Source organism: Serratia proteamaculans (genome assembly GCF_004684015.1).
In the GTDB taxonomy this organism is placed as follows: Bacteria; Pseudomonadota; Gammaproteobacteria; order Enterobacterales; family Enterobacteriaceae; genus Serratia; species Serratia proteamaculans_F.
This window is the reverse complement of sequence record NZ_SRIA01000020.1, coordinates 1-115,343: the sequence shown is the minus strand read 5'-3', so window position 1 is coordinate 115,343 and position 115,343 is coordinate 1. Positions and strand designations below refer to the sequence as shown.

Sequence of the window (115,343 nt, the reverse complement as noted above, 5' to 3'; positions counted from 1 at the left end):
TATGTAGCCGAATGGTTAATTACCGCAACATTTTCATTCTAATCACAACAATGGCTGATGTTCTATTCTGCAATTTTCCGGCACAGGGAACCGGGAGGTGACTGTTACTTTGTGGAACGATTTTTCATCGATGGGTTGTTTTAAATAACATTTAAAATCAAACAGATAAAATAGTCTATTGTGTGATAAATGTGTTGGGTCACATTGATTACACCGTAATTATCAATAGATTATATTCAAAAGTGGGGTAATCCCGTCGGCTCGCTCACGAGCCGGGCAGAATAATTATGTGACTCACTTCAAAAATAGTGGCTGATATTTTTATAGGACGTGATGATATGTTCGATCAGCAGTCGGGTTTTTAACGGCAAATTGCGGGTATAGGGGTAGACAGCGTAAATACCTAATACTTTTCCGCAGTGGCCGGGCAAAATTTCCACCATGGCACCTTCTTGTAAATCCTCATACACCATGCAGCGTGGCACCATGGCAATGCCATAACCGCCGATCACCGCTTTGCGGATCGCCCGGGCGTTATTGGCGGACAGATTGCCATTAACCTGCAGTTCGTAAATCTCGCTGCTGCCTGGCTGCTTCATCAGCCAGTTGTCGGTACCGCTTTCCTGATAGGTATAGGTCAGGCAGTTATGCTTGAGCAGGTCGTCGGCTGAGTGGGGTTCCGAATATTGTTGCAGATAGCTGGGCGAACAAACGATCACCCAGCGGGAATCCAGGATCGGACGGGCAATCAGGCTGGAGTCCGGCAGGGTGCCGGTACGGATCGCCAGATCGATCCCTTCGTTGACCAAATCGACGAAGCGATTTTCAAGCCGCATTTCCACCTTCAGGTTCGGATGAAGGGCACAAAATTCCGCCACGCTCTCACTCAGCAACAGTTCGCCTGAAATGGTCGGCACCGACATGCGGATCACGCCGGTCAGGTCATCGCTGTTTTCACTGATGACGTTCAGGGCTTCCTGAGTTTTTGCGCTGATTTCTTTGGCCTGACGATACAGGTTTTGGCCGTTCTCGGTTAGCGTCAGGCTGCGGGTGGTGCGGTATAACAGGCGTGCGCCGAGGGATTTCTCCAGGCGGCCGATGCGCTTGCTGACCACCGAGCTGGTGATACCGGCAGTTTCAGCGGCTTTGCTGAAAGAACCGCAGTCAACAATCAGGGCGAACAGGATCAGGTCGTTGGCATATTCATGTGTGGGCAGCATCAGTCGGTGTTTTCCTCGTCCCGGAGTAACCGCCAGTGTAAATCCTCAAACTCAGGAAGCAATCACCAGCGACAAAATGGGAATTGTTATTGATATCACTTTTTGGCCGCTTACAATGCCTGCCATCTCAAGATTTCAGGTTAAGGGTTCTTCATGGAGTTGCTACGGGTGGTTTACCACCAGTATCGCTGGCCGTTTCTGGCGGTAATGGCGTTGACCATGGCCAGTGCGGCGCTGGGTATAGGCATCATCGCCTTTATAAATATGCGGCTGATGACGGTGGCGGGCAACCCTCTGGCCGTATTGCCGGAGTTCCTCGGGCTGCTGGCGTTGCTGATGGCGGTCACGCTGGGCTCACAGCTGGCGCTGACCACGCTCGGCCACCATTTTGTGTTCCGGCTGCGGGGCCAATTGGTGAAGCAGATCCTGGATACCGATATCGAACGGATAGAGCAACTGGGCAGCGCCTCGCTGTTGGCGAGCCTGGCCAGTGATATTCGCAATATCACCGTTGCCTTTGTTCGCCTGCCGGAGCTGGTGCAAGGGGTGATACTGACGCTGGGGTCGGCAGCCTATCTGGGCTGGTTATCTCCGCAAATGCTGGCGGTCACCGCCGTTTGGGTCGCGGTGACGGTGTTTGGCAGCGGGTGCCTGGTATCGCGGGTGTATCGGCATTTGACCAGCGTGCGTGAGGCTGAAGAGCGCCTTTATGAACACTATCAGTCGGCGATTGACGGCCGCAAAGAGCTGGCATTGAACCGCGATCGTGCAAAAGCGCTGTACCAGCAGGCCTACCGGCCGGATGCAGAAGACTATCGACAGCACATTATCCGCGCCGATACCTACCATCTCAGCGCGGTGAACTGGTCGAATATCATGATGCTGGGTGCGATTGGCCTGGTGTTTTATATGGCCAACAGCCTGGGCTGGGCCAATACCACCGTCGCGGCAACCTACTCGCTGACGTTGCTGTTCCTGCGTACCCCGTTGTTGCAGGCGGTGGGGGCATTCCCGACGCTGATTGCTGCCGAAGTCGCCTTCGGCAAGGTCAAAGCCCTGCGGCTTGCCGATTACCAACCCGAGTTTCCTGCGGTGGCGGGCAAAGCCTGGCAAACCCTGGAGCTGCGCGATGTGATGTTCCACTATGGCGCGACGGAGCAAAAAGCGGGGTTCGCCGTTGGGCCGATTGACTTGACGTTGCAACGCGGTGAACTGGTCTTTCTGATTGGCGGCAACGGCAGTGGGAAATCGACGCTGGCAATGTTGTTGACCGGGTTATATCAGCCGGTCAGTGGACAAATCTTGCTGGATGGCATCGTGCAAACTGCGGCTGATATGCCCGACTACCGCTGCTTGTTCTCCGCCATTTTTACCGACTTTCATCCGTTCCACCATTTACAGGGGCCTGAAGGCGATCAGCCGGACGCCGAACTGGTGGAAAGCTGGCTTAACCGCTTGAACATGAAAAGCAAATTGCAATTCGACGGCCTGCGGGTAACCAACCCGCAGTTGTCGCAGGGGCAGCGCAAGCGTCTGGCGCTGTTACTGGCGGTGGCGGAACAGCGGGAGATTTTGTTGTTGGACGAATGGGCGGCGGATCAGGATCCGCAATTTCGCCGGATCTTCTACCGTGAGCTGCTGCCACAGTTACGCGCTTTGGGCAAGACGGTATTTGCCATCAGCCATGACGATCATTACTTCGAACATGCCGATCGGCTGCTGCAAATGCGTGACGGGCGACTCAGCGAGTTGACCGGCAGTGAGCGTGAACGCGCCAGCAAGGACTCTGTTTCGCAGATTGACTGATATTAATATTACCCAGCCTGTACTAATGGGCTGGGTGATTCATTCCCCTTGCATAGCGCTATCCGCTAAAATCAGCATATCCCCGCGCTTCAGTGTCACTCCCCAGCCTAAATTGTTGCCAATTTAACTTAAGTAATGTTGATTAATTGTGTTTTGATTTATTGAGTAGTGGTTTAATTTTGATCTATCTGTTTGTGTCACACTGCATCCTGCCCATTAATTCATCCCAAATCTTTCTCTAATGACCTGATTATTCTGCGGTCTTTCTACTCTATACCTGACTTTAGGTACATGAGTAGCAGGTATTTTTTAAATTGCTATAAGAACAAACCTCTTTATTGATCGTTTAAATAGATCAATAATTGGTTTTTGATTAGTTTAATCTATTAGATGGGGCGACTGTGATAAGCAAGGATGACGCGGATATCAAACGTAAAGCTTGGCTGTGCGTATTTATCGGCTGCGGGGTGTTTTGGCTGGCCATCGCCGCCGTGATTTATTGGCTGCTTGTTTAGGAAACAAATTGATGGAAGAAAAGCGCGTAAAGAAGAAAGGGGGCGCCCGGGATGACAGCCCGGTCAAGATCCCCCCTTCATGGCAGTTGACGAAAGAGCAACGTGATTTTATTCACGATCTCTGGCAGGACGACACCACAGAACCCGAACCGCCCGCCCCTGAAGCTAACGAATAACCCGATTACGCCCGGCCAATATGCCGAACAGCATCTGCAGCAGCGTCAGGCCCAGCAGAATGGTCAACGGCAACTGCCAGCCCTGAGTCAGGTCATGTAACAGGCCGAACAGCGTTGGCCCCAGCGCCGCCAGCAAATAGCCTACCGATTGCGCCATGCCTGACAGTTGGGTGGCCTGGTGATGATGGCTGCTTCGCAGGCCAAAGAAGGACAACGCCAGCACCAAAGAACTTCCCGCCCCCAGACCGGCGAAAATCAGCCAGATCAGAGAATGGCCCGGCAGCAACAGCAAACCCGCAACGCCGGTAAAAATCAGCAGTGAACTGCACAGCGCAATAGCCCGCTGGTCGCGTGCGCGCGGCAGAATAAACACCATCACAAAGTTGGCGACGATGGCCACCACCTGATAGATAAACAGCTCAAAACCCGCCTGCTGTGGCGAGGTGCCATGGCTGGCGGCGAAGGCGCTAAACCAGCCGATAATGGTGTAGAAGGTGATGGACTGTAAGCCCATAAACAGTGCCACCTGCCAACCGAGTGCACTGCCCCAGGGGGAGCGGGAAGACTCAGCCTGAACGCCGGGGGTATTAGCGGTCACCGAGGCCGCTGGGCGGCGTAACTGGGGTAGCCAAACCATCAGTGCCAACAGCGCCGGCAGGCTCCAGCATAGCAGGGAAAAACGCCAACCAAGGCCATTCAACGCCGCCAGCGGCACGGCCAGGCCCGAAGCGGTGGCGGCCACCAGTGACATTATCGCCGCGTAACCGGCAATCATGGCGGCGGCGCGGCCGGGAAAGTCGCGCTTAACCAGCGTCGGCAACACCACGTTGGCAAAGGCGATGGCAGCGCCGATCAAGACAGTGCCCAGCCATAACATGCCGGGTTGCGGCAGGGAACGCAGTGCGATGCCAATCACCAGCAGCAGCAGCGCCATACCCAGCGTGCGTTCAATCCCCATGCGTTTTGCCAGGCCGGGAGTCACCGGCGACAGCACGGCAAACAGGATCAGCGGCAGCGAATTAAGCAGACCGGCCGAGGTGGCGGACAGCAACAACTGCTGCTGGATCTGTTCCAGCAATGGCCCGACGCTGGTTAACGCGGCGCGCAGGTTGGCCGCGACCAGCATAATGCCGGTGACCAGTAATAATGGATGGCGTAAACGGCTGCGTTTTAGGGGAGCAGACGTTGGGGGTAAAGCGGATTGGGGCATCATTTCCTCGCACCAGGGCAGGCAGTCAATCAATACTGCATGGCATGATGCGTTGATTGACGTTAACGCTTACGCATCGGCAGCGGCCGATGTCTGCGCGCAAGTGTAGGGAAGAACCCCTGACCTGACAAGGGGCCAGTCAAGCGACGAAGGCGCCATTTCAGCGTCTGCGACGCAATGCCAGAGGGGATAATTACTGTTATGTGATCCCGATCACCCGATGAACTAAAAGTCGGCCAACCGGCCCGCAAAGTTACCGCTTTCGTTTGCTGCTGCGCTTGGGGAGCTGCATCCCGGCAACCGCGCCCGCCCTGAGATTTCACTTTGTCTTTCACTGCCGCTGAATATTTTCACTTCATTTCGATCCGAAAGGTTTTTAGCTGCTTTTTCTGCTAAAACAGCGCTGTAACCCCGATCACAATTTCATTGCTTTCGCTTTGCTGTAATGCCAGCGCAGTAGAGCGAAAGCCATCTTCTCCCCGGCCCGGCCGGAAACCTGAGGACCGCAGCTCATGCCAGTGAATACCGCAAAGCGACGTGAACACATTATCGATCTGTTATGCGAGCACGGCAGCGTGCGCGTGGAGCAGCTCAGCAAACAGTTTGCAGTATCCACGGTGACGATCCGCAACGATCTGCGCTTTCTGGAACGAAAAGGGTGTGCGCTGCGGGCTTATGGCGGCGCGATGCTCAATCAGCAATTCGCCTTCGATCGCCCATTGCATGACAAAGGGCGGTTAAACCGCGACGTGAAGTCGCAGATCGCAAGCGTAGCGGCAAGCTATGTGCGCGATGGCGATGCGCTGATCCTCGATTCCGGTTCCACCACTACCCAGATAGTGCCGTTCCTCAAAGGGCGACGCGATCTGGTGGTGATGACCAATGCGTTGAACATTGCCTATGAGCTTTCAGGTAACGATGGGGTGGAGGTGATGGTGCTGGGCGGCAGCGTGCGCCGTAACTCCTACTCGCTCTACGGTCCGGCTGCCGAGCAGCAATTGCGCCAGTACCGTTTCGACAAACTGTTTTTGGGTGTCGACGGTTTCGATCTGGTTGCCGGTATCACCACGCCTCACCCCGGTGAGGCCCACCTCAATCGCGTGATGTGCGAGGTGGCGCGCGAAATCATCGCCGTGGCGGATGCCAGCAAGTTTGGTCGCAAGAGCTTTTGCATGATCCGCGAAGCCGGACAAATTCATCGGCTGATTACCGACAGCCTTCTTCCGGACGATTACGAGCGGGCGTTAACCGAGTTGGGCGTGGAGGTTGTCATCGCCGATCGGTAGTACGGCGCCTGCGTGGGGGTTCCATGCAGCAGTTGTTACAGCTTGTTGAGCAGCACAAGGCCGGCAAACCGGTTGGGGTATTTTCCGTTTGTTCCGCTCACCCCTGGGTGCTGAAAGCGGCCCTGCGGCAGGCCAGGGCACGTGGCACGCCGGTGCTGGTTGAGGCCACCTCGAATCAGGTCAATCAGTTTGGTGGCTACACCGGCCAGACGGCGCAGCAGTTCCGCGATGCGCTATGGCAGCTGGCGGATGAAGTCGGGCTGTCGCGTGACCGCCTGTGGCTGGGGGGCGATCATCTCGGCCCCAATGCCTGGCAGGATAGACCGGCAGAAGAAGCCATGCAGCTGGCGGAAACGCTGATCGACGATTATGTTCGTGCCGGTTTTCGCAAAATTCACCTCGATTGCTCCATGTCCTGCGTCGGCGATCCTTTCCCGCTGAATGATGAAACCGTGGCCGTTCGTGCAGCCCGGTTGTGCAGCGTCGCGGAACGAGCCTGGCAGGAAAGCGGCGGCGAGCCACCGGTGTATGTCATAGGCACTGAGGTGCCGGTGCCGGGCGGCGCGCAGGAGGCGCTGGAAGGCATGCAGGTCACCACGCCGCAGGCGGTGCAGCAAACGCTTGAGGTACATCGCCTGGCCTGGCAGCGGGCGGAGCTGGTCGACGCCTGGAGGCGAACCATTGCGTTGGTGGTCCAGCCGGGTGTGGAGTTTGATCATCACAGCGTAGAACACTACCAACCTCAACGGGCTCATGAACTGAGTCGTTTCATCGAACGGCAGCCGGGCATGGTCTACGAGGCGCATTCAACGGACTACCAGCCCCCGCAAGCTTACCGGCAACTGGTGGGTGACCATTTCGCCATCCTGAAAGTCGGCCCGGCGCTGACTTTTGCCCTGCGTGAGGCGCTGTTCGCCCTGGATCATATTGAACGTGAATGGCTGGGTGAGCATCAGTCGGCGCAGCTGTGCGCCACGCTGGAACAGGTGATGCGCGAGCAGCCGCAGCAGTGGAGTCGCTACTACCATGGCAATCCGCACCAGCAGTATCTCGACCGCCATTACAGCCTGAGCGACCGGGTGCGTTACTACTGGCCGCAGCCACAGGTTCAGCAGGCGGTAGAGCGGCTGATCGACAATCTGCGTCGCAATCCGGTGCCGCTGGCGCTGTTAAGCCAATATCTGCCCGATCAGGCCCGTGCGTTGAATGCCGGTGAGCTGAGCAACGATCCGCAGGACTGGGTGATGCACAAGGTGACGCAGGTGCTCGATGATTATCACGCCGCCTGTTACCCGGAGGTGCACTGACATGCCGAATATCCTGATGACCCGCATTGATAACCGACTGGTCCATGGCCAGGTCGGCGTTACCTGGACCAATACCCTGGGGGCCAATCTGGTGGTGGTGGCCAACGATGAAGCGGCGGCCGATCCGGTGCAGCAGAACCTGATGGACATGGTGGTGGCTGAGGGGGTACAGACGCGTTACTTCACGCTGCAGAAAACCATCGACGTGATCCACAAGGCGGCGGATCGCCAGAAGATCTTTTTGGTGTGCAAAACGCCGCAGGATGTTTTGCGGCTGGTACAGGGCGGGGTGCCTATCCGTTTCGTCAATGTCGGCAACATGCATTTCGCCGAGGGCAAGCGGCAGGTGCATAAAACGGTCTCGCTGGATGAGGGGGACGTGGCCGCCTTTCGCGAACTGGCGGCGCTGGGCGTCGAATGTGAGGTGCGCCGGGTGCCGGATGAAGCGGGTGAACCTGTCGGCAAACTGCTGTTTTGAGTTCGGGGGAAATCATGTTGACTGATGCGTTATTGATTGCACTGCTGGCCGGATTGGCGGGGGTCGACCTGTTCGACGGCCTGACCCACTTCCACCGTCCGGTAGTTTTGGGGCCGCTGGTCGGCCTGATCCTGGGGGATGTCTACACCGGCCTGCTGGTCGGTGGCACGCTGGAACTGGTGTGGATGGGCATGGTGCCGCTGGCGGGGGCTCAGCCGCCGAACGTGGTGATCGGCGGGGTGATTGGTACGGCATTCGCCATTCTGACCAAAGCCGATCCCAAGGTAGCGATTGGCGTTGCGGTGCCGTTTTCGATAGCGGTACAGGGCTGTATCACACTGTTGTTCACCCTGTTTTCACCGATGATGCATCGCTGCGATCGCATGGTGAAAGAACTGAACTGGCGCGGTATCGAACGGGTGAATTATCTCGGTATCAGCATCCTGTTCGCGTTCTACTTTGTGGTGGCGTTTCTGCCGATTTATTTCGGTGCCGATGCGGCCAGCGCCATGGTGCAAAAAGCCCCGGCCTGGCTGTTGGACGGTCTGGCGGTGGCGGGGGGCATGATGCCGGCGATTGGTTTCTCACTGCTGATGAAAGTGATGATGAAAAAAACTTATGTGGCTTATTTCATCCTCGGTTTTATTTCGGTCACCTTCCTGAAATTGCCGATCCTGGCCGTGGCGCTAGGCGCGTTGGCGATCGCCCTGATCGACTTCTTTAACAGTCAACGGGCCGCTGCCGACCCGCTCAAACAACCTGTCCCCCAAGAGGATGCTGAAGATGGCATTTAATGATTCCGACGATCTGCTGGCGCAAAAAGCGGAAAAACGTATGGCGCAGGCGCTGGCCACCAGTCAGGTGGATCAGGATGACTACCTCGATAGCCAGCCCGCCGAGGCTCTGACCCGCGGTGATATCAACCGCATGGCCTGGCGCTCGTTGCTGCTACAGGCGTCGTTCAACTATGAGCGTATGCAGGCCGGTGGCTGGCTGTATCAGTTGATCCCGGCGTTGCGCAAGATCCACCGCAATCCGCAGGATCTGTCCAACTCGATGAAAATGCACATGGAGTTTATCAATGTGCATCCGTTTGACGTCACCTTCCTTTCCGGGTTGGTGCTGGCGATGGAGCAAAACAAAGAGAAGATCTCCACCATTCGTGCGGTGAAAGTGGCGCTGATGGGGCCGTTGGGTGGGATTGGCGATGCGCTGTTCTGGCTGACGCTGCTGCCGATCTGCGCCGGGATTGGTGCCTCGCTGGCGCTGGAAGGCAGCCTGTTTGGGCCGATCGTCTTCCTGCTGCTGTTTAACGTATTTCACTTCGGGCTGCGCTTCGGGCTGGCTCACTACGGTTATCAGGCCGGTACCAGCGCGCTGGCGCTGTTGAAAACCCATACCCGGCGAATATCTCACGCCGCCTCGATTGTCGGCATGACGGTGATCGGTGCACTGGTGGCTTCTTATGTTCATCTTTCTACCCCGCTGGTGATGCATGCCGGCAAAGCCAGCGTGGCGCTACAGACTGATGTGCTGGACAAGTTGATGCCCAACCTGTTGCCGCTGTGCTTTACGCTGCTGATTTTCTTCCTGATGAAGCGCGGCTTCTCACCGGTGAAGCTGATTGGCGTGACGGTGGTGATTGGCGTGGTGGGCAAGTTTATCGGTTTATTGTGAGGAGCGGTTTATGCCAGGCATTGTAATTACCGGCCACGGCGGCTTCGCCAGTGGGCTGTTGCAGGCGGTTGAACAGGTGGTGGGGCCGCAGCCGGACTGCGTTGCGGTCAATTTTCCCGAACAGATGAGTACCGCCGAGTTAAAGGCTGCGTTGATCTCGGCGTTGGCCGAAGTGGCACAGCCGGACGGCGTGGTATTTCTCACCGATATGCTCGGCGGCTCACCGTTTCGCTGTGCCAGCGAACTGGCGGACGCGCACGGGGATTGTGAGGTGCTGACCGGGGTGAATATGCAGTTGGCGGCGGAAATGATGCTGGAAAGGGATGGCCTGAGCCTGGACGAATTCCGCGAAGTGGCATTGGCGTGCGGAAAGCGTGGGTTGACCAGCCTGTGGCACGAAAGACGCCGGGTAAAATGCGAGGATGTACAGACTGACGGCATTTGAGGCAAGCCGGGTGACGCTGCGATGAGCGTCACCCGGTTGATTAACCGGCGATAGGCAGGGGGCTTAGTGCCATACGGGCCGGCTGGTTCTCTTCTGCGCGGCTAAAGCGCCAGCAGCTCTGGTGGTATTTCGCTACGCTGTTGCGGTGCGCCACGCTGACCAATGTCACCTGCGGCAGCTCATCGACCAACAGGCAATACATCAGCTGCTCGGTTTCATCGTCCAGCGCGCTGGTGGCCTCGTCGAGGAACAAAATGTCCGGCCGGGTCAGAATGGCGCGGGCGAACGCCAGCCGCTGTTGTTCCCCCGGCGACAGACGGTGGCTCCAGTTGGCGCTGGTGTCCAGCCAGCGTTGCAGATGCTTCAGACGGCAATTTTCCAGCACTCTCAGCAGTTGTTCATCACTGTATTCGGCCGCGAGATGCGGATAACTGAGCGCCTCGCGCAACGTGCCGATGGGAATATAGCTGCGTTGTGGCAGGAATAGGGCGCTGCTGGCCGCGTCGCGGCCAATGCTGCCGGAGCCGTAGGGCCAGATCCCGGCGATAGCACGCAGCAACGTGGATTTACCGCAGCCCGAAGGGCCGACGACCAGCACTTTCTCACCGCGTTTCAGCGTCACCGACGTTGAACCCAGCAAACTTTGACCGTCCGGCAGTTGCAGACTGAGATGGTCGAGGATCAGCGGTTGGTCGTTCTCCGCTTGCAGTTGAATGCCACGTTGCTGATGGTGAACCTGATCCACGGCGGCGTTAAAACCGGCCAGACGGTTAACGCAGGCTTTCCAGGTTGCCAGATCGCTGAAGGCATCGATAAACCATGACAGCGCGCCCTGTACCTGACCAAAGGCGGAGGCGATCTGCATCATGCCGCCCATCTGGATAGCGCCGGAGAAGTAACGCGGTGCCGCCACCAACAGTGGGAAAACAATGGCGAACTGGCTGTAAAAGTTAGAGGCGATATTAAGCCGACGGGTGATGCGCATGATTGACCACCAGTTGGTACGGATGCTGTCAAAGCGGTCACCCAACTGTTGCGCCTCACGCGGTTCACCGTGATAAAGCGCGATGGCATCGTTGTTTTCCCTTATACGGATCAGTCCAAAACGGAAGTTTGCTTCATAGCGCTCCTGATTAAAGCCGAGCTGGACCAGCGGCTTGCCGACCCACCAAATCAGCAGCGAACCCAGCACCGCGTACAGCAGGGCGAACCACACCATATATCCGGGCAGGGTAATGGCATGCTGATGGATGACAAAAGTCATTGGCCCGCTGACGTGCCAGAGAATGGTGATAAAGGAAAACAGCGTCACCAGACTGGAAAGCAGCCCGAGCGACAGCGACAGCGTGTACTGGGTCAGTACATTGAGATCTTCGGCGATACGCTGGTCCGGGTTATCGACGATCTGTTGCTGCTCGGTATGGTAATAGGCCTGATGCGCCAGCCATTTACCCATAAATTTTTCCGTCATCCAGCGCCGCCAGCGCATCTGCAGGCCCTGCGTCAGGTAAATTTTGTATACCGCCAGCACGATGAAGATCAGCGCCAGATAGGTAAAGCGCCACAGCTGTGCCTTGAATACCGGATAGTTTTTGTTTTGCAGCGCATCGTAAAACACCTGGTTCCACTGGTTTATCAGCACGCTGATGTACACCAGCCCGAGCGACAGGGCGATGATGGCGATCAGCATCGACCAGGCCCGCAGTTTCTCTTCCGAAACCCAAAAGGGCTTAATCAGTTGCCAGACGGCATGTTTGGGGGTTGGGGTTGTGTTCATGGGCTCTCGTTAATTCTGTATTTTCCTCAGCATGGGCCGTGGACAAGTAACAAACAAATCTTGACTGTAAGCAGTTCTAACGCAGCTAACCGTTTGAAATATTGTGATTGCACCGTCAGGGGTGTTACCGGGCAAAATGGCGGTTATACTGGCGCCGAAATTGGGGTGTTTACTGCGGAAAGGAAAAGTAATGAAGGCGTTGGTTCCCTTGCTGTTGACCTGTGGTGCGTTTGCCAGCGCTCAGGTCAGGGCACATATTGATGAGCCGGATATTGATGCCGATTGCCACAAGGTGGCGAGCTATGCCGAGCTGGGGAAAAGTGCCTACCAGCGCGGTGATTACCCGCGCGCTGCCGATGTTTTCCGCGATCAGGCCGCCTGGAGCGAGTTCTGTGGTCTGGACAGTCAGGCGACCGCCACCGCTTACAACAACGTGGCGCTGGCGCTGATGCATGCCGGTGAACTGCTCAAGGCACGCGCCTATCTGGAACTGGCGCCGCAGGACAGTAAATCCCAACATAATTTAAAACTGCTGCAGCAACGCCTGGCGAAGCAACCGCCGTCGAAAGGACCGGGCGGCGTCTACTGGCAGTATGCCGGGCGCGGCGTATGGAGCGAAGTGGAGGTCAAGCCGCAGGACGGTCGTTGGCTGATCGATTATTCCGGTTATTACATGCCGCAGATGGGGTTGTATTACGGCCCGAATATGGGCGAATTCGCCGAGGTGTTGCCGATTGAACAGGGCAAGGCGCTGTACCGTCAGCGAGAGCCGGAGGACGCGATAACCTGTGATGTGGCGATACAATTCACGGCGGATGCGCTGCAAATGCATACCAAAGGCGACTGTGGTTTTGGTTTTAACGTACGGGCAGAAGGGCGCTTTGTGCGGGTTGAGTAAATAGCCCGGGCAGCCAACAGAGTGGATGCCCAGGCAGAGTAACCCGGTTTATGCCCAGGTAGCGGCACCGCTCAGCAACTCTTTCCAGGCTTCAACATTCCCCAGATAGTTGCCCGCCGGGATCTGGCGCAGATGGCCTTCACTGTCTTCCAGTGCGAAAGTCGGGAACCCTTGCCCCTGAACTTTGGCCAGCATCGCCCGGCTTTGCGCAATGTGTTGCGCCGTCGGAGCACCGGTATTAAAGCGCATCTCGGCGATGAACGGCGCCGAAGCCAGGCCCAGTTCTTTTGCCAGGGCTTCCAGCACCGGCGTATCGGCGATGCGTCGACCTTCCTGATAATGCGCTTCCTGAATGCGATGCAGCATATCCAGCCCGCGTCCCGCCAGCGCCTGCGCTGCCAGTATCGCGGTAATCGGCGGCTCTGAGTCCATAACTGCGCTGGTATCACGCAGCAAGCCATTGAAATAGGCTTCACCAAAGGTTTGTCCGGTTAACTCCGCAATACGTTTGTCGTGCGGGATAACATAATTACGCCATTCGTCCGTGATTTGGCGGCGGTTGTTGCCGGTCATCATGCCACCGGCATGCAGGGCGATGTTCAGCCCTGGAATGGTTTTGGCCGCCTTCACCAGCGGGGCTGCGCCATAACACCAGCCGCACAGCGGATCGAAAATGTAATGCAGAGTCGTGCCGGTCATAATTATTCCTCGTTATTCCCGCCCCCTTTCAAGGGCGGGTTGCAGTAACGCTTTGCTCAGTTTGTTTTGACGGGCTTATTGCGGCCACTTCATTTCGCCTTTCAGCACCTTGGCGCTCAGTTCCAGGCTGGATTCATCTTTCAGGTTCGGGTAATGCTTTTTCATTGCTGCCACCAGTGCAGCAGAATCCTTGGTTTTCGGCAGTTCAGCTTCCAGCGTGGTCAGGTAGTTCTGAGTAAAGGTCACGGATTTCAGCGTCTGGTCGGCACCCGGCAGGAAATGGCCAGGAACAACAACTTTAGGTTTCAATGCCTTGATGCCTTCCAGCGTTTGCTGCCAGTGTGCGCGGGATTCGACGGTCTGGTTATCGGCGATCCACGGATGGATATTGTCGCCCGCGACCGGAACACCGCCCACTACCGCTTTCAGCGCCGGGATCCACACGTAGGTGCGCTCCGGCGTTGGGCCGGTCAGGCCTTTCACTTCAACTTTCTGGCCGTCAACGGTGAAGCTGTCGCCCTGCAATGCCTGTGGAACCACGACCGCTTTCGGCGCGTTGTCTTTCAGAATTGGGCCCCAGTAGGCCACTTTGCCGTCTTTGGTGGCGTTGATTTCTTCGATGGTGCCCGGTGAGGCGATGATTTTCGCCTGTGGGAACGCGGCTTTAATCACGTCCAGACCAAAATAGAAATCCGGATCTGAATGGCTGATGTAGACGGTGGTCAACTTCTTGCCGGTCGCCTTGATCTTTTTCACCAGTTCTTCTGCGTCGTTGCGCTGGAACTGGGCGTCGATCAGTGCCACTTCGTGCTTGCCGCTGATGATTTCAGAAGACACCGGGAACACGCTTTTCTCACCTGGGTTGTACACTTCCATGGTCAGAGTGTCGGCGGCGGTGGCGTAGGCGCTAAAGGTGGTGATGCCGGCGAAGGCCAGGGTCAGTAATGATTTGTTAAACATGGGCAGAGGTCCTTGGGTAGCGATTAAATGTTGAGTAGATGTTAGGTTGCATAAAGCGATAGAAAAACCGGATAATGAGCAATTATTCATTGCGTAAATCGGACGAATCATGGATCGCATTACCGCCGCTGAGGTTTTTATCACCATCGTTGACCGTGGCAGCATGATTGCGGCGGCAGAAACGCTGGAAATGTCGCGCGCCATGGTGACGCGTTATCTGGCCCAGATGGAGCAATGGGCTGGGGCACGTTTGCTGCACCGGACTACCCGTAAGCTTAGTCTGACGGACGCCGGAGAGCGCACATTAGAGCGCTGCCGCCAGATGCTGGCGCTGGCGGGCGAGATTGATTTGGTCGAGGGGGAGCAGAGTGATGAACTGCGTGGCCTGCTGCGGATCACCTGCTCGCAGTCGCTGGGCCAGACGGCGCTGGTGGGGGCCGTTGCACAATACCTGAAGCGCCATCCGCAGGTGGCGGTGGATCTGCAAATGAATAATCGCACGGTGAATCTGGTCGAAGAGCGTATCGATTTGGCGCTGCGAATTACCAATGAGCTGGATCCCAATCTGATCGCCCGACCGCTGTCCTCCTGCGCCTCGGTGGTCTGTGCTGCTCCGGGCTATCTGGCGGCGCATGGCACACCGCGTCATCCGCAGGATCTGGCGCTGCACAACTGTCTGACTTACTCCTACTTCGGTAAAAGCCTGTGGCATTTTGACCACCAGGGGGTGAAGTCGGCCGTCGCGGTCAGCGGTAATCTGAGCGCCAACGAGTCGGTGGTATTGATGGCGGGCACGGTGCAGGGAGCGGGGATTTCCATGCAGCCATACTATTCGGCGGCACCGCTGCTGGCCAGCGGCGACCTGGTTGAGCTGATGCCGGATTATCGGCCTCAGTCGATGGGCATTTACGGCATTTATACTTCGCGGCGACAGATGCCGGCGACGCTGAGAACCATGTTGGACTTTTTGGTGGAGTGGTTTGCCACCGATGCAGACTGGCGAGCGACGTTGCGCTGATACCGTTAACACCTTGGTAATATTTGTACACATTTTTCATCATCAGCGCATTCAAGCGGTTAGCGAGTTTACCGGGGCATTTTGTGCGCTGTCGCGGCTCTGTCACTGGTTAACTGATGGGGCGACGTGTAGTTTTTGTAGCGTGAGAAGAGTGAATAAGACTTAATAATTATAGGGTTAAATAGATAACCCGGCTCTTTGAACATCCTCTCTGACCTTTCCACGGACAGCCTGCCAGGCTGGCCGATAATTTTGTGTTTTTTACCAGCCTCGCGCGCCTGACGCCGGGGCTTTGTTGATTGGGAGCGTTACGCATGCCTGTTTCTCTGCTCGCACTGGCATTAAGTGCATTTGCTATCGGCACCACCGAGTTCGTGATTATGGGGTTGCTGCCGGAGGTCGCGAGGGATCTGCAGGTCTCTATTCCTTCCGCCGGCTGGTTGATCAGCGGCTATGCCCTTGGCGTGGCTATCGGTGCACCGATCATGGCGTTGCTAACGGCCAAGCTGCCGCGCAAAAAGACGCTGTTACTGCTGATGGTGATTTTCATCTTCGGCAATATTATGTGTGCGCTGAGTTACAGCTACGATTTCCTGATGCTGGCGCGCATTATCACCGCCCTGTGCCACGGCGCGTTCTTCGGTATCGGCGCAGTAGTGGCGGCTAACCTGGTGGCGCCCAACCGTCGGGCTTCCGCCGTGGCGTTGATGTTCACCGGTCTGACATTGGCCAACGTGTTGGGGGTGCCGCTCGGCACTGCGCTGGGGCAAGCATTGGGCTGGCGCTCCACCTTCTGGGCGGTGACGGTGATCGGCGTGTTATCCCTGTTGGCGCTGTATAGCAAGCTGCCGACGGTCAAGGATGAACAGCCGACCGACCTGAAAAAAGAGCTGACGGCACTGCGTGGCGGCGGCATCTGGCTTTCGCTGCTGATGACCGTGGCCTTTGCCGCATCGATGTTCGCGCTGTTTACCTATATTGCTCCGTTGCTGACCGAAGTGACCGGGGTTTCCTCACATGGCGTGAGTTGGACGCTGCTGTTGATGGGGGTTGGCCTGACGCTGGGCAATATCCTTGGCGGCCGTCTGGCAGACTGGCGTTTGCCGCTGACTCTGACCTGTACTTTCCTGGTGATCGCCTGTTTCGCGGCGTTGTTCAGTTGGACCAGTCACTCAATGGTACCGGCGGAAATCACCCTGTTCCTGTGGGCCGCGGCGGCGTTTGCCGCGGTGCCTGCATTGCAGATCAACGTGGTGACCTACGGTAAAAAGGCACCGAATCTGGTGTCTACGCTAAATATTGCTGCGTTTAACGTCGGCAATGCCATTGGTGCCTGGGTTGGTGGCGTGGTGATTGCGCAAGGGTTGGGCCTGACCAGCGTGCCGCTGGCGGCCGCGGGGATCGCGCTGCTGGGACTGGTACTTTGTCTGGTAACCTTCAGCCGCGCCAAGCGTCCGGCTAGCGTGTAATTACCGCCGCCAGACGGGCGGGGAGTGTCTGCGCCTGCTGTTGCAAATGCTGAGTAAAGGCCGTGACCAGCGCCGACGATGGGCGGTGCAGCGGCCGGATCAGACTGACGGTAAAAGGCACTTCAACGCTGAATGGCCGCACGTGGACACCGCTGCCGGCGTAATCGAGCGCCGTCAGCGGGTTAACGATTGATACTCCTACTCCCGCTTTAACCATGGCGCAGACCGATGCAGCGCTATGGGTTTCCATCACCAGACGGCGGTTAACACCTTCCTCACTAAACAACGAATCCAGTAGTTGGCGATAGCTGTCGGTGTTCGACAGGCTGATAAAGTTTTGTCCGGCAAAGTCCTGCGGCGTCAATACCGTTTTCGCCAGCAGGGGATGCCCCGCCGGGAGCACGCACACCTCGTTCAGAGTCATCAGCGTCATGCGCTCGGTCCCCGCCGGGGTCAGGGTATTTTCTGTCAGTCCCAAATCGTGGCGCTGCGCCGACAGCCACTCCTCCAGCAGCGGTGATTCCTGCGGTATTACGCTGAAACTCACTTCCGGATAGCGATCGATAAAAGGTTTGCACACCGCGGGCAGCAGTGATTGCGAGAACACCGGCAGGCAGGCAATCGACAGCTGAGCCTGCTGAAACTGGCGGATACTGGCAGCGGCGGCGGTGATACGATCCAGACCGTAGTAGGAGCGCTGCACCTCTTCCAATAGCCGCAGGCCTTGCACCGTCGGGGATAACCGACCGCGTACCCGTTCGAACAATTGCAGCTGGATGAGCTTCTCAAAGCGCGCCAGCTCACGGCTGACGGTGGGCTGCGAGGTTTGCAGCAGCGCGGCGGCTTCGGTCAGGTTGCCGGTGGTCATCACCGCATAGAAGATTTCAATCTGGCGTAGCGTTATCGCGTGCATCGGCAGCTCTTTTAATCAGCAAAGTCATATCATAAATGAATAGACACTGGCTAAATAGATATTTTCCATCCAAGAAAGCGTGCGGCAATATTGGACGTATAAAGCAACTGAATCTTACTTGGAAATCTCAACATGCCACGCGCTCTGCACGACACCACTACCGCCCTTAATGCCGCTAACCTGTTGGCCTTGCCCGAGCGCTTTGGTTGCCCGGTATGGGCCTATGACGCCGCTATCATTAGCGAGCGCATCAACCAGCTGCGTCATTTTGATGTGATTCGTTTTGCCCAGAAGGCCTGCTCGAATATTCATATTCTGCGCCTGATGCGTGAGCAGGGCGTCAAGGTGGACTCGGTGTCGCTGGGGGAGATTGAGCGTGCGCTGCAGGCCGGTTTCCAGCCGGGTGGTGAGCCAAGTGAGATCGTGTTTACCGCCGATGTGCTGGATCACGCGACCCTGGCACGCGTCAGCGAATTGAAAATTCCGGTTAACGTCGGTTCGATCGACATGCTGGAGCAACTGGGCCAGGTTTCTGCTGAGCACCCGGTATGGCTGCGCATCAACCCTGGCTTTGGTCACGGCCACAGTCAGAAAACCAATACCGGCGGCGAAAACAGCAAGCACGGTATTTGGTATGCCGATTTACCGCAGGCGGTGGCGAAAATTCAACAGTACGGCCTGAAACTGATTGGCGTGCATATGCATATCGGTTCGGGCGTGGATTACCAGCATCTGGAGCGGGTGTGTGATGCCATGGTGCAGCAGGTGATCGATCTCGGTCAGGATATCAGCGCCATCTCTGCCGGTGGCGGCCTGTCTATCCCTTATCAGTACGGTGAAGAGGCGATTGATACCGAACACTATTTTGGCCTGTGGAACAGTGCCCGTGAGCGCATTGCCGCCCACCTGGGTCATCCGGTGAGTCTGGAGATTGAACCTGGGCGCTTCCTGATGGCGGAGGCTGGGGTGCTGGTGGCCGAGGTGCGCGCGGTGAAAGACATGGGCAGCCGCCACTTTGTGCTGGTGGACGCCGGTTTTAACGATTTGATGCGTCCGGCGATGTACGGCAGTTACCACCATATTTCTCTGCTGCCGGCCGATGGCCGCGATACCGCCAACCAGCCGCTGCGCGATACCGTGATTGCCGGGCCGTTGTGCGAATCCGGTGACGTCTTTACCCAACAGGCCGGTGGTGGCATTGAAACCCGCGAACTGCCGCCGGTACAGGTCGGTGATTATCTGGTGTTCCATGACACCGGTGCCTATGGCGCGTCAATGTCATCGAACTACAACAGCCGTCCGCTGCTGCCGGAGGTGCTGTTTGAGAACGGCGAAGCGCGCTTGATTCGCCGCCGCCAGACCATTGAAGAGTTGATTGCACTGGAATTGATCTGATGATTTGGGCGCAGTTCGGTGCTGCGCCGTTTTACAACGTCATTCGCCGATGCTGACCGTTGGGAAGCTGGACTTCCAGCGACAAGGTACCGCCCATGGCTTCAATATAACGTTTCAGCGATGAAAGCTTGATTTCGCTGCCGCGCTTTTCCAGATTGGCGACCGAAGGCTGGCTGATACCCAGCCGTTTCGCCAGTTCCACCTGAGAGACCGCCAGTTCTTCCCGCAGCATCGCCAGCCGCAGCTCAAAAATTTCCTTGTCCGCTTTTTGTCTCGCTGCCTCAACCACGGCAGGGTCAAGTTTATCGATCAGGTTTGCTAAAGGCTTGGCCATTTGCTTTATCTCTGGGTTGCCAAATAAAAACCAGTCGTCGAATCGTTCGACGGTCACGACCTGCCACATGCGACGCTCCAAATATAGCTTTTGTGCTATATAGTGTAAAGGCTATTGTGGCAATAATATGCAGCTAACCGGCGGGGAAAGAAAATCGAAGCGGAGGAAATGCGGCGCGGCGCGCAATCGGCGGCAGCGCCCAAACAAGTCAGTTGGCGTAGGGGCCGGGTACCACGGATTCCCGCAGCCGAAGTTCACCGGTGAAAGGAGTGAGTGGCTGTATATCCTCCCCTTTAATCAGGCGGAAAGCCTGGCTGATGGCGGCTTCGATCATCACGTCGATCGGCAGATAAACGGTAGACAGCGCCGGTTGCAAATAGGCGGCGCTGGGTTCGTCGTCAAAGCCGAACAGTGAGACATCCTGCGGCAGGCGTTTGCCCGCATCGTGCAATGCTTTCATTGCGCCGACCGCCATGTCGTCATTGCAGGCGAACAGGGCGCTAAAGCCGCTCCCCCTGCTCAGTAAACTACGCACAGCCTGATGGCCGCTCTGTACGCTGCTGTCACCATAGGCTACGCGGGCGTCGTCGAAGGCAATGGTGTGATGCTCAAGTGCCTGCCGATAACCGGCTAACCGAGCCTGGGCGGTAGGCGTGGCAATCGGCCCGGTAATGCAGGCTATCTCGCGGTGCCCTTGCTGAATCAAATAATCCACCGCATGGAAGGCGGCTTCCTGCTGTTCGAAGGACACACAGCGTGCGCGGGCTTGTGGCAGATCGCGGTTGATCACCATGATCGGCACCGGCAGGCTGTCCAACAGCTTCATCAGCGTGGGCTCGGACATAAAACGGGTATACAGGATGATGGCGTCACAGCGGCGATCGGCCAGCAGTTGCACCGCCTGTAGCTCGTCTTCCGGCGTGTCGTGACCGTCGGTGACAATCAGATGCTTGCCGCTGGCCTCGATCAGCTTGGCGGCTTTGCGCAGCAGGCGGCCGAAGTAGGGGCCATCGAAGTTGGAAACCACCAGCCCGATACTGTTGGAGCTTTTATTTGCCAGCGATTGGGCCAGGAAATTCGGGCGATAACCCAGATCGTCCATGGCTTTGAACACCGCGTCACGGGTGCTCTTTTTCACCTGGCCGGTGCCATTCAACACGCGTGAAACCGTGGCTTTAGATACCCCCGCGCGAATGGAAACATCCAACATGGTGATCATCAATGGCTTACCCCTTCAACATCCGCTGTGGCAAATAATGCTCAGTCTAGCATTGGGCTAGTTCTGCTCGTAAACGTTGTTGATGCTGGCTACCGAATGGCGGCGCACCAGCGTCGGGCTGAACATGTTGGTGATCTCCGGCAGCGGCTGGTTATTGGCCAGCGCCAGTGCCAGTTCGGCGGCCTGAGTCGCCATGGCCACCACCGGATAGCGGATGGTGGTCAGGCGGGGGCGCAGATAGCGAGAGATCAGTACGTCATCAAAGCCAATCAACGACATTTGGCTCGGCACATCCACGCTGTTGTCGCTCAGTACCGAGAGTGCGCCTGCGGCCATTGAATCGTTATAACAGGTCACTGCGGTGAAGTTTTTGCCGCGCCCGAGCAACTCGGTCATCGCTTGTTCACCGCCGATTTCGTCCGGCTCGCCGTAGGCAATCAGCCTTTCATCTACCGCGATGCCATGCTCCTGCAACGCATCGAGATAACCCTGCAGACGGTCTGCGGCGTCGGAAATTTGGTGGGTGGAGCAGACGATGGCAATACGCTGGTGCCCTTGTTGAATCAGATGGCGGGTCGCCAACCAGGCACCGTAACGGTCGTCCAGCGCCACACAGCGCGATTCAAAACCCGGCAGCGTGCGGTTAATCAGCACCATGCCCGGGATCTGCTGCATCCAGCCGCTCAACTCACGATCGGTCAGTTTTTTGGCATGGACTACCAGTGCGGCACAGCGGTGACGTACCAATTGTTCAATCGCCTGGCGTTCTTTTTCCGCCTCATGGTAACCGTTGCCAATCAGCAAGAAGTTGTGGGTCGCGTAGGCCACCTGCTCGACCGCTTTGACCATAGCGCCAAAAAAGGGATCGGAGACGTCCGAGACGATCAGTCCCAGCGTTTCGGTCGATTGCTGCGCCAGCGCGCGGGCGTTGGCGTTTGGGTGGTACTGCAGTTGTTCCATCGCGGCCAGCACGGCGGTGCGTGAGCTTTCGCTGGCCTTCGGGGAATGGTTTATTACGCGGGATACCGTGGCCACGGAAACACCCGCCAGCCTGGCAACATCCTTTATGGTAGCCATATCTGTCATACATCCTGGGTAATCGCTTACATTCCTCAGTCTTGCGGAAAAAACCCGGGGCTGCAAGCGCTGGCGATCGCAACTTGTGGCGGCTGTTGCAGATATGGGCGATTTATTCTGTGCTTAGACCTGGGTAGCTCAGTAATAGAGCCATTTGTGCTTTGGTGGCGCACGGCAGCTAATGTTACTTTTGTGCATCCAATTTTGTTTGAGAACCGCATGTCGATTAAACGTTACCCGCAACTCGCTCACTGGGGGGCGTATACCGCCGTGGTTGAAGACGGCCGGCTTATCCGCTGTGAGCCGTTCGCAGGCGATCCGGATCCTTCCCCGATGCTCGACTCCATCGTGCCGATGGCCTATTCCGACAAACGGATCCGCAAGCCGGCGGTACGCCGTTCCTGGCTGCAAAAGCGTGAGGGCAGCGATCGCACGCTGCGTGGCCGCGAGGATTTTGTTGAAGTCGACTGGGATCTGGCGCTCGACTTGGTGGCGGAAGAAAACCGCCGCGTGCGCGATCGCTACGGCCCCTCGGGCCTGTTTACCGGCTCCTATGGTTGGTCATCCGCCGGGCGTTTGCATCATGCGCGCTCGCTGGTGCGGCGTTTTTATTTCGGCGGTGGCGGCGGTGTTGATCAGTTAGGCAACTACAGTTGGGGTGCAGCGCAGTTTTTCCTGCCGTATGTGATCGGTACCTTCACCCCATTGACCGGGCGAGTCACCAGTTGGCCGAGCGTGGTTGAGCACTGTGAACTGTTTATCGCCTTCGGTGGGTTGGCGCTGAAAAATGCCCAGGTATCGTCTGGTGGTGCGGCGGAACACTCGCTCAAACCCTGGTTGCAAAAGCTGGTGCAGAAAGGCACCCCGGTGATCAACATCAGCCCGATGCGCGATGACTGCCCGGCATTTGTGAATGCTGAATGGATCCCGATCCGCCCGAATACCGATGTGGCGTTAATGCTGGCACTGGCGTATGAAATTCAGCGTCGGGGTGCGCAGGACGAAGCATTCCTTTATAGCCACTGTGCCGGTTATGACCAACTGGCGAGTTATCTGCGCGGCACCGATGACGGCGTGGCGAAAACGCCGGAGTGGGCCAGTGCGATCACTGGTATCCCGGCGGCGCGCATCGGCTTGCTGGCGCAACAGCTGATCGGCGTGCGCAGTTTTATCACCTGTTCCTATTCCGTCCAGCGAGCTCACCGTGGCGAACAGCCCTATTGGATGATGATTGCCCTGTCGGCGATGCTCGGCCAGGTCGGGCTGCCGGGCGGCGGCTTCTCGTTTGGCCACGGTTCCATGAATGGCGTTGGCAACCCGCGCGTGGATACGCCAGGGCCAATGATGCCGGTGGGCCCTAATCCTTGCGGGTTGGCGATCCCGGTGGCACGCATTTGTGACATGTTGCTGCAACCGGGCGAACCCTACCCGTTCCGTGGCGAGACGCTGCATTACCCGGATATCCATCTGGTGCACTGGGCCGGTGGTAACCCGTTCCATCATCACCAACAGTTAAACCGGCTGGTGGAAGGCTGGCAGAAGCCGGATACGGTGATTGTGCAGGATATCTGGTGGACACCGGCCGCTAAAATGGCGGATATCGTGCTGCCGGTAACCACCTCGCTGGAACGTAACGATATCGGTGGTTCATCGCGCGATCGCTACGTGTTGGCGATGCATCAGGCCATTGCACCGCAGCATCAGGCGCGAAATGATTTTGATATTTTTGCCGATCTGGCAGAGCGACTCGGTTACCGCGAACAGTTCACCGAAAACCGCGACGAACGGGCCTGGATCGAATCTATCTATCAGCAGTGTGGGCAGGCGCAGGCCGGTACCGGTGTGGAATGGCCCGAGTTCGAGGATTTTTGGCGTAAAGGCTATGTCGAGTTGCCGGCACCGGCGAAAGAATTCGTGTTCTTTGACGACTTCCGCGCCGATCCGCAGGCCAACCCGCTGCAAACCCCGAGCGGCAAGATTGAGCTGTTCAGCGAGAAAATTGCCGGTTATCGCTACACCGATTTTGCACCGCACCCGCAGTGGCAGCCGCCGGTCGAATGGCTGGGGGCGCCGCAGGCCAAAGAGTGGCCACTGCACCTGATTTCCGTCCAACCGAGTGACCGCCTGCACAGTCAGATGGACCCGGCCCCCCTGGCACAGGGCAATAAAACCGCCGGGCGCGAAACGTTGTATATGCACCCGCAGGACGCGACAAAACGCGCTATTACCGATGGCGCTGAGGTGTTGGTCAGCAATGCGCGTGGCAGTTGCCTGGCGGGCGTCTCTATTACCGACGGCGTCACTCCGGGTGTGGTCGTGATGGCCACCGGTGCCTGGTTTGATCCGGGCTTCGGCAGCCAGCGACTGCAGGTGGAACAGTCCGGCAATCCGAACGTATTAACCCTGGATATTGGTACCTCGCCGCTGACTCAGGGGCCGAATGCCATGAGCTGTCTGGTCGAGGTGAGCGTCCGATAGGTAATATACCCTATGAATTTCAAGTTGGCCGCTTTAGCGCGTCCATGCGCTCGCGGCATTTGTACATCCCTGTACAGCACAGCTAGGCGACCAACTCGCTCATCCCCAGGCGCTTACTTTAGTAAGTAACTGGGGTGAGCGAGTGCAGATAACAACGCTGCGGCTTGAAAGGCGACGGGTATAAACAGCTGGTTACACTTTGCGCCTCAATGTTGCGATTGCCTGCTGGCTGGCTTTTGTCGACACGGGGTAAATTGAACGTCCCAGAGGTATTGATTGGTGAGTTTCAGCAACTTGTTGTTGAACCCATATTAATTTGCACCAACCTACGCAGATGCGTAGGTTTTTTTTTGCCAAAAACCCAGCCACCCCGCCTGCACAAAATCCGATTTTGTATTTTCCTGTCCCAGGACTGTTTAAGTTTCATTGAGTTATTTCCGAAAAATGCGGGAAATTTACAGCTGGTTGCATTTAGAGCAAAACTCTTGCGATTGGTCGGTAGTTTCTTAATCGCTACCTCTCTAGAGTAGGTGATCCCAGAGGTATTGATTGGTGAGAAATCAGCATACTCTGTATGTTGAAGCCATTTTCAATTGCACCAACCTACGCGGATGCGTAGGTTTTTTTTTGCCTGCCATATAGTATTCTTTTCCCTACAACCATTTACGTTCATCTTGGCCAAGGGGAGAAGGGCATGATCTTTTCTATACTGCGGGTGCTGTTCCGCCTGCTGTACCGGGTACGTGTCGAGGGCGACGTCCGGCATTTCGACCAGCAAAAGCTGCTGATTACGCCCAATCATATCTCCTTCCTCGACGGCGTTTTGCTGGCGTTGTTTTTGCCGATCAAACCGGTATTTGCCGTCTACGCCAGCATTGGTGATCGCTGGTTTATGCGCTGGCTGCGGCCCTATATCGACTTCGTCTCACTCGATCCGACCAAACCCATGGCCATCAAGCAACTGGTGCGCACGGTGGAACAGGGCAGGCCGGTAGTGGTGTTTCCCGAAGGGCGCATTACCGTTACCGGTTCGCTGATGAAGGTTTATGACGGTGCCGCGTTTATCGCCGCCAAATCGGGGGCGACCCTGGTGCCGATACGGCTTGATGGCGCCGAGTTCAGCCCCTTTGGCCGTATGGCTGGGGTGTTCAAGATCCGCTGGTTCCCGCAGATCAGCATCCGTATTTTACCGCCGACCTCGTTGCCGATGCCGGTAGCGCCACGCGCCCGCGATCGCCGTGCGTTGGCCGGGGATCGGCTGCACCAAATCATGATGCAGGCGCGGATGGATACCCGTGAGCCGCAGACGCTGTTTCAGGCTCTGTTGGCGGCGCAGCACCGTTATGGCCGTAGCAAGCCGTGCATCGAGGATATTAACTTCAAGGAGGACAGTTACCGGACGCTGACCAAGAAAGCGCTGGGCGTCAGCCGCATTCTGCAACGCTTTACCGCCGAGGGCGAACATGTCGGCATGTTATTGCCGAACGCGACCATCACCGTAGCGGCTATTTTTGGCGCTTCACTGCGCAACCGCATTCCGGCGATGCTCAATTACACCGCCGGTTCCAAAGGCCTGAAAAGCGCCATGACCGCCGCCAGCCTCAAAACTGTCGTCACGTCGCGACAGTTTTTGGAAAAGGGCAAGCTGACCCATTTGCCTGAGCAGGTGCCGGAGGCCCACTGGGTGTACCTGGAGGATCTGAAAGATACGGTGACTTTGGCGGACAAGCTGTGGATCCTGCGTCATCTGTTGCAACCGGCACGGGCCATGCTGCCACAACAGCCTGGCGATGCGGCGTTGATCCTGTTCACTTCGGGTTCGGAGGGTAATCCGAAAGGCGTGGTGCATTCTCACGCCAGCCTGTTGGCCAACGTTGAACAGATCCGGACCATCGCTGATTTCACCCCGCGTGACCGCTTTATGTCATCGCTGCCGCTGTTCCATTCGTTCGGTTTGACGGTCGGGCTGCTGACCCCCCTGATGACCGGCAGCCGCATCTTCCTTTATCCCAGCCCACTACATTACCGTGTGGTTCCGGAGCTGGTGTACGATCGCAATTGCACCGTACTGTTCGGCACAGCTACCTTCCTCAATAACTATGCGCGTTTCGCTCACCCGTATGATTTTGCCCGTTTGCGTTATGTGGTTGCCGGTGCGGAAAAGCTGGCGGACAGCACCAAACAGATTTATCAGGACAAATACGGCATCCGTATTCTGGAAGGCTATGGGGTGACTGAATGCGCGCCGGTGGTGTCGATCAACGTGCCGCTGGCGGCCAAGGTGGGTACCGTCGGCCGTATTATGCCGAATATGGAGGCGCGGTTGATGAAGGTGCCGGGCATCGATAACGGCGGGCGTTTGCAGTTAAAGGGGCCTAACATCATGAAAGGTTATCTGCGGGTAGAACGTCCGGGCGAACTGGAGCCACCGGCGGCGGAAGATGAACACGGCAACCTGCAGCCGGGTTGGTACGATACCGGCGATATTGTCAGCCTGGACGAGCAGGGGTACTGCGTGATCCGCGGCCGGGTGAAGCGCTTTGCCAAACTGGCAGGGGAAATGGTCTCGTTGGAAAGCGTTGAGCTGCTGGCGCAGCATGTCGCGCCGGAAGCCCAGCATGCCGCCACGGTAAAAAGCGACAGCAGTAAAGGCGAGGCGTTGGTGCTGTTTACCACCGACGCCGGCATCACCCGTGAAGCCTTATTGAAGGTGGCGCGGGAATTGGGCAGCCCTGAGCTGATGGTGCCGCGTGATATCCGTATTTTGAAAACCTTACCGGTGCTGGGCAGCGGTAAGCCGGATTTTGTGACCCTGCGTAACATGGCTGAACAGCCGGAGACTCATTGATGAACCCGACGTCGCATACTGATTCACCCTTGCTTTCACGCAGCATGATCGCCGTCATTTGCGCCCAGTTTCTGTCCGCATTCGGTGATAATGCGCTGCTGTTCGCTACCCTGGCATTGATCAAGCAGCAGCTCTACCCCGACTGGAGCCAACCGATTCTGCAGATGGCGTTTGTTGCCACCTATATCATCCTCGCGCCCTTTGTCGGCCAGGTCGCCGACAGCTTCGCCAAGGGCCGGGTGATGATGGTGGCCAACGGCCTGAAGCTGGCCGGTGCGTTGGTTATCTGTTTCGGGCTTAATCCCTTCCTCGGCTATACCCTGGTCGGCGTGGGGGCAGCAGCCTATTCACCAGCCAAATACGGCATTCTGGGTGAGATCACCAGCGGTGAAAAGCTGGTCAAGGCCAACGGCCTGATGGAGGCTTCCACCATCGCCGCGATCCTGATCGGATCGGTAGCTGGCGGTGTACTGGCGGACTGGCACATTGTGGCGGCGCTGGCGGTGTGTGCGGTGGTCTACGCGGCGGCGGTGATAGCCAACTTGTATATTCCACGCTTACCTGCGGCACATCCTGCCGTTTCCTGGACGCCGCGAGCCATGACGCGGGCTTTCTTCAACGCCTGTGTGGTGCTGTGGCGCGACGGCCAGACGCGCTTTTCATTGATCGGTACCAGCCTGTTCTGGGGAGCCGGGGTCACGCTGCGCTTCCTGTTGGTGCTGTGGGTACCGGTGGCGCTCGGTATCGCCGACAACGCCACGCCGACGCTGCTCAATGCCATGGTGGCGGTCGGGATAGTGATAGGTGCTGGCGCCGCCGCGCGTTTCGTCACGCTGGAGACGGTGAAACGTTGTATGCCTGCCGGGATCCTGATCGGCGTGGCGGTGGCGATATTCGCGCTGCAAACCACTCTGTTTAACGCTTATGCGCTGCTGTTGATTATCGGCGTATTGGGCGGCTTTTTTGTGGTGCCGCTGAATGCGCTGTTGCAGGAACGGGGCAAAAATTCGGTGGGTGCGGGCAATGCGATCGCGGTGCAGAACCTGGGGGAAAACACCGCCATGTTGCTGATGCTCGGATTGTATTCGCTGGCCGTTAAAGTCAGCGTGCCGGTGGTCGGCGTGGGGATTGGCTTTGGTGTGGTGTTTGCGCTGGCGATTAGCGCGCTGTGGCTGTCGCAGCGGCGGGCAAAATAACGGATGGGGCGCTGATGAGGCGCCCCATCTTATTTATGGCGCAGGACGTGTTTTTATGGTGCCGGAATAGTAAAGCGGGTGTGGATCTCTTCCAGCCCCTGCAGCACGTCTTCATTCAATACCACATCGAAACTGTCGATGTTGGTTTTCAGCTGTTCCAGCGTGGTTGCCCCCAGCAGAGTGCTGGCAACGAACGGCTGCTGGCGCACAAACGCCAGTGCCATCTGCGACGGATCCAACCCGTGCTTTTTGGCTAACGCGACATACTCGGCAATCGCCAACTGCGTTTGTGGCGCAGAGTAGCGGTTAAAGCGCGTGAATAGCGTATTGCGCGCACCGGCCGGTTTGGCGCCGTTCAGATATTTGCCGCTCAGGGTGCCGAACGCCAGGCTGGAATAAGCCAACAGTTCGACCCCTTCGTGCTGGCTGATCTCCGCCAGGGCAATCTCAAAACTGCGGTTCAGCAGGCTATAGGGGTTTTGAATCGAAACGATGCGCGGCAACTCATGTTTTTCAGCCAGTTGCAGGTAACGCATCACGCCCCATGGTGTTTCGTTAGACACCCCGATATAGCGGATTTTACCGGCACGCACCTGCTCGGTCAGCGCTTCCAGCGTTTCCAGCAGGGTGACGGTGGCTTTATCGTCGGTGTATTGATAATTGAGCTGACCGAAGTAGTTGGTCGGGCGCTGTGGCCAGTGCAGTTGGTAGAGATCGAGATAATCGGTGTTGAGTCGTTTCAGGCTGGCATCCAGCGCGACACGAATATTTTTGCGATCCAGCGCCTGCTGTGGGCGGATGCTGCTGTCGGTGCCGCGCACCGGCCCGGCAATCTTGCTGGCCAGCACTATCTTCTCACGGTTGCCGCGTGCCTTGATCCAACTGCCGATGTATTGCTCGGTCAGCCCCTGGGTTTCAGGACGGGGCGGTACCGGGTACATCTCTGCGGTGTCGATCAGGTTGACGCCAGCGGCTAATGCATAGTCGAGTTGCGCATGGGCATCGGCTTCACTGTTCTGTTCGCCAAAGGTCATGGTGCCCAGTCCCAGCACGCTCACTTCTAAAGAACTGTGGGGAATACGGTGGTATTGCATTAACGGCCTTCCTTTCATGTTAGCGCTTACGGGCTGAACCGCCCGGTGAAACAGGAGCCAAAGGGCAGGCTGTGGCAAACAACCTGCAAGGTGGTGTACTGCCTTTGCCGACTATAACCAAGCCGAGAAGATGGGGAAAGAGGATTCAGTGCGGGGAAGGCTATCGTTCTTGTACTGCGCGATAGCCGACGGGGGATTAACGTTCGATAACCTGTGAAACCTGATCGCCGTTGATTTGGCGGCTGTTGCCTTTTTCATCTTTATAGCTGATCAGGCCGGTATCTTTATCAATCTCCGGCTTACCCTGAGTCAGGATCATATTGCCGTCTTTGGTTGCCATCACGTAATCGCTGGAACATCCCGCCAAACCGGCGGCGATGACCAACGCAGACACTGCCATTACCCACTTTTTCATCCTGCGGATCCTCAGTTATATATGCAAAAAAGAAGCTTCTTCTAAGACTAGCAAACTATAGATGCGCTGTGTTTCAGATAAGTCTTTATCTTGATAAGAGAAAGTGACGCTGAAGCAGGGCTGCGGAAAATAATAACGGGAGTGGCTGGCGCGCACTCCCGTGGGGAATTACTCAGAGACGGTTTTTTTCTTGCTGCGCATCAGGTTGAGTGCTTCGACCGACATTGAGAAGAACATCGCAAAGTAGATATAACCTTTCGGTACATGTACCTGGAAGCTTTCCAGCATCAGGGTGAAGCCCACCAGGATCAGGAACGCCAGCGCCAGCATTTTCACCGAAGGGTGGCGGTTAACGAACTCGCCAATAGGTCGGGCGGCAAACATCATGACGCCAACGGCAATCACTACCGCCGCCATCATGATAAACAGATGGTCGGACAGGCCTACCGCGGTAATCACCGAGTCCAGGCTGAAAATAATATCCAGCAGCATAATCTGCACGATGGCGCCAAAGAAGCCGTGCACCTTTGTGTTGTGCTCTTCTTCTGAGCCTTCGATGGTTTCATGGATCTCTTTACTGGCTTTCCAAATCAGGAACAGCCCACCCAGCAGCAGGATCAGATCGCGTGCCGAGATACTGTGGTCCATAACGCTAAACAGCGGGTGGGTCAGACGGATCACCCAGGCGATAGAGGCCAGCAGCCCCAGACGCATTAACATTGCGCCGGCCAGCCCGATGCGGCGAGCCTTGTTCTGCTGCGCTTTTGGCAGCTTGGACACCACTAGCGAAAGGAAAATGATGTTATCAATACCCAGAATGATCTCAAGAATGGTCAGCGTACCTAACGCTAACCAGGCATTGGGATCCATAATCCACTCAAACATTGTCGAGCCACACCCTAATAAAAAACAAAGGCTGAATTATACGCGTTTATTGATACAGCGACACTGTTAGCTAAACGCGGCCTAAACAAAAGTGATCAGATGAAGAAATGTCTTGCCAACAATGCGCCAGTAAAGCTTTTTTTCAGATAGAACCCGCGCGGCAATGTGAGGATCGGCTGACCCTGTTCGCCGATAGCTTCGGTCAGGGCCTTACTGTTGGCCGCTTTGGGACGCAGTTGCAGCACTTCACCATGGCGGGCGGTGATCCGCTCTACGTGGCCGAGCACGATCAAATCCATCAGTTCCTCCCAGTCGCGGCGCAGCATCTCTTCTTCTTCGGCGTTTGGGCTCCACAACAGCGGTGAGCCGATACGTCGCTGCGCCAACGGGATTTGTCGCTCGCCTTCTACCGGGATCCACAGCACCCGTGCCAGCTTATGGCGTACATGACTGCTGGCCCAGGTGACACCGCTGTTGCCGGTTAAGGGGGCTACGCAAACGAAGGTGGTTTCCAGTGGTTTGCCGGCGGCGTCTATCGGGATGGTTTTCAGCTCGATACCCAGCTCGGGGAAATCCTGCTCCGGTTTGCTGCCCGCCATGGCGCCAAGATACTGCTCCAGCAGCATGCCAACCCAGCCTTTATCACGTTTCAGATCCCTGGGGATAGCCAATCGCGCACCTTCGGCCAGTTCGCCCAGGTGACAGCCGGCAAGCCGCTGTGCCCTTTCAAACAGCTGTTGTTCGTTTTCTGGAGGAGGGGGCAAAGGAGATAAAAACGCCATAATACAAGCCTGTTAGATTTGGTTGAAAAACGTACTGTATTTGTCCACAGAGAACTTTGACCGGAAAGGACTGGGGAAAAGAATAATAGTAGCATGATTTTCCATGACTTTTTCTCTCTCCCCCGACAGAGGAAAAATTCCGGCTGACGCTTGTGCACCTGTAGCCACCGACAATAAACAGGATCTTACACCTATTTATCCACAGATTTATGGGATAACCCAAATTTTTACCGATCACTGGTTCGATTTACAGCCTTGACGCAGGCACTTTTTTGCGAAATTGTCCGTTTTGTGCGTAACTCATACGGATAATCTGTGGATAAAAACGACGTTGGTGGATCTTTCGCCAGGGTAAGATCCTAAACGGACATAGATCACATTTTTACTCTGTATAGGGCTGTTGATAATTACATATATATATGTTTTTAAATGATTAATGTGGTTTCTATATTTCCGGGGTTTTTAGGCTCACCAGAGTTTTACCGGCTTATCCCTTGAGTTCTTCACATACCTATCCACAGAAAAAGTGAATAAAACCCGGTGTAAATCCTTCCGCATGTTTATAACTTTGCCATTATCTGTGAGTTATCCCAATGTTATCCGGTTTGCAGCGCCGCAAAGCAGTGGTTTACCGCCTGTAGCTTGTGTGAAACAATCAGGGTATCTATGCGAATTTAAGCTTATCGAGGTAGTCCGGTGATCGATGATGATGGCTACCGCCCGAATGTTGGTATCGTAATCTGTAATCGTCAGGGGCAAGTCCTGTGGGCTCGCCGTTACGGTCAACACTCCTGGCAGTTTCCCCAAGGTGGGATTAACCCTGGTGAAACCGCAGAACAGGCAATGTACCGTGAGCTGTTCGAAGAAGTGGGGCTGAGTAAAAAGGATGTGCGTATCCTGGCCTCAACCCGCAACTGGTTGCGCTATAAATTGCCAAAACGTTTGGTGCGTTGGGACACAAAGCCGGTTTGTATCGGCCAAAAGCAGAAATGGTTTCTGTTGCAGTTAATGTGCAATGACGCTGATATCAATATGCAACGCAGCAGCACGCCGGAGTTTGACGGCTGGCGCTGGGTGAGTTTTTGGTATCCGGTGCGCCAGGTGGTGTCGTTCAAACGCGACGTTTACCGCCGGGTGATGAAAGAATTCGCCGTCACCGTGATGCCGATGCAGGAGCAGGCAGCACAGCGGCAGACCCCCGCTTATCGCCGGAAGAGAGGTTAAGTTAAGCCGACTATGCTCACGCGCTTGCGAGAAATTGTTGAGAAGGTGGCCGCGGCGGCCAGTCTGACAGATGCGCTGGATCTTTTGGTCAATGAAACCTGTCTGGCAATGGATACAGAAGTCTGTTCCATCTACCTGGCGGACAACGACCGCCGCTGCTATTACCTGATGGCGACACGCGGGTTAAAAAAACCGCGTGGGCGCGCTATCGCACTGGCATTTGATGAAGGTATTGTCGGATTGGTCGGACGCCGTGCAGAGCCGATTAACCTGGCAGACGCGCAGAGCCACCCCAGCTTCAAATACATTCCCCAGGTGAAAGAGGATCGTTTCCGATCCTTCCTCGGCGTGCCGATCATTCATCGCCGCCAGTTGCTGGGTGTCTTGGTGGTGCAGCAGCGTGAGCTGCGCCAGTTTGACGAAAGCGAAGAATCCTTCATGGTGACCCTGGCCACGCAAATGGCCGGGATCCTCTCGCAGTCACAGCTTAACGCCATTTTTGGTCAGTATCGTCAGACGCGCATTCGTGCACTGGCGGCATCGCCGGGCGTCGCGGTAGCTGAAGGCTGGCAGGACAGCAGCCAGCCGTCTCTCGATCAGGTTTACAAAGCCTCGACGCTTGATACCGCCAGCGAGCGCGAACGCCTGACTCAGGCACTTGAAGAAGCCGGCGCGGAATTCCGCCGTTTCAGCAAGCGCTTTGCCGCCAGCTCGCAAAAAGAGAGCGCGGCGATCTTCGATCTTTACTCTCACCTGCTCAACGACGCTCGCCTCAAACGCGAACTCTTTGCCGAGATTGATGCCGGTTCCGTGGCGGAATGGGCGGTTAAACAGGTGATCGAAGTCTTTGCCGCCCAGTTTGCCAGCCTGCAGGACACCTATATGCGTGAGCGCGCCAGCGATCTGCGCGCGCTCGGCCAGCGTCTGCTATTCCATCTCGATGACACCACCCAGGGCGCTACCCAGTGGCCGGCGCGTTTTGTGCTGGTTGCCGATGAACTGACCGCGACTCTGCTGGCTGAAATGCCGCAGGACAGGCTGGTCGGCGTGGTGGTGCGCGACGGTGCCGCCAACTCCCATGCAGCCATATTGGTGCGGGCGATGGGCGTACCGACGGTGATGGGCGCGGATATTCAGCCTGCGCTGCTCAGCCAGCGGCTGCTGATTGTCGACGGCTATCGCGGCGAGCTTTTGGTCGACCCTGAACCGGTGCTGGTGCAGGAATACCAACGGCTGATCAGCGAAGAGCTGGAATTAAGCAGGTTGGCGGAAGATGACGTTGAGCAACCGGCCCAGCTCAAAAGCGGCGAGCGAGTTCAGGTAATGCTTAATGCCGGCCTCAGCCCGGAACATGAAAAGCTGCTGGGCGGGCGGGTTGATGGCGTTGGTCTGTACCGTACCGAAATTCCTTTTATGCTACAGAGCGGCTTCCCTTCCGAAGAGGAGCAGGTCGCCCAGTATCAGGGCATGTTGCAGATGTACCCGAATAAGCCAGTGACGCTACGCACGCTGGATATCGGTGCCGATAAACAACTGCCCTATATGCCGATCAGCGAAGAAAACCCGTGCCTGGGCTGGCGTGGTATCCGCATTACCCTGGATCAACCGGAGATCTTCCTGATCCAGGTGCGAGCCATGCTGCGCGCCAATGCCGGTACCGGCAATCTGGGCATACTGCTGCCGATGATCACCAGCCTGGAGGAGATCGACGAGGCACGCAGGTTGATCGACCGCGCAGGGCGGGAAGTGGAAGAGGTACTGGGGTATGAAATCCCCAAACCCAAATTGGGCATCATGCTGGAAGTCCCTTCGATGATCTTCATGATCCCGCATCTGGCAGGGCGCGTTGAGTTTATTTCGGTGGGGACCAACGACCTGACCCAATACCTGCTGGCGGTAGATCGCAACAATACCCGGGTGGCTTCACTGTACGACAGCCTTCATCCTTCCATGTTGCAGGTGCTGAAGCTGATAGCCGTTCAGTCCAGGGCCGTCGGGCTGCAGGTCAGCCTGTGTGGTGAACTGGCCGGTGACCCTATGGGTGCTCTGCTGCTGGTGGGGATGGGCTACCGCAACCTGAGCATGAATGGCCGCAGCGTGGCGCGGATAAAATATCTGCTGCGACACATTGAGCTGTCCGACGCCGAAGTGCTGACCCAGCGGGTGCTTAACGCCCAAATGACCACCGAAGTGCGCCATCAGGTGGCGGCATTTATGGAACGTCGTGGTATGGGCGGTTTGATCCGCGGCGGCAAGTAAGGCCGCGGGCTGACTGATTTTTTTACAGAACTTTTCCCGGCGTGCCAGTCCGGAGGCGGTTAAGCTTATGCTATTATCCGCTTCCTCAACTGCGTTGAAAGCCACGGAAAAATAGTGTTCCCGCTGAGTTTCACCGCGTTTGGCACCTGCCGCCCCCGGATGGGGAAGAATAATAGACATGTTGTGGTGATAGATGACCAATAGCTATCTGGCGTTTCCTAAATTTGATCCGGTGATTTTCTCGATCGGCCCGGTTTCTCTGCATTGGTACGGTCTGATGTACCTGGTTGGCTTTGTTTTTGCCATGTGGCTGGCGGTACGCCGGGCTAACAAACCCGGCAGCGGCTGGACCAAGGATGAAGTAGAGAACCTGCTGTACGCCGGTTTCCTCGGTGTGTTCATCGGTGGGCGCGTGGGTTATGTGTTGTTCTACAACCTGCCGCTGTTCATGGAAAACCCGCTCTATCTGTTCAAAGTCTGGGATGGCGGCATGTCATTCCATGGCGGTTTGATGGGGGTGATCCTGGTGATGTTCTGGTTCGCTCGCCGCACCAAACGTACCTTCTTCCAGGTTTCTGATTTTATCGCCCCGCTGATCCCATTCGGCCTGGGCGCCGGTCGCCTGGGCAACTTTATCAACGGTGAACTCTGGGGCCGTGTGACTACCGATACCCCATGGGCGATGCTGTTCCCAAGCTCGCGTGCAGAAGACGTGGCGCTTGCCGCCGCCGATCCGAAACTGTTGCCTATCCTGAACCAATACGGCGTGTTGCCGCGTCACCCCTCCCAGCTGTATGAACTGCTGTTGGAAGGCGTGGTGCTGTTTATCATTCTGAACCTGTTTATCCGCAAGCCGCGGCCGATGGGCGCCGTCTCCGGCCTGTTCCTGATTGGCTATGGTGCATTCCGTATTATTGTCGAAGCTTTCCGCCAGCCGGATGCCCAGCTCGGCCTGTTCGACGGCGTAATCAGCATGGGGCAGATCCTGTCCGTCCCTATGGTGGTGGCCGGTATTATTATGATGATTTGGGCGTATCGTCGCCGCCCGCAGCAACAACTGTCGTGAGGAACAAATGAAACAGTATCTGGATTTGATGAACAAAGTGCTCGCCGAGGGCACCCCTAAAGCCGACCGTACCGGCACTGGCACCTTGTCGATATTCGGCCACCAGATGCGTTTCAATTTGCAGGAAGGGTTTCCGCTGGTCACCACCAAAAAGTGTCACCTGCGTTCGATCATCCATGAACTGCTGTGGTTCCTGAATGGCGATACCAACGTGGCTTATCTGCGGGAAAACAACGTCAGCATTTGGGACGAATGGGCCGACGAAAACGGCAGTCTTGGGCCGGTATATGGCAAACAGTGGCGTGCCTGGGGCACGGCGGACGGTCGTCAGATCGATCAATTGACCACCGTGCTGAACCAGTTGAAACAGGATCCGGATTCACGCCGTATCATTGTTTCAGCCTGGAACGTGGGGGAGTTGGATCAGATGGCGTTGGCACCGTGCCACGCGTTCTTCCAGTTCTACGTGGCGGATGGCAAATTGTCTTGCCAACTGTACCAGCGTTCCTGCGATGTGTTCCTCGGCCTGCCGTTCAACATTGCCAGCTATGCGCTGTTGGTACATATGATGGCGCAGCAATGTGACCTGGAAGTGGGTGATTTCGTCTGGACCGGCGGCGACACTCATCTGTACAGCAACCATATGGAACAAACCCGGCTGCAACTTACCCGTGAACCGCGTGCCTTGCCGAAGCTGGTGATTAAGCGCAAGCCGGCATCGCTGTTCGATTACCGTTTCGAAGACTTTGAAATCGAAGGTTACGATCCGCACCCAGCCATCAAGGCACCGGTTGCCATCTGATTTTTACCCGATGATTGATCCCCAAGGGCGCACTGGTTGCGCCCTTGTTTATTTCTGCCGATCCGCCCTGATTGTTTCTGCGTTCCGCTTCGCATTTTGTTGGTTTCTCCCGCCAGTTTCATAGAAAGGTTGCGCGGCGCGCTTCAGGCCGGATAACGCCGTCTTTATCCTGTTGTGCCCCTGGTTACACTGGCCGTCATGAACGACAAGATGAATTTCAACATTGATGGCCAGCGCGGGATGACGCTGATTGAGCTGCTGATGGTGATAACCCTGGCAGGCTTGCTGACCGGCTGGGGGGTTAGCCACTGGCGTCATTATCAACAGGCTTTGCGGCTGGAACATACCGCGCAGCAACTACTGGCCTTTCTCACCCGGTTACAGGCTGACGCCAACTGGCGCAACCGCACGGCACTGCTGGGGTTTAAAACCGGCGATCCCTGGTGTATCGGCAGTGGTGAAGCGCCAGTGGATTGTGCAGCGCTCGGCGATGATGTGTTCAGCCCCGGCTATCGGGACGTGCAACTGGCGGGTTTTACTCAAAAGGATATGGGATTTTATGGTCTGCGTAACAATGCGCAGGCCGGGCACATCTTGCTCAGCAATGGCGCAGGCCGCCTGCGGTTGGTGCTGTCTGCCAAGGGGCGGCTACGGCTATGCAGTGAAGGCGTGAGCATGAGAGGGATCGCGACATGCCAGCCCTAGAGCGTGGTTTTACCTTGCCGGAGGTGATGCTGGCGCTGACGTTTGGCAGCCTGATTGCGTTGGCGGCGGCTAAAACTTATCCGGTCTTGCGTCAGCACAGTGTCGATGTGGGTCGGCATTATCGGCTGGAATCGGTGCTGCGACAGTTAGCCTTTGGCATTGAGAAAGATCTGCGCCGCGCCGGTTTCTGTGCCGGTCAGTGCCAGGGGCAACCCTTGTTGATTAGCCGGGCGGACGGGGAGGCTGTGGGGAGTTGTGTGATAGTCGCCTATGACATCACCCGCAGTGGGCGCTGGGAAACCCTCGGTGCAGACGCCGGATACTTCGGTTACCGGCTACGGCAAGGCAGGCTGGAAGGGCAACGGGGAGTGAGACACTGCCGAGGCAGCGGTTGGGAACGTCTGCTGGATAACGACGAGGTGCGCATTGAAGCCTTCAGTGTCAAGGTGAAGGCGGGCGACAGCGGTAAACGCTGGGCTACCTTGACCTTGAGTGGCCGTTCAAAAGCGGACCGCGGCATAAAACGCAGCCTGCAGTGGGCGGTTAATATGGCCTCGCTGCCATGAACGCTGGTGGGCAGCGGGGAGGCAGCACCCTGGCGGCGGTGATGATGCTGTTGGTGATGGGGTTGATGCTGTTGAATGCCCAGCACCGCCAACTGGACAGCGCTTTGCTGCTGGCTGCAGACGAGAAGCGCTATCTGCAGGCTTATAATCAGGCCGCTTCGGCGCTCAGTTGGGGTATTGCGCAGCCCTGGACGCGCGGCAGACTTGTCGCCAACGACTGGTGGTGCCAGCAAACCGGCGCTCTGCGGGCCTGTGCAAAATTATCTGCTCAGGCTGGCATGGTGCTGGTTCGTGGTGACGCGCAGTTGAGCCACGGGGAACCGCTGCGGTTATATCAGCGAACCCAACCTGATGGTTCAGGGGGCGACATTGCTCTGAGAGCGGAAACCGGCGGCTGGCTGGATTTTTGCCCTGAAAAAAAGCAGGCTGACTGTGCGGAGTAGCCAGCGGGGCTTCAGCCTGCCGGAAGTGCTGATTGCCGCCTTGCTGTTCGCGGTGTCGCTGCTGGGATTGTTACAGTATCATCAGGTGCTGTTGCAGTCGTTCCAGCGTCAGTGGCAGTATCGACAGGCCTGGTCGTTGGCGCATCAGCAATTGGAAGTTTTCGCCGCTACCGGGCGGGTGGACGTCGGGCTACCGCTACCGGCCCCCGGATGGCAGCGTCAGACCGGGTTAAGCACCCCGCAAGCCGCCTGCCAACGGCTGACGGTAAGAATACAAACGCCCCAACGGCAGTGGGCGGAACTCAGTCGTTGGTACTGCATGCGTCAGTGAACCGGCAGATATTTTGTTTTAAGGGAGCTCCCAATGTTTAGGGTTTATCATTCCAATCAGTTGGATTTGCTGAAAACGTTAACCAGCGCGTTGATAGACAGAGAGCCATTGGCCGATCCTTTTCAACAGGAAGTGGTGCTGGTGCAGAGCCCCGGTATGGCGCAGTGGCTACAGATGCAGCTGGCGGAACAGTTTGGCATTGCTGCCAACATCGCTTTCCCGCTGCCGGCCACCTTCATCTGGGACATGTTTACCCGGGTGTTACCGGGGATCCCAAAAGAGAGCGCCTTCAGCAAAGACGCCATGACCTGGAAACTGATGTGGCTGCTGCCCGATCTGCTCACTCAGCCTGAATTCGCCCCGCTGCAGCATTACCTCACCGACGACGGCGACAAGCGGAAGATCCACCAGCTTGCCGGCCGGGTTGCTGACCTGTTTGACCAATATCTGGTGTATCGCCCGCAATGGCTGGAAAGCTGGCAGAAAGGCGAACGCATTGACGGGCTGGCGGAAGCGCAGCAGTGGCAGGCGCCGCTATGGGCGCGGTTGGTCGAGTACACCCAGGAACTGGGGCAACCGGAATGGCACCGCGCCAACCTGTATCGGCGCTTTATCAGCGCATTGGAACAAGCGGAACAGCCGCCGGAAGGATTGCCGCCGCGAGTATTTATCTGCGGCATCTCGGCCTTGCCGCCGGTATATCTGGAAGCGCTGCAGGCGCTGGGCAAGCATATCGATATACATCTGATGTTCACCAACCCCTGCCGCTACTATTGGGGGGACATTCAGAGCCAGTCCTTCCTGGCGAAATTACAGAGCCGCAAAAGACAGCACTATCGCGATAAAACGGAACATTCGTTATTCAGGGATCCGGATAACGCCTCGGCATTGTTTAACGACGCCGGCGAGCAAGACCTGCCAAACCCGCTGTTGGCCTCATGGGGCAAGCTGGGGCGCGACCACCACTTTTTGCTTTCGCAGATTGAATCCTCGCAAGAGGTTTTTGCCTTTGTGGATATCCCTGCGGACAATCTGTTGCATGGCATTCAGCACGATATGCTGGAGCTGAAGAACAGCGCGGTGATCGGCACCACCCCGGAAACGCTGGAGAGCAGCGACACCAAGCGTCGACTGGATCCGGCCGACAGGTCTATCAGCCTGCACGCCTGCCACAGCCCGCAGCGTGAGGTGGAAGTGCTGCATGACCAACTGTTGAGCATGCTGGCGGACGATCCTGAGCTGACGCCGCGGGACATCATCGTGATGGTGGCGGATATCGACAGCTACACCCCTTATATTCAGGCGGTATTCGGTAACGCCTCGCCTGAACGCTATCTGCCGTTTGCCATTTCTGACCGAAAAGCCAGCCAGGCGCACCCGGCGCTCCAGGCGTTTATCTCGTTATTGGATCTGCCGCAGAGCCGCTTTACCTCAGAACAGGTACTGGCTTTGCTGGAGGTGCCGGCACTGGCAGCGCGTTTCTCCATTCGGGAGGAAGGCTTACGCCTGCTGCGCCACTGGGTTGGTGAGTCTGGCGTGCGCTGGGGGCTGGATGACGACAACGTGCGTGAATTGGATCTACCGGCGACCGGCCAGCATACCTGGCAATTTGGCATTACGCGCATGCTGCTGGGCTACGCGATGGACAGCAATGCCGGTGATTGGCAGGGCGTTTTACCCTATGACGAGTCGAGCGGGCTGGTAGCCGAACTGGCCGGGCAACTGGCGGAGCTGCTGGCGGCGCTGAGTCGTTGGCGGCAACGACTGGGGCAGGCGCGCTGTTTGCCGGAGTGGCAGCCACTGTGTCGCCAACTGCTTGAGACCTTCTTTGAGCAGGACGGCGAAACGGAAGTGGTGTTGGCACTGATCGAGCGGGAGTGGAACAAACTGTTCGAGTTCGGGCTGGCGGCGCGCTACCCCGATGAGGTCCCGCTGTCTATCCTGCGGGATGAGTTGGCTGCACGCCTCGATCAGGAACGCATCAGCCAGCGTTTCCTGGCCGGGCAAATCAACTTCTGTACGCTGATGCCGATGCGTTCTATCCCCTTCAAAGTGGTTTGCCTGCTGGGCATGAACGACGGGGTTTATCCGCGCACTCTACCGCCGCTAGGCTTTGATCTGATGGCGCAACAGGTCAAACGCGGCGACCGCAGCCGCCGGGATGATGACCGTTACCTGTTCCTGGAGGCGATTCTGTCGGCGCAACAACGGTTGTACATCAGCTTTATTGGCCGCTCCATTCAGGATAACAGCGAGCGTTATCCCTCGGTGTTGGTGACCGAACTGCTGGAGTATCTGGAGCAAAGTTATTGTCTGCCGGGCGATGAACATCTGGACGCTGATGGCAGCGCACGGCGCGTGGGTGAATATTTGCTTAACTGGCATTCACGCATGCCGTTTGCCGCCGAGAACTTTCAGCCCGACACCGAGGATCAAAGCTATGCGGCAGAATGGTTGCCTGCCGCCGATCGGCGCGGTGCGGCGCATCCGCCGTTTAATCAGCCCCTGTTGCCGGATGAGAAAACTCAGATCTCGCTGGACGATTTATTGCGCTTCTACCGCCACCCGATCCGCGCCTTCTTCCAACTGCGGCTGGGCGTCAGTTTCATCCTGGAAGAAACCGAACTGCCAGATGAAGAACCCTTCACCCTGGATAACCTCAGCCGTTATCAGTTCAACAGCCAACTGCTGAACACCCTGATTGAAGGGGAAGACGCCAACCGTCTGTTTCAGCGGGTACGTGCCGCCGGCGGGTTGCCATTTGGCCCCTTCGGTGAAATTTACTGGCAGAAACAGCAAGAAGAGATGACCGAGCTGGCCGAACAGGTCCGCGCCGAACGTAGCGAAGGACACAGCCTGGAACTGGATATCGACATTGCCGGTGTGCGCATCAGCGGCTGGCTACATCAGGTACAAGGCGATGGGCTGCTGCGCTGGCGGCCATCAACCTTATCGGCCGTCGACGGCATATTGCTGTGGCTGGAACATCTGGTGTACTGCTGCGTCGGGGGCAGCGGCGAAAGTCGCATTTACGGGCGCAAAGGGGCTGTCTGGCGGTTTGCCGCATTAAGCGTGGAAGAGGCCCGCGAGCAATTGGCTGAACTGGTGGCGGGTTATCAGCGCGGCCTGTGTCAGCCGTTACTGTTGCTGAACAAAAGCGGCTGGGCGTGGCTGAGCCAGTGCTATCAGGCGGAGACGCAGCAGATTGACTGGGATGAAGAGGTACAAATCAAGGCCAAGGCCAAGCTATTGCAAATCTGGCAGGGCGATCAACGTATTCCGGGCGAAGGCGAGGATCCCTATGTACAGCGGGTATTCCGCCAACTGGATAATATTTATTTAGCGCAAATTCTGGCCGAAACAGAGCGTTATCTGTTGCCGGTGGCACGGCATAACCTTGGGTAACAATCCCCCGGTGGTACTGATTGTCGTGAGGTGGTAAAAATAATCAGGGTTATATTCAACTATCGGGGTTAGCTCCGGTCTTACATAACGTACAGGCATATAGCTTTTGTTGTTTTGATGTACGCCGTCAACGTCAGGGATGTGACGCGACGGCGTCTGAATAGGGGTTCATTTTGGATATGCGCAGACAGTTGGCCCGCATCACCGGGTTAGTATTAGTGGTTATGTTTTGGGCGCCGTTGAGCTGGGCCGCACAGGGATGGCAACCGCTGGCGGAGAAGATCAATAAAAGCGATCACGATCCGCGCCAGTACCAGGCTATCAAGCTGACTAACGGCATGACCGTGCTGTTGGTTTCCGATGCTCAGGCACCAAAATCACTGGCGGCGCTGGCACTGCCGGTAGGCTCACTGGAAGATCCGAACAGTCAGCTTGGGTTAGCGCACTACCTGGAGCACATGGTGCTGATGGGATCCAAGCGCTATCCGCAACCGGAAAACCTGTCGGAGTTCCTGAAGAAGCACGGGGGCAGCCATAACGCCAGCACCGCGTCTTACCGCACTGCGTTCTATCTGGAAGTGGAAAACGATGCGCTGGCCCCGGCGGTAGACCGCATGGCGGACGCCATCGCCGAGCCGCTGCTGGATCCGGGCAATGCCGATCGTGAACGTAATGCGGTCAACGCCGAACTGACAATGGCACGTTCACGCGACGGTATGCGCATGGCGCAGGTCGGGGCGGAAACGCTGAACCCGGCTCACCCGAGCGCGCGTTTCTCTGGCGGCAACCTCGATACCTTAAAAGACAAGCCGGGCAGCAAGCTGCACGATGAACTGACGGCATTCTACCAACGTTATTATTCTGCCAATCTGATGATGGGGGTGCTGTACAGCAACCAGCCATTGCCGGAACTGGCTGAACTGGCGGCCAAAACCTTTGGCAAGGTTCCTAACCGAGATGCCAGCGTACCGCCGATAGAAGTCCCGTCGGTCACCCCTGAACAGCAGGGTATCATTATTCATTATGTGCCGGCCCAGCCGCGCAAACAGTTGAAAGTAGAATTCCGTATTGGCAACAACAGCGCTGAATTCCGCAGCAAGACCGATACCTACATCAGTTATCTTATTGGCAACCGCAGCCAAAATACCCTGTCTGACTGGCTGCAAAAACAGGGGTTGGCGGATGCCATCAATGCCGGGGCCGATCCTATGGTCGATCGCAACGGCGGTGTATTCTCGATCAGCGTCTCGCTGACCGATAAAGGCCTGGCCAAGCGTGACGAAGTGGTTGCGGCCATCTTCAACTACCTGAAAATGTTGCGCAGCGAAGGCATCAAGCAAAGCTATTTTGATGAGATTTCCCACGTACTGAATCTGGATTTCCGCTATCCGTCGATCACCCGTGATATGGACTACATCGAATGGCTGGTAGATACCATGCTGCGGGTGCCGGTCGAACATACGCTGGATGCGCCTTATCTGGCCGACCGTTATGACGCCAAGGCCATTGCCGAGCGTCTGGACGCCATGACGCCACAAAATGCACGTATCTGGTTCGTCAGCCCGAATGAGCCGCACAACAAGATGGCCTATTTCGTCAATGCGCCGTATCAGGTCGATAAAATCACCCCGCAGCGTTTTGAACAGTGGCAACAACTGGGTAAAGGGATCAGCCTGTCTTTGCCTGCGCTGAATCCGTATATTCCGGATGATTTCAGCCTGACCAAACCTTCGCACGAGTTTAAAAAACCGGAGATGGTGGTCGATCAACCGGGCCTGCGTGTGCTGTATATGCCGAGCCGTTACTTTGCCGACGAGCCGAAGGCTGACGTCACGGTGGCATTCCGCAATGCAAAAACCATGGACTCTGCGCGCAATCAGGTGTTGTTCTCTTTGACTGACTATCTGGCCGGGATTTCACTGGATCAACTGAGCTATCAGGCTTCGGTTGGCGGGCTGAGTTTCTCAACCTCGCCGAACAACGGTCTGGAGTTCAACGCCAACGGCTTTACCCAGCGTCTGCCACAATTGCTGACCTCGCTGATCGAGGGCTACTCCAGCTTTACGCCAACCGAAGATCAACTGACGCAGGCCAAATCCTGGTATCTGGAACAGTTGGATTCTGCCGAGAAGGGCAAGGCGTTTGAACTGGCTATCCAGCCGGTGCAGATGGTTTCCCGTGTGCCTTACTCCGAACGCAGCGAGCGCCGTGAGGTGCTGAAAACCCTGACGCTGAAAGACGTGCTGGCCTACCGTGACAGCCTGCTGGCCGATGCGACACCGGAGTTGTTGGTGGTGGGCAATATGAGCAAGCAGCAGGTGGATACTCTGGCTTCCACGCTGAAACACCGTTTGGGTTGTACTGGTATTGAATGGTGGCACGGCGAAGACGTTGAAGTGACTAAAAGCCAGTTGGCCAATCTGCAGCGGGCTGGCAGCAGCACCGATTCGGCGCTGGCGGCGGTGTATGTGCCGACCGGCTACGACGAAGTGACCGGCATGGCTTACAGCTCACTGTTGGGTCAAATTATCCAGCCATGGTTCTACAGCCAATTGCGCACCCAGGAACAGCTGGGCTACGCGGTGTTTGCTTTCCCGATGTCCGTGGGCCGTCAGTGGGGCATTGGCTTCCTGCTGCAAAGCAACAGCAAGCAACCGGCGTATCTGTATCAGCGCTATCAGGATTTCTACCCGAAAACCGAGAAACGCCTGCGAGAGATGAAAGAAGCGGACTTCGAGCAGTATAAGCAGGCGATGATCAACGAACTGAAGCAGCGTCCGCAAACCCTGAGCGAAGAGGCCGGCCGTTTCTCCAATGACTTCGACCGTGGCAACTTCGCATTTGATACTCGTCATAAGCTGATTGAGCAAATCAAGCAGTTGACGCCGACCAAACTGGCGGATTATTTCCACCAGGCAGTGATTAAGCCGCAGGGGCTGGCGGTGCTGTCGCAGGTGAGTGGCAGTGGGCAAGAGAAAGCGGATTACGCCGTGCAGCCGAACTGGGTAACTTATCCCAACGCCTCTGCGCTGCAGAAAACCCTGCCGCGTAAGGTGGCGACGCCATGACAGAGACCACCCCGCAGCGACTTGATCCGCTAACGTTGCCGCTGTTTGGCGAGCGGTTGATAGAAGCGTCGGCGGGGACCGGTAAAACCTTTACCATCGGTGCGTTGTATCTGCGCCTGCTGCTTGGCCTGGGCCAGGCGGCGGCCTTTCCCCGGCCGCTGACGGTAGAGGAGATCCTGGTGGTGACCTTTACCGAGGCCGCAACCGAGGAGCTGCGTGGACGTATCCGCAGCAATATCCATGGCTTACGCATTGCTTGCGTACGTGGCAGCAGTAAAGATCCGTTATTTAACGCGTTAATGGCGGAAATTGACGATCTGCCGGATGCTGCCGCGCAACTGCTGGCCGCCGAACGGCAGATGGACGAAGCGGCAATCTACACCATCCACGGTTTTTGCCAGCGTATGCTGACCCACAACGCCTTCGAGTCCGGCATTCTGTTTGAGCAAACGCTGGTGCAGGATGAACTGCCGCTGCGCCGTCAGGCCTGTGCGGACTTTTGGCGTCGCCATTGTTATCCGTTGCCGATCGGTGTTGCCCGGGCGGTGAGTCAGGAGTGGAGCGGCCCGGAAGCGCTGCTGGCCGATCTTTCCGGCTATCTGCATGGCGAAGCGCCCATGCTGCGTCGGCCGCCGAAGGATGAAGAAACGGTGCTGATGCGCCATGAGCAGATCGTGGCGCGTATTGACGCCATTAAAGCGCAGTGGCTGGCGGCAGCGGGCGAACTGGAAGCGTTGATCAGCCAGTCTGGCGTTGATAAGCGCAGTTACAGCAGCAAACACCTGCCTAACTGGCTGCACAAAGTCGGTGAATGGGTCGTGCTGGAAACCCAGGACTATCAGCTGCCGAAAGAGCTGGATAAATTCCGTCAGTCGGTGCTGCTGGAGAAAACCAAAAAAGGTGAACCGCCGCGCCATGCATTGTTTGTGGCGATCGACGAATTGTTCGATGAACCGTTGACACTGCGTGATTTGATCATGGCGCGGGCGCTGAGCGAGATACGTTTGTCCATTCAGCAGGAGAAACGTCAGCGGGCTGAGCTGGGGTTTGACGACCTGTTAAGTCGGCTGGACAGTGCATTGCAGAGTGACGGTGGTGAGCGTTTGGCACAGGCTATTCGCCAGCGTTACCCGGTGGCGATGATCGATGAGTTCCAGGATACCGATCCGCAGCAATACCGCATCTTCCAAAAACTCTATGTTGGCCGGCCGGAATGTGGCCTGCTGTTGATCGGCGACCCGAAGCAGGCGATTTACGCTTTCCGCGGTGCCGATATCTTTACCTACATGCGCGCCCGTTCAGAGGTAAGCGCCCACTACACGCTTGAAACCAACTGGCGCTCCTCACCGGCGATGGTGAACAGCGTTAACCATCTGTTTGCGCAGGTGGAAAAACCTTTCCTGTTCGGCCAAATTCCCTTTATTGAGGTGGCCGCCGCCGAGAAAAATCGGGGGCTGGCGTTTGAGCTGCAAAACCAGCCGCAGCCGGCGATGCAGTTCTGGCTGCAACAGGGGGAAGGTATCGGCGTTAGTGAGTACCAACAATTGATGGCACGCCTGTGCGCCACGCAAATCCGCGACTGGCTCAGCGCCGGGCAAAACCAACAGGCCTGGCTGGTGGACGGCGAAAAACGACGGCCGGTTGAAGCGTCAGACATCACCGTGCTGGTGCGCAGCCGCAATGAGGCGGCATTAGTGCGTGATGCCCTGAGTGCGCTGGCTATCCCTTCGGTTTATTTGTCCAACCGCGACAGCGTATTCGATACGCCGGAAGCCAAGGATTTGTTGTGGCTGCTGCAGGCGGTGCTGGCACCGGAGCAGGAACGTACGCTGCGCAGTGCCATGGCAACCGGGCTGATGGGGCTGGACGCACCGACGCTGGACGGATTGAACCAGGATGAGCGTGCCTGGGATGCCCTGGTCAATGAGTTCGACAAATATCGCACGCTGTGGCTGCGCCGCGGCGTGTTGCCGATGCTGCGTGAGGTGATGAATCAGCGCCATCTGGCAGAAAACCTGTTGGCCAGCCTTGGCGGTGAACGCCGGTTGACCGACGTGATGCATCTGGGCGAGCTATTGCAGGAAGCCTCAGCACAGCTCGACAGCGAGCATGCACTGGTGCGTTGGCTGGCGCAGCAGATTGCTCAGCCCAATCGGCAGTCCGACAACCAGCAGCTACGGCTGGAAAGTGACCGCCATTTGGTGCAGGTGATCACCATCCATAAATCCAAAGGGCTGGAGTTCGATCTGGTATGGCTGCCGTTCGTCGGTAATTTCCGCCAGCAGCAGCAGGTGTTGTATCACGATCGCCACAGCTTCCAGGCCCTGCTTGACCTCAACGCCGATGAGCAAAGTATCGAGTGGGCGGAGGAGGAGCGGCTGGCGGAAGACCTGCGCCTGTTGTATGTCGCGCTGACCCGTTCGGTCTACCACTGCAGTATCGGTATTGCGCCGTTGATTCAGGGCACCCGCAAGAAACAGGGTGATAGCGATTTACACCGCAGCGCGCTGGGCTATCTGGTGCAGGCCGGTCAGGCCGGCGATGCGGCTTATCTGCAGCAATGTCTGCAACAGTTGGCCGTCGATGGCGTTGCGCTGTCGCTGGTCGAAACTCTGGACGAGCAGCCCTGGCAGCCGCAAACGCCAGACTTGACCGAACTGGCGGCGAAACACTTCTCGCGCCAGGTGCAGGATTTCTGGCGGGTGACCAGCTATACCGGGCTGCAACAGCACGGCACGAGCCTGATGCAGGATTTGTTGCCGCGGCTGGATGTTGATGCCGCCGGCGAGCAGGCACAGGACAGTGAGCCAGCGCTCACACCGCATACCTTTCCTCGTGGTGCCGGGCCGGGGACCTTCCTGCACAGCCTGTTTGAAACGCTCGATTTTACCCAACCGCTCGATGAGGGTTGGTTGCTGGAGCAGTTGCAACAACAAGGATTTGCCGAACACTGGCAACCGATACTGCTGGCGTGGATGCAGGTGCTGTTGAACACCCCGCTTAATGATACCGGCGTCGTTTTGTCGGCGCTGGCCCCGCAGCATAAGCAGGCCGAGCTGCAGTTTTATCTGCCGATCGAGCAGCTGTTGCAGGCGCGTGAACTGGATAAGCTGGTGAAAAGTTACGATCCGCTTTCTGCCCGTTGCCCTGAGTTGGATTTCCAGCAGGTGCAGGGGATGCTGAAAGGATTTATCGACCTGGTGTTCTGCTGGCAGGGGAAATATTATCTGCTGGACTACAAATCCAACTGGTTGGGCGAAGACAGCAGTGCCTATACCCAATCGGCGATGGAGCAGGCGATGGCGGAACATCGTTACGACTTGCAGTACCAGCTCTACACGCTGGCACTGCACCGCTATTTGCGCCATAGATTGCCGGATTATGATTATCAGCGGCACTTCGGCGGGGTGATTTATCTGTTCTTGCGCGGTGTGGATGCACAGCATCCGGGCAACGGCATTTTTGCCTGCCGCCCGCAGGAGCCATTGGTGGAAGGCATGGATTTGTTATTCAGCGGCAAAACCGTTGCGGTGGAGGATGCATCATGATCGCTCTACTGGAACAGGCGCAGGCGCTTGGCGTGTTACGCCCACTGGATTTGCAGTTCGCCCGCGTAGTTGCTGGAGCGGATGAGCCTGAGATGCTGCTGGCTGCCGCCTGCCTCAGCGCAGAGGCTGGCGCGGGTCACGTTTGCCTGATGCTGGAGCAACTGCTGCCGGAAAATCTTTTTGACGGACGTCAGCCGGAACTGGCACAGGCTGCGTGGTTGGCGGCAGGGCAGTTGGATGTGGCCGGTTGGCAACGGCGTCTGTCGGCCAGTGCGGCGGTGAGCGACGGCAGCACCGCGACGCCGATGGTGTTACAACCACAGCGCTTGTATCTGCAGCGCATGTGGCAAAACGAGGGTGAGGTTGCCGAATTTATCAGCGGTGACAGCCTGCCGCAGGCGGTTGACGAAACCGAGCTGCGCAGCATTCTGGATCAATTATTTGGCCAAGCGACCGATGAACCCGACTGGCAGAAAATTGCGGCTGCGGTGGCCGCTACACGTCGTATCGCGGTGATTTCTGGTGGACCGGGTACTGGCAAGACGACGACCGTCGCCAAATTGCTGGCGGCACTGGTACAGCTCGGCGAGGGGCGGCGTTTGCGTATTCAGTTGGCGGCCCCCACCGGTAAGGCGGCGGCGCGTTTGACCGAATCCTTGGGCAGTGCCGGCAAACAACTGGCGTTAACCCCGGAGCAGCGTGCGCTGTTCCCTACCGAGGCTTCCACGTTGCATCGCCTGCTGGGCGCTCAGCCCAACAGTCAGCGTATGCGCTATCACAGTGGCAACCGGCTGCATCTGGACGTGCTGGTGGTCGATGAGGCCTCCATGGTCGACCTGCCTATGATGGCGCGTTTGATTGCCGCCTTGCCCGCTCAGGCACGGGTGATTTTCCTGGGCGACCGCGATCAACTGGCTTCGGTAGAGGCCGGGGCGGTGTTGGGGGATATTTGTCGCTTTGCCGAACAGGGTTACAGCGTGGCACGTGCAGAGCAACTCTCACGGCTGACCGGTTGCCTATTACAGGGGCAAAGTGCCGAAGCGGAGGCTGCGGTGCGCGACAGTCTGTGCTTGCTGCGCAGAAGCTACCGTTTTGATGCCAATTCGGGCATCGGTCAATTGGCCTTTGCCGTGAACGCCGGTGATGGCAAGCGGGCAATGGCGGCGCTTAGCGGCAGTTTCGCTGACGTTAGCGGTTATCCACTGGCGGAAACGCAAGACTATCAGGCGTTGTTGGATGCCTGCGTGGCGGGGTACCGTGATTATCTGCGGCTGGTGGGTGAAGGGGCGGATGCGGCGGCGGTGTTGGCGGCGTTCGGTCATTTCCAGGTGCTGTGCGCACTGCGAGAGGGGCCTTTCGGCATCGCCGGATTAAATGAACGCATTGAGACTGGGTTGCAACGCAGCGGTCTGATCCAGCGCAAGCCGGGCGCTGCTGGACGTTGGTATTCCGGCCGGCCAGTGATGATTGGTCGCAATGACAGCGCTCTGGGGCTGTTTAATGGCGATATTGGCATTGCCTTGCGGGATGAGGGCGGCGAACTCCGTGTTCACTTTCAACTGCCGGACGGCAGCATCAAGTCAGTGCAACCGAGCCGTTTACCGGCGCATGAAACCGCTTATGCGATGACGGTGCACAAGTCACAGGGCTCGGAGTTTGACCATACGGTACTGGTGCTGCCCAATCATTTCCTGCCGGTGCTTACCCGTGAACTGGTGTATACCGCAATCACCCGCGCTCGCAGGCAGCTTTCGCTGTATGCCATCGATGCAGTTTTGATGCGGGCGATCCGTACCCCGACCCAGCGCCGTAGCGGGTTGGCGGAGCGGTTGCAGATCAAGGCTTAAGCGATAATGGACAAGGGCGCAGCACGCTGCGCCCGCCAACAATTACAGATCCGCCAGCAGGATCTTGGAACGGCGTTGATAGTTGTACAGCGCCTGTTTCTCAACCGGTAGCACGTCAACTTCTGCCGGTGTGAAGCCACGCTCCTGGAACCAGTGGATGCTGCGGGTAGTCAGCACAAACAGTTTACTCAGGCCCATCTGGCGTGCCTGACTCTCCACCCGTTGAAGCAACATTTCACCCCGTGACGAACTGCGGTAGTCGGGGTGAACCGCAACGCAGGCCATTTCGCCAATCTTCTCTTCCGGGAACGGGTACAGCGCTGCGCAAGCGATGGTCAGGTTATCGCGCTCAATAATGGTGAACTTGTCGATCTCCATCTCCAGTTGCTCACGTGAGCGACGCACCAAAATACCCTGCTGCTCAAGCGGGCGGATCAGCTCGAGGATGCCGCCGATATCGTTAATCGTCGCCCGGCGCACTTGTTCAGCGCTCTCCATCACTATCTGGGTGCCGATACCATCACGGGAGAACAGTTCCTGCACCAGCGCACCGTCCTCCTGATAGCTGATCAGGTGGCTGCGGCGTACGCCACTGCGGCAGGCCTTCACCGCGCCGCGCAGGAAGCGCACGGTGCCGGAATGATAGTCGCCATGTTCTTCCAGCTCTTCGATGCGTTTTTGCGCGTCGTTGGGGAACAGTTCGGAAATGATGGTGCCTTCCTGATTGGTGACCCCTTGCGACGAGCAGAAGCCGATCATTTTCTCGGCCTTCAGCTTGACTGCCAATTGGGTCGCCACTTCTTCCGAGGTCAGGTTAAAGCTTTCGCCGGTGACGGAAACGGCCACCGGGCCAATCAGCACGATGGCGTTGCTGTCGAGCTGACGGTGAATGGCTTCTTCATCAATACGGCGGATGCGGCCGCTGTGGCAGTAGTCCACACCGTCATCAATACCCAGCGGCTGGGCGATGATAAAGTTACCGCTGACCACGTTGATATGCGCGCCCTGCAATGGCGTGTTGTTAAGGCTCATTGACAGCCGGGCGGTGATATCCAGTTGCAGCAGACCCGCCGCTTGTTTAACCAGTTCCAGCGTATGGGCGTCGGTGACGCGGGTGTGCTTGTGATAAATAGGTTCGAGATTATGCTGCGCCAGATTAACGTCGATCTGTGGCCGCGCGCCATAAACCACCACCAAACGAATACCCAGACTATGCAGCAGCCCGATGTCGTTAACGATGTTGGCAAAGTTCTCATGTTCTATGGCTTCGCCACCCAGCATAACGACAAACGTCTTGCCACGGTGGGCATTGATATAGGGAACTGAGTGACGGAATCCTTGGACCAGCTCTGTACTACGTTCCTTCACGGCCAAACCTCATTTGCATATTTATACGATATTTTTGTATTTTTATTCTTTTCTCGCCCTGATGGCAAGAGAGAAATTATCTCTATTTCATTGCCAGGGGCGCTGAATCGTTAATAAATTGAAAAACCATAAAAAGATTTTCTGATGACAGCGCCGGAATGATTGGTTAAAGTTTTCGGCATTCCTGTTAACTGGTGTTTTTTTCATCTGTTTTAATCTGTTACCACTGCTGGAGCCGCATGCCAAACTCAAATCACAATCTGGGCCGCCGTCGTTTATTGCAGGGGGTTGCCGCAAGCTGGTTGCTGAGTGTGAGTCGCACAGGTTTCGCCGCTTCATCGCACGTCATTGCCGTACGCGTCTGGCCTTCCTCCACCTATACCCGGGTGACGCTCGAATCTAACGTTGAACTGAAATATAAGCAGTTTGCGCTGACCAACCCCGATCGCGTGGTGGTAGATATTGAAGGCGTGCAGCTCAACAGCGTGCTGAAGGGCATTGTGGGCCAGGTACGCTCCGACGATCCCTACCTGAAACAGGCGCGCGTTGGTCAGTTTGATCAAAACACCGTCCGGTTGGTGCTGGAGCTTAAGCGCAGCGTCAGCCCGCACATGTTCACTCTGGCGCCGGTGCCGGAATACCGCAATCGTCTGGTGATGGACTTGTACCCGAGTAAGGGCGGCAGCGGCGAAGACTATGATCCGCTGCTGGCGTTACTGGAAGATTACAACAAGGGCGATCTTGAGCGTACATTGCCGGCTGAAGCACCACAGGCCGGTAAGGCGGGGCGTGACCGACCTATTGTCATCATGCTGGATCCGGGCCACGGTGGCGAAGATCCGGGGGCGATTGGTAAATTCAAAACGCGTGAAAAAGACATCGTATTACAGATTGCTCGCCGGCTGAGCACGCTAATCAAGCGTGAACCGAATATGAAGGTCTTTATGACACGCAATGAAGACGTCTTCATTCCGCTGAAGGTGAGGGTGGCGAAGGCGCGCAAGCAGCGTGCTGACCTGTTTGTGTCCATCCACGCCGATGCCTTTACCAGCCGGGCTGCACGAGGGTCATCGGTGTTTGCGTTGTCGACCAAAGGGGCCACCAGTTCGGCGGCGAAGTTCCTGGCGCAGACCCAAAACGAATCGGACCAAATTGGCGGCGTCAGCAAAAGCGGTGACCGTTATCTGGATCACACCATGTTTGACCTGATCCAAACCGCGACCATCAATGACAGCCTGAAATTCGGTAAGGAAGTGCTGAACCGAATGGGTAAAATAAACCGTTTGCATAAGAATCGTGTCGATCAGGCCGGTTTTGCGGTATTGAAAGCGCCGGACATCCCTTCAATTCTGGTTGAGACGGCGTTTATCAGCAACATCGAAGAAGAGCGCAAGCTGCGCACTACGCATTTCCAGCAGCAGGTGGCGGAATCTATTCTGGCGGGTATCAAGGCGTACTTTGCCAACGGTGGTGCGGTAGCACGCAGAGGATAAGGTGAAGTGGCAACGACTGGGCGACTGCCCGGTCGATTTTTGGCGGATTTCAGATACAAAAAAACACCCGTTAAGGTGCTTGTTTGTAGTCATTAAGATTGGTTGCGGAGGCCGGATTTGAACCGACGACCTTCGGGTTATGAGCCCGACGAGCTACCAGGCTGCTCCACCCCGCGTCCGTCTTAATGCTTGTATTATCGAAACCAACAATTCATGTGATACCGCTGGTACAGTATCTGTTGGTTGCGGAGGCCGGATTTGAACCGACGACCTTCGGGTTATGAGCCCGACGAGCTACCAGGCTGCTCCACCCCGCGTCCGTATAATACTTTCTTTTTCATCGAATCCAACACTTTATTTGATACTGCCTCTGGCAATATCGGTTGGTTGCGGAGGCCGGATTTGAACCGACGACCTTCGGGTTATGAGCCCGACGAGCTACCAGGCTGCTCCACCCCGCGTCCGATGGAAGCGCACTATACTCTCCGTGAATTTTGTTGCAACCCTTTTTGCATTTAATTGAACTAAAACAGTCTTTCTGCTGGATTAGTCCGCAATCTGCGTTCTTTTTCATCGTTATTGACCGTATGGCTTTTTTTATTGGCGGCGATTCCTTTATCTATGGGCGTTTGTTATCGTTCGCCGGTAGATCATATATGTAGAGAGTGTGCGCGATGAAAGGACGTTGGGGCAAATACCTGCTGGGCGGGTTAATGGTAGCGGTACTGGCAGGCTGTTCTTCCAAGCCGACCGACCGGGGACAACAATATAAGGATGGTCACCTGGATCAGTCGCTGGAGTTGGTGAACCAACCCAACGCCAGGGGCGTACCGGTGAATGCCAAGGATTACTCGGATCAGCTGATGGAGATTAAATACGCCTCTCCTTCACTTTTTAATCGCAACAACACTACCTTTCAAGCAGTACAAAGCTGGATGGCATCCGGTGCCGACACGCGCACTCTGAACCAATACGGCCTCAGCGCTTATCAAATGGAAGGCGTGGACAGCTATGGCAACGTGCAGTTTACCGGTTACTACACGCCGGTGCTGCAGGCACGTTATACCCAGCAGGGCGAGTTCCGTTACCCGCTGTACCGCATGCCGCCAAAAGGTAAAGGCCGTCTGCCCGATCGCGCGGGCATTTACTCGGGCGCACTGGATGACCGCTATATTGTGGCGTACACCAACTCGCTGATGGACAACTTTATGATGGAAGTCCAGGGCAGTGGCTATGTAGATTACGGCAACGGTCAGCCGCTGGTGTTCTTCGGCTACGGCGGCAAGAACGGCCATGCGTATCGCAGCATTGGTAAAGTGCTGATCGATCGCGGTGAAGTGGCCAAAGCGGATATGTCTATGCAGGCGATCCGCCAATGGGCGGACACGCACAGCGCCGCCGAAGTGCGCGAGTTGCTGGAGCAGAACCCTTCCTTTGTCTTCTTCCGTCCTGAAGCCTTTGCGCCGGTACGGGGCGCCAGTGCCGTGCCGCTGGTGGCCAAGGCGTCGGTGGCTTCCGACCGTTCACTGATCCCGGCGGGTACTACGCTGCTGGCAGAGGTGCCGCTGCTGGACAACAAGGGTAAATTCACGGGAAAATATGAGATGCGTCTGATGGTGGCTCTGGACGTGGGTGGGGCGATCAAAGGCCAGCATTTCGATATGTACCAGGGTATCGGGCCGGATGCCGGTCACTCGGCCGGTTTTTATAACCACTACGGCCGTGTTTGGGTGCTGAAAGGCGCGAATGTGAATGCGCCATTGTTCACCAGCCAGAACCGTTCCACCTCCGGTGGTTCGCTGTTGGTTACCCGTTAACGGTAATGGATTAGATCCGCAAGGGCCGGGCTTTCCGGCCCTTATCATTTGCAATGTTAAGGTATTTAAAGCGTTATGAGCACAGCCTATTCTGAAGCCTATCTGCAGCGTTTTGGCGGCACGGCACGTTTGTACGGTCAGCAAGCTCTGGCACTGTTTGCCCAGGCGCATATTTGCGTGATTGGCATCGGTGGTGTGGGTTCCTGGGCGGCGGAAGCGTTGGCGCGTACCGGTATCGGTGCCATTACGTTGATTGATATGGATGATGTCTGTGTGACCAATACCAACCGCCAAATCCACGCGCTGCGTCAGCATGTGGGCCAGTCAAAAACGGAAGTGATGGCGGAGCGTATTCTGGCGATCAACCCGGAGTGTCGGGTGACCTGCATTGACGACTTTATTACTGCGGACAACGTTGCAGAGCTGCTGAACAACAATTTTAGCTATGTCATCGATGCGATTGACAGCGTAAGGCCGAAGGCAGCACTGCTGGCCTATTGCCGCCGTTACAAGATCCCGGTGGTCACTACCGGCGGTGCCGGCGGGCAGATAGATCCGACCCAGATCGCAGTGGTCGATCTGGCGAAAACCATTCAGGATCCGCTGGCGGCCAAGCTGCGTGAGCGGTTGAAAAATGATTTCAACGTGGTGAAGAACAGCAAGGGCAAACTGGGCATCGACTGCGTATTTTCCAGCGAACCGCTGGTTTACCCACAGCCGGATGGCAGCGTTTGCGCATCACGCAGTACTGCGGAAGGGCCAAAACGAATGGATTGCAGTGCGGGATTTGGCGCGGCAACCATGGTGACCGCGACCTTTGGTTTTGTCGCCGTTTCCCACGCGCTGAAGAAGATGCTGGCGAAAGCTGCGCGTCAGGCGTAGCGAGCGGCCATTTCCTTCACGGCAGCGGCCAGTGCTGCCAGCCCGCTGGCGCGGGTGGCGCTGAGCTGGGCACGTAACGACAGTTGATCAAACAGCGCCAGGGGATCCAGCGCCGCTATCTGTTGCGGCGTTTTTCCTTCTACCGCCGTTAGCAGTATCGCCAACAGACCGCGCACGATGCGGCCCTCGCTGTCGCCATAAAAGTGCAGCGTGCCGTCCGCCAATAACTGATGACCTAGCCAGACCCGATTCTCACAGCCGCTCAACTCCATTTCCGCTGCGCGTAATGCCTCTGGCAGCGGCGGCAATTGTTTCGCCAGCATGATCAGTTGGCGATAACGATCTTCCCACTGCTTCAGAGCGGTAAATTTCTCGACCAGTGCTTCGGCGGTGATTTCGCGCCCAAAAGGGTGGGGGGCAAGCATAGCGTCTCCTGAATTCATTTAATCGGCCAGCAGGTCGATGGCGTTGTGCAGTGCGGCTACCAGGGTATCGACGTCTTCTCGCGTGTTGTATGGCGCAAAGGAGGCGCGCAGCGTCCCACTGACACCCAGCGCTGCCATCAGTGGCTGAGCGCAGTGCTGACCGGCACGCAGCGCGATACCTTGTTCTGCCAGCAGGGTGACGATATCACTGTGATGGATACCGGCAATATCAAACGCCAGTAAGCTGGAACCGGAACAACGGAAGCTGCGGAACCCCGACAGTGGCGCCAATCGTTGCTCGGCGAGATCGGCCAGCTCGCGGCTGTATTGCTCGGCTGCCGCCAGATCCTGCGTGCCAAGCCATTCCAATGCGGCAGCCAGCCCCAGCACACCGGCAATATTGGGTGTACCAGCTTCAAAACAGTGTGGCGGTTTTTGTGGCGTGAAGCCGTCGAAGGACGCCTGAGTCAACATCTTGCCGCCGCCTTGCCAGGGGGCCATCTGCGCCAGCAATTCGCTTTTACCGTATAGCGCACCGATGCCGGTCGGGCCATAAAGTTTATGCCCAGAGAAAGCATAGAAATCGATGTTAAGCCGCTGAACGTCAGCCGGGCAGTGAACTATACCCTGCGCGCCGTCGATCATCACCAGAGCACCGGCACTATGGGCAAGCCGGATGGCTAACTCCAGATCCGGACAACCGCCAGTGACGTTGGACATTTGGCCCAATGCCAGCAGGCGGGTTTTATCGCTCAGCAGGTTTGGTAACTGGGTCAGATCCGGCAGGCGGTCTGCACCCAACGGTAATTTCACCACCCGAGCGCCGGTTTGTTCCGCCACCATTAGCCAGGGGATCAGGTTGGCGTGGTGTTCAGCCTCGCTCACCAGAATTTCGTCACCGGGCTGCAGTCGGGGGCGGGCATAGCTCTGCGCCACCAAATTGATGGCCTCTGTGGTGCCGCGGGTCCAGATAATGTCGTCGGCTGAAGGCGCATTGATCAGCGTCGCCACCTGCTGGCGAGCCTGCTCGAAGCGTGCAGTCAGATCCTGTGCCGCCCGATGCTGGCTGCGGTGCACGGTAGCGGCATCGTCACGGTAAAACTGCTGCGTGGCATTGATGACCGCCAGTGGTTTCAGCGCGGTGGCGGCGCTGTCGAGATAAATCCCCGCTTGCTGCAAGGCAGGAAACTGATTACGAAAGGTGATGGGATTAAAAGGTGTCATACCCTGATTGTCACTGGCTTGAGTCAATGGCTGATCCTGTCTTATTTTACCGCCAGAGACAAGCTATCCCGCATATTAGGATTCATCGTCTGGAAATTATAGGTAAGTTTGTTATGCTGTTAGGTGCGCGCTAAATCATGGCGTTAAATAACATAAAAGGTTTTTACAGCATTTAAAACTACAAGGAGTCCACAATGAAGAAAACAGCCGCAGTTATCTCTGCCCTGATGCTAACGTTTACCCTGGCCGCCTGTTCCAGCAACTACGTGATGCAGACCAATGATGGACGCACCATTGTCGCTAAAGGAAAACCCGCGTTGGATAACGACACCGGCATGATCAGCTATAAAGACGCCAACGGCGTTGAGCAGCAGATCAACCGTTCAGACGTGAAGGAAATGGTTGAAAGCGACCAGTAACGTCGGGCAAAAAAAAGCACCGCAAAGATTGCGGTGCTGCATAAAATCACTATGGACAGACAGGGTAAATGTACAGGAAGTGAAAAACAGTAGCTTAGCTACCACGTCTGGATTGCCAGACAATTTGCAAACACAACATCACAACCACAAGCCAAAAGTTCATCGGCGTCCTCGACACCCACTCCCTTTTCGTTCCGGCCCGGGAAGTGCCGCCACTATAGGTATTTACTGGCGCATGCTCAACGGACAATTTATAATGGCTCGGATTAAAAAAACTAATGGTAGCGCTTTGCTGTCTGGTGTCTATCGCACGGCAGACAACGCCGCCTGATTTTTTATGCCGAATCACTCGGATTATTGTTACACAAAAGTAGCTAATAAATGTCTAAACGCTTACCACCTCTTAATGCACTGCGGGTCTTTGACGCGGCTGCCCGTCACCTGAGTTTTACCAAAGCGGCAGAAGAACTGTTTGTCACCCAGGCCGCGGTGAGCCACCAGATCAAGTCGCTGGAGGACTTCCTCGGCCTGAAGCTGTTTCGGCGCCGCAATCGCTCGCTGTTGCTGACGGAAGAAGGGCAAAGTTATTACCTGGATATCAAAGAAATTTTCACCTCGATCAATGAGGCCACTCGCAAGCTGCAGGCACGTAGCGCCAAGGGGGCATTAACCGTCAGTTTGCCGCCGAGTTTTGCTATTCAGTGGCTGGTGCCACGCCTGTCCGGCTTTAACTCAGCTTATCCGGGAATCGACGTGCGTATCCAGGCCGTGGACCGCGAAGAAGACAAGCTGGCGGATGATGTCGACGTGGCGATTTTCTATGGCCGCGGCAACTGGACCGGATTGCGAGCCGAACGTTTATACGCGGAATATCTGTTGCCGGTGTGCTCACCCAGCCTGCTGACCGGGGAACATGCGTTAAAAATGACGAGCGATCTGGCTTATCACACGTTACTGCATGATACTTCACGCCGCGATTGGCTGGCCTATACCCGGCAGTTGGGATTGCAGCACATTAATGTGCAGCAGGGGCCTATTTTCAGCCATAGCGCGATGGTGGTTCAGGCGGCGGTGCATGGGCAGGGGATTGCGCTGGTGAATAACGTGATGGCGCAGACCGAGATTGAAGCCGGGCGTTTGGTCTGTCCGTTTAACGAGGTTTTGGTCAGTAAAAATGCTTTTTATCTGGTATGTCATGACAGCCAGGCAGAACTGGGTAAAATAGCCGCCTTTCGTCAGTGGATCCTGGCTCGGGCAGCCAGCGAACAAGAAAAGTTCCGCTTTCGCTACGAACAATGAGGCCGCTCGCCACTTTGCCGCAGCCGGTTTTCTTCAATAAAGGTAAATAACGATGAGCAGTCGTTCAATGCTGATTTTTGCCGCTATCAGTGGCTTTGTATTTGTTGCTCTGGGCGCGTTTGGCGCACACGTATTAAGTGGCACTCTGGGTGCCAACGAGATGGTCTGGATCCGTACCGGACTGGACTATCAGGGGTTCCATACCCTGGCGATCCTGGCGCTGGCGGTGGCAATGCAACGCCGCGTCAGCCTGTGGTTTTACTGGAGTGGAGCGTTATTGGCGCTCGGCACCGTATTGTTCAGCGGCAGTCTGTACTGTCTGGCGCTGTCACACCTGAAGTTCTGGGTTTATATCACACCGATTGGCGGCGTGTGTTTCCTGAGCGGTTGGGTATTGATGTTGATTGGCGCTTTGCGTCTGAGGAAAAAGGCCGAGCGCCATGAATAGACTTGCGTTGTATTGCCGTCAAGGCTTTGAAAAAGAGTGTGCGGCAGAAATTACCGCCAAGGCTGCCGAACTCGAAGTGTTCGGTTTCGCCAGAGTAAAGGATAACAGCGGCTACGTGCTGTTCGAGTGCTACCAGCCGGATGACGCCGATCGCCTGGCGAAGGAAATCCCGTTCCGTGAGCTGATTTTTGCCCGTCAGATATTGGTGGTTGGCGAGTTGCTGCGCGATTTGCCACCGGAAGATCGCGTGTCGCCGATAGTCGGCATGCTGATTGGCGTGGTCGATCGCGGCGGTGAGCTGCGCGTGGAAGTGCCGGATACCAACGAAAGCAAAGAACTGCTGAAGTTCTGTCGCAAGCTGACGGTGCCGTTGCGTACTGCGATGCGTGAGCAGAAGGTGTTGATGGCGCGTGAGAACAAGACTCGTCCAGTGGTGCATGTGTTCTTTATCGCACCGGGTTGTTGCTATGTGGGTTACTCCTTCAGCAACAACAACTCACCGTTCTATATGGGCATTCCGCGTCTTAAGTTCCCATCCGATGCGCCGAGCCGTTCTACCCTGAAGCTGGAAGAAGCGTTCCACGTGTTCATTCCTGCCGACGAGTGGGATGAACGTTTGGCCAGCGGCATGCATGCGGTCGATCTGGGGGCTTGTCCGGGTGGCTGGACCTATCAACTGGTGCAGCGCAGCATGATGGTACATGCGGTGGATAATGGTCCAATGGCCCCGAGCCTGATGGATACCGGGCAGGTGACGCATCATCGTGCCGACGGCTTCAGATATGAGCCTTCCAGCAGCAAGATTTACTGGCTGGTGTGCGACATGGTGGAAAAGCCGGCGAAGGTGACCAGCCTGATGATCCAGTGGTTGGTGAAAGGCTGGTGCCGTGAGGCAATCTTCAACCTGAAACTGCCGATGAAAAAACGTTACGAAGAGGTTTCGCAGAATCTGCTGGCCATCAAGGAAGCGTTGGATTCGGCGGGCATCAGTTCAGAAATTCATGCCAAACAGCTGTATCACGATCGTGAAGAAGTTACCGTGCACGTCCGCCGCATGTGGTCGGCCGTGGCAGGCCGTCGCGACGAGCGTGATTAAATGACAGGGCGCTGCCTACAGCGCCCGTGATTAAACCGGTAACCGCAGTTGCTGCAGGTTGCCGGTTAACGTCAGATCGGTGCGCAAGCTAGCGACTCTTTTGCTGACGTAGGCCATCTCGCGGTGCTGTTCCAGCTTGCCGCGCCATTTCTCCGGCACCTGTTCCAAATCCTGATATAACCCATCCAGCGAGCCTGCCTGCTGTAACAGCAATACCGCCGTCTTCGGCCCAATACCCGCTACGCCGGGGATTTTACTGCTACTTATTCCCGCCAGCCCCCAGTAATCCGCCAATTGTTGTGGCGATACGCCGAACTCTTGCTGCACAAACGGCATATCCAGCCAACGTTTTTGAAAGTAATCGCGGATCTGTACGCTGGGTGCCAACAGTTGGCAATAGCCTTTGTCGGTGGACACGATGGTCACCTGATGGCCGCTGCCTGCAACCTTGGCGGTCAGTGTTGCCGCCAGATCGTCGGCCTCATTGCCCGGAGAGTGCCAACAAGCAACGCCAAGCGCTTCAAAAGCCTGCCGTAACTGCGGCATTTCCTGCTGCAAATTGTCCGGCATTGGCGAACGTCCTGCCTTGTAGTCGGGCAGAATTTGGTGGCGCCAGCTTTCGCTGCGGTCATCCTCATCGAACACTGCCACGGCATGCGTTGGCCGACTGTGCTGGATCAACTGTTGCAGTGCGTGCTGGCAAGCATTCACACAGGGGGAACCCTGCACGGCGTGTATGCGGCGGATCAGGTTGAGGGCATCGACAATCAGTAGGTGTATCATCATGGGCTTACAAGGTCAGAAAAAAGAAGGGCGGTTGTCAGGCCGCCCTGGATTGCTCATTAAGCGACTATTTCGTAACAGGGCACATAAGCGGTACCCGGCAGCTTCATACGGTGCTGGGCGACAAAACCCTGCAGCAGACTGTCCATTTGCTTCATCATCTGCGGTTCGCCATGCAGCTTGTACGGACCGAACTGTTCGATGGCATGAATGCCATTTTCCTTCACGTTACCGGCGACGATGCCGGAAAATGCGCGGCGCAGCGCGGCAGCCAACTGTTCGGCGGGCTGGTCGGGATACAGGTTGAGATTGGCCATATTTTCATGGCTTGGCTCAAACGGCAGTTGCAGATCCGGTGCAATGCGAATCGACCAGTTAAAGCTGTAGGCATCGCCGGTATTACGGCGGTTCTCTTTCACCAGCGGCATGGCTTTTTTCATCTGACGCGCCACTTCGGCCGGATCGTCGATGATGATGGTGTAGTGACGGCGCGCTTCGTCTCCCAGCGTGTTCATGATGAACTCATCCAACACCTGGAAGTAGTTGGCGCTCTCTTTCGGCCCGGTGAGGATCAGCGGCAGTACCTGTTCGCTGTTCTCCGGGTTCATCAGGATCCCCAGCAGATACAGCAGCTCTTCCGCCGTGCCGACACCGCCAGGGAAGATGATGATGCCGTGGGCGATACGGACGAAGGCCTCCAGGCGTTTTTCAATGTCCGGCATGATAATCAGCTCATTGACCAACGGGTTTGGTGGCTCAGCGGCGATGATCGATGGCTCGGTCATGCCGATAAAGCGGCTGTTGTGGTAGCGCTGTTGGGCATGTCCTACGGCCGCGCCTTTCATCGGCGCCTCCATGGCGCCCGGCCCGCAGCCGGTACAGATATTCAGTTCACGCAGGCCCAGTTGGCTACCGACCTTACGGGCGTACAGGTATTCGTTTTCGTTGATCGAGTGGCCGCCCCAGCACACCACCAGATTTGGATCTTCATCAAGGTGCAGCGCGCGGGCGTTGCGCAGGATAGAGAATACCAGGTTGGTAATATGGGCCGAGTTTTCCAGATTCAGATGCTGGAAACGACCGGCGCTGTCGATCTGCCCGTGAACGAACAGGATATCGCGCAGCACGGCAAACAGGTTGGCCTGCAGCGAACGGATGATTCGCCCGTCGACGAAGGCGTCTTCCGGCGGATTCACCAGTTCAAGTTTGACCCCACGCTCACGGCGCAGGACGTTAATATCAAAGGTTTCGTAGCGTGACAGCAGCTGTTTGCTGTTGTCGGTCTGGCTACCGGAATTCAGGACGGCCAGTGAACAGTTGCGGAATAAACGGTATAGACTGCTGCTGGCGGTACGCTTCAGCATGTCTACTTCCAGCTGCGACAGCAAATCCATAGAGCCAAGCGGGCTGATGTGTGTAATCAAGGTAACTCCTTTGCACCCGGAAAGGGGCAGTAGTAATCCATACGCAGCAGAACAGCATCTCGTTATCGTTAGCGCACGGCGGCAAACCCAGTCGGAATGCCTGGCGCTCCGAATTTAACCTTACCGCCGTCCCCTGATTTTTACCAATACAAACCGCTCGTTAGCTCAGTTGTTGAGCAATACTTCGCACTTATTGGCGTGCCAGGCGGCCATGTGATGGGACAAAGTCAGTGTTGCTGCGCCATGGATTGATGTCCAACCCGCCCCGACGGGTATAGCGCGCATACACCGTCAGGCTTTGCGGCTGACAGTAACGCATCAGGTCGTTAAAGATGCGCTCGACACATTGTTCGTGGAATTCATTGTGATGGCGGAAGGAAACCAGATAACGCAGCAGCGCCTCGCGATCGATCTGCCCGCCACGATAATCAATTTGCACCGAGCCCCAGTCCGGCTGGTTGGTGATCAGGCAATTGGACTTCAACAGATGGCTGACCAACTGCTCTTCTACCTGCAGGGGGCCGGTGGCATTTTGCAGGTAATCGGCATTGAACTCGTAATTATCGATGCGGATATCCTGGTTATCGATGCATTCGCCGTCTAACCGGGCGATCGGGCTGCCTTCCAGTTGATCTACGCGGAACAATGAGACGCTGACCTCGCCCTGAGCGCAGGCAGACAGATCGCGCTGCAAGGTATTGCGCACCGTCTCCCAGTCGCGAAAAGGCGTTTGGTTAAAGCTGTTGAGGTAAAGCTTGAAGCTCTTGGACTCAATCAGGTTGATGCTGTCGGCAGTCAGGCTGATCTCACCGACGGCCACCTGCGGCAAGCCGTTGTCGTTCAGCCAGGAGAGTTCGTACAGCGTCCATATATCGGCACCGTGGAACGGCAGGCTGTCCGGATACAATCCCAGCGGCTCGCGGTTCATACTGCGCGGTACCGCCTGTAACAGCGTGGCGTCGTAATGGTCGCGGTATGCGGTAGCTTTGCCCAGCGTCAGTGCCGACAGGGCGTGATGGTCTTGGTAGGAGGACATCTGCTGTCACCTTGGTAATAGATAGGTACAATGGTTGCCAGTTTACCGTATGCGAGAAAAAATATGGACCATGATGTACCGCACGCCCTGCGTGAATTTACCCAGCGCTATGTTGACCTTTGGCAGCAACAGCGTGGTCATGCCCCAGCCAGTCAGGAGCTGTACGGCGTGCCGTCGCCTTGTCTGGTAGAAAATCGTGATGACGAAGTGCTGTGGTTGCCCCAGCCGTTTACCCCGGCGGCGACGCTGGAAAAGGTAGAGACCGCGCTCGAGCTGCGCTTGCAGTCGGATATCAACCTGTTTTATACCCAGCAGTATGCCGGTGACATGAGCGCCCAGTTCGGTGAGCACCATGTGACTCTGTTGCAGGTGTGGAGCGAGGACGACTTTATTCGTCTGCAGGAAAACCTGATCGGTCATCTGGTGACGCAAAAGCGCCTGAAACTGTCGCCAACGCTGTTCCTGGCAACCACCGAATCAGAAATGACCATGGTCTCGTTGTGTAACGTCAGCGGCAATGTGGTTTTGGAGCAGTTTGGCAGTGATAAACGTACTTTGCTGGCGGCTTCGTTGGGCAATTTCCTCGATGCATTGCGCCCGACGTTGGGTGTTTGAGCCTTTTTGTCCTGAAGTCCGTGTGCGAGATCTCTCACACGGGCTGTGAGAGATCGCTTTTAATTTTCTTCTCTCAGTCGTGTATATAGGGTTTATTGTTATCCAGATCAATTGGTTAGATTTCCTTTAGGATAACTCTTAGCATTAATTTCCTGTCAGCCCGCCAGTAAGCCCTTGTGAACCCGGGATAATTAAGCGATCTTATGTTCAACCGGAAGGGATTCGGTGGAATGGAAAGCATCAGGATGATGCAGCTTCAGGATGAAGAAGTGGATGCGCTCAGTGAAGAGCGGAGGACGGCGTCAGGAGATGCCAGGATGTTTCAGGATTGAAACCAGGGACACCTCCAGGATGGAGATTGAGAGCCGGCACAGGATGGTTGGCGGGTCATGAGGACTGAGGAACCGCGTCAGGATGATGCTACAGGATAGAGCCAGGATTGCTTTGGTCAGGATGGCCGCAGGAAAAGTTTTCAAGGATTGAGCAGGGAGCACACTGTGTAGCGGGACTGCTATAAAACGAACCGAGGGCACTGTTAGCGCAGTGCCCTCAACTTTTTATAGGGTTCATGTCTTAAGTATCAAGAATACTTAACCCTGCTTACATTCATCTAAGTTATTAACCAATCGCACCCAGCGTATCGCCATCGCTCTGTTTTTTCGGTAACAGGAACAGCGTGGCGTAGATATCCAGCAAATAAATAGCCGCCAGCAGGCTGATCGCCGCAGTGAAGGACACCTGTGTCACCAACGCGCCGATAACCAATGGCCCCAGTCCGCCAACGCCTCGCCCCAGGTTAAACAGAATATTTTGTGCAGTGGCACGCGCCTGAACCGGGTAGGTATCGGAGATCAGTGCGCCATAGCCCCCAATCATGCCATTAACGAATAACCCCATCAGCGCCCCGGCAAACAGCATCAGCGTGGGATCGCTTAATTGCGCATAGACAACCACCATCACCACCGCGCCAATCTGATAGCAGATAAAAATCTTCCAGCGGCTGAAACGATCGGCCAAGACGCCAAATAGCCAGATGCCAAAGGTCATGCCGATCACCGTGACGGCTGTCCACAAGCCGGATTTGGTCAGTGAGAAACCGAAGTTTTTTGCCAGGTAGGTCGGCATCCAAATCATCAGCCCGTAGTAACCGAAGTTCTGCACCGAGCATAGAATGAAAATGCCGATACTGGCCTTACTGGTCGCACGATCCTTGAACAGCAGCTTTATGCGCTGGGAAAATGACAGTTGCTGACCGGTGTTTTGCTGACGGACGAACTCTTCCGGCTCGCCCAGAGTGCGGCGGATCAGGAACGACACCAGCGCCGGTAACAGCCCAACCAGGAACATGCCACGCCAGCCGATATGGGGCAGTAGCAGTGGGGTAAGGAACGCCGCAGCCAGGACGCCAAGCTGCCAGCCCATACCCACATAGGCCGAGGCGCGATTGCGTTTCTCTGCCGGCCAGGCTTCGGCGATCAGTGCCATGCCGATACCGAACTCACCGCCGAGTCCGATGCCCGCCAGCGTGCGGTAGGCGAGCAAATCCCAGTAGCCTTGCGCCAGCGCGCACAGACCGGTAAACAGTGAGAACATCAGAATGGTAATGGTCAGCACCCGGATACGGCCAAAGCGATCGCTGAGGTGGCCGAAGATCACGCCGCCCAGTACCGCGCCGATCAGCGTCCAGGTGACCAGTGAACCGGCAGCGGAGGAGCTTAGCCCCATTTCGATACTGATGGCCGGCAGCATAAAGCCGAGGATCAGCAGGTCAAAGCCGTCCATGGCGTAGCCGGTGACCGAAGCCACCATGGCTTTGCCGGGCGTGGCGTGATTTTTTGTCGGTGTGATTACGGGCATCTGTCTAATCTTTGTGGTTTATTTGGTGAACACATTGTGCCGTGTGAGCGTGCCGGCCACCAGTTCAAATCTATCTTGGCCATCAACTCAGCTGGATTTGGGCTATAAAAAGTAAAATGCTATGCTTTGCCGCCTTTCAGCCGCGCCGCTGAATATCATGGTTTAAACAGATCGGGAATGCAGATGAGTATACAAAATCAGGTTCGCCTTAGTTTGCAGGCGATTGAACAGTCAATGCGAGAGCTGGCGCTGTGGCAAGCTACGCCGCCCGAGCCTGAAGCCTTCGCCAGCCCCGAGCCATTTTGCATTGACAGCATGTCGGCCGAAGCCTGGTTGCAATGGGTCTTTCTGCCACGCATGTACGCGTTGCTGGATGCGGGAGCGCCGCTGCCGACACGTTTTGCCATCACGCCTTATTTCGAAGAGGCGTTGAAAGATAACGATCCCAACTGCATGCCGCTATTGGTGTTGTTGCAGCGCCTGGATAACATGCTGAATAAAGAGCTGCAATAATGCTTGAGATTCTCTATCAGGATGAGCATTTGGTGGCGGTGAACAAGCCTTCCGGCTGGTTGGTACACCGCAGTTGGCTGGATCGCCATGAAACCCGGTTTGTGATGCAAACCGTACGCGATCAGATTGGCCAGCACGTGTTTACCGTGCATCGCCTCGATCGGCCTACCTCCGGGGTGCTGTTGATGGCGCTGTCCAGTGAGGTAGCGCGGTTGTTGTCGCAGCAGTTTGAACAGCATCAGATGCAGAAAACCTACCACGCGGTGGTGCGTGGTTACGTGCTGGAAGGCGCGACCATTGATTACCCGCTGACGGAAGAGCTGGACAAGATTGCTGACAAGTTTGCCTCGAAAGACAAAGGCCCACAGCCGGCAGTCACTCATTACCGGCCGCTGGCGCAGGTAGAAATGCCGGTGGCGATTGGCCGTTATGAAAGCGCGCGCTACAGCCTGGTTGAGCTGAAGCCGGAAAATGGCCGCAAGCACCAGTTGCGTCGCCATATGGTGCATATCCGCCATCCGATTATTGGTGACAGCAAACACGGCGACCTGAACCAGAACCGGGGGATGGCCCAGCATTTTGGCTGTCCACGCCTGATGCTGCACGCCAGTCATCTGCAACTGAATCATCCGGTGACCGGTGAGCCGCTGCATATTTCCGCGCGTTGGGATGAACCCTGGCAAGGCGTCATGTCACAGTTTGGCTGGACTGAGAGTCTCCCTGAACTTGCCAGGGTTGAGTTTCCTTCGGCTAGCGGTCAGGATAACTGATCATTTTCAAAGAAATTTAAGGGAGTAGGGGCAATGGCTCAGGTTGGAATCTTCGTGGGAACGGTCTACGGCAACTCGTTATTGGTGGCGGAAGAGGCTGAAACGATCCTCAGCGAGCAGGGCCATGAGGTCAAACTGTTTGAAGAAGGCACGCTTGAGGCCTGGCAGTTTTACCGTCAGCACTACGCGCTGGTGATTACTTCAACGACCGGCCAGGGTGATTTGCCGGACAGCATTGCACCGCTGTTTCACGCTATCCGTGACCAGGTCGGCTACCAGCCGGAGCTGCGCTATGGGCTGATCGCACTGGGTGACAGCAGCTACGACAATTTCTGCGGTGCCGGGCGTGCGTTTGATGCGTTGCTGCAGGAACAAGGGGCCACCCGTGTGGGTGAGGTGCTGGAAATCGATGCTATGGAACAGCCTGAACCTGAAGTGGTTTCTTGCCCGTGGGTTGAGAAGTGGGGCACGTTGCTGAAATAGAATTACCCGTCGCCTGTAGGGGGCGAATATATTCGCCCCGATTAATACGGACGCAGTATGCTGCGCCCGTACAATCTGTAGTATCAGTTCGCTGAACTCTTACTTACCGCGAGTCAGTTTTTCCAGATCGGATTCGATCTCGGCAATTTTGTGGGAGACCACGCCTTCCAGATGACGCAGGTCATCAAGAATTTTGCGTTTCAGATCGACTTCCACCTGATCGCGCTGGCAGAGCTGATCCAGTTCATCAATCACGTAACGCAGGTTCGGGTTAATTTCGTGGATTTCTTTGTAACCCTGGCCGGCATTGTCCGCGACGACCGTTTTACGCTGGCGCGGATATTTGAATTTCACGCTCTTGGCAAAGAATTCGCCTTTATCCTTGCGGAAATAAATCTTAAGAATGTCGTTATTGGCCTCCTGACGCAGGCTATAGCGATCGACATCTTCCGGTTGATTGATTCCTAAGCTTTTCAGGTTGTCATACATAATAGCGCCACCTTATAAATAGACTATATTCCACGGTCTGGGATTATGGCGAATAACCGCGCCAGAGACTGTGACAGCTCACGTAATGAAGATAAAAAAATGGCGGGTGATTAACCCGCCATGTCTATTTTAGTCGATGGTACGTAATAACTCATTAATGCCGACTTTACCACGCGTCTTGGCATCGACTTTCTTGACGATCACCGCGCAATACAGGCTGTAAGAACCATCTTTGGACGGCAGGTTACCGGAAACCACTACCGAACCGGCCGGTACGCGGCCGTAGTGCACTTCGCCGGTTTCACGGTCGTAAATGCGGGTGCTCTGGCCCAGATACACGCCCATGGAGATCACGGAACCTTCTTCCACGATCACGCCTTCAACCACTTCTGAACGCGCACCGATGAAGCAGTTGTCTTCAATGATGGTCGGGTTGGCCTGCAGTGGCTCCAGTACGCCACCGATGCCGACGCCGCCGGACAGGTGAACGTTTTTGCCGATCTGCGCGCAAGAGCCGACGGTTGCCCAGGTATCCACCATGCTGCCTTCGTCAACGTAGGCACCGATGTTCACGTAGGATGGCATCAGCACGGTATTACGGGCGATGAACGCGCCCTGGCGAACGGTGGCTGGTGGCACCACGCGGAAACCTTCTTTCTGGAAGCGCGCTTCGTCGTAATCGGCGAATTTCATTGGCACTTTGTCGTAATAACGGGTTTCGGCACCGTCCATCACTTTGTTGTCATTGATGCGGAAAGAAAGCAGCACGGCCTTTTTCAGCCACTGATGCGTTACCCACTGACCGTCAATCTTCTCGGCAACGCGCAGGGCGCCGCTGTCCAGCAGGGCGATCACCTGGTTTACCGCTTCGCGCGTTACGGTGTCTGCGTTCGCCGGGGTGATTTCCGCACGGCGTTCGAAGGCGTTTTCAATAACGTTTTGTAATTGCTGCATGCTGTTCTCTGTCCTGATGTTGTCTACGAAAAAGTTACTTGTATCACATTTTATCGTTTGGATTGAGGGCCTCTGTCAACCGTTGTTCCAACTTTCTGCGTGTTTCCGGGTTAAGGGCGCGTCGATCGCTGTCGGCCAGAATAAATAAATCCTCAACCCGCTCGCCGATAGTAGAGATGCGAGCGCCGTGCAGCGACAGACCGAGATCGGCGAAGACTTCGCCCACCCGAGCCAACAGACCTGGCTGGTCAAGCGCGGTCAGTTCCAGATAGCTGCGGCGGTCGGTATGGGTCGGCAGGAAGCTGACTTCGGTCGGCACGCTAAAATGACGCAGCTTGGAAGACGGCCGGCGCACGCGCGGCGGCTGATATTCCCGCTGGGTAATGGCTTGCAACAGTGCGTGACGGATCGCCGTGTGGCGGTCCTGGGCCAGCGGGCTGCCGTCCGGCTCCAGCACGATAAAGGTATCCATTGCCATGCCGTCGCGGTTAGTGAAGATCTGCGCGTCATGTACGCTCAGGTTACGGCGATCCATCTCACCGGCTACGGCGGCAAACAGGTAAGGGCGGTCCGGGCTCCAGATGAAAATTTCGGTGCCGCCGCGCGTTGCCTGCCGGCTGACCAGCACCAGCGGTTTGGTGGAATCATGGGCCAGCAAATGGCGGGCGTGCCAGGCCAACTGGTTGGGTGAATGACGCAGGAAGTAATCGGCGCGACAGCGGCTCCAGATGCGGTGCAGTGCTTCTTCGTCGATATTGTCCATACGCAGCAACGCCAACGCCTGCAGGCGATGATGACGCACGCGCTCACGCAGATCCGGGCTGTTTTGCATGCCGCGGCGCAGCTGCTTTTCGGTGGCAAAATACAGCTCACGCAACAGGCTCTGTTTCCAACTGTTCCACAGGGTTTCGTTGGTGGCGCAGATATCCGCCACCGTCAGACAGACCAGATAACGCAGACGGGTTTCGCTCTGCACTTCGGCGCTGAACTGCTGAATAACGGTCGGATCCTGAATGTCGCGGCGTTGGGCGGTCACCGACATCAGCAAATGACAACGCACCAGCCAGGCGACCAGTTGAGCTTCGCGGGAGTTCAGGCCATGTAATTCGGCGAACTCCAGTACGTCCTGGGCTCCGAGGATTGAGTGGTCGCCGCCGCGTCCTTTGGCGATATCGTGGAACAATGCGGCCAGCAACAGCAGTTCCGGATTGGGCAGGCGTGGATACAGCTCGACGCACAATGGATGACGCGGCCGGGTTTCGGCATCGGCAAAGCTCTCCAGCTTTTGCAGGACGCGAATGGTGTGTTCGTCGACGGTGTAGGCATGGAACAGATCGAACTGCATTTGCCCGACGATTTTGCCCCACTGCGGCATATAGGCCCACAGCACGCTGTGGCGATGCATTGGCACCAACGCCCGGGAGACCGCACCAGGGTGGCGCAGAATAGCCATAAACAGTTCACGTGCCTCAGGAATGGTGCACAGCGGCTGTTTCAAATGGCGGCGCGCATGACGTAGCTGGCGTACGGTGGTGGAATAAATGCCTTTGATCTCGCGGTTGCGTACCATCAGGTAGAACATCCGCATGATGGACTCCGGCTGGCGGATGAACAGCGTCTCATCACGCAGGTCGATCAGATCGCCGCGCAGTTGGAAATCGTCGTTCAGCGGGCGCGGTTTTTCCGTTGCGTCCAACGCCAGAATTGCCTCGTCGAACAGCTGCAGCAGCATATGATTCAACTCGCCGACGCGGCGCGTCATGCGATAAAAATCCTTCATCATACGTTCAACCGGTTCGTTGCCTTCCCCCTCATAACGCAGCAACTGTGCCACGTTGAGCTGGCGATCAAACAGCAAACGGTTGTCGTAGCGCGGCAGTACCAGGTGCAGTGCGAAGCGGATACGCCACAGGAAGCTCTGGCATTCGTTCAGTTCGTTGCGTTCGGCTTGGGTCAGAAAACCGAAGCCGACCATTTCGTCCAGCGAAGTGGCGCCAAAATGGCGACGCGCCACCCACAGCAAGGTGTGAATATCGCGCAGGCCGCCGGGGCTACTCTTGATATCCGGTTCCAGATTGTAGCTGGTGCCGTGGTAGCGCTGATGACGCTCCTGTTGCTCAACCACCTTGGCGTGGAAAAATTGTGGGGAGGGCCAGAAACCATCGCTGAAGATATGCTTTTGCATTTGCAGAAACAGCGCGACATCGCCGCAGATCATCCGCGATTCAATCAGGTTGGTGGCGACGGTCAGGTCCGCCAGCCCTTCCAGCAAGCATTCCTCCAGCGTTCGCACACTGTGGCCGACTTCCAGCTTCAGATCCCACAGCAGGGTGATAAATTCCCCCACGCGTTGGGATTGCTGTTCATTCAGGCGGCGCTGGCTGAGCACCAGCACATCAATGTCAGAGAGCGGGTGCAGTTCGCCACGGCCGTAACCGCCGACGGCAACCAGCGCAGTTTCTGGAATATCTTCAAATCCGTAGAACACCCACAGGCGGCGCAGCAGGCGGTCGATAAAGTGGCTACGTGCCGCTACCAGACTTTCGGCGCTGGAACCGGCGTTGAACGCTGCCGCCAGCCACAGCTGGAACTGTTCGAGGCGTTGTTTCAGCGCGATGCAGTTAATCTCCTCATCGCCATAGGCGTTGGGAGACTCAGGCCGCTCCGGCACGGCCTGTTGTGGAATGACCGAGGTGTCTTGCTGGCGAAAGTTTTCAGACATAGTACGCAGCCCATAAAAAAGGCCGGCAAAAGCCGGCCTGTGACATCATGCATCGCGGCAAAATGCCGCGGCGCTTACATCTCGTGCGTAATGATGTTGGGGATGGTGTCATCCTTGCGCAACGTCATTATCTCGCAGCCGTTATCCGTGACCACAATAGTATGCTCATACTGCGCCGACAAGCTGCGATCCTTGGTTTTTACCGTCCAGCCGTCTTTCATGGTACGGATGCGGTAATCACCGGCATTGACCATGGGCTCGATGGTGAAGGCCATACCCGCCTGCAACACCACACCGCCGTCATCAGCGTCATAGTGCAGCACCTGCGGTTCCTCGTGGAACACTTCGCCAATGCCGTGGCCGCAGTACTCGCGCACCACCGAGAAATTCTCGGCCTCGACGAATTTCTGGATCTCTTTGCCCAGCGTGCGCAGGCGGATACCCGGTTTCACCATTTTCAGCGACAGATACAGGCTTTCCTGAGTGATGCGGCACAGGCGCTCGCCCAGAATGGTCGGTTTACCGGCGATGAACATTTTGGAAGTGTCGCCGTGGAAACCGTCTTTGATGACGGTGACGTCGATATTAACGATGTCGCCGTCTTTCAGGACTTTGTCATCGCTCGGGATGCCGTGGCAGACCACTTCATTCACCGAGATACACACGGATTTCGGGAAGCCGTGGTAGCCCAGACAGGCAGAGATCGCCTGCTGCTGGTTGGTAATGTGATCGTGACAGATACGATCGAGTTCGCCGGTGGTCACGCCAGGTTTGACGTGCGGCTCAATGATTTCCAGCACTTCGGCAGCCAGTCGGCCGGCCACGCGCATTTTTTGGATGTCATCAGGTGTTTTAATTGAGATTGCCATGAAATTCGTCCGCAGGTGTCGTGCTCGCCGACAACAGAAAGAAATAAGAAGCAGTCTCTTATGGTATCAGCCCGGCCAGAGGCTGCCAAATTTGATTTCTCGCCGGCCTTTTCCCGGCAACAAAAGTTGGTGTCTGGGCTGGGTTTATGGTATAAAGCGCGCCGGCAGATCCGTACATCTTCCTTGTGATAATGGCGGAATAGGCCGAAAATACTTTAACTGCACTCACTTTGTGTAAATAACACACACGTATCGGCACATCCGCCGGGGTGCCCTGAGGTGATTTATCACCGCCAGGGTCGGCGTTATGGGATACGTGGAGGCATAACCCCAACTAACTCTATAGAGGTTTAATCATGGCAACTGTTTCCATGCGCGACATGCTCCAGGCCGGTGTACACTTTGGTCACCAGACCCGTTACTGGAACCCGAAAATGAAGCCTTTCATCTTCGGCGCACGTAACAAGGTTCACATCATCAACCTGGAAAAAACCGTACCAATGGCCAACGCAGCACTGGCTGAACTGACCAAGATCTCTTCCCGTAAAGGTAAGATCCTGTTCGTTGGTACCAAGCGCGCAGCAAGCGAAGCGGTAAAAGAATATGCTAACACCTGCGACCAGTTCTTCGTGAACCATCGCTGGTTGGGCGGCATGCTGACTAACTGGAAAACCGTTCGTCAGTCAATCAAGCGTTTGAAAGATCTGGAAATCCAGTCTCAAGATGGCACCTTTGACAAGCTGACCAAGAAAGAGGCGCTGATGCGTACTCGCGAACTGGCCAAGCTGGAAAACTCCCTGGGTGGTATCAAGGACATGGGTGGTCTGCCTGACGCTCTGTTCGTCATCGATGCTGATCACGAACACATCGCGATCAAAGAAGCCAACAACCTGGGTATCCCGGTATTCTCTATCGTTGATACCAACTCCGATCCAGACGGCGTTGACTTCATCATCCCTGGTAACGACGATGCAATCCGTGCAATCAAATTGTACCTGACTGCCGTTGCTGCCGCCGTCCGTGAAGGTCGTTCTCAAGATCTGGCCGTTCAAGCGGAAGAAAGCTTCGTAGAAGCTGAATAATAAGGCAAGCTCGTCACTGAGCCCTTATTAACCAGGTATTGAATATGTTGGTTAGGGGGGCCTTTATAGGCCCCCTTTGCTTATCTGAATGAGAACTGTCTCCACGTGAGATAACCGAGGAAAAAGAAATGGCTGATATTACCGCTGCTCTGGTAAAAGAACTGCGTGAGCGTACTGGCGCTGGCATGATGGATTGTAAAAAAGCTCTGGTTGAGTCTAACGGCGACATCGAGCTGGCAATCGAAAACATGCGTAAATCTGGTGCGATCAAAGCGGCGAAAAAAGCAGGCAACGTAGCTGCTGACGGCGTGATCAAAACCAAGATTGAAGGCAACTACGGTCTGATCCTGGAAGTTAACTGCCAGACTGACTTCGTAGCTAAAGATGCTGGTTTCCAGGCATTCGCTGACAAAGTGCTGGATGCGGCTTTTGCCGGCAAAATCACTGACGTTGAAGTGTTGAAAGCACAGTTCGAAGAAGAACGTGTAGCGCTGGTTGCAAAAATCGGTGAGAACATCAACATCCGTCGCGTTGCTTCCCTGGAAGGCGAAGTACTGGGCAGCTACCTGCACGGCGCGCGTATCGGCGTTCTGATCGCCGCTACCGGTGCTGACGAAGAGCTGGTTAAGCAAATTGCCATGCACGTTGCGGCAAGCAAGCCTGAATTCGTTAAGCCTGAAGACGTGTCTGCTGACGTGGTAGAAAAAGAGTACCAGGTTCAGCTGGACATCGCCATGCAGTCTGGCAAGCCGAAAGAAATCGCTGAGAAAATGGTTGAAGGCCGCATGAAGAAATTCACCGGCGAAGTTTCCCTGACCGGTCAGCCTTTCGTTATCGAACCAAGCAAAACCGTTGGCCAGGCTCTGAAAGAGCACAACGCTGACGTGGTTAACTTCATCCGCTTCGAAGTGGGCGAAGGCATCGCTAAAGTTGAGAATGACTTTGCTGCTGAAGTTGCAGCAATGAGCAAGCAGTCTTAATGACTGTTAATGGGGCCGCCGTCTGGCGGTTCCATTTTATCCAGCCAGAATTACACCGGTGGCAAGCCCTGTGGCATGATACACAGCACAGGCGCGTTTCATCGGCTGAAATCCCCAATACTAATACTGCTTCTTAGGACAGATCACCATGGCAACCAATGCAAAACCCGTATATCAGCGTATTCTGCTTAAACTGAGTGGCGAAGCCCTGCAAGGTGCAGAAGGTTTTGGTATCGACGCTAGCGTTTTGGATCGCATGGCTCAGGAAGTTAAAGAGCTGGTCGAACTGGGAATTCAGGTCGGTGTAGTTATTGGCGGCGGTAACCTGTTCCGCGGCGCGGGCCTGGCACAAGCCGGCATGAACCGCGTAGTGGGCGACCACATGGGAATGCTGGCTACCGTGATGAACGGCTTGGCCATGCGTGATGCACTGCACCGTGCCTATGTGAACGCTCGCCTGATGTCGGCAATTCCGTTGAACGGCGTGTGCGACAACTACAGCTGGGCCGAGGCGATCAGCCTGCTGCGTAATAATCGCGTGGTGATCTTCTCCGCCGGTACCGGCAACCCGTTCTTCACTACCGATTCTGCGGCGTGCCTGCGTGGGATCGAGATTGAAGCGGATGTGGTATTGAAAGCGACTAAAGTGGATGGTGTATACTCCGCTGACCCGGTTAAAAATCCGGATGCCACACTGTATGAACATATAACCTATCAGGACGTGTTGGAACGTGAGCTGAAAGTGATGGATCTGGCGGCATTTACGCTGGCTCGCGATCACGGCCTGCCAATCCGCGTATTCAACATGAACAAGCCGGGTGCGCTGCGCCGGGTAGTGATGGGTGAAAACGAAGGCACGCTGATCAGCAAATAAGGCTGGTCTGCCAAATTTAGCGGGAGCGGGTAACGCCAGGCGTAGCGCGCTTCCCTTGAGTAAAATTCACGGGCTATACTGTGGTATGGCCTGCCAAGTATCCAGCTTTCAAGGGTTCGCAACGTGATTAATGAAATCAGAAAAGATGCTGATTCACGCATGGAAAAAAGCGTAGAAGCATTCAAAAACCAAATCAGTAAAATCCGTACCGGCCGTGCTTCTCCAAGCATCCTCGACGGCATCATGGTGGAATACTATGGTTCCGCCACGCCGCTGCGTCAGTTGGCCAGCGTGACCGTTGAAGACTCCCGTACTCTGGCCATCAACCTGTTTGATCGCTCCCTGGGTTCAGCGGTAGAAAAAGCCATCATGGCTTCAGATCTCGGCCTGAACCCAAGCTCAGCCGGCAGCGTGATCCGCGTTCCTCTGCCTCCACTGACCGAAGAGCGTCGTAAAGACCTGATCAAGGTAGTACGTAACGAAGCAGAGCAGGGCCGTGTGGCGGTTCGTAACGTGCGCCGCGATGCCAACGACAAAGTTAAGGCGCTGCTGAAAGACAAGGAAATCAGTGAAGATGAAGATCGTCGTTCACAGGACGACGTTCAGAAACTGACCGATGCCTATATCAAACTGCTGGATGCCGCTCTGGCAGAGAAAGAAAAAGAGCTGATGGATTTCTAATCAGCATCACGCAGAAAAAAGCGTCGCCTGGGCGGCGCTTTGTTTTTTGTGGCGCAGATCCCGTTTCATCGTACTGATTGATCATGGACAAGTGGTGGCCAAGGTTACACACTGGAGCACCTCCGATCTCATCAGACAGTTATTCAGAGTGAGCTCATGAAGCAACTGACTATTCTTGGTTCCACCGGCTCAGTGGGGACCAGTACCCTGGCCGTGGTCAGGGAAAATCCCGACCGTTTTGCGATTAAAGCGCTGGTTGCCGGCCGCAATGTCGCAGTCATGGCACAACAGTGCATCGAGTTTCGCCCGACCTATGCCGCGATGGCGGACGAAGGGGCTGCGCGTGAACTGCGTATTCTGCTGGCGGAAAACGGTATTGCCACAGAGGTCATGGCGGGCGAGAAGGCGGCCTGTGAGTTGGCCGCATTGGACGACGTCGACCAGGTCACGGCTGCCATTGTTGGCGCTGCTGGACTGTTACCTACGCTGGCGGCAATTCGTGCCGGCAAGCAGGTGTTGCTGGCGAACAAAGAATCGCTGGTCACTTGCGGGCGTCTGTTTATGGACGCGGTGCAACAGAGCAAGACGCAGTTACTGCCGCTGGACAGCGAACATAACGCCATTTTTCAGAGTTTGCCTGAGAGTATTCAGCGTCAGTTGGGATACTCTTCATTAGAGAGTCATGGTGTGTCACGCATCGTGCTTACCGGCTCTGGCGGCCCGTTCCGTACCACGCCGTTGGAGCAGTTCGACACGATGACGCCGGATCAAGCCTGTGCCCATCCCAATTGGTCAATGGGGCGCAAGATCTCGGTGGACTCCGCCACCATGATGAACAAAGGACTGGAATATATTGAGGCCCGTTGGCTGTTTAACGCCTCGGCCGAACAAATGGAAGTGATTCTGCATCCGCAGTCGGTGATCCACTCGATGGTGCGTTACACCGATGGCAGCGTACTGGCCCAGTTGGGCACGCCGGATATGCGTACGCCGATCGCCCATGCGATGGCTTATCCTCAGCGGGTTAATTCCGGTGTGGAAGCGCTGGATTTCTGCCGCATTGGTTCGCTGACCTTTGCCGAACCTGAACGGAAGCGTTATCCCTGCCTGTATCTGGCTATTGAAGCCTTTGATGCCGGTCAGGCGGCGACTACCGCACTGAATGCGGCTAACGAAGTGGCCGTGGCGGCTTTCCTGCAGGAGCAGATTCGCTTTACCGATATCGCGGCAGTGAACCAAAAAGTAGTCGAACGGCTGTCATTGCAGGAACCGTCCTGCATTGATGCGGTCTTAGAAATAGATCGCCAGGCGCGTGAGGTTGCGGTTGGATTGGTTAAATCACTGCATAACTGATACCGGCAATTATCCTATTTTGTTCGCAAATTACGCGTGCCGCAGTGGGGCCGTTTGTTCAGGCCCTGCTGAGGTGGTATAGTCTGCGCCACCTTTCAGCGGTTATACCGTTGAATTATGGCCTGATTGACATCTCGAATGCCGATAGCGCAGCGCAGATTACCGGCTGTCGCAAGGCAGACTGAAAAGCCGTGTCGGGCACACGGCTTTTTTTGCGCGTAAGGGCCTGATGTTCCGGAAGGGCAGTTGTATTTCTATTGAGGAAATAAGTACGAGTTATGTCGTCCGCAAATCAACAAGAGGCTAATCTGTCCACTCTGGGGCCACGACATGTCGCCATTATTATGGACGGCAACGGGCGCTGGGCAAAACGTCAGGGTAAGTTACGTGTCTTCGGTCATAAAGCAGGGGTGAAATCGGTGCGTCGCGCGGTCAGTTTTGCTGCCAACAACCATTTAGATGCGCTCACGCTTTATGCCTTCAGCAGCGAAAACTGGAATCGTCCGGTGCAGGAAGTTTCCGCTTTGATGGAGCTTTTTGTCCGAGCCTTGGACAGTGAAGTAAAAAGCCTGCATAAACATAATGTCAGACTGCGAGTGATCGGCGACATCAGCCGTTTCAGCACGCGTTTGCAGGAGCGGATCCGTCGCTCCGAGCAACTGACAGAAAATAACGATGGCCTGACGCTCAACATTGCTGCCAACTACGGCGGCCGTTGGGATATTATTCAGGGAGTAAGGGAGCTGGCTGAGCAGGTGAAGGATGGTTCACTGCGTCCGGATCAAATCAGCGAAGAGTTACTGGGTGAGCGGATCTGCATGAACGATCTGTCGCCGGTGGATTTGGTGATCCGTACCGGTGGCGAACATCGCATCAGTAACTTCTTGCTGTGGCAAATTGCTTATGCCGAACTTTACTTTACTGATGTACTCTGGCCTGATTTTGATGAACTTGTCTTTGAAGGTGCGCTGAATGCATTTGCACAACGCGAGCGTCGCTTCGGGGGAACAACACCTATCGGCGCCAATGCGTCCTAGGGGGAACTTTTGCTGAAGTATCGCCTCATAACTGCTCTGATCTTAATTCCGATTGTTATCGCGGCGCTGTTTTTGCTGCCGCCGGTGGGCTTTGCCCTGGTAACACTCGTGGTGTGCATGTTAGCTGCCTGGGAGTGGGGCCAACTGGCCGGATTTACCTCCCGCTCGCAGCGTATCTGGTTGGCGATATTGTGCGGCTTTCTGCTGGCGTTGATGATGCTCAGTATTCCGGCCTATCATCAGTCGGTCCATTTACCTCAGGTAGGCGGGTCGCTGTGGCTGTCAATGGCCTGGTGGCTGGCGGCGCTGTTGCTGGTGCTGTTCTATCCCGGCTCGGCTGCACTGTGGCGTAACTCACGCCCGATACGTCTGGTTTTCGGTCTGCTGACCATAGTGCCGTTCTTCTGGGGTATGCTATCGCTGCGCCAGTTCGGCTACGAACAAAACCACTTCACCGGTGCCTGGTGGCTGCTGTATGTGATGTTGCTGGTTTGGGGCGCGGATTCCGGTGCCTACATGTTCGGCAAACTGTTTGGCAAGCATAAGCTGGCACCCAAAGTTTCTCCGGGGAAAACCTGGGAAGGGCTGGTCGGTGGCCTGATTACTTCGGCCCTGATATCCTGGCTGTTTGGTCGTTATGCCCCACTGAATGTGGTGCCGACAACCTTACTGATTTGTTCGGTGATTGCCGTGCTGGCCTCCGTGCTGGGCGATCTTACCGAGAGCATGTTCAAACGCGAAGCGGGTATCAAAGACAGCGGTCATTTGATACCGGGTCATGGCGGCATACTGGATCGTATCGATAGCCTGACCGCAGCAGTGCCTGTATTTGCCTGCCTGATGCTGTTAGTGTTTTAATCCGTCAATGGCGGGGAGTGAAGGGATTATGGTTAGCGTGCTCTGGAACTTAGTCGCATTTCTTGTTGCGCTCGGTGTATTGATCACCGTGCACGAGTTCGGGCACTTTTGGGTCGCCCGTCGCTGCGGCGTCCGTGTAGAACGCTTCTCCATCGGTTTTGGCCGCGCCTTATGGCGTCGTACCGACCGTCAGGGTACGGAGTACGTTATTGCCCTGATCCCGCTAGGCGGCTATGTGAAGATGCTCGATGAGCGGGTTGATTCGGTCGCACCGGAACTCCGCCATCAGGCGTTTAACAACAAAACCGTTTGGCAGCGTGCCGCTATCATCAGTGCCGGTCCTATCGCCAATTTCCTGTTTGCTATCCTTGCTTACTGGCTGGTCTTCATTATCGGCGTGCCCAGTTTCCGTCCGGTAATCGGTGAAATCGCCCCCCAATCGATTGCAGCCCACGCTGAAATTTCGCCTGGAATGGAACTTAAGTCTGTAGATGGCATCGAAACGCCTGATTGGGAATCAGTTCGTCTGGCGCTGGTGGCGAAGATTGGCGACGCAGAAACCGAGGTAGGTATCGCGCCGTTTGGTTCGTCCAGTGTGGTGACCAAAACCCTGGATTTGCGCCAGTGGAATTTTGAGCCGGACAAACAGGATCCCGTGGTGGCGTTGGGTATCATTCCACGCGGCCCGCAGATAGAATCTGTCCTTGCCGAAGTGCAGCCGGGGTCGGCAGCGCAAAAGGCGGGTTTACAAGCGGGGGACAGGATCGTTAAAGTCGATGGTCAGCTATTGGGTCGTTGGCAAACGTTGGTGAAACGGATCCACAACGGTCCAGGGCAACCGCTGGCTTTAGAGATCGAAAGAAACGGCGCCCCCTTGTCTTTGACGCTGATACCGGATACAAAGCCGGTGGGAAAAGACAAATCGGTGGGTTTTGCCGGCATCATTCCGAAAGTGTTGCCGCTGCCGGACGAGTATAAGACGATTCGCCAGTATGGACCTTTCCCGGCGCTGTATCAGGCCGGGGACAAGACCTGGCAGCTTATGAGCCTTACGGTCAAAATGCTGGGTAAATTAATAACCGGTGATGTAAAGCTGAACAACCTGAGTGGCCCGATTTCGATTGCACAGGGAGCAGGGGCGTCAGCTGGGGTCGGGTTTGTGTATTATCTGATGTTCCTGGCGTTGATCAGTGTCAACCTGGGTATCATCAACCTGTTCCCATTACCGGTGTTAGATGGTGGGCATCTCCTCTTCCTGGCGATAGAAAAGCTGAAGGGTGGGCCGGTTTCCGAGCGAGTACAGGACTACAGTTACCGCATAGGTTCGATCGTGTTGGTGCTTTTAATGGGTCTTGCACTTTTCAATGATTTTTCTCGTCTTTAGGGGCGGGGATAGGTTAGGAAGAACGCATAACAACGATGGCGATGAAAAAGTTGCTCATAGCGTCGCTGCTGTTTGGCAGCGCCACCGTATACGGTGCAGACGGGTTCGTAGTGAAGGATATTCATTTCGAAGGCCTGCAGCGAGTCGCCGTCGGTGCGGCGTTACTCAACATGCCGGTTCGCGTAGGCGATACCGTCTCTGACGATGATATCAGTAATACCATCCGTGCCTTGTTTGCCACTGGCAACTTCGAGGACGTTCGCGTGCTGCGCGATGGTAATACGCTGATTGTTCAGGTTAAGGAACGCCCTACCATTGCCAGCATCACTTTCTCCGGCAACAAGTCGGTGAAAGATGACATGCTCAAGCAAAACCTGGAAGCCTCTGGCGTCCGGGTTGGCGAAGCGCTCGACCGCACCACGATATCCAGCATTGAAAAAGGGCTGGAAGACTTCTACTACAGCGTCGGTAAATACAGTGCCTCGGTGAAAGCCATTGTCACGCCATTGCCGCGTAACCGTGTTGACCTGAAACTGGTGTTCACGGAAGGGGTTTCCGCCAAGATTCAACAAATCAACATTGTCGGCAACCATGCCTTCACCAATGATGAACTGATTTCACGCTTCCAACTGCGTGATGAAGTGCCGTGGTGGAACGTGGTGGGCGATCGCAAATACCAGAAGCAAAAGCTGGCGGGCGACCTCGAAACCCTGCGCAGTTTCTATCTGGACCGCGGCTACGCGCGCTTTAATATTGATTCGACGCAGGTCAGCCTGACGCCGGACAAAAAAGGCATCTACATCACCATCAATATCACAGAAGGCGAGCAATACAAGCTCACTGACGTGGTGGTGAACGGCAATCTGGCCGGCCACTCGGCGGAAGTTGCCCAGTTGACCAAAATTGAGCCAGGTGAGCTGTATAACGGCAGTAAAGTGACCAAAATGGAAGACAACATCAAAACGATGTTGGGCCGTTACGGTTACGCTTACCCGCGTGTTTCTACCCAGCCTGAAATCAACGACGCGGATAAAACCGTGAAGCTGCACGTGAATATTGATGCGGGTAACCGTTTCTATGTCCGTCGCATCAAGTTTGAAGGCAACGATACCAGTAAAGATTCCGTACTGCGCCGTGAAATGCGTCAGATGGAAGGTGCGTGGTTGGGTAATGCTCAGGTAGAGCAGGGCAAAGAACGTCTGAACCGTTTGGGCTATTTTGAAACGGTAGATGTGGAAACCCAACGCGTTCCGGGCACTGCGGATCAGGTTGATGTCACCTACAAGGTGAAAGAGCGTAACACCGGTACCTTCAACTTCGGCGTCGGCTACGGCACCGAGAGCGGCGTGAGCTTCCAGGCAGGCGTTCAACAGGACAACTGGCTGGGGACCGGCTATTCCGTCGGCATCAGCGGGACCAAGAACGATTACCAGACTTACACCGAACTGTCGGTAACCAACCCGTACTTCACCGTTGACGGTGTGAGTTTGGGTGGCCGTATCTTCTACAACGACTTTAAAGCCGATGACGCGGACCTGTCCGACTATACCAACAAGAGTTACGGTATAGACGGTACCCTGGGCTTCCCGATCAACGAAAACAACTCGTTGCGTACCGGTCTGGGTTACGTGCATAACGGCTTGTCCAACATGCAGCCGCAGATTGCCATGTGGCGTTATCTGGACTCGATGGGTCTGAATCCTAACACCACCGATCGCGCCAGCTATTCTGCCGATGACTTCACGTTGAACCTGGGTTGGACCTACAACAACCTTGACCGTGGTTATTTCCCAACTTCGGGTAACCGCACTACGCTCAATGGTAAAGTCACCATTCCAGGCTCGGATAACGAATACTACAAGCTGACGCTGGACAGTGTGCAATACGTTCCGATCAACGACGATCGTACCTGGGTGCTGTTGGGTCGTGGCCGTCTGGGTTATGCAGATGGTCTGGGCGGCAAAGAAATGCCGTTCTACGAAAACTTCTACGCCGGTGGTTCCAGCACCGTGCGTGGTTTCGGCTCCAACACCATTGGTCCAAAAGCTGCGTACTACAACTCCAACTCGTATAGCTGTACCAATGGTGCTGCTGTGTGTAGTTCAGACGATGCGGTAGGCGGTAACGCCATGGCAGTCGCCAGTATGGAATTGATCACACCAACGCCATTCATCAGCGAGAAATACGCCAACTCAGTGCGTACTTCCCTGTTCGTGGATGCGGGTACCGTGTGGGATACCAACTGGCAGAATACTGCGCAGACCAGCATGTACGATATTCCGGACTACAGTAAGGCGAGCAACATCCGCGTTTCTGCCGGTATTGCCTTGCAGTGGATGTCACCTTTGGGTCCGTTGGTGTTCTCCTATGCCAACCCGATCAAGAAATACGAAGGCGACAAGTCAGAACAGTTCCAGTTTAACATTGGCAAGACCTGGTAACAGGTCCGGCTTCTGGGCATAGCAGTTATTAAGAATCGCAAATGCCAGGCGCTCGTCGGAGCACAGAGAGATGATTCTCATTGTTTTGCGGGATAAGTCTGGCAGATTGTGTACTTCAAGTGTCATATGACACAAATGGGTGATGGTAAGGAGTTTATAGTGAAAAAGTGGTTGTGTGCCGCAGGCCTCGGTTTAGCAATGGCTGCTTCAGCTGGCGTTCAGGCAGCAGATAAGATCGCTGTAGTTAACGTCTCCAGCATTTTCCAACAGTTGCCGGCTCGTGAAACCGTAGCTAAACAGCTGGAAAACGAGTTTAAAGGCCGTGCGGGTGAGCTTCAGAACATGGAGCGTAGCCTTCAGACCAAAATGCAACGTTTGCAGCGTGATGGCGCTACCATGAAAGCCAGCGATCGCAGCAAGATGGAAAAAGACGTGATGGCACAGCGCGAGCAGTTCTCTCAGAAAGCACAGGCTTTTGAGCAGGACAACCGTCGCCGTCAGATGGAAGAGCGTAACAAAATCCTGAGCCGTATTCAGGACGCTGTGAAATCTGTTGCCAGCAAAGAAGGCTACGACGTAGTTATCGATGCTAACGCTGTTGCCTACGCAGGGACTTCTAAAGACATCACTGCTGACGTGCTGAAACAGGTTAAATAACAACATGCCTTCAATTCGACTGGCTGATCTAGCGCAGCAGTTGGATGCACAATTGCACGGTGATGGCGATCTCGTCATCACCGGCATTGCTTCTATGCATTCGGCACAGGCTGGCCAAATCACGTTTTTGTCAAACAGCCGCTATCAAGAGCAGCTGGCTTCCTGCCAGGCAAGCGCAGTAGTGCTTACCGAGGCGGATTTACCACACTGTCGTTCTGCGGCGCTGGTGGTTAAAAACCCTTACCTGACTTACGCGCGCATGGCGCAACTGATGGATACCACGCCGTCCCCGGCTCAGGATATCGCGCCAAGCGCGGTTATCTCACCTGAAGCCACTCTGGGTCAGCAGGTTGCCATTGGGGCCAATGCGGTGATCGAGTCGGGCGCAGTGCTTGGCGATAACGTGGTTATCGGCCCTGGCTGCTTCATCGGCAAACGTGCGCGCATTGGCGCGGGGACACGTCTGTGGGCGAACGTAACGATTTATCATGAAGTCGAGATCGGCCAACGCTGCCTGATCCAATCAGGTACCGTGATTGGTGCTGATGGTTTCGGCTATGCCAACGAACGTGGCGAGTGGATAAAAATTCCTCAGTTGGGCACGGTAATTATCGGCGATCGCGTCGAGATTGGTGCTTGCACCACCATTGACCGCGGCGCGCTGGATAACACCCAGATCGGGAATGGTGTTATCATCGACAACCAATGCCAGATTGCACATAACGTGGTGATTGGCGACAATACTGCCGTCGCCGGCGGTGTGATCATGGCAGGCAGCTTGAAAATCGGCCGCTACTGCCAGATCGGCGGAGCCAGCGTGATCAACGGTCACATGGAGATCGCCGACAAGGTTGTTGTCACCGGAATGGGAATGGTTATGCGACCAATCACCGAACCTGGGGTATACTCTTCGGGCATTCCGTTACAACCCAACAAAGTTTGGCGTAAAACCGCTGCGTTGGTGATGAATATCGATGAGATTAGCAAGCGCTTAAAAGCTGTCGAACGAAAAGTCGGAAAAGACTAATCACTACCGCCCGCCTCGCTGGGTACAAAACGAAACGCGTTGGTCATGAGACCAAAAGCGCAAAGAGTTGTTAATTTGCGGCCTGCATGACTTCCTCCTTATTGGGGGCAGCGCAGGCCGTGTTGTTGATGCCATCAGTTTTTAGAGACAGGAAGAGTATTTTGACTACTGACACTCATACTCTGGATATTGCAGAAATTTTAGAGTTGCTTCCTCACCGTTACCCGTTCTTGCTGGTCGATCGCGTCCTCGAGTTTGAGGAGCACAAATTCCTGCGTGCGGTGAAGAACGTATCTGTAAATGAGCCGTTTTTCCAGGGACACTTCCCTGGTAAGCCGATTTTCCCAGGCGTATTGATTCTGGAAGCCATGGCGCAGGCCACCGGTATTCTGGCGTTTAAAAGCGTCGGCAAACTGGAGCCGGGCGAGTTGTATTACTTTGCCGGTATCGACGAAGCTCGCTTCAAACGTCCGGTAGTGCCTGGTGATCAAATGATCATGGAAGTCACCTTTGAGAAAACTCGTCGTGGTTTGACGCGCTTTAAAGGCGTGGCGACCGTCGACGGCAAAATTGTCTGCGAAGCAACCATGATGTGTGCGCGCAGCCGGGAGGCTTAATCCGTGATCGACAAAACCGCCTTTATCCATCCTAGCGCGATTATTGAAGAAGGCGCCGTTATCGGCGCTGGTGCGCACATCGGTCCCTTCTGCTACGTCGGCTCCCAGGTGGAAATCGGCGAAGGCACGGTACTGAAGTCCCATATCGTGGTGAATGGCCTGACCAAAATCGGCCGCGATAATCAGATCTATCAGTTTGCCTCTATTGGCGAAGTGAATCAGGATCTGAAATACGCGGGTGAACCGACGCGTGTCGAGATTGGCGATCGCAACCGCATCCGCGAAAGCGTCACCATTCATCGCGGTACCGCGCAGGGCACCGGTTTGACCAAGGTAGGTAATGACAACCTGCTGATGGTTAACGTGCATGTCGCGCACGACTGTGTGGTGGGTAACTCCTGTATCCTGGCAAACAACGCCACGCTGGCCGGCCATGTGGAAATTGACGATCATGCCATTATCGGTGGTATGACGGCGATTCATCAGTTCTGCATTATCGGGACTCACGTGATGGTTGGCGGTTGTTCCGGCGTTGCCCAGGACGTGCCTCCTTTTGTCATTGCGCAAGGTAACCACGCCACGCCATTCGGTGTTAACGCCGTTGGCTTGAAGCGTCGTGGTTTTGATAAAGATGAAATGCAGGCAATCCGTAACGCCTACAAAATTCTTTATCGCAGCGAGAAAACGCTGGATGAAGCGAAAACAGAAATCGAAACCCTGGCGAAAGAACAGCCAGTGGTGCAGCAGTTCCTTGATTTCTTTGGCCGTTCTACCCGCGGAATTATTCGCTGACCTATGCAAAATCGTCCATTGACCATCGGATTGGTCGCCGGAGAAACCTCCGGTGACATTCTTGGCGCCGGTTTAATTCGTGCGCTCAAGGCGCAGATCCCAGACGCACGTTTTGTTGGCGTCGCCGGCCCGCTGATGCAGGCTGAAGGCTGCGAAACCTGGTACGAAATGGAAGAGCTGGCGGTAATGGGCGTGGTCGAGGTGCTTGAGCGCCTGCCACGCCTGTTAAAGATCCGCAAGGATCTTACCCGCCGGTTCAGCGAATTGAAGCCGGACGTGTTTGTGGGTATTGACGCGCCGGACTTCAATATCACCCTGGAAGGTCGCCTGAAACAGCGCGGCATCCGTACTATTCACTATGTCAGCCCGTCCGTTTGGGCCTGGCGTCAAAAGCGCGTTTTCAAAATAGGCAAAGCCACCGATCTGGTGTTGGCGTTTCTCCCTTTCGAAAAAGCGTTTTACGATCGTTTCAACGTTCCCTGTCGGTTTATTGGCCATACCATGGCCGACGCCATGCCGCTGCAACCGGACAAATTGGCTGCGCGCGCTAAACTGGGCATTGCCCCTGATGCGCGTTGTCTGGCCCTGCTGCCGGGCAGCCGCGGTGCTGAAGTCGAGATGCTGAGCGCTGACTTCCTGAAGACCGCCCAGTTGCTGCGTACCCGCTACCCCGAGCTGGAATTGGTGGTGCCGTTGGTTAACGCCAAGCGACGCGAGCAGTTCGAACGCATCAAGGCGGAAGTGGCACCTGAGTTAAGGGTCCATTTGCTCAATGGCCAAGGCCGTGAGGCGATGATCGCCAGCGACGCAGCATTGCTGGCCTCTGGCACTGCGGCACTGGAGTGCATGCTGGCCAAATGCCCGATGGTGGTGGGCTACCGCATGAAGCCCTTTACCTTCTGGATAGCGCAGCGGCTGGTGAAGACCCCCTATGTCTCACTGCCCAACCTGTTGGCCGGTCGTGAGATCGTCACCGAGCTGTTGCAGCACGATTGCGTGCCGGACAAGCTGGCGGCGTCTATCATGCCGTTGCTGGAAGATAGCCCGCAAACCGACGAATTGAAACAGACCTTCCTTAACTTGCACCAAAGCATCCGTTGTGGTGCCGATGAACAGGCTGCTCAGGCTGTGTTGGAGCTGGCAAAAGCATGATTGAACCCTTCATTTATCCTGTCGCCACGTTGATTGCCGGCGTGGACGAAGTCGGCCGTGGCCCTTTGGTCGGAGCGGTAGTGACCGCCGCAGTGATCCTCGATCCTGCGCGACCGATAGTTGGGCTGGCGGACTCGAAAAAACTCAGTGAAAAGCGTCGTCTGGCGCTGTATGACGAAATCGTCGAAAAGGCACTCTCCTGGAGTCTGGGGCGTGCTGAGCCGGACGAGATTGACCAACTGAACATTCTGCATGCCACCATGCTGGCGATGCAGCGAGCGGTTGCCGGATTGCATATCGCGCCGGACATGGTATTGATCGACGGTAACCGTTGTCCGAAACTATCGATGCGTTCGCAGGCGGTGGTGAAGGGCGATAGCCGCGTGGCAGAAATCAGCGCCGCGTCCATTCTGGCGAAGGTTACGCGTGACCACGAAATGACCGAGTTGGATCGGGAATTCCCGGACTACGGCTTTGCGCAGCATAAAGGCTACCCAACCGCTTTCCATCTGGAGCGGCTGGCCGCGCTGGGTGCGACCGAGCATCATCGCCGCAGCTTTGCCCCGGTTAGAAGGGTGCTGGCGCTGTAATCTGCCGGCCCTACCCGGGCTGGGCACGCGATAGAGTTAACCCGGGTTCAGTTCACTGAGCCCCTAGATTCAGGTATCTGGATATGGCCGAACCTCGTTTTATTCACCTGCGCGTTCATAGCGACTACTCCATGATTGATGGATTAGCCAAGATCGGACCGTTGGTGAAAAGAGCCGCCGCGTTAGCCATGCCTGCTTTGGCAATTACCGACTTTACCAACCTGTGTGGTCTGGTGAAGTTTTATGGCAGCGCGCACGGCGCCGGGATCAAACCGATCATCGGCGCGGATTTTCATGTGCAAAGCGAAGTGCTGGGCGACGAGCTGGCGCAGCTCACCGTACTGGCCGCCAATAATGAAGGTTACCAAAACCTGACGCTGCTGATTTCCCGCGCCTATCAGCGGGGTTACGGCGCCGCCGGCCCAATCATCGATCGCGACTGGCTGATTGAGCACCGTGAAGGGCTTATCCTGCTCTCAGGTGCCCGTCAGGGCGACGTCGGCAAGTTTCTGCTGCGCGGCAACCAGCCGCAGGTGGAGCAATGCCTGGAGTTTTATCAGCAGTACTTCCCCGACAGTTATTATCTCGAACTGATCCGTACCGGTCGGCCGGACGAAGAAAACTACCTGCATGCAGCGGTAGCCTTGGCGACCGAACGCGGGCTGCCGGTGGTGGCTACCAACGATGTGCGTTTTCTGGTAGCGGATGACTTTGACGCCCACGAGATCCGCGTTGCTATCCACGACGGCTTCACGTTGGATGATCCCAAGCGTCCGCGTAATTATACTCCGCAGCAATACATGCGTGACGAAGACGAGATGTGTGAGCTGTTTGCCGACATCCCGGAGGCGTTGCTCAACAGTGTAGAGATCGCCAAGCGTTGTAACGTGACTATTCGCCTTGGCGAATACTTCCTGCCGCAGTTCCCAACCGGTGACATGACCACCGAGGACTTCCTGGTCCTTAAGTCGAAGGAAGGGCTGGAAGATCGACTGGAATTCCTGTTCCCGGATCCGGAGGTGCGTGCTCAGCGCCGCCCTGAATACGACGAACGTCTGGACATTGAGCTGAAAGTCATCAACCAGATGGGCTTCCCGGGTTACTTCCTGATCGTGATGGAGTTCATCCAGTGGTCGAAAGACAACAACGTGCCGGTAGGGCCAGGCCGTGGTTCTGGTGCCGGTTCACTGGTGGCCTATGCGCTGAAAATCACCGATCTGGACCCGCTGGAATTTGACCTGCTGTTCGAACGTTTCCTTAACCCGGAACGTGTTTCGATGCCCGACTTCGACGTCGACTTCTGCATGGAAAAACGCGATCTGGTGATTGATCACGTGGCGGAGATGTACGGCCGTGAGGCGGTATCCCAGATCATTACCTTTGGTACCATGGCGGCGAAAGCGGTTATTCGCGACGTGGGCCGCGTATTGGGCCATCCGTATGGCTTCGTCGATCGTATCTCCAAGCTGGTGCCACCCGATCCGGGCATGACGCTGGAGAAAGCCTTTGCCGCCGAGCCGCAGTTACCGGAAATTTACGAAGCGGATGAGGAAGTCAAAGCGCTGATCGACATGGCGCGCAAGCTGGAAGGGGTGACGCGTAACGCCGGTAAGCACGCCGGTGGTGTGGTGATCGCACCGACCAAAATCACTGACTTCGCCCCCTTGTACTGTGACGCAGAAGGTCAGCACCCGGTCACCCAGTTTGACAAGAACGACGTGGAATACGCCGGGCTGGTGAAGTTCGACTTCCTGGGCCTGCGTACCCTGACCATCATCGACTGGGCGTTGGCGATGATCAACGCCCGCCGAGCGAAGACCGGGCTGGAACCGATCGATATCGCCGCTATCCCGCTCGAAGACAAGAAAAGCTTCGACATGCTGCAGCGTTCGGAGACCACGGCGGTCTTCCAGCTTGAATCGCGCGGCATGAAAGACCTGATCAAACGCCTGAAGCCCGACTGCTTCGAAGATATGATCGCACTGGTGGCGCTGTTCCGCCCAGGGCCACTGCAGTCAGGCATGGTAGATAACTTTATCGACCGTAAGCACGGCCGTGAAGAGATCTCCTACCCGGATATTCAGTGGCAGCATGAGTCGCTCAAGCCGGTACTGGAGCCGACCTACGGCATCATCCTGTACCAGGAACAGGTCATGCAGATTGCCCAGGTGCTGGCCGGCTATTCGCTGGGCGGCGCGGACATGTTGCGTCGTGCGATGGGTAAAAAGAACCCGGTCGAGATGGCCAAGCAGCGTGGCGGTTTCGAAGATGGGGCAAAATCACGCGGTATCGACGGCGAACTGTCGGTAAAAATCTTTGACCTGGTGGAGAAATTCGCCGGTTACGGCTTCAACAAATCGCACTCCGCCGCCTATGCGCTGGTGTCATACCAGACGTTATGGCTGAAGGCGCACTATCCAGCCGAGTTTATGGCGGCGGTAATGACCGCCGATATGGACAATACCGATAAGGTGGTGGGCCTGGTGGATGAATGCTGGCGTATGGGGTTGAAAATCCTGCCGCCGGACATCAACAGCGGCCAGTACCATTTCCACGTTAACGATGAAGGCGAGATCGTTTACGGCATCGGCGCGATCAAGGGCGTCGGGGAAGGGCCGATTGAAGCTATTCTTGAAGCGCGTAACAGTGGCGAGCAGGGCTATTTCAAAGACCTGTTTGACCTGTGCGCACGTTCTGATATCAAGAAACTGAACCGCCGCATTCTGGAAAAGCTGATCATGTCCGGGGCATTCGACCGCCTTGGGCCGCATCGCGCCGCGCTGATGAACTCATTGGGTGACGCGTTGAAAGCGGCCGATCAGCATGCCAAAGCCGAAGCGATCGGCCAGGTGGACATGTTTGGCGTGCTGGCGGAAGCGCCGGAGCAGGTGGAGCAATCCTACGCCAACGTGCCCCGCTGGCAGGAGCAGGTGGTACTGGACGGTGAACGGGAAACGTTGGGGTTGTACCTCACCGGGCACCCGATCACCCAGTACCTGAAGGAAATCGAACGCTATGCCGGTGGCCAGCGTTTGAAAGATATGCACCCGACGGATCGGGGCAAAATGACGACCGCTGTTGGGCTGGTGATTGCCTCACGGGTTATGGTCACCAAGCGTGGTAATCGCATCGGAATTTGTACGCTGGATGACCGTTCAGGCCGTCTTGAGGTGATGTTATTCACCGATGCGTTAGAAAAATACCAGCATTTATTGGAAAAAGACCGTATCCTGATCGCCAGTGGACAGGTCAGCTTTGATGACTTTAGCGGTGGGCTTAAAATGACCGCCCGCGAGCTAATGGACATCAGCGAAGCCCGTGAAAAATACGCTCGCGGACTTGCTATCTCGCTGACGGACAGGCAAATTGATGACCAGCTTTTGAACCGTCTCCGTCAGTCTTTGGAACCCCATCGCTCGGGGACGATTCCAGTGCATCTTTACTATCAACGGGAAGATGCGCGGGCCAAGCTGCGTTTTGGCGCAACCTGGCGCGTGACGCCCACCGACCGCTTATTGATAGATTTGCGGACTTTGGTAGGTAATGAGCAGGTGGAACTGGAATTTGACTAAAATAGGAATGCTATGAGTCTGAATTTTCTTGATTTTGAACAGCCGATTGCAGAGCTGGAAGCGAAAATTGACTCGCTGACTGCAGTCAGCCGTCAAGACGAAAAATTAGATATTAATCTGGACGAAGAGGTTCAGCGCCTTCGTGAAAAGAGCGTTGAGCTGACGCGCAAGATTTTTTCCGATCTTGGGGCTTGGCAAGTTGCCCAATTGGCACGCCACCCACGCCGTCCTTATACCCTGGATTATATCAAACACATCTTCACCGACTTCGAAGAACTGGCTGGCGATCGCGCCTATGCCGATGACAAAGCGATTGTCGGTGGTATTGCGCGTCTGGATGGTCGCCCGGTGATGATCATCGGTCACCAGAAAGGCCGCGAAACCAAAGAGAAAATCCGCCGTAACTTCGGCATGCCGGCACCGGAAGGCTATCGCAAAGCGTTGCGCCTGATGGAAATGGCTTCTCGCTTCAAGATGCCGTTGATCACTTTCATCGACACTCCAGGGGCATACCCGGGTGTGGGCGCGGAAGAACGCGGCCAGTCAGAAGCGATTGCCCATAACCTGCGTGAAATGTCTCGCCTGAATATCCCGGTGATCTGCACCGTGATTGGCGAAGGCGGTTCTGGCGGTGCATTGGCCATCGGCGTGGGCGACAAAGTGAATATGCTGCAGTACAGCACCTATTCGGTGATTTCACCGGAAGGCTGTGCATCAATCCTGTGGAAGAGTGCTGACAAGGCACCTCTGGCTGCAGAAGCGATGGGCATTACCGCACCCCGTCTGAAAGAGCTGAAGCTGATCGATTCGGTGATCCCGGAGCCTTTGGGTTCTGCTCACCGTGACGTGCCGGCAATGGCAGCCGCGCTGAAAGCGCAGCTGTTGGCTGACCTGAAAGATCTCGATGGCCTGAACAACGAAGAGTTGCTCAACCGTCGTTACCAGCGCCTGATGAACTACGGCTACTGCTGAGTTTTGTCATGCGTTGCAAGAAACCGCCTTCATTCGGGCGGTTTTTTTTTGGCTGATGAAAAGGGGGCTTTTGGGGTACACAGCACGGTTTTTTCATGTTTTTATAGACGACTGGTGGTTAACTGACAGGAGCAGCCGTTGAATATCATCGCGATCATGAGCCCAGCGGGCGTTTATTACAAAGACGAGCCGATCCGCGAGCTTCACACCGCACTGACTGCAATGAATTTCCAACTGGTGTATCCGAAAAACAGTGGTGATCTGTTAAAACTGATCGAGGCCAACGCGCGTATTTGCGGGGTGATTTTTGACTGGGACGACTACAGCCTGGAGCTGTGCAGCGATATCAATGAGCTGAATGAATATCTGCCGTTGTATGCCTTCATCAATCAGCATTCCACCTTCGACGTCAGCCTGCATGAAATGCGCATGGCGCTGTATTTCTTTGAGTATGCTCTGAATGCGGCGGATGATATTGCGCAGCGTATTCAGCAGTACACCGCCGAATACATCGATACCATTACGCCACCCTTGACCAAGGCGCTGTTCAACTATGTGCGCGAAGGGAAATACACTTTCTGTACTCCTGGCCACATGGCCGGTACTGCCTTTCAGAAAAGCCCGGTCGGTTGCCTGTTTTACGACTTTTTCGGTGCCAACACGCTAAAAGCAGATGTCTCAATCTCGGTGACTGAACTGGGCTCGCTGCTGGATCACACCGGCCCACATCTGGAAGCCGAAGAGTATATTGCCCGTACCTTTAACGCCGAGCAGAGCTATCTGGTGACCAACGGCACCTCCACTGCCAACAAAATTGTCGGTATGTATTCGGCACCGACCGGCAGCACGGTGTTGATTGACCGCAACTGCCATAAATCCTTATGCCATTTGCTGATGATGAGCGATATCGTGCCTATCTACCTGCGCCCGCTGCGTAATGCCTATGGCATTCTCGGTGGTATTCCGCAGCATGAATTTACTCGCGAGAGCATTGCCGGCCGGGTCGCGGCAACGGCTAACGCCAGCTGGCCGGTACATGCGGTGATCACCAACTCCACTTATGACGGTTTGTTGTATAACACCGACTACATCAAACAGACGCTGGACGTACCCTCAATTCACTTTGACTCGGCCTGGGTGCCCTATACCAACTTCCATCCCATCTACGACGGCAAGAGCGGTATGAGCGGCGAACGCACGCCCGGCAAGGTTATCTACGAAACCCAGTCGACGCACAAGCTGCTGGCCGCTTTTTCGCAGGCCTCAATGATTCACATTAAGGGTGACTACGACGAAAGCACCTTCAACGAAGCCTATATGATGCACACGACCACTTCGCCGAATTACGGCATCGTGGCGTCGATGGAAACTGCCGCAGCGATGCTGCGCGGTAATCCGGGGCGGCGATTGATAAATCGCTCGGTGGAGCGCGCACTGCATTTCCGCCGTGAGGTGCAGCGGCTGCGGGAGGAGAGCGACAGCTGGTTCTTCGACATCTGGCAGCCGGAGGAGATCGACGAGGCGCAGTGTTGGCCGCTGAACCCGGATGATAATTGGCACGGTTTCGGCAACACCGACAGCAACCACATGTACCTCGATCCGATCAAGGTCACTATCCTGACGCCGGGCATGAATGAGTTGGGCATGCTGGAAGAGAGCGGAATACCTGCGGCGCTGGTAGCGAAGTATCTGGACGAACGCGGTATCGTGGTGGAAAAAACCGGGCCTTATAATCTGTTATTCCTGTTCAGCATTGGCATCGATAAAACCAAGGCGATGAGTCTGCTGCGCGGTTTGACCGATTTCAAACGCGCTTACGATCTTAACCTGCGGGTGAAGAACATGCTGCCGGATCTGTTCGCGGAAGATCCGGACTTCTACCGCAATATGCGCATTCAGGATCTGGCTGCCGGGATCCACAGTTTAATCTGTTGGCACGATCTGCCGGGCCTGATGCAGCGGGCGTTTGACGTGCTGCCTGAAATGAAACTGACGCCGCACCAGATGTTCCAGCAACAGGTGCGCGGCAACGTAGAAACCTGCGAGCTGGATCAGTTGGTCGGCAAGGTGGCGGCCAACATGATCCTGCCTTATCCGCCTGGTGTTCCGCTGGTGATGCCGGGCGAGATGATCACCGAAGAGAGCCGTGCGGTGCTCGATTTTCTGCTGATGCTATGCTCGATCGGCGAGCGTTATCCGGGCTTTGAAACCGATATCCACGGGGCGAAGCTGACAGAGGACGGGCGTTATCTGGTGAAGGTGCTGAAAGCGCCGTTGGCTTAAGCAAATTCCCGGCAAATCAGGTTCACGCTGCTTGATGGCAGCGGTTCCTGCGTCAGACCACAAAAGGGTTGGCCATCCTGCTGTTGATGATAGCGGCAGCGATGGCATTCGCCGAATAACGCCACGTTATCATCCTGCTTTTGCAACTGGCGCAACAACTGCGTCAGCAACTCGACTAACTGCCCGCCGTCCTGCTGCATGGCATCCTGCGCGTCCTGTAAATAGGCCGGTGGGAACAGGGCATCCATCAATACGCGTGATTTGTCGGTCAGCTTTAGTCTGACGCTGCGTCGGTCCTTCTCGTCCGCAGTGCGGGCGATCATCCCGTTACTTTCCAGCTTTTTCAGCGATTGCGATACCGTGCCTTTGGTCAGGCCAAGATATTCCGTCACCGCCATCGGCGTGTTGGAGTAATGGTTGCAGCGCGCCAGGTAGTACAACGCACTCAATTGCACCGGGGGCAGGCTTTCCAGCTCTTCATGGCTACGCAGCCAGCTGCGTTGCAGGCTATTCAGCCGCTCCAATAAATCAAACAGTCTCAAGATGGGATCCTCGTTAGTGTGGGAAAATAGTATCGATTAAAAACTATATTGACAAGTCGTGATGGAGGATTTATTGTGCATCTGGTTTCGAATCGAAACTAAATAAGTGAATTCATTTCACACACAGTCAGAACCAAGGAGAATTATCATGACCAAGGCCGTTTTCTATCATGCCGGTTGTTCGGTTTGCGTCAGCGCAGAGCAGCAGTTGTTGGGCCTGTTGAGCCAAGATGTGCAAGTGGATGTGGTTCATTTGGGTGAAAAACCGGCGCATATCGCCGAAGCAGAAAAAGCCGGGGTACAGAGCGTACCGGCGCTGGTGGTGGATGGGCAGGTGCTGCACATCAACTACGGTGCTGCACTGGCCGATCTTAAAGCCTGATCTGCCGGTTGCGTTGCTGATTGCTGAATAACCGCCCCGTCTTGTATACGGGGCTTTTTGTCGTTGACGTCGCCACTGCCGCCGGATACCGTGCCTCATCACACCGATAATGAGACACACTATGTTGGCACTCCGACAGATACACCACATTGCCGTCATTGGTTCGGACTATGCGGCCAGTAAGCATTTTTATTGCGATATTCTGGGTTTCACCTTACTCGACGAGTTTTACCGCGAGGAGCGCGACTCCTGGAAGGCCGATCTGGCACTCAATGGGCAATACAGCATCGAACTGTTTTCCTTCCCATCACCCCCGGCTCGTGTCAGTCGACCGGAAGCCTGTGGCCTGCGCCATCTGGCATTCAGCGTCGGGGACATTGAGCAGGCCATCGAGCATTTGCAGGCTGCTGGCGTGGTTTGCGAGCCGATACGCATCGATCCTTATACCCAGTCACGCTTCACTTTTTTCAGCGATCCCGATGGCTTGCCTCTAGAATTATATGAGGTATGAATGCTTAATCGGGGCATATCGACGCAGGCCGGGCGCTCATATGGTATTATCCCGCGCTTGCCGCACCCCCTTTTGAGTTATTTTCACTATGCAAGAACCCGTTTTTCGCGTTGGTGAGTGGTTGGTTACTCCCGCAGACAACAAAATAAGCCGTGACGGGCGCCAGCTGGCGTTGGAACCGCGCTTAATCGATATGCTGCAATATTTCGCCCGACACCCGGATGTGGTGCTGAGCCGCGATGAGCTGATCGATAACGTTTGGAAGCGCAACATCGTCACCAATCATGTGGTGACGCAGAGTATTTCCGAACTGCGCAAATACCTGAAGGACGGTGACAGCAACAGCCCGGAATACATCATTACCGTGCCCAAGCGCGGCTATAAACTGGCAGCGCCAGTGATGTGGTGTGAAGGGGAAGAGACAACCCTGCCAGCGGCGCCACGGGTGGCGGTCATCACTCATGAGCCGGAAGATGGCAGTGAAGATGATGGCGCTGATTATGAGCCGCCAAAACCCAGCCAGACAAAAATACCCCCGGCAAAGCCGAAGGTGGCTTTTTATCGTCAATCACCGTTTTGGGTCTGGCTGGCTTTCCTGGCGGCGTTGAGCGCCTGCGTGGTGTTTGTGGCCATTGCAACTTTGTCGCGTCGCATACCAGAATCCACCATGCCGGTACTGATGAACCCGCGTGACATTGATATCCGCATTCAGGGGGGGAACAGCTGCAGTAACTGGACGCCGCAACTTTCCTATGTCGTTGGCCTGAGCGAAGTCGTCACGGACTCGCTAAACACCTATTCCACTTTCCTGGTGCATGATCAGACCAACTATAACTACACCGGGCCAAGCAGTTCGGGTAAATCGCTGACCATTGAGTTCGTCAACCAGCGCCACTATCGTGCCCAGCAATGTTTCCTGTCGGTACGGCTGGTGGACAATGCAGACAGCTCGATCATGTTGGATAAGCGCTACTTTATAACCACAGACAATCAACTGAAAATTCAGGAGGACTTCCTGAGTAGTCTGTCTGTGGCCCTCAATCAGCCGTGGCCGGCCCCCTTGCAGCAGCGGTTGATGAAACTCTTGCCAAACTCCGGCCCGGAACTGCAGCAGTATTATCAGGCACATCAGTTATTGATCCAGGGGGACATCGATTCTTTGACCCATGCCAGTAGCCTGCTGGGTGAGATGGTAAAATCGTCACCGGACTTTATTTATGTTGCGGCAGAAAAAGCGCTGGCAGATTTACTGCGCAACTCTTATCAGCCTTTTGATAGCGTACAGCTGGCGCAACTGGATACGGAGATAGCACGCCTGGATGCGCTGCCGGCATTAAAGGACAGTCCCGTTATTCAGCAGATTCATACGATACGGGCACTGGGGGAGGGGAAAACCGATGAGGCTTATCAGGCAATAAATAAAGGCATTGAGCTGCAGATGTCCTGGATGAATTATGTGTTACTCGGCAAAGTTTATGAAATGCAGGGCTACAATCGCTTGGCTGCTGATTCCTATATCACGGCATTTAACCTGCGTCCGGGCGAGAATACCTTGCATTGGATCCGTAATGCCGTCTTCCATACCTCAATAAACACCGTGGTTCCCTACCTCGAAAACTACAAGCCGGATAAAAAAACCAATTAAGCCACGCCGCCGAGTCAGGTTGTTTGACCGGCGGTGTTATTTATTGTGCTTTATTTGTTAAAACTCATTAACTCACTGGTTGATTTGTTTTTCTCTTTTATTTTCATTTGTTAGTGAAAATAACATCGCTATCTTAATGTTTTTATTGGTTGTTTATCTTTTCTTGAGCACGTGTTTATCTCTTGATGTGTTAATGAAAAACCTCAGTTTATCATTTGTATGATCATGAGCGTAATATCACTTTATCTTTAGGACTTTATTCCCGCCAATCATTAGCATCCTGACTATCAAGTCCGGTCATTAGCAAATTTGCATAACGGCCAAGACTTATAAGAAATCAAAATCAGGAGAAACTGACCATGGCTTCATCCAAGAAAATAGGGCTTATTGCCTGCACCGGTGTGGTTGCCGGTAATATGATGGGGAGCGGTATTGCCTTATTACCCGCGAACCTGGCAAGTCTCGGTTCTATCGCTATCTGGGGATGGGTAATTTCTATTATTGGCGCGATGTCACTGGCTTATGTCTATGCGCGTCTGGCCACCAAAAATCCTCAGCAGGGTGGTCCTATTGCTTACGCGGGTGAAATTTCCCCGGCGTTTGGTTTCCAGACCGGCGTGCTTTATTACCATGCAAACTGGATCGGTAATTTGGCTATCGGCATTACCGCAGTTTCTTACCTTTCTACCTTCTTCCCAGAGCTGAACAATCCGGTGCCGGCAGGTATCGCCTGTATCGCCATCTTGTGGGTGTTCACCTTTATTAACCTGCTCGGCGGGACCTGGGTCAGCCGTTTGACCACCCTCGGTCTGGTGTTGGTGCTGATCCCGGTGATTGTGACCGCGACGGCCGGCTGGCATTGGTTCGACGCTGCAACCTACCACGCTAACTGGAACACTTCCGGTACCACCGACAGCCATGCGGTAATCAAAAGTATTCTGCTGTGCCTGTGGGCGTTCATCGGCGTGGAGTCTGCCGCCGTCAGCACCGGCATGGTGAAAAACCCGAAACGCACTGTACCGCTGGCAACCATGCTGGGTACCGCGCTGGCCGGGATTATCTACATTGCGGCCACTCAGGTGATGAGCGGTATGTTCCCGGCTAGCCAAATGGCTGCCAGCGGTGCACCGTTCGCCGTCAGCGCCTCCGCCATTATGGGTAACTGGGCTGCACCTCTGGTCTCTGCCTTCACCGCCTTTGCCTGCCTGACTTCACTCGGTTCGTGGATGATGCTGGTTGGCCAGGCCGGGGTCCGTGCCGCCAACGACGGTAACTTCCCGAAAGTGTACGGCGAACTTGATAAGAACGGCATTCCTAGAAAAGGCCTGCTGTTGGCCAGCTGCAAAATGACCGCGCTGATGGTGCTGATTACTGCCATGAGCTCCGGCGGTGGTAAAGCTTCCGACCTGTTCGGGATGCTGACCGGTATTGCAGTACTGCTGACCATGTTGCCTTACTTCTACTCTTGCGTAGACCTGATCCGCTTTGAAGGCGTCAATATACGTAACCTGTTGAGCCTGATCGCCTCGGTTCTGGGTTGTGGCTTCTGCTTTATCGCACTGATGGGCGCCGAATCGTTCGAACTGGCCGGCACCTTCATCATCAGCCTGATCATCCTGATGTTCTACGCCCGCAAAATGAATACCCGTCAGACAGCGAAAGCCAATGCTGTAGCCATCGACAACAGCTCGACGGCCAAAGCGCACTAAGCACGTACTGACCCACTTCTTAATTCAGCCCCTTGCAACAACAGTTGTCATCCGTGATGGCAAGGGGCTCGCATTACCTGGAGAAATGATTATGAACGTTATTGCTATCATGAACCACATGGGTGTCTACTTCAAAGAAGAGCCCATCCGCGAACTGCACAACGCGTTGGAAAAACTGAACTTCCGCATTGTTTACCCGAACGACCGCGAAGATCTGCTCAAACTGATCGAGAATAATGCCCGTCTGTGTGGGGTAATCTTCGACTGGGATAAATACAACCTTGAGCTGTGTGAAGAAATCAGCGAATTGAATGAGTACATGCCGCTGTATGCCTTTGCCAACACCTATTCAACCCTGGACGTCAGCCTGAACGATCTGCGTATGCAGGTGCGTTTCTTTGAATATGCGCTCGGTGCGGCCAACGACATTGCCGACAAGATCAAACAGAACACCGATGAGTACGTGGACACTATCCTGCCACCGCTGACCAAAGCGCTGTTCAAATACGTGCGTGAAGGTAAATACACTTTCTGTACTCCTGGCCACATGGGCGGTACCGCCTTCCAGAAAAGTCCGGTCGGTAGCCTGTTCTACGATTTCTTTGGCCCGAACGCGATGAAATCCGACGTGTCAATTTCGGTCTCTGAGCTGGGTTCACTGCTGGATCACTCCGGCCCGCACAAAGAAGCGGAAGAGTATATTGCCCGCGTGTTCAATGCTGAACGCAGCTATATGGTGACTAACGGCACTTCTACCGCCAACAAAATTGTCGGTATGTACTCCGCACCCGCCGGCAGCACAGTGCTGATTGACCGTAACTGTCACAAATCGCTGACTCATCTGATGATGATGAGCGACATTACGCCGATCTACTTCCGCCCAACCCGTAACGCTTACGGCATCCTCGGTGGTATTCCACAGAGCGAATTTGCCCGTGCCACCATCGCCAAACGCGTGAAAGAAACCCCTAACGCGACCTGGCCGGTACACGCGGTGATCACCAACTCCACTTATGACGGTCTGTTGTATAACACCGATTTCATCAAGAGCACGCTGGATGTGAAATCAATCCACTTTGACTCTGCCTGGGTGCCTTACACCAACTTCCACCCGATCTACAAAGGCAAGTGCGGCATGAGCGGTGGCCGTGTGGAAGGGAAGGTGATTTATGAAACCCAATCCACCCATAAACTGCTGGCGGCATTCTCTCAGGCTTCGATGATCCACGTGAAAGGCGACATCAACGAAGAAACCTTCAATGAAGCCTACATGATGCACACCACCACTTCACCGCACTACGGCATCGTGGCTTCTACCGAAACTGCAGCGGCAATGATGAAAGGCAATGCCGGTAAGCGTCTGATTAACGGTTCAATTGAACGAGCTATCAAGTTCCGTAAAGAAATCAAACGTCTGAATGTCGAGTCTGAAGGTTGGTTCTTTGACGTTTGGCAGCCAGAACATATTGATGAAGCAGAGTGTTGGCCGCTGCGTTCCGACAGTGCATGGCATGGTTTCAAAGGTATTGATAACGAACATATGTACCTTGACCCAATCAAGGTCACCATGCTGACACCAGGGATGAGCAAAGACGGCGAAATGGAGTCGTTTGGTATCCCGGCCAGCCTGGTTGCTAAATACCTTGATGAGCACGGCATCATTGTTGAAAAAACTGGCCCGTATAACCTGCTGTTCCTGTTCAGCATCGGCATCGACAAAACCAAAGCTCTCAGCCTGCTGCGCGGCCTGACTGACTTTAAACGCTCGTTCGACCTGAACCTGCGGGTGAAAAACATGCTGCCTTCGCTGTACAAAGAGGCACCAGAGTTTTATGAAAACATGCGTATCCAGGAACTGGCCCAGAATATCCACAACCTGGTGAAACACCATAACCTGCCTGACCTGATGTACCGCGCCTTTGAAGTGCTGCCGGCGATGGTAATGAACCCGTTCCAGGCCTTCCAGAAGGAACTGCACGGCGAAGTGGAAGAGGTCTATCTGGAAGACATGGTGGGCAAAGTGAATGCCAACATGATCCTGCCATATCCTCCGGGTGTTCCGCTGGTGATGCCGGGTGAGATGCTCACCGAGGAAAGCCGTCCGGTACTGGAGTTCCTGCAAATGCTGTGCGAAATCGGCGCGCATTACCCAGGCTTCGAAACTGATATCCACGGCGCTTATCGCCAGGCGGATGGACGTTACACCGTGAAGGTGTTGAAAAACGATAAATAAGTGAAATAACAAGGGGAGGCGCTTGCGCTTCCCCTTTTGTCGTTCCCCGACTGATGGGAGAAAACCATGAAAACACCCTCACAGCCGCGCGCAATCTACTATGTCGTAGCCATACAAATTTGGGAATATTTCAGCTTTTACGGCATGCGTGCGTTACTTATTCTCTATCTTACCCACCAACTTGGTTATTCCGACAGCCGCGCCATTAGTCTCTATAGCGCTTACGCTTCCCTGGTTTATGTCACGCCGATCCTCGGCGGCCTGCTTGCCGATCGCTTGCTGGGCAACCGCGTTGCGGTCATTGCTGGCGCAGTATTGATGACTTTGGGTCATATCGTACTCGGCCTGAGCGCCGTATCGACGAATTCACTCTATCTGGCGTTGTCGATCATCATCTGTGGTTACGGCCTGTTTAAATCCAATATCAGCTGCCTGCTGGGCGAGTTGTATCAACCGCAGGACTCGCGCCGTGAAGGGGGCTTTTCACTGTTGTATGCCGCCGGTAATGTCGGGTCGATCCTGGCGCCTATCGCCTGTGGGCTGGCGGCAGAACGCTATGGCTGGCACGTTGGCTTTGCGCTGGCGGGGATCGGTATGCTGGCCGGGTTGACGATTTTCCTGTTCGGCAGCCGTCATTTCAGCCACACGCGCGGTGTGGATCGGGCGCAGATGTGCGTGACCACGTTGCGGGTACCGAATTGGGTGTGGTTGAGTGCCATGCTGTTGTTGGCGCCACTGTTCTTCACCTCGCTGTTCATCTATGACCTGGCAGGCCAATTACTGATGCTGGTGTGTGCCGCCGCGGTAGTCATGGTGATACGTATTATGGCCCGGGCCACAAGGGTGCAGCGTCGTGGGTTATGGCAGATAGTGATGTTGATGCTGTTGGGCACCTTGTTCTGGGCCTTCGCCCAGCAGGGCGGTAGTTCGATCAGCCTGTTTATCGATCACTTTGTCAACCGCCAATGGTTTTCCTGGACGGTGCCAACGGCATTGTTCCAGTCGGTTAACGCTTTTGCCGTGATGTTTGGCGGTGTGATGTTGGCCTGGTTGGTACGGGGAAATGGCAGTGGCAGCCGTACGCTGCGCATTTGGGGCAAGTTCGCCTTTGGTTTACTGCTGATTGGCGTCGGTTTTACCCTGATGGCGCTGAACGCCCGCTATGGTCAGGGCTCGATGAGCCTGATGATTGCCGGGCTGTCGGTGATGGGACTGGCCGAACTGTTTATCGATCCGGTCGCCATGGCACAGATTACCCGACTGAATATCCCAGGTGCGACTGGGGTATTGACCGGTATTTATATGCTGACCACCGGCTCGATAGCCAACTACCTGGCCGGCATTATCGCCGGTCAGACCGCTGACGACCCGGCTACGGGGGCGACGGCACAGGCCTATGTTCACCTGTTTGCTCAAATTGGTTGGTGGGCGATGGGGTGCACTGCGGCAGTGATTGCGGTGCTGGCCATGTGGTGGCTGCTGGCCGGTCGTCATATCCGTGTGGTTAATGCTTGATTGATGGTATGGCGGGGGGTAACGTGCAGCTATCTGGACGTCATTAAGCTTAATCAATGAATAGCAATCAATTATCTGCACAGCTTGCCCGCCAATTGGGTGCACACCGGAACTTGCTGGTGGCATTCAGCGGCGGGCTGGACTCCAGCGTGCTGTTGCACCTGCTGGTGGGGTTACGGCAGCAATGGCCGGACTTGCAGCTTCGCGCGGTGCACGTGCACCACGGCCTGAGTGCTTTTGCAGACCAGTGGGTAACACACTGTCAGCAACAATGCGTTGCCTGGCAGTTACCCCTGGTGGTTCAGCACGTGCAGGTTGATAGTCAGCAGGGCGGTATCGAAGCCGCAGCCCGGGCGGCGCGCTACTCGGCTTTTGCCACCACGCTGGCGGCCGGTGAAACCTTGCTTACCGCGCAACATCTTGATGACCAATGTGAAACCTTCCTGCTGGCGCTAAAGCGTGGCAGTGGTCCGGCGGGGCTATCGGCCATGGCTGCACAGACGTCGCTGGGGAATAATCATTTGCTGCGCCCACTGCTGGGTCACTCTCGTCAGCAGCTGGAGGCCTATGCGCAGCAACATCAGCTCAGTTGGATTGACGACGACAGTAATCAGGACCCACGCTTCGACCGCAACTTTTTACGCCTGCAGGTGTTGCCGCTACTGAATCAGCGCTGGCCGCACTTTGCTGCGGCGACGACACGAAGTGCCAGCCTGTGTGCCGAGCAAGAGCAATTGCTGGATGAGTTGCTGGCAGAACAACTGCACAAGTTGCTCGACGAAGACCGGGCGCTGGCGATTGATGGCCTGCTGACGTGTTCACCGGCCCGGCGTTTCGCCTTGTTACGCCGTTGGATCGCGCTATTTGGCGTCACCATGCCTTCGCGCGAACAGTTGCAGCGACTGTGGGATGAAGTGGCGCTCAGCCGTGATGACGCCGAACCCCAACTGCAATTGGGAAAAAATCAGTTCCGTCGTTTCCGCCGCCGTTTGTATCTGTTGCCGTTGATGGCCGATCTGAGCGAAATCAGTCTAAGCTGGTCATTGGGCGATCCGCTGATGCTGCCGGATGGTTTGGGTGAACTGGTCAGTGGGGAAGGTGACATCTGTCTGCGTGCGCCGCAATCACAGCAAAAAGTGAGCATCCGTTTTACCGCGCAGGGTAAACACCGCATCCTTGGGCGTGCACATTCGCGGTCGATCAAAAAATTGTGGCAGGAGTTGGGTATTCCTCCGTGGCAGCGTGAGTGTACCCCGTTGATCTATTATGATGACCAACTTATTGCGGCTCTGGGGGTTTTTGTCTGCGAGGCCGGACAAACGCCCGAAGGCCAGCAGCCCTGGCGGCTGCAGTGGCGTAAAAAATAATAATAGACTGAGGAACAATGATGAAATTTGTGAGCGCAATGGCGGTGATGTTGGGCCTGTTCAGCTTGCCGGCTTTGGCGGCGGGCGATGCGGCGGCAGGTAAGGATAAATCCGCCAGTTGTATGGCGTGCCACGGGGCGCAGGGGAAGGTGTCGATGCCAATGTACCCGAACCTGGCAGGGCAAAACGCGATGTATCTGGAGCATGCGTTGCAGGCGTACAAGAAAGGCGAGCGTAACGGGGGGCAGGCGGAAGTGATGAAAGCCTATGTTTCCCCGTTGTCTGATGCGGATATTGCCGATCTGGCGGCCTATTATGCCAGTTTAAAACCCTAGGCCAGTCCCAAACACGAGCCAGTCTAAAGCCATAAATGACGAGGGCAGCCGTTGGGCTGCCCTGTTGGGATGGCGTTACCGCTAAATCAATCAGACAGGCTGACGACCACGGTACCGATTTCCGGATGACTGAAACTGAGGATGTGATCCAGACGCAAGCTGAGAGCGTCGCCGGCCCGATCGATAATCAGGTACTCAACGCCCTTGGTAAACTTCAGCTCGGTGGCTTTGCCTTCGAATTTTTCTCCGTCGCGTAACTCCAGCTTCAGAATGTAGTTATGCTGACAGGCGAGTTCCAGGCTTTCATAGTCATCGCAATTGATGGATTGGTACTCATCATTCATCAACATAGTCGCTCACCAATAAGTTAGCGGCGGCAAAGGCCGCCTGTTCCCTAACGGAGGACGGTAGCGTGCTATTCGCAGCAACTTCGTCCAATGCCTTTAATACACATGCTAACGCATCAGGCACGTAGCCGAGATCACCACTGCCGATCTCAGCGTAAAAACGGCGTACTAACTCACAGTATTGTTGCACAGTTTCCTCCCTTAAGAACCTCTGCGTCATCGAAGCCTTATAGCGATGAGGCGCAGGCACTCGGAGCTTGACTCTATCCTAGACGACTATAGCACAGCTATTGGGGAGTTATTAGCACCTCCGCGCGGCTTTCGCACCGGGCTTTGCCCGGCCACGCTGGCCGCGGTTGGGCCAAATCAAGTACACTGTCGCCTGATAATAATGAGGTCACCCATGGCGCTGAAAGCTACTATTTATAAAGCCACGGTCAATATCGCTGATATGGATCGTCACTTCTACCACGACGCCACGCTTACCTTGGCCCAACATCCTTCGGAAACCGAACAGCGCATGATGCTGCGTCTGCTGGCCTGGATCTGTCATGCCGATGAGCGACTGGTGTTTACCAAAGGCCTGAGCGCCGATGATGAGCCGGAAATCTGGCGACGGAACGATCATAACGGGCTGGAAATGTGGATTGAAATGGGCCTGCCGGATGAAAAGCGCATCAAGAAGGCCTGCAACCAGTCACCGCGCGTGGTGCTGTATGCTTACGGCGAACGCGCCGGTCACGTATGGTGGCAATCGATGCAAGCTAAAGTGGCAAACCACAAAAACCTAAGCATCCGTTTCCTGGATGATGAACAATTAGGCAAGTTGGCGGCGTTGGCCAGCCGTAATATGACGCTGCAGGCCACGCTGCAAGAGGGAACTATCTGGCTTTCTGATACTCAGACTAGTCTGGAAATTCAGTTTGCCGAATGGCAACAGGCGCAGGTGTAACCGGTGTTGGAACTGTCAAGAAACGTAGCCATACCGGATAACGAAGTGGAATTGACGGCGATCCGCGCGCAAGGCGCGGGTGGTCAGCACGTGAACAAAACCTCAACGGCTATCCATTTGCGCTTTGACATCCGGGCATCCAGCCTGCCAGAGTATTATAAAGAAAGGCTGCTGGCCCTGAATAATCATTTAATTACCGCCGATGGCGTGGTGATTATCAAAGCGCAGGAATATCGCAGTCAGGAATTAAACCGCGAGGCCGCGTTGGCCAGACTGGTCACTTTGATCCAGCAGGCGATGGTGGTAGAAAAAACTCGCAGGGCGACCAAGCCCACCAAAGGGGCAAAATTACGTCGTCTGGAAGGCAAGGTACGCAAAGGCGCGACTAAAGCGCTGCGTGGCAAGATCCGCACTTAAGGACACATGAACACAGTAGGAGAATAACTGTGAAGAAAATAACACTGGCCCTGTTTTTAGCGGCAGGGGCACTTTCGTTACTGGGATGTAATAACCACTACCAGCCGAAAGAACAACCGCTTCAGGCGATGCAACAAAGTTATCAGGGCGTGCTGCCTTGCGCTGACTGCGGTGGTCTTGATACTGATCTGTTCCTGGATAAAGACGGCACTTTCGTCCTGCAGGAAACTTATCGCGGCACCAAAGATGGCGATCAAACCTTTGCCGACTATGGTAAGTGGGCGCGTACTGCCGACAAGCTGGTGCTGACCGACAGCCGTGGTGACAAGCGTTATTTCCGCCCGGTGGGTAAAAGTTTGGAAATGCTCGATCAAACCGGCATGCCAATTGAGTCGAAACTGAATTACCGCCTTGATCCGGTAGAAAAAGCCTTGCCTAAAACGCCGATGCCGCTGAAAGGCAGCTACACCTACATGGCGGATGCGGCAGTGTTCAAGGATTGCGCCACCGGTAAAACGTTCCCGGTCGACAATACTATCGAGCTGGAGCAGGGATATGCCAAGGCGTACAAAACGCCGGGCGAACCGGTGTTCCTGACCCTGAACGGCCACTTTAGCGTTCAGCCGTCAATGGAAGAGGGGCTTACCGAGAAGGCGCTGGTGCCGGACGGTAAAATAACCTTCGACCGCAGTAAAAATTGCGACAGCAAATAACTGCCATAAAAAAACCCGCCTCGGCGGGTTTTTAGTTTCTGCGACAGCGGATTAACGCTTGATCTGCCCCAGCAGGAAGTCAATGACTTCGCCGGTTTTAATCATTCGCTTCTCACCGACACGGCGGTTTTTGTACTCAATCTCTTCGCTGTCGAGGTTACGATCGCCGATCACGATAGAGTGTGGTACGCCAATCAGTTCCATATCCGCAAACATCACGCCCGGACGTTCTTTACGGTCGTCGAGGATCACGTCGATACCGTGGGAACGCAGAGTGTTGTACAACTCCTCCGCCAGCGCTTGCACGCGGAAGGATTTGTGCATGTTCATTGGCAGAATAGCCACCTGGAATGGCGCGATAGCGTCCGGCCAGATGATACCGCGTTCGTCATGGTTCTGTTCGATAGCGGCAGCGACCACGCGGGTGACCCCGATACCGTAGCAACCCATGGTCAGCACCTGATTACGGCCGTCTTCGCCCTGTACGGTAGCTTTCATCGCTTCCGAGTATTTGGTGCCAAGCTGGAAGATATGACCCACTTCGATACCGCGTTTGATAAGCAGTGTGCCTTTACCATCCGGGCTGGCATCGCCTTCGACGACGTTACGGATATCGGCAACCTGTGGCAGCGGCAGATCGCGCTCCCAGTTGATGCCGAAGTAGTGTTTGCCGTCGATGTTGGCGCCGGCGCCAAAATCACTCATCGCCGCTACGCTGCGATCGGCAACCACTGGGACCTGCAAATTGACTGGGCCGAGTGAACCAGGGCCTGCACCCACGATAGCGCGGATCTCTTCTTCGGTAGCAAAGACCAGAGGAGCTGCAACCTGCGGCAGCTTCTCGGCTTTGATTTCGTTCAGTTCGTGATCGCCACGCACCAACAGGGCAACCAGCTTGTGGCCACTTTCTTCTTTAGCGCGTACCAGCAGCGTCTTGACGGTTTTCGTCACCGGCAGCTGGAATTGCTCTACCAGTTCAGCAATGGTTTTGGCGTTCGGGGTGTCCACAATGCGCAGTTCTTCACTGGCTGCCGCACGGGGTTCAGCCGGTGCAACCGCTTCTGCCAGTTCGATATTGGCGGCAAAGTCGGAGCCAGTGGAAAACACGATATCGTCTTCACCGCTGTCGGCCAGCACCTGGAATTCGTGTGATGCACTACCGCCGATCGAACCGGTATCGGCATGTACCGGACGGAAATCCAGGCCCATACGGCTGAAGATTTTGCTGTAGGCTTCGTACATTGCTTCGTAGGTTGCCTGCAGCGATTCCTGCGAGGTATGGAACGAGTAGGCGTCCTTCATCAGGAATTCGCGCGAGCGCATAACGCCGAAACGTGGACGGACTTCATCACGGAACTTGGTCTGAATCTGGAAGAAGTTCAGCGGCAGCTGCTTGTAAGAGCTGATCTCGTTACGGATCAGGTCGGTGATCACTTCTTCGTGGGTGGGACCCAGTACGAATGGACGATCGCCGCGATCGACAAAGCGCAGCAGTTCAGGGCCATACTGTTCCCAACGGCCGCTTTCCTGCCACAGGTCGGCAGGCTGTACCACCGGCATGCAAACTTCGATCGCGTTAGCATTGTTCATTTCTTCGCGAACGATGTTTTCAACCTTCTTCAGAACACGCAGGCCGGTTGGCAGCCAGGTATAAAGACCGGAGGCCAGCTTGCGAATCATCCCGGCGCGCAGCATCAGCTGGTGGCTGATCACTTCGGCATCGGCAGGTGTCTCCTTCAGGGTGGAGAGCAGATATTGGCTAGTACGCATGGTGTTTTGGTTCCGTTAGAACTGCAAATTGCAACCGGCTGCCAGTAGTAGGGCAGCCAAAATTTTCGAAAGTGATTTAGTTTACCAGTGCGAGCGGGTTGTCAAAAGAGAGACGGTGGAATTTTAACGCAGGTCGAGAGACAGCACCTCGGTTTGTTGATCCACTACTCGCCAGCGCACGTTGAAATCCAGTAGCCAAACGGCATAATCCCGTTCTGCTGATTGCCCCTTGCGGTAGGCTGGACGCGGATCCTGAGCCAGCACCTGGCTGATAAAACGCCGCAGCTGCGGATAACGCCGCTGATGTTGCTGCAACTGTTGTTCCGCTTCTGGTGCAAAGCAGACCGGCATATCACCGGCGGGCGCTGCCTGAGCAAAGCCGGCGCGGGCCTGCGGCTGGCTTTCGGCAAACGGCAAATAAGGTTTGATATCCACCACCGGTGTGCCATCAACCAGATCGAGACTGCCCAACTCCAGCACCACTTCACCGCCCTGTACCCGTACGCCTTTTAATTCGATCAGTGACATACCGAGCGGATTGGGGCGGAAGGTTGAGCGGGTGGCAAATACCCCCATTCGGGCATTGCCGCCGAGGCGGGGGGGCCGGACAGTGGGGCGCCAGCCACCTTCCATGGTTTGATGGAAAATAAACATCACCCATAGATGGCTGAATTCGCTGAGTCCGCGTACCGCTTCCGCCTGATTATAGGGCGGCAGCAGCACTAACTCACCGCCACCGTCTTCGACTAACCCCGGTTGGCGGGGCACGGCGAATTTTTCTTTATACGGTGAACGGATGGTACCGATCTGGTTGAAAACAAATTCGGTCATTTGGACGAAACGTTAAGCGCTGAACCCTGGCAAATGGCCTGTTGGTAACAGCCGGCAACACCGATGACAATCTGGCAGTCATGCAACAGCACGGCATTGGCCTTCATATAAGAGGCGCGGATTTGCATGCGCTTACGGGCGGTCGCCAGATTCGGTGGCGAGTCCTGAACGGTTGTCTGGCAGGATTCGCCAGAAACTTCACCCAGATCGCGGAATGGTTTGCCCACTAATTCTTCTGCACTTTTGTACAGTTTAACCGGAGCCGGACGCGCTGCTGGCGTGGTTTTGGTTGGAGTGGTTACTGCCGGTTTGCTGGTGCTGTTTGTGGACGGGGGCGCGAAACGCTGCGACGAACACCCGGCCAGCGCAAGCGCTAACAAACAGAGAGGTAAAGCACGCATTGAGATTCCTCTGCCTTGATGGAATAGTTAAGTGGCGCTATTGAAGCAATCTATGGTGGAAATAACAAGACGGGCCGTAGCCCGTCTTACAATTATAGGAATAAATTCGGTAATTAATGATTACCAGCCTTTAACTGCGCCACCGTTAAAGATCTTGTTGGCCGCTTCATTGACTTCGTCAGACTGATAAGCCTGAACGAACTTCTTCACGTTTTCCGCGTCTTTGTTATCTTCGCGGGCAACCAGCAGGTTAACGTACGGTGAGTCTTTATCTTCAACAAACAGGCCATCTTTTGCCGGCGTCAGGCCAATCTGGCTGGCGTAAGTGGTGTTGATTACCGCCAGAGCGATTTGCTGATCGTCCAGGGAACGTGGCAGTTGTGGCGCTTCCAGTTCAACCAGCTTCAGGTTTTTCGGGTTTTCAGTGACGTCCAATACGGTCGGCAGCAGACCAACACCGTCTTTCAGTTTGATCAGGTTAACCTTCTGCAGCAGCAGCAGGGAACGGCCCAGATTGGTAGGGTCGTTGGGCAGTGCAACCTGAGAACCGTCTTTCAGTTCGTCCAGAGATTTGATTTTCTTGGAGTAACCGGCAATCGGGTAAACGAAGGAGTTGCCGACCGACACCAGCTTGTAGCCGCGATCCTTGATCTGCTGATCCAGGTAGGGTTTGTGCTGGAAGGCATTCAGATCGATATCACCTTTGCTCAGCGCTTCGTTTGGCAGCACGTAGTCATTGAAGGTCACCAGTTCGACGTCCAGACCGTATTTCTCTTTCGCCACTTTTTGCGCGATTTCAGCAACCTGCTGTTCAGCACCGACAATGACGCCGACTTTGATATGGTTCGGATCTTTTTCTTCCTGACCGCAGCCTGCCAGAGCCAGAGTACCGATCAGTGCGCCGATTGCCGCGATGGATTTAAATTTTAACGACATATCCCTTCCTCATTAGACTCGCATTTGAAATACGCTGTGTGAGCGCAGTTGCTGTGAAAACTACTTATGGGTGACGGCCTTGACGATCCGGTCACCGAAGAACTGAATCAAATAGACCAGCACCACCAGTAATACTAATACGGTATTCATAACTGTGGCGTTATAACCGATATACCCGTACTGATAGCCAATCTGTCCCAGACCACCTGCACCGACTGCGCCACCCATGGCGGAATAACCCACCAAAGTGATCAGGGTGATAGTGGCGGCGTTAACCAGGCCAGGCAGGGCTTCCGGCAGCAGGACTTTCTTGATGATTTGCATCGGGGTAGCCCCCATCGCGCGGGCAGCTTCCACCAGACCGGAAGGGATCTCCAGCAGGGCGTTTTCCACCATACGGGCAATAAAGGGTGCTGCGCCCACGGTTAGCGGCACGATAGCCGCCTGCAGACCGATCGAGGTACCGACGATCAAACGAGTAAAGGGAATCATCCACACCAACAGAATAATGAACGGAATGGAACGGAAAACGTTCACCAGCCCGGACAGCGCTCTATATAGAGTGTTATTGGCGGCGATTTGCCCTGGGCGAGTCACATACAGCAGCACGCCAACCGGCAGGCCAAGTACGAAACCGAAGAAGCCGGAGACAAAGGTCATCATGACGGTTTCCCACACGCCACGAGCCATTAACCACATCATTGCCTCAGACATAACCCAGAACCTCTACTTTTACCTGATTTTCCTGCAGGAATTTAATCGTTGCCAGCGCGTCTTCATCACTGCCATGCAGCTCTGCCAGCATCACGCCGAATTTAACGCCGCCGGCATAATCCATCTGCGCACTGATAATGTTGTTGTTAACGTTGAAGCGACGGGCGGCTTCTGACAGCAGCGGCGCATCAACGGACTGACCGGTGAATTCCAGGCGTAATAGCGGCTGACGGCCACCACTGCGTTCCGGGGCCAGGCGCTTGGCATAATCATCCGGGATATCCAGATGCAGCGTAGCTTGAATAAACTGTTGGGCCAGCGGAGTTTTCGGGTGCGAGAACACTTCGCTGACGCTGTCTTTTTCAATCAACTGGCCCTGGCTGATGACCGCAACCTGATCGCAGATGCGTTTCACTACATCCATTTCATGGGTGATCAGCAGGATGGTCAGCCCAAGACGACGGTTAATATCTTTCAGCAATTCCAGAATGGAACGGGTGGTGGCCGGATCCAGTGCGCTGGTGGCTTCATCACACAGCAGAACCTTGGGCTGGCTTGCCAATGCACGGGCAATCGCCACGCGCTGCTTTTGGCCACCCGACAGGTTGGCCGGGTAGGCGTCATGTTTGTCTGACAGCCCGACCAGCTCCAGTAATTCGGTTACGCGTTTTTTGATTTCAGCGCGTGGAGTGTTGTCCAGCTCCAGCGGCAGTGAAACGTTGCCAAATACCGTGCGGGAAGACAGCAGATTGAAATGCTGGAATATCATGCCGATCTGGCGGCGAGCGCGCGTCAGTTCGCCTTCAGACAGCGAGGTCAGATCCTGTCCGTCAACCAGTACCTGGCCGGAGGTAGGACGCTCAAGCATGTTGGCGCAGCGGATTAACGTACTTTTACCGGCGCCTGATGCACCGATAACGCCATAAATTTGCCCGGCAGGGACGTGAAGAGTCACGTCAGAGAGCGCGGTAATGGTGCGCGAACCCTGCTGGAACACTTTGGTGATGTTAGAAAGTTTAATCATATTCTTCTTATTTTAGCGTGGTTGCCCGTGGCTAGATAAAAGTAAACCCTGGCGTGGACCAAGGTATGAGTCAGATGTTAAGGCGTCTAGACGTCCAAGTCAACGATCAACGCTGTTCTCTGCCGTTCTCAGTGCCGGGTAAAACATGCGATACTGTGTGCGTTTTCAGGCCCTCAGGAGCAAACCGGTGACACAAAGCGTTCCAGCAATTTTCCTCGATCGTGATGGCACGATTAATGTTGACCATGGCTACGTCCATGAAATCGATAATTTCCACTTTATTGATGGCGTGATTGACGCCTGTCGCGAACTTAAAAAGATGGGCTTTGCTCTGGTATTGGTGACCAACCAGTCCGGCATCGCGCGCGGTATGTTCAGCGAAGACCAATTTATGTACCTGACCGAGTGGATGGACTGGTCGCTGGCCGATCGTGATGTTGACCTGGACGGCATCTATTTCTGTCCACATCATCCTGATGCAGTAGTAGAAGAGTTCCGTCAGGTGTGCGACTGCCGTAAACCTCAACCGGGCATGTTGTTGCAGGCGCAGCAGGAATTGAACATTGATATGGCTGCTTCTTATATGGTTGGCGACAAACCGGAAGATATGCAGGCAGCAATAGCGGCAGGCGTCGGGACTAAGGTGCTGGTGCGTACCGGTAAACCAGTCACTGAAGAAGGTGAGAAACTGGCGGATTGGGTGATAAACAGCCTGGCAGACCTGCCGGAAGCCATCAAAAAGCGGGTTTAGTAGACGTTATGCATGAATAGTGAGCGGTCAGATAAAAAGTGAATATAAACCCTTGTCATTCTGAACCAG

102 protein-coding genes and 3 tRNA genes are annotated in these 115,343 nt (G+C 55.6%); 69 read left to right on the top strand and 36 right to left on the bottom strand.

Features of this window, described 5'->3' with window-relative positions; translation table 11 throughout:
- Window positions 1-299 precede the first annotated feature (299 nt).
- Window positions 300-1,220, bottom strand: coding sequence for a LysR family transcriptional regulator (locus tag E5C26_RS19660; RefSeq protein WP_135317797.1), 921 nt, complete (start codon window positions 1,218-1,220; stop codon window positions 300-302).
- Between the two features lie 153 nt (window positions 1,221-1,373).
- Between E5C26_RS19660 and E5C26_RS19655 the strand changes: the two genes are divergently transcribed.
- From E5C26_RS19655 to E5C26_RS24665, 3 genes are all read left to right on the top strand, one after another.
- Window positions 1,374-3,026, top strand: a complete 1,653-nt coding sequence (locus E5C26_RS19655) for a multidrug ABC transporter permease/ATP-binding protein (RefSeq protein ID WP_135317796.1) — start codon at window positions 1,374-1,376, stop codon at window positions 3,024-3,026.
- A gap of 401 nt (window positions 3,027-3,427) precedes the next feature.
- Window positions 3,428-3,541: a YmiA family putative membrane protein gene (locus tag E5C26_RS24910; protein ID WP_135317795.1), complete on the top strand. Its 114-nt coding sequence runs from the start codon at window positions 3,428-3,430 to the stop codon at window positions 3,539-3,541.
- An 11-nt stretch (window positions 3,542-3,552) separates the two neighbouring features.
- Complete coding sequence (locus tag E5C26_RS24665) at window positions 3,553-3,717, top strand: hypothetical protein (protein ID WP_167796680.1); 165 nt, start codon at window positions 3,553-3,555, stop codon at window positions 3,715-3,717.
- On the opposite strand, the gene E5C26_RS19645 is transcribed toward E5C26_RS24665, so the two are convergent.
- Window positions 3,707-4,927, bottom strand: coding sequence for a CynX/NimT family MFS transporter (locus E5C26_RS19645; protein WP_135317879.1), 1,221 nt, complete (start codon window positions 4,925-4,927; stop codon window positions 3,707-3,709). The two genes, E5C26_RS24665 and E5C26_RS19645, sit on opposite strands and share 11 nt — an antisense overlap.
- Window positions 4,928-5,439: 512 nt before the next feature.
- On the opposite strand from E5C26_RS19645, the gene agaR reads away from it, so the two are divergent.
- From agaR to agaF, 6 genes are read left to right on the top strand one after another with little or no spacing between them, the layout of a single operon-like run.
- A complete protein-coding gene (gene agaR, locus E5C26_RS19640) occupies window positions 5,440-6,213 on the top strand; it encodes a transcriptional repressor AgaR (protein WP_012146552.1) in 774 nt (257 codons plus the stop codon).
- A gap of 23 nt (window positions 6,214-6,236) precedes the next feature.
- Window positions 6,237-7,520, top strand: a complete 1,284-nt coding sequence (locus tag E5C26_RS19635; protein ID WP_135317794.1) for a D-tagatose-bisphosphate aldolase, class II, non-catalytic subunit — start codon at window positions 6,237-6,239, stop codon at window positions 7,518-7,520.
- A 1-nt stretch (window position 7,521) separates the two neighbouring features.
- Window positions 7,522-7,998, top strand: coding sequence for a PTS N-acetylgalactosamine transporter subunit IIB (gene agaV, locus E5C26_RS19630; protein ID WP_012146550.1), 477 nt, complete (start codon window positions 7,522-7,524; stop codon window positions 7,996-7,998).
- A gap of 14 nt (window positions 7,999-8,012) precedes the next feature.
- The gene (gene agaW / locus E5C26_RS19625; protein ID WP_135317793.1) at window positions 8,013-8,792 is read left to right on the top strand and encodes a PTS N-acetylgalactosamine transporter subunit IIC; all 780 of its coding nucleotides are present in this window, start codon (window positions 8,013-8,015) and stop codon (window positions 8,790-8,792) included.
- Window positions 8,782-9,675: a PTS system mannose/fructose/sorbose family transporter subunit IID gene (locus tag E5C26_RS19620; RefSeq protein ID WP_135317792.1), complete on the top strand. Its 894-nt coding sequence runs from the start codon at window positions 8,782-8,784 to the stop codon at window positions 9,673-9,675. Before agaW ends, E5C26_RS19620 begins: the two co-directional genes overlap by 11 nt.
- Before the next feature lie 10 nt (window positions 9,676-9,685).
- Window positions 9,686-10,120 carry a PTS galactosamine/N-acetylgalactosamine transporter subunit IIA gene (gene agaF / locus E5C26_RS19615; RefSeq protein WP_135317791.1) on the top strand — a complete coding sequence of 145 codons (435 nt, stop codon included), beginning with the start codon at window positions 9,686-9,688 and terminating at the stop codon, window positions 10,118-10,120.
- A 40-nt stretch (window positions 10,121-10,160) separates the two neighbouring features.
- On the opposite strand, the gene E5C26_RS19610 is transcribed toward agaF, so the two are convergent.
- Window positions 10,161-11,897, bottom strand: coding sequence for an ABC transporter ATP-binding protein/permease (locus tag E5C26_RS19610; RefSeq protein WP_135317790.1), 1,737 nt, complete (start codon window positions 11,895-11,897; stop codon window positions 10,161-10,163).
- Window positions 11,898-12,087: 190 nt separating this feature from the next.
- Between E5C26_RS19610 and E5C26_RS19605 the strand changes: the two genes are divergently transcribed.
- On the top strand, window positions 12,088-12,795 hold the full coding sequence (locus tag E5C26_RS19605; RefSeq protein WP_135317789.1) for a tetratricopeptide repeat protein: 708 nt from the start codon (window positions 12,088-12,090) through the stop codon (window positions 12,793-12,795).
- 48 nt (window positions 12,796-12,843) lie between these two features.
- Here E5C26_RS19605 and E5C26_RS19600 read toward each other — a convergent pair whose 3' ends face one another.
- Together E5C26_RS19600 and E5C26_RS19595 are read right to left on the bottom strand one after the other, a co-directional pair.
- Window positions 12,844-13,494 carry a DsbA family protein gene (locus E5C26_RS19600; RefSeq protein WP_135317788.1) on the bottom strand — a complete coding sequence of 217 codons (651 nt, stop codon included), beginning with the start codon at window positions 13,492-13,494 and terminating at the stop codon, window positions 12,844-12,846.
- A gap of 75 nt (window positions 13,495-13,569) precedes the next feature.
- The gene (locus tag E5C26_RS19595) at window positions 13,570-14,454 is read right to left on the bottom strand and encodes an MBL fold metallo-hydrolase (RefSeq protein WP_135317787.1); all 885 of its coding nucleotides are present in this window, start codon (window positions 14,452-14,454) and stop codon (window positions 13,570-13,572) included.
- 109 nt (window positions 14,455-14,563) lie between these two features.
- Here E5C26_RS19595 and E5C26_RS19590 point away from each other — a divergent pair, with 109 nt between their 5' ends.
- Both E5C26_RS19590 and E5C26_RS19585 read left to right on the top strand, forming a co-directional pair.
- Window positions 14,564-15,472, top strand: coding sequence for a LysR family transcriptional regulator (locus tag E5C26_RS19590; RefSeq protein WP_135317786.1), 909 nt, complete (start codon window positions 14,564-14,566; stop codon window positions 15,470-15,472).
- A 314-nt stretch (window positions 15,473-15,786) separates the two neighbouring features.
- A complete protein-coding gene (locus E5C26_RS19585; RefSeq protein WP_135317785.1) occupies window positions 15,787-16,941 on the top strand; it encodes an MFS transporter in 1,155 nt (384 codons plus the stop codon).
- Here the strand turns inward: E5C26_RS19585 and E5C26_RS19580 are convergent.
- Window positions 16,931-17,854: a LysR family transcriptional regulator gene (locus tag E5C26_RS19580; protein WP_135317784.1), complete on the bottom strand. Its 924-nt coding sequence runs from the start codon at window positions 17,852-17,854 to the stop codon at window positions 16,931-16,933. The genes E5C26_RS19585 and E5C26_RS19580 overlap by 11 nt on opposite strands.
- Before the next feature lie 132 nt (window positions 17,855-17,986).
- On the opposite strand from E5C26_RS19580, the gene lysA reads away from it, so the two are divergent.
- Window positions 17,987-19,249, top strand: coding sequence for a diaminopimelate decarboxylase (gene lysA / locus E5C26_RS19575; RefSeq protein WP_135317783.1), 1,263 nt, complete (start codon window positions 17,987-17,989; stop codon window positions 19,247-19,249).
- A gap of 31 nt (window positions 19,250-19,280) precedes the next feature.
- On the opposite strand, the gene E5C26_RS19570 is transcribed toward lysA, so the two are convergent.
- The 3 genes from E5C26_RS19570 to galR form a co-directional block, all read right to left on the bottom strand.
- Window positions 19,281-19,583: a helix-turn-helix domain-containing protein gene (locus E5C26_RS19570; protein WP_135317878.1), complete on the bottom strand. Its 303-nt coding sequence runs from the start codon at window positions 19,581-19,583 to the stop codon at window positions 19,281-19,283.
- 208 nt (window positions 19,584-19,791) lie between these two features.
- The gene (locus E5C26_RS19565) at window positions 19,792-20,802 is read right to left on the bottom strand and encodes a LacI family DNA-binding transcriptional regulator (RefSeq protein ID WP_135317782.1); all 1,011 of its coding nucleotides are present in this window, start codon (window positions 20,800-20,802) and stop codon (window positions 19,792-19,794) included.
- A 57-nt stretch (window positions 20,803-20,859) separates the two neighbouring features.
- Complete coding sequence (gene galR, locus E5C26_RS19560) at window positions 20,860-21,879, bottom strand: HTH-type transcriptional regulator GalR (RefSeq protein WP_135317781.1); 1,020 nt, start codon at window positions 21,877-21,879, stop codon at window positions 20,860-20,862.
- Between the two features lie 219 nt (window positions 21,880-22,098).
- On the opposite strand from galR, the gene E5C26_RS19555 reads away from it, so the two are divergent.
- The 3 genes from E5C26_RS19555 (at window position 22,099) to lplT (ending at window position 28,401) form a co-directional block, all read left to right on the top strand.
- Window positions 22,099-24,357, top strand: coding sequence for a molybdopterin guanine dinucleotide-containing S/N-oxide reductase (locus tag E5C26_RS19555; RefSeq protein WP_135317780.1), 2,259 nt, complete (start codon window positions 22,099-22,101; stop codon window positions 24,355-24,357).
- A gap of 694 nt (window positions 24,358-25,051) precedes the next feature.
- Window positions 25,052-27,205, top strand: a complete 2,154-nt coding sequence (aas, locus tag E5C26_RS19550; RefSeq protein ID WP_135317779.1) for a bifunctional acyl-ACP--phospholipid O-acyltransferase/long-chain-fatty-acid--ACP ligase — start codon at window positions 25,052-25,054, stop codon at window positions 27,203-27,205.
- On the top strand, window positions 27,205-28,401 hold the full coding sequence (lplT, locus tag E5C26_RS19545; protein ID WP_135317778.1) for a lysophospholipid transporter LplT: 1,197 nt from the start codon (window positions 27,205-27,207) through the stop codon (window positions 28,399-28,401). Before aas ends, lplT begins: the two co-directional genes overlap by 1 nt.
- 53 nt (window positions 28,402-28,454) lie before the next feature.
- On the opposite strand, the gene E5C26_RS19540 is transcribed toward lplT, so the two are convergent.
- From E5C26_RS19540 to mutH, 4 genes are all read right to left on the bottom strand, one after another.
- On the bottom strand, window positions 28,455-29,495 hold the full coding sequence (locus E5C26_RS19540; RefSeq protein WP_135317777.1) for an NADP(H)-dependent aldo-keto reductase: 1,041 nt from the start codon (window positions 29,493-29,495) through the stop codon (window positions 28,455-28,457).
- 196 nt (window positions 29,496-29,691) lie between these two features.
- Window positions 29,692-29,910 (bottom strand): YgdI/YgdR family lipoprotein, encoded by a 219-nt coding sequence (locus tag E5C26_RS19535; protein WP_135317776.1) that lies wholly within the window; start codon window positions 29,908-29,910, stop codon window positions 29,692-29,694.
- Window positions 29,911-30,078: 168 nt separating this feature from the next.
- The gene (locus tag E5C26_RS19530; protein WP_135317775.1) at window positions 30,079-30,795 is read right to left on the bottom strand and encodes a TerC family protein; all 717 of its coding nucleotides are present in this window, start codon (window positions 30,793-30,795) and stop codon (window positions 30,079-30,081) included.
- A gap of 95 nt (window positions 30,796-30,890) precedes the next feature.
- Entirely contained in the window at window positions 30,891-31,577 is a 687-nt protein-coding gene (mutH, locus tag E5C26_RS19525; RefSeq protein WP_135317774.1) for a DNA mismatch repair endonuclease MutH, read from the bottom strand.
- A 696-nt stretch (window positions 31,578-32,273) separates the two neighbouring features.
- Between mutH and rppH the strand changes: the two genes are divergently transcribed.
- The 12 genes from rppH (at window position 32,274) to recD (ending at window position 50,841) form a co-directional block, all read left to right on the top strand.
- The gene (gene rppH / locus E5C26_RS19515; protein ID WP_012146527.1) at window positions 32,274-32,801 is read left to right on the top strand and encodes an RNA pyrophosphohydrolase; all 528 of its coding nucleotides are present in this window, start codon (window positions 32,274-32,276) and stop codon (window positions 32,799-32,801) included.
- A gap of 12 nt (window positions 32,802-32,813) precedes the next feature.
- Entirely contained in the window at window positions 32,814-35,060 is a 2,247-nt protein-coding gene (gene ptsP, locus E5C26_RS19510) for a phosphoenolpyruvate--protein phosphotransferase (protein ID WP_135317773.1), read from the top strand.
- 193 nt (window positions 35,061-35,253) lie between these two features.
- The gene (gene lgt / locus E5C26_RS19505; protein ID WP_135317772.1) at window positions 35,254-36,126 is read left to right on the top strand and encodes a prolipoprotein diacylglyceryl transferase; all 873 of its coding nucleotides are present in this window, start codon (window positions 35,254-35,256) and stop codon (window positions 36,124-36,126) included.
- Between the two features lie 7 nt (window positions 36,127-36,133).
- On the top strand, window positions 36,134-36,928 hold the full coding sequence (gene thyA / locus E5C26_RS19500; RefSeq protein WP_135317771.1) for a thymidylate synthase: 795 nt from the start codon (window positions 36,134-36,136) through the stop codon (window positions 36,926-36,928).
- Window positions 36,929-37,126: 198 nt separating this feature from the next.
- Window positions 37,127-37,633 (top strand): prepilin peptidase-dependent protein, encoded by a 507-nt coding sequence (locus tag E5C26_RS19495; RefSeq protein WP_135317770.1) that lies wholly within the window; start codon window positions 37,127-37,129, stop codon window positions 37,631-37,633.
- The gene (locus tag E5C26_RS19490) at window positions 37,621-38,199 is read left to right on the top strand and encodes a prepilin peptidase-dependent protein (RefSeq protein ID WP_135317769.1); all 579 of its coding nucleotides are present in this window, start codon (window positions 37,621-37,623) and stop codon (window positions 38,197-38,199) included. Before E5C26_RS19495 ends, E5C26_RS19490 begins: the two co-directional genes overlap by 13 nt.
- Window positions 38,196-38,642 (top strand): YgdB family protein, encoded by a 447-nt coding sequence (locus tag E5C26_RS19485; RefSeq protein ID WP_135317768.1) that lies wholly within the window; start codon window positions 38,196-38,198, stop codon window positions 38,640-38,642. Before E5C26_RS19490 ends, E5C26_RS19485 begins: the two co-directional genes overlap by 4 nt.
- Window positions 38,632-38,973 (top strand): prepilin-type N-terminal cleavage/methylation domain-containing protein, encoded by a 342-nt coding sequence (locus E5C26_RS19480; protein ID WP_135317767.1) that lies wholly within the window; start codon window positions 38,632-38,634, stop codon window positions 38,971-38,973. The genes E5C26_RS19485 and E5C26_RS19480 overlap by 11 nt, the downstream gene beginning before the upstream one ends.
- Before the next feature lie 33 nt (window positions 38,974-39,006).
- Window positions 39,007-42,378 (top strand): exodeoxyribonuclease V subunit gamma, encoded by a 3,372-nt coding sequence (gene recC, locus E5C26_RS19475; RefSeq protein ID WP_135317766.1) that lies wholly within the window; start codon window positions 39,007-39,009, stop codon window positions 42,376-42,378.
- A 179-nt stretch (window positions 42,379-42,557) separates the two neighbouring features.
- Window positions 42,558-45,446, top strand: coding sequence for a pitrilysin (ptrA, locus tag E5C26_RS19470; RefSeq protein ID WP_135317877.1), 2,889 nt, complete (start codon window positions 42,558-42,560; stop codon window positions 45,444-45,446).
- Window positions 45,443-48,994, top strand: a complete 3,552-nt coding sequence (gene recB / locus E5C26_RS19465; protein WP_135317765.1) for an exodeoxyribonuclease V subunit beta — start codon at window positions 45,443-45,445, stop codon at window positions 48,992-48,994. Before ptrA ends, recB begins: the two co-directional genes overlap by 4 nt.
- Complete coding sequence (gene recD, locus E5C26_RS19460; protein WP_135317764.1) at window positions 48,991-50,841, top strand: exodeoxyribonuclease V subunit alpha; 1,851 nt, start codon at window positions 48,991-48,993, stop codon at window positions 50,839-50,841. Before recB ends, recD begins: the two co-directional genes overlap by 4 nt.
- 42 nt (window positions 50,842-50,883) lie before the next feature.
- On the opposite strand, the gene argA is transcribed toward recD, so the two are convergent.
- Complete coding sequence (argA, locus tag E5C26_RS19455) at window positions 50,884-52,209, bottom strand: amino-acid N-acetyltransferase (protein ID WP_135317763.1); 1,326 nt, start codon at window positions 52,207-52,209, stop codon at window positions 50,884-50,886.
- Window positions 52,210-52,448: 239 nt separating this feature from the next.
- On the opposite strand from argA, the gene amiC reads away from it, so the two are divergent.
- Window positions 52,449-53,702, top strand: coding sequence for an N-acetylmuramoyl-L-alanine amidase AmiC (gene amiC, locus E5C26_RS19450; protein WP_135317762.1), 1,254 nt, complete (start codon window positions 52,449-52,451; stop codon window positions 53,700-53,702).
- A gap of 99 nt (window positions 53,703-53,801) precedes the next feature.
- On the opposite strand, the gene E5C26_RS19445 is transcribed toward amiC, so the two are convergent.
- From E5C26_RS19445 to E5C26_RS19435, 3 genes are all read right to left on the bottom strand, one after another.
- Window positions 53,802-53,878 (bottom strand) — tRNA-Met (locus tag E5C26_RS19445).
- Between the two features lie 64 nt (window positions 53,879-53,942).
- Window positions 53,943-54,019, bottom strand: a tRNA-Met gene (locus tag E5C26_RS19440).
- Between the two features lie 67 nt (window positions 54,020-54,086).
- Window positions 54,087-54,163 (bottom strand) — tRNA-Met (locus E5C26_RS19435).
- 213 nt (window positions 54,164-54,376) lie between these two features.
- Here E5C26_RS19435 and mltA point away from each other — a divergent pair.
- Together mltA and tcdA are read left to right on the top strand one after the other, a co-directional pair.
- Complete coding sequence (gene mltA, locus E5C26_RS19430; protein WP_135317761.1) at window positions 54,377-55,519, top strand: murein transglycosylase A; 1,143 nt, start codon at window positions 54,377-54,379, stop codon at window positions 55,517-55,519.
- 75 nt (window positions 55,520-55,594) lie between these two features.
- Window positions 55,595-56,401 carry a tRNA cyclic N6-threonylcarbamoyladenosine(37) synthase TcdA gene (gene tcdA / locus E5C26_RS19425; protein WP_135317760.1) on the top strand — a complete coding sequence of 269 codons (807 nt, stop codon included), beginning with the start codon at window positions 55,595-55,597 and terminating at the stop codon, window positions 56,399-56,401.
- Here the strand turns inward: tcdA and csdE are convergent.
- Together csdE and csdA are read right to left on the bottom strand one after the other, a co-directional pair.
- A complete protein-coding gene (gene csdE, locus E5C26_RS19420) occupies window positions 56,392-56,826 on the bottom strand; it encodes a cysteine desulfurase sulfur acceptor subunit CsdE (RefSeq protein ID WP_135317759.1) in 435 nt (144 codons plus the stop codon). The two genes, tcdA and csdE, sit on opposite strands and share 10 nt — an antisense overlap.
- 18 nt (window positions 56,827-56,844) lie before the next feature.
- Entirely contained in the window at window positions 56,845-58,050 is a 1,206-nt protein-coding gene (csdA, locus tag E5C26_RS19415) for a cysteine desulfurase CsdA (protein WP_135317876.1), read from the bottom strand.
- 194 nt (window positions 58,051-58,244) lie between these two features.
- On the opposite strand from csdA, the gene E5C26_RS19410 reads away from it, so the two are divergent.
- The 4 genes from E5C26_RS19410 (at window position 58,245) to rlmM (ending at window position 61,312) form a co-directional block, all read left to right on the top strand.
- Window positions 58,245-58,469 (top strand): YgdI/YgdR family lipoprotein, encoded by a 225-nt coding sequence (locus E5C26_RS19410; protein WP_085118562.1) that lies wholly within the window; start codon window positions 58,245-58,247, stop codon window positions 58,467-58,469.
- 381 nt (window positions 58,470-58,850) lie between these two features.
- Complete coding sequence (locus E5C26_RS19405; RefSeq protein WP_012146508.1) at window positions 58,851-59,768, top strand: transcriptional regulator GcvA; 918 nt, start codon at window positions 58,851-58,853, stop codon at window positions 59,766-59,768.
- 52 nt (window positions 59,769-59,820) lie between these two features.
- Window positions 59,821-60,216: a DUF423 domain-containing protein gene (locus tag E5C26_RS19400; protein ID WP_135317758.1), complete on the top strand. Its 396-nt coding sequence runs from the start codon at window positions 59,821-59,823 to the stop codon at window positions 60,214-60,216.
- A complete protein-coding gene (gene rlmM / locus E5C26_RS19395; protein WP_135317757.1) occupies window positions 60,209-61,312 on the top strand; it encodes a 23S rRNA (cytidine(2498)-2'-O)-methyltransferase RlmM in 1,104 nt (367 codons plus the stop codon). Before E5C26_RS19400 ends, rlmM begins: the two co-directional genes overlap by 8 nt.
- A gap of 30 nt (window positions 61,313-61,342) precedes the next feature.
- Here the strand turns inward: rlmM and xni are convergent, their stop codons facing one another.
- The 3 genes from xni to queF form a co-directional block, all read right to left on the bottom strand.
- On the bottom strand, window positions 61,343-62,098 hold the full coding sequence (xni, locus tag E5C26_RS19390) for a flap endonuclease Xni (protein ID WP_135317756.1): 756 nt from the start codon (window positions 62,096-62,098) through the stop codon (window positions 61,343-61,345).
- A gap of 56 nt (window positions 62,099-62,154) precedes the next feature.
- Window positions 62,155-63,519 carry a nucleotide 5'-monophosphate nucleosidase PpnN gene (ppnN, locus tag E5C26_RS19385; protein ID WP_135317755.1) on the bottom strand — a complete coding sequence of 455 codons (1,365 nt, stop codon included), beginning with the start codon at window positions 63,517-63,519 and terminating at the stop codon, window positions 62,155-62,157.
- Window positions 63,520-63,709: 190 nt separating this feature from the next.
- Complete coding sequence (queF, locus tag E5C26_RS19380; protein ID WP_135317754.1) at window positions 63,710-64,555, bottom strand: NADPH-dependent 7-cyano-7-deazaguanine reductase QueF; 846 nt, start codon at window positions 64,553-64,555, stop codon at window positions 63,710-63,712.
- Window positions 64,556-64,618: 63 nt separating this feature from the next.
- Here queF and syd point away from each other — a divergent pair, with 63 nt between their 5' ends.
- Window positions 64,619-65,170 (top strand): SecY-interacting protein, encoded by a 552-nt coding sequence (gene syd, locus E5C26_RS19375; RefSeq protein WP_135317753.1) that lies wholly within the window; start codon window positions 64,619-64,621, stop codon window positions 65,168-65,170.
- Between the two features lie 618 nt (window positions 65,171-65,788).
- Here the strand turns inward: syd and E5C26_RS19370 are convergent.
- Complete coding sequence (locus E5C26_RS19370) at window positions 65,789-67,027, bottom strand: MFS transporter (RefSeq protein ID WP_135317752.1); 1,239 nt, start codon at window positions 67,025-67,027, stop codon at window positions 65,789-65,791.
- Between the two features lie 183 nt (window positions 67,028-67,210).
- Here E5C26_RS19370 and E5C26_RS19365 point away from each other — a divergent pair, with 183 nt between their 5' ends.
- The 3 genes from E5C26_RS19365 to E5C26_RS19355 are packed head-to-tail and all read left to right on the top strand — an operon-like array spanning window position 67,211 to window position 68,793.
- Window positions 67,211-67,540 carry a YqcC family protein gene (locus tag E5C26_RS19365; protein WP_167796679.1) on the top strand — a complete coding sequence of 110 codons (330 nt, stop codon included), beginning with the start codon at window positions 67,211-67,213 and terminating at the stop codon, window positions 67,538-67,540.
- The gene (truC, locus tag E5C26_RS19360) at window positions 67,540-68,310 is read left to right on the top strand and encodes a tRNA pseudouridine(65) synthase TruC (protein WP_135317750.1); all 771 of its coding nucleotides are present in this window, start codon (window positions 67,540-67,542) and stop codon (window positions 68,308-68,310) included. The genes E5C26_RS19365 and truC overlap by 1 nt, the downstream gene beginning before the upstream one ends.
- 33 nt (window positions 68,311-68,343) lie before the next feature.
- Window positions 68,344-68,793 (top strand): flavodoxin, encoded by a 450-nt coding sequence (locus E5C26_RS19355; RefSeq protein ID WP_037418462.1) that lies wholly within the window; start codon window positions 68,344-68,346, stop codon window positions 68,791-68,793.
- A gap of 99 nt (window positions 68,794-68,892) precedes the next feature.
- Here the strand turns inward: E5C26_RS19355 and E5C26_RS19350 are convergent, their stop codons facing one another.
- From E5C26_RS19350 to map, 4 genes are all read right to left on the bottom strand, one after another.
- On the bottom strand, window positions 68,893-69,282 hold the full coding sequence (locus E5C26_RS19350) for a DUF3461 family protein (protein ID WP_006318690.1): 390 nt from the start codon (window positions 69,280-69,282) through the stop codon (window positions 68,893-68,895).
- A 129-nt stretch (window positions 69,283-69,411) separates the two neighbouring features.
- On the bottom strand, window positions 69,412-70,236 hold the full coding sequence (gene dapD, locus E5C26_RS19345; protein WP_012146497.1) for a 2,3,4,5-tetrahydropyridine-2,6-dicarboxylate N-succinyltransferase: 825 nt from the start codon (window positions 70,234-70,236) through the stop codon (window positions 69,412-69,414).
- A 43-nt stretch (window positions 70,237-70,279) separates the two neighbouring features.
- Window positions 70,280-72,958: a bifunctional uridylyltransferase/uridylyl-removing protein GlnD gene (gene glnD / locus E5C26_RS19340; RefSeq protein WP_135317749.1), complete on the bottom strand. Its 2,679-nt coding sequence runs from the start codon at window positions 72,956-72,958 to the stop codon at window positions 70,280-70,282.
- Between the two features lie 74 nt (window positions 72,959-73,032).
- On the bottom strand, window positions 73,033-73,827 hold the full coding sequence (map, locus tag E5C26_RS19335) for a type I methionyl aminopeptidase (protein WP_012146495.1): 795 nt from the start codon (window positions 73,825-73,827) through the stop codon (window positions 73,033-73,035).
- Between the two features lie 356 nt (window positions 73,828-74,183).
- On the opposite strand from map, the gene rpsB reads away from it, so the two are divergent.
- The 18 genes from rpsB to E5C26_RS19245 all read left to right on the top strand — a co-directional run bounded on the left by rpsB (window position 74,184) and on the right by E5C26_RS19245 (window position 96,179).
- Complete coding sequence (rpsB, locus tag E5C26_RS19330) at window positions 74,184-74,909, top strand: 30S ribosomal protein S2 (RefSeq protein ID WP_020828365.1); 726 nt, start codon at window positions 74,184-74,186, stop codon at window positions 74,907-74,909.
- Between the two features lie 128 nt (window positions 74,910-75,037).
- A complete protein-coding gene (gene tsf / locus E5C26_RS19325) occupies window positions 75,038-75,889 on the top strand; it encodes a translation elongation factor Ts (RefSeq protein ID WP_135317748.1) in 852 nt (283 codons plus the stop codon).
- Between the two features lie 148 nt (window positions 75,890-76,037).
- The gene (gene pyrH / locus E5C26_RS19320; protein ID WP_004952223.1) at window positions 76,038-76,763 is read left to right on the top strand and encodes a UMP kinase; all 726 of its coding nucleotides are present in this window, start codon (window positions 76,038-76,040) and stop codon (window positions 76,761-76,763) included.
- Between the two features lie 123 nt (window positions 76,764-76,886).
- Window positions 76,887-77,444, top strand: coding sequence for a ribosome recycling factor (gene frr, locus E5C26_RS19315; protein WP_135317747.1), 558 nt, complete (start codon window positions 76,887-76,889; stop codon window positions 77,442-77,444).
- A 156-nt stretch (window positions 77,445-77,600) separates the two neighbouring features.
- A complete protein-coding gene (gene ispC, locus E5C26_RS19310) occupies window positions 77,601-78,797 on the top strand; it encodes a 1-deoxy-D-xylulose-5-phosphate reductoisomerase (protein ID WP_135317746.1) in 1,197 nt (398 codons plus the stop codon).
- Window positions 78,798-79,075: 278 nt separating this feature from the next.
- A complete protein-coding gene (gene ispU / locus E5C26_RS19305) occupies window positions 79,076-79,834 on the top strand; it encodes a (2E,6E)-farnesyl-diphosphate-specific ditrans,polycis-undecaprenyl-diphosphate synthase (protein ID WP_012146490.1) in 759 nt (252 codons plus the stop codon).
- A 9-nt stretch (window positions 79,835-79,843) separates the two neighbouring features.
- The gene (cdsA, locus tag E5C26_RS19300) at window positions 79,844-80,692 is read left to right on the top strand and encodes a phosphatidate cytidylyltransferase (RefSeq protein WP_135317745.1); all 849 of its coding nucleotides are present in this window, start codon (window positions 79,844-79,846) and stop codon (window positions 80,690-80,692) included.
- A gap of 28 nt (window positions 80,693-80,720) precedes the next feature.
- Window positions 80,721-82,076, top strand: coding sequence for a sigma E protease regulator RseP (gene rseP / locus E5C26_RS19295; protein WP_012146488.1), 1,356 nt, complete (start codon window positions 80,721-80,723; stop codon window positions 82,074-82,076).
- A gap of 35 nt (window positions 82,077-82,111) precedes the next feature.
- The gene (gene bamA, locus E5C26_RS19290) at window positions 82,112-84,517 is read left to right on the top strand and encodes an outer membrane protein assembly factor BamA (protein ID WP_135317744.1); all 2,406 of its coding nucleotides are present in this window, start codon (window positions 82,112-82,114) and stop codon (window positions 84,515-84,517) included.
- A gap of 159 nt (window positions 84,518-84,676) precedes the next feature.
- Window positions 84,677-85,174 (top strand): molecular chaperone Skp, encoded by a 498-nt coding sequence (gene skp / locus E5C26_RS19285; RefSeq protein WP_112347219.1) that lies wholly within the window; start codon window positions 84,677-84,679, stop codon window positions 85,172-85,174.
- A gap of 4 nt (window positions 85,175-85,178) precedes the next feature.
- The gene (gene lpxD, locus E5C26_RS19280) at window positions 85,179-86,201 is read left to right on the top strand and encodes a UDP-3-O-(3-hydroxymyristoyl)glucosamine N-acyltransferase (RefSeq protein ID WP_135317743.1); all 1,023 of its coding nucleotides are present in this window, start codon (window positions 85,179-85,181) and stop codon (window positions 86,199-86,201) included.
- A 161-nt stretch (window positions 86,202-86,362) separates the two neighbouring features.
- Window positions 86,363-86,818 carry a 3-hydroxyacyl-ACP dehydratase FabZ gene (gene fabZ / locus E5C26_RS19275; RefSeq protein WP_017893789.1) on the top strand — a complete coding sequence of 152 codons (456 nt, stop codon included), beginning with the start codon at window positions 86,363-86,365 and terminating at the stop codon, window positions 86,816-86,818.
- 3 nt (window positions 86,819-86,821) lie between these two features.
- Window positions 86,822-87,610, top strand: a complete 789-nt coding sequence (lpxA, locus tag E5C26_RS19270) for an acyl-ACP--UDP-N-acetylglucosamine O-acyltransferase (RefSeq protein WP_135317742.1) — start codon at window positions 86,822-86,824, stop codon at window positions 87,608-87,610.
- Between the two features lie 3 nt (window positions 87,611-87,613).
- A complete protein-coding gene (gene lpxB, locus E5C26_RS19265) occupies window positions 87,614-88,762 on the top strand; it encodes a lipid-A-disaccharide synthase (protein ID WP_135317741.1) in 1,149 nt (382 codons plus the stop codon).
- Window positions 88,759-89,352, top strand: coding sequence for a ribonuclease HII (rnhB, locus tag E5C26_RS19260; RefSeq protein WP_135317740.1), 594 nt, complete (start codon window positions 88,759-88,761; stop codon window positions 89,350-89,352). Before lpxB ends, rnhB begins: the two co-directional genes overlap by 4 nt.
- 83 nt (window positions 89,353-89,435) lie before the next feature.
- Complete coding sequence (gene dnaE / locus E5C26_RS19255) at window positions 89,436-92,924, top strand: DNA polymerase III subunit alpha (protein ID WP_135317739.1); 3,489 nt, start codon at window positions 89,436-89,438, stop codon at window positions 92,922-92,924.
- Window positions 92,925-92,936: 12 nt separating this feature from the next.
- Window positions 92,937-93,896, top strand: coding sequence for an acetyl-CoA carboxylase carboxyl transferase subunit alpha (accA, locus tag E5C26_RS19250; RefSeq protein ID WP_135317738.1), 960 nt, complete (start codon window positions 92,937-92,939; stop codon window positions 93,894-93,896).
- 138 nt (window positions 93,897-94,034) lie between these two features.
- Window positions 94,035-96,179 (top strand): lysine decarboxylase LdcC, encoded by a 2,145-nt coding sequence (locus tag E5C26_RS19245; protein ID WP_135317737.1) that lies wholly within the window; start codon window positions 94,035-94,037, stop codon window positions 96,177-96,179.
- Here E5C26_RS19245 and E5C26_RS19240 read toward each other — a convergent pair.
- Window positions 96,176-96,721, bottom strand: coding sequence for a MarR family winged helix-turn-helix transcriptional regulator (locus tag E5C26_RS19240; protein ID WP_135317736.1), 546 nt, complete (start codon window positions 96,719-96,721; stop codon window positions 96,176-96,178). The two genes, E5C26_RS19245 and E5C26_RS19240, sit on opposite strands and share 4 nt — an antisense overlap.
- 148 nt (window positions 96,722-96,869) lie before the next feature.
- On the opposite strand from E5C26_RS19240, the gene E5C26_RS19235 reads away from it, so the two are divergent.
- The 8 genes from E5C26_RS19235 (at window position 96,870) to E5C26_RS19200 (ending at window position 106,418) form a co-directional block, all read left to right on the top strand.
- Window positions 96,870-97,103, top strand: a complete 234-nt coding sequence (locus tag E5C26_RS19235; protein ID WP_135317735.1) for a glutaredoxin family protein — start codon at window positions 96,870-96,872, stop codon at window positions 97,101-97,103.
- A gap of 121 nt (window positions 97,104-97,224) precedes the next feature.
- Window positions 97,225-97,614 carry a VOC family protein gene (locus E5C26_RS19230; RefSeq protein ID WP_135317734.1) on the top strand — a complete coding sequence of 130 codons (390 nt, stop codon included), beginning with the start codon at window positions 97,225-97,227 and terminating at the stop codon, window positions 97,612-97,614.
- 88 nt (window positions 97,615-97,702) lie between these two features.
- Entirely contained in the window at window positions 97,703-99,259 is a 1,557-nt protein-coding gene (gene cadC / locus E5C26_RS19225; RefSeq protein ID WP_135317733.1) for a lysine decarboxylation/transport transcriptional activator CadC, read from the top strand.
- A 359-nt stretch (window positions 99,260-99,618) separates the two neighbouring features.
- Entirely contained in the window at window positions 99,619-100,968 is a 1,350-nt protein-coding gene (gene cadB, locus E5C26_RS19220; RefSeq protein WP_135317732.1) for a cadaverine/lysine antiporter, read from the top strand.
- 91 nt (window positions 100,969-101,059) lie between these two features.
- Window positions 101,060-103,201 carry a lysine decarboxylase CadA gene (cadA, locus tag E5C26_RS19215; RefSeq protein ID WP_135317731.1) on the top strand — a complete coding sequence of 714 codons (2,142 nt, stop codon included), beginning with the start codon at window positions 101,060-101,062 and terminating at the stop codon, window positions 103,199-103,201.
- Between the two features lie 66 nt (window positions 103,202-103,267).
- Complete coding sequence (gene dtpD / locus E5C26_RS19210; RefSeq protein ID WP_135317730.1) at window positions 103,268-104,716, top strand: dipeptide permease DtpD; 1,449 nt, start codon at window positions 103,268-103,270, stop codon at window positions 104,714-104,716.
- Window positions 104,717-104,772: 56 nt separating this feature from the next.
- Complete coding sequence (tilS, locus tag E5C26_RS19205; protein ID WP_135317729.1) at window positions 104,773-106,083, top strand: tRNA lysidine(34) synthetase TilS; 1,311 nt, start codon at window positions 104,773-104,775, stop codon at window positions 106,081-106,083.
- A gap of 17 nt (window positions 106,084-106,100) precedes the next feature.
- Window positions 106,101-106,418, top strand: coding sequence for a c-type cytochrome (locus tag E5C26_RS19200; RefSeq protein WP_206194295.1), 318 nt, complete (start codon window positions 106,101-106,103; stop codon window positions 106,416-106,418).
- A gap of 86 nt (window positions 106,419-106,504) precedes the next feature.
- Here E5C26_RS19200 and rof read toward each other — a convergent pair whose 3' ends face one another.
- Both rof and E5C26_RS19190 read right to left on the bottom strand, forming a co-directional pair.
- Window positions 106,505-106,762, bottom strand: coding sequence for a Rho-binding antiterminator (rof, locus tag E5C26_RS19195; RefSeq protein ID WP_368040125.1), 258 nt, complete (start codon window positions 106,760-106,762; stop codon window positions 106,505-106,507).
- Entirely contained in the window at window positions 106,755-106,955 is a 201-nt protein-coding gene (locus E5C26_RS19190; protein ID WP_012146467.1) for a YaeP family protein, read from the bottom strand. The genes rof and E5C26_RS19190 overlap by 8 nt, the downstream gene beginning before the upstream one ends.
- Before the next feature lie 213 nt (window positions 106,956-107,168).
- Between E5C26_RS19190 and E5C26_RS19185 the strand changes: the two genes are divergently transcribed.
- From E5C26_RS19185 to nlpE, 3 genes are read left to right on the top strand one after another with little or no spacing between them, the layout of a single operon-like run.
- Entirely contained in the window at window positions 107,169-107,717 is a 549-nt protein-coding gene (locus E5C26_RS19185) for a YaeQ family protein (RefSeq protein WP_135317728.1), read from the top strand.
- A gap of 3 nt (window positions 107,718-107,720) precedes the next feature.
- Window positions 107,721-108,134 carry an alternative ribosome rescue aminoacyl-tRNA hydrolase ArfB gene (arfB, locus tag E5C26_RS19180; RefSeq protein WP_012146465.1) on the top strand — a complete coding sequence of 138 codons (414 nt, stop codon included), beginning with the start codon at window positions 107,721-107,723 and terminating at the stop codon, window positions 108,132-108,134.
- A gap of 29 nt (window positions 108,135-108,163) precedes the next feature.
- Window positions 108,164-108,847 (top strand): envelope stress response activation lipoprotein NlpE, encoded by a 684-nt coding sequence (gene nlpE / locus E5C26_RS19175; protein WP_135317727.1) that lies wholly within the window; start codon window positions 108,164-108,166, stop codon window positions 108,845-108,847.
- Window positions 108,848-108,898: 51 nt separating this feature from the next.
- Here the strand turns inward: nlpE and proS are convergent, their stop codons facing one another.
- The 6 genes from proS to metN all read right to left on the bottom strand — a co-directional run bounded on the left by proS (window position 108,899) and on the right by metN (window position 114,523).
- Window positions 108,899-110,617, bottom strand: a complete 1,719-nt coding sequence (proS, locus tag E5C26_RS19170) for a proline--tRNA ligase (protein WP_135317726.1) — start codon at window positions 110,615-110,617, stop codon at window positions 108,899-108,901.
- Window positions 110,618-110,740: 123 nt separating this feature from the next.
- Window positions 110,741-111,448 (bottom strand): tRNA (N6-threonylcarbamoyladenosine(37)-N6)-methyltransferase TrmO, encoded by a 708-nt coding sequence (gene tsaA, locus E5C26_RS19165; protein ID WP_135317725.1) that lies wholly within the window; start codon window positions 111,446-111,448, stop codon window positions 110,741-110,743.
- On the bottom strand, window positions 111,445-111,849 hold the full coding sequence (gene rcsF / locus E5C26_RS19160) for an Rcs stress response system protein RcsF (RefSeq protein ID WP_135317724.1): 405 nt from the start codon (window positions 111,847-111,849) through the stop codon (window positions 111,445-111,447). Before rcsF ends, tsaA begins: the two co-directional genes overlap by 4 nt.
- A gap of 120 nt (window positions 111,850-111,969) precedes the next feature.
- Window positions 111,970-112,785: a MetQ/NlpA family lipoprotein gene (locus E5C26_RS19155; protein WP_004952177.1), complete on the bottom strand. Its 816-nt coding sequence runs from the start codon at window positions 112,783-112,785 to the stop codon at window positions 111,970-111,972.
- A gap of 60 nt (window positions 112,786-112,845) precedes the next feature.
- The gene (locus tag E5C26_RS19150) at window positions 112,846-113,499 is read right to left on the bottom strand and encodes a methionine ABC transporter permease MetI (protein ID WP_135317723.1); all 654 of its coding nucleotides are present in this window, start codon (window positions 113,497-113,499) and stop codon (window positions 112,846-112,848) included.
- Window positions 113,492-114,523, bottom strand: a complete 1,032-nt coding sequence (metN, locus tag E5C26_RS19145) for a methionine ABC transporter ATP-binding protein MetN (protein WP_012146459.1) — start codon at window positions 114,521-114,523, stop codon at window positions 113,492-113,494. The genes E5C26_RS19150 and metN overlap by 8 nt, the downstream gene beginning before the upstream one ends.
- Before the next feature lie 187 nt (window positions 114,524-114,710).
- Between metN and gmhB the strand changes: the two genes are divergently transcribed.
- Complete coding sequence (gmhB, locus tag E5C26_RS19140; RefSeq protein ID WP_135317722.1) at window positions 114,711-115,274, top strand: D-glycero-beta-D-manno-heptose 1,7-bisphosphate 7-phosphatase; 564 nt, start codon at window positions 114,711-114,713, stop codon at window positions 115,272-115,274.
- Window positions 115,275-115,343 lie beyond the last annotated feature (69 nt).

Coding starts and splice junctions, on each gene's coding strand:
- lpxB (WP_135317741.1), top strand. CDS start 87,614: ATGCAAAATCGTCCATTGACCATCGGATTGGTCGCCGGAGAAACCTCC.
- E5C26_RS19530 (WP_135317775.1), bottom strand. CDS start 30,795: ATGTTTGAGTGGATTATGGATCCCAATGCCTGGTTAGCGTTAGGTACG.
- truC (WP_135317750.1), top strand. CDS start 67,540: ATGCTTGAGATTCTCTATCAGGATGAGCATTTGGTGGCGGTGAACAAG.
- syd (WP_135317753.1), top strand. CDS start 64,619: ATGGACCATGATGTACCGCACGCCCTGCGTGAATTTACCCAGCGCTAT.
- rpsB (WP_020828365.1), top strand. CDS start 74,184: ATGGCAACTGTTTCCATGCGCGACATGCTCCAGGCCGGTGTACACTTT.
- E5C26_RS19605 (WP_135317789.1), top strand. CDS start 12,088: ATGAAGGCGTTGGTTCCCTTGCTGTTGACCTGTGGTGCGTTTGCCAGC.
- ptsP (WP_135317773.1), top strand. CDS start 32,814: ATGCTCACGCGCTTGCGAGAAATTGTTGAGAAGGTGGCCGCGGCGGCC.
- E5C26_RS19590 (WP_135317786.1), top strand. CDS start 14,564: ATGGATCGCATTACCGCCGCTGAGGTTTTTATCACCATCGTTGACCGT.
- cadC (WP_135317733.1), top strand. CDS start 97,703: ATGCAAGAACCCGTTTTTCGCGTTGGTGAGTGGTTGGTTACTCCCGCA.
- tcdA (WP_135317760.1), top strand. CDS start 55,595: ATGAGCACAGCCTATTCTGAAGCCTATCTGCAGCGTTTTGGCGGCACG.
- E5C26_RS19570 (WP_135317878.1), bottom strand. CDS start 19,583: ATGGCCAAGCCTTTAGCAAACCTGATCGATAAACTTGACCCTGCCGTG.
- agaV (WP_012146550.1), top strand. CDS start 7,522: ATGCCGAATATCCTGATGACCCGCATTGATAACCGACTGGTCCATGGC.
- glnD (WP_135317749.1), bottom strand. CDS start 72,958: ATGTCTGAAAACTTTCGCCAGCAAGACACCTCGGTCATTCCACAACAG.
- lgt (WP_135317772.1), top strand. CDS start 35,254: ATGACCAATAGCTATCTGGCGTTTCCTAAATTTGATCCGGTGATTTTC.
- dapD (WP_012146497.1), bottom strand. CDS start 70,236: ATGCAGCAATTACAAAACGTTATTGAAAACGCCTTCGAACGCCGTGCG.
- thyA (WP_135317771.1), top strand. CDS start 36,134: ATGAAACAGTATCTGGATTTGATGAACAAAGTGCTCGCCGAGGGCACC.
- E5C26_RS19585 (WP_135317785.1), top strand. CDS start 15,787: ATGCCTGTTTCTCTGCTCGCACTGGCATTAAGTGCATTTGCTATCGGC.
- lpxD (WP_135317743.1), top strand. CDS start 85,179: ATGCCTTCAATTCGACTGGCTGATCTAGCGCAGCAGTTGGATGCACAA.
- E5C26_RS19355 (WP_037418462.1), top strand. CDS start 68,344: ATGGCTCAGGTTGGAATCTTCGTGGGAACGGTCTACGGCAACTCGTTA.
- recB (WP_135317765.1), top strand. CDS start 45,443: ATGACAGAGACCACCCCGCAGCGACTTGATCCGCTAACGTTGCCGCTG.
- E5C26_RS19580 (WP_135317784.1), bottom strand. CDS start 17,854: ATGCACGCGATAACGCTACGCCAGATTGAAATCTTCTATGCGGTGATG.
- E5C26_RS19610 (WP_135317790.1), bottom strand. CDS start 11,897: ATGAACACAACCCCAACCCCCAAACATGCCGTCTGGCAACTGATTAAG.
- lysA (WP_135317783.1), top strand. CDS start 17,987: ATGCCACGCGCTCTGCACGACACCACTACCGCCCTTAATGCCGCTAAC.
- E5C26_RS19200 (WP_206194295.1), top strand. CDS start 106,101: ATGATGAAATTTGTGAGCGCAATGGCGGTGATGTTGGGCCTGTTCAGC.
- E5C26_RS19600 (WP_135317788.1), bottom strand. CDS start 13,494: ATGACCGGCACGACTCTGCATTACATTTTCGATCCGCTGTGCGGCTGG.
- E5C26_RS19235 (WP_135317735.1), top strand. CDS start 96,870: ATGACCAAGGCCGTTTTCTATCATGCCGGTTGTTCGGTTTGCGTCAGC.
- cadA (WP_135317731.1), top strand. CDS start 101,060: ATGAACGTTATTGCTATCATGAACCACATGGGTGTCTACTTCAAAGAA.
- ispU (WP_012146490.1), top strand. CDS start 79,076: ATGTCGTCCGCAAATCAACAAGAGGCTAATCTGTCCACTCTGGGGCCA.
- E5C26_RS19620 (WP_135317792.1), top strand. CDS start 8,782: ATGGCATTTAATGATTCCGACGATCTGCTGGCGCAAAAAGCGGAAAAA.
- E5C26_RS19150 (WP_135317723.1), bottom strand. CDS start 113,499: ATGTCTGAGGCAATGATGTGGTTAATGGCTCGTGGCGTGTGGGAAACC.
- E5C26_RS19230 (WP_135317734.1), top strand. CDS start 97,225: ATGTTGGCACTCCGACAGATACACCACATTGCCGTCATTGGTTCGGAC.
- tsaA (WP_135317725.1), bottom strand. CDS start 111,448: ATGACCGAATTTGTTTTCAACCAGATCGGTACCATCCGTTCACCGTAT.
- E5C26_RS19565 (WP_135317782.1), bottom strand. CDS start 20,802: ATGATCACCATGTTGGATGTTTCCATTCGCGCGGGGGTATCTAAAGCC.
- E5C26_RS19405 (WP_012146508.1), top strand. CDS start 58,851: ATGTCTAAACGCTTACCACCTCTTAATGCACTGCGGGTCTTTGACGCG.
- E5C26_RS19655 (WP_135317796.1), top strand. CDS start 1,374: ATGGAGTTGCTACGGGTGGTTTACCACCAGTATCGCTGGCCGTTTCTG.
- E5C26_RS19495 (WP_135317770.1), top strand. CDS start 37,127: ATGAACGACAAGATGAATTTCAACATTGATGGCCAGCGCGGGATGACG.
- accA (WP_135317738.1), top strand. CDS start 92,937: ATGAGTCTGAATTTTCTTGATTTTGAACAGCCGATTGCAGAGCTGGAA.
- E5C26_RS19155 (WP_004952177.1), bottom strand. CDS start 112,785: ATGTCGTTAAAATTTAAATCCATCGCGGCAATCGGCGCACTGATCGGT.
- rnhB (WP_135317740.1), top strand. CDS start 88,759: ATGATTGAACCCTTCATTTATCCTGTCGCCACGTTGATTGCCGGCGTG.
- E5C26_RS24665 (WP_167796680.1), top strand. CDS start 3,553: ATGGAAGAAAAGCGCGTAAAGAAGAAAGGGGGCGCCCGGGATGACAGC.
- ispC (WP_135317746.1), top strand. CDS start 77,601: ATGAAGCAACTGACTATTCTTGGTTCCACCGGCTCAGTGGGGACCAGT.
- mltA (WP_135317761.1), top strand. CDS start 54,377: ATGAAAGGACGTTGGGGCAAATACCTGCTGGGCGGGTTAATGGTAGCG.
- dtpD (WP_135317730.1), top strand. CDS start 103,268: ATGAAAACACCCTCACAGCCGCGCGCAATCTACTATGTCGTAGCCATA.
- E5C26_RS19555 (WP_135317780.1), top strand. CDS start 22,099: ATGTCGATTAAACGTTACCCGCAACTCGCTCACTGGGGGGCGTATACC.
- pyrH (WP_004952223.1), top strand. CDS start 76,038: ATGGCAACCAATGCAAAACCCGTATATCAGCGTATTCTGCTTAAACTG.
- E5C26_RS19645 (WP_135317879.1), bottom strand. CDS start 4,927: ATGCCCCAATCCGCTTTACCCCCAACGTCTGCTCCCCTAAAACGCAGC.
- tilS (WP_135317729.1), top strand. CDS start 104,773: ATGAATAGCAATCAATTATCTGCACAGCTTGCCCGCCAATTGGGTGCA.
- recD (WP_135317764.1), top strand. CDS start 48,991: ATGATCGCTCTACTGGAACAGGCGCAGGCGCTTGGCGTGTTACGCCCA.
- E5C26_RS19370 (WP_135317752.1), bottom strand. CDS start 67,027: ATGCCCGTAATCACACCGACAAAAAATCACGCCACGCCCGGCAAAGCC.
- dnaE (WP_135317739.1), top strand. CDS start 89,436: ATGGCCGAACCTCGTTTTATTCACCTGCGCGTTCATAGCGACTACTCC.
- rof (WP_368040125.1), bottom strand. CDS start 106,762: ATGAATGATGAGTACCAATCCATCAATTGCGATGACTATGAAAGCCTG.
- E5C26_RS19535 (WP_135317776.1), bottom strand. CDS start 29,910: ATGAAAAAGTGGGTAATGGCAGTGTCTGCGTTGGTCATCGCCGCCGGT.
- rseP (WP_012146488.1), top strand. CDS start 80,721: ATGGTTAGCGTGCTCTGGAACTTAGTCGCATTTCTTGTTGCGCTCGGT.
- rcsF (WP_135317724.1), bottom strand. CDS start 111,849: ATGCGTGCTTTACCTCTCTGTTTGTTAGCGCTTGCGCTGGCCGGGTGT.
- E5C26_RS19410 (WP_085118562.1), top strand. CDS start 58,245: ATGAAGAAAACAGCCGCAGTTATCTCTGCCCTGATGCTAACGTTTACC.
- lplT (WP_135317778.1), top strand. CDS start 27,205: ATGAACCCGACGTCGCATACTGATTCACCCTTGCTTTCACGCAGCATG.
- proS (WP_135317726.1), bottom strand. CDS start 110,617: ATGCGTACTAGCCAATATCTGCTCTCCACCCTGAAGGAGACACCTGCC.
- agaR (WP_012146552.1), top strand. CDS start 5,440: ATGCCAGTGAATACCGCAAAGCGACGTGAACACATTATCGATCTGTTA.
- E5C26_RS19400 (WP_135317758.1), top strand. CDS start 59,821: ATGAGCAGTCGTTCAATGCTGATTTTTGCCGCTATCAGTGGCTTTGTA.
- E5C26_RS19365 (WP_167796679.1), top strand. CDS start 67,211: ATGAGTATACAAAATCAGGTTCGCCTTAGTTTGCAGGCGATTGAACAG.
- tsf (WP_135317748.1), top strand. CDS start 75,038: ATGGCTGATATTACCGCTGCTCTGGTAAAAGAACTGCGTGAGCGTACT.
- E5C26_RS19350 (WP_006318690.1), bottom strand. CDS start 69,282: ATGTATGACAACCTGAAAAGCTTAGGAATCAATCAACCGGAAGATGTC.
- recC (WP_135317766.1), top strand. CDS start 39,007: ATGTTTAGGGTTTATCATTCCAATCAGTTGGATTTGCTGAAAACGTTA.
- cadB (WP_135317732.1), top strand. CDS start 99,619: ATGGCTTCATCCAAGAAAATAGGGCTTATTGCCTGCACCGGTGTGGTT.
- queF (WP_135317754.1), bottom strand. CDS start 64,555: ATGTCCTCCTACCAAGACCATCACGCCCTGTCGGCACTGACGCTGGGC.
- E5C26_RS19540 (WP_135317777.1), bottom strand. CDS start 29,495: ATGCAATACCACCGTATTCCCCACAGTTCTTTAGAAGTGAGCGTGCTG.
- E5C26_RS19485 (WP_135317768.1), top strand. CDS start 38,196: ATGAACGCTGGTGGGCAGCGGGGAGGCAGCACCCTGGCGGCGGTGATG.
- xni (WP_135317756.1), bottom strand. CDS start 62,098: ATGATGATACACCTACTGATTGTCGATGCCCTCAACCTGATCCGCCGC.
- E5C26_RS19185 (WP_135317728.1), top strand. CDS start 107,169: ATGGCGCTGAAAGCTACTATTTATAAAGCCACGGTCAATATCGCTGAT.
- rlmM (WP_135317757.1), top strand. CDS start 60,209: ATGAATAGACTTGCGTTGTATTGCCGTCAAGGCTTTGAAAAAGAGTGT.
- bamA (WP_135317744.1), top strand. CDS start 82,112: ATGGCGATGAAAAAGTTGCTCATAGCGTCGCTGCTGTTTGGCAGCGCC.
- E5C26_RS19660 (WP_135317797.1), bottom strand. CDS start 1,220: ATGCTGCCCACACATGAATATGCCAACGACCTGATCCTGTTCGCCCTG.
- E5C26_RS19635 (WP_135317794.1), top strand. CDS start 6,237: ATGCAGCAGTTGTTACAGCTTGTTGAGCAGCACAAGGCCGGCAAACCG.
- map (WP_012146495.1), bottom strand. CDS start 73,827: ATGGCAATCTCAATTAAAACACCTGATGACATCCAAAAAATGCGCGTG.
- mutH (WP_135317774.1), bottom strand. CDS start 31,577: ATGGCGTTTTTATCTCCTTTGCCCCCTCCTCCAGAAAACGAACAACAG.
- amiC (WP_135317762.1), top strand. CDS start 52,449: ATGCCAAACTCAAATCACAATCTGGGCCGCCGTCGTTTATTGCAGGGG.
- E5C26_RS19490 (WP_135317769.1), top strand. CDS start 37,621: ATGCCAGCCCTAGAGCGTGGTTTTACCTTGCCGGAGGTGATGCTGGCG.
- agaW (WP_135317793.1), top strand. CDS start 8,013: ATGTTGACTGATGCGTTATTGATTGCACTGCTGGCCGGATTGGCGGGG.
- agaF (WP_135317791.1), top strand. CDS start 9,686: ATGCCAGGCATTGTAATTACCGGCCACGGCGGCTTCGCCAGTGGGCTG.
- ptrA (WP_135317877.1), top strand. CDS start 42,558: ATGCGCAGACAGTTGGCCCGCATCACCGGGTTAGTATTAGTGGTTATG.
- E5C26_RS19595 (WP_135317787.1), bottom strand. CDS start 14,454: ATGTTTAACAAATCATTACTGACCCTGGCCTTCGCCGGCATCACCACC.
- metN (WP_012146459.1), bottom strand. CDS start 114,523: ATGATTAAACTTTCTAACATCACCAAAGTGTTCCAGCAGGGTTCGCGC.
- galR (WP_135317781.1), bottom strand. CDS start 21,879: ATGGCTACCATAAAGGATGTTGCCAGGCTGGCGGGTGTTTCCGTGGCC.
- csdE (WP_135317759.1), bottom strand. CDS start 56,826: ATGCTTGCCCCCCACCCTTTTGGGCGCGAAATCACCGCCGAAGCACTG.
- aas (WP_135317779.1), top strand. CDS start 25,052: ATGATCTTTTCTATACTGCGGGTGCTGTTCCGCCTGCTGTACCGGGTA.
- csdA (WP_135317876.1), bottom strand. CDS start 58,050: ATGACACCTTTTAATCCCATCACCTTTCGTAATCAGTTTCCTGCCTTG.